A 110714-nucleotide genomic window follows, 5' to 3' on the forward strand; every position below is an offset into this window, starting at 1 on the left:
CTTACTTCTGCGACTACATCCTGCACCTGCTGGAGAACAACCCGGCGTACGGCGCAGACCTCAAGGAGCGCCAGCGCCTGATCTACGGCGGCGGCCTCACGATCACCACCACGCTGGACCCGAACGCCCAGGCCGTTGCCCAGGAGCAGGTCAACGCTTCCGCCGGCGCCAACCCGGACAAATGGGGCGCTGCGATGGTGTCCGTGCAGCCGGGCACCGGCAAGATCGTCTCCATGGCGCAGAACACCTCCTTCCTGCCCGGCGAGGGCAGCTTCGATTCCCAGTTGAATTTCAATGTGGACAAGCTGGATAAGGACGGCAACGACCTTAACGGCATGGGCGGCGCCCAGCCCGGCTCCACCATGAAGCCGTTCACGTTTGCTGAATGGCTCAATGAGGGCAAGTCCATGAACACCGTGGTGAATTCGGCCCAGCGTGTCTACCCGCTGAGCTTCCCGTGGCGGCATACCTGCGGCAAGGTGACCGGCGGCTACAGCACGGCGCAAAAGAACCAGGGGCTTGGCACAGCTGATGACCTGCAGAACGCAGAGCCGCAGTGGTACCGGCCGCTGTCCGTCCTTGAAGGCCTCTACAACTCAATCAACACCGTGACCTTCGCTTCCGCAGCCCAGCTGGACTTCTGCGGCATCCAGAAGGTGGTCGACGCCGTCGGACTCCACAGCGGCCTGCCGTCCCGGGACGGCAGCGAGCCGAATCCCAAGGTGGATATGTCCCTCCTGGGCAACCTCCTGGGTTCAACCCAGACGTCACCGCTGACCATGGCCAGCGCCTTCGCAACGTTCGCGAATGACGGCAAGTTCTGTGAAGCCATCGCCATCACGTCCGTCAAGGATGCAACCGGCAAGGATCTGCCCGCTCAGTCCACCAGTTGCCGGGACGCCATCAAACCCGAGGTGGCCCGTGGTGTGAACTACGCGCTGCAGGAAGTCCTCAACCGGGGATCCGGCTCGCTCATCCAGCCCCGGATCTCCACCAGGACCAGCTTCCCCATCGGCGCCAAGACCGGTACGTCCAACAACAACGGCTCCACCTGGGTTGTTGGCCACACCACCGGCCTGGCCACTGCTGCCTGGTTCGGTGACGCACTGGGAGACCAGGGCCGCGCGGGACAGAACATCACGGTCAACGGGAAGTTCTACCAGGGCATTGACGGCTACATGATCGCCGGGCCGATGTTCTCCAACTTCATGTCCAGGATCGCCCCGTCCTACGGCACCAATCCGTTCCCGGCGCCGCCGAGCAACCTCCTCAATGGCGGCGGAGCCACTACACGGACCACCCCGTCCACGCCTCAGGCCACTACGGCTCCTTCCGCACCCGCCACCCAGCCTGCACCGCAGCCGAGCAGTAACGGCAACGGGAACGGAAACGGCAATGGAAACGGGAACGGCTAGCCGCCGATGATGTCGACCAGTGCTTTGGCAAGCCGCGCCCGGACTATCGGGCGCGGCTTTGCCGTCACCGCAGGAGCCGGCGCCGCGGCGGGACTGGCTGCCGTCGGGTACGGCCTGTGGGAGAAGAACCAGTTTGAGCTGCGCGAGGAGACGCTGGACATCCTCCCGCCCGGGCAGGCACCCTTCCGCATCCTGCACCTGAGCGATATCCACTTTGTCCCGGGGCAGGACAAGAAGGCGGCCTGGCTGGAGTCCCTGGCAGGCCTGGAGCCGGACTTGGTGGTCAATACCGGCGACAACCTCAGCCACGCCAAGGCCGTGGACCCGCTCCTGGCGGCGCTCCGCCCCCTCCTGGAGTTCCCCGGCGTCTTTGTCCCCGGTTCCAACGACTACTTCGCGCCGAGCCTGAAAAACCCGGCTTCCTATTTCCTGGGCCCGTCCAAGGTGAAGCCGAAGCCCGTCCAGCTGGACTGGCCCCGCTTGCGCTCGGGCTTTGGCATGGGCGGCTGGATAGACCTGACCAACCGGCACCAGTCGGTGGCCCTGAAGGGCATCCGCTTCGACTTTTCCGGTGTGGACGATCCCCACCTGAACCGTGAACGCTACGCCGGCTGGCCCCGCGGGACGGTCAACCAGAACGCCGTTCCGCATCTGCGCGTCGCCGTCATCCACGCCCCCTACCAGCGCGTGCTGGACCACTTCACCGAGGACGGCGCGGACCTCCTGCTCGCCGGGCACACCCACGGCGGCCAGTTGTGCATTCCCGGTTACGGCGCCCTGGTGTCCAACTGCGACCTCCCCACCTGGCGGGCCAAGGGCCTCAATGACTGGCAGAGCAACGGAAGCACGACGCCGGTAAACGTCTCGGGCGGCATCGGCACCTCGCGCTTTGCCCCGGTCCGCATCGCCTGCAGGCCCGAAGCGGTCCTGCTCACCCTCACCTCGCCCAGCTGACCCCGTTGCGCTACCGGGCTTGGGTCCCCACTGGGGCTTTGGGGAACCACACCTGATAGCTCAACCGGAGGGCGCGGTCGCGAAGTCCATTGCGTCATGCAATAACTGGCCAAGTTTCAAAGGCGGCCCGGAAGCCTGTGAATCGTCTCACGCCATGGCATAGGGTAGTTGCTACGGGAAACTACATTCGATTTAGAGCTTGAGAAGCGGGCATGGCCAAGCAAACTCCATTTTTTCGATCAATCAGCCGCCTCTACCCCCATGTCCGGCCGATCATCCCCCGGCTTCTGCTGGGTCTTCTCTGCGCCCTGATGGCAAGTGTTGTTGCTCTCGCCATCCCGCAGGTCCTCCGGGTGCTGGTCAATGAATCGTTGGAAGCCGGCGGTGCAACGGAAGCAGTCTGGATTTCCGCGGGCGCCATCCTGGTGTTGGGCGTAGCCGAGGCCGGCCTGGTGGCCCTGCGCCGGCAGTTCGTCATCAACCCTGCCACGTCAGTGGAAACCAAGATGCGGATTTCGCTCTACGACCACCTCCAGGACTTAACGGTTTCCTTCCACGACCGCTGGGGATCCGGCCAGCTGTTGTCCCGTGCCATGACGGACCTGAACTTCCTGCGCCGCTGGATGGCATTCGGCGCCATCATGCTGGTGGTCACCACCCTCACGGTGATCATCGGCATCACCGTGATGTTCGTGATGAGCTGGCAGCTGGCCCTCATCTTCCTGGCCGCCGCGGTGCCCATCATGGCCTACAGCTTCCGGTTCCGGACCCGCTTCAGCAGGGTGGCCCGCCGCAGCCAGGACCAGGCCGGCGACCTCGCCACCACTGTGGAGGAATCCGTCCACGGCATCCGCGTGCTCAAGGCCTTCGGGCGGAGCCGGGAGGCGCTCGAAAACTTCAACGAACAAGCCGAGGAACTGCGCCAGACGGAAATCGAAAAGGCACGCCACCAGGCGACATTCACCATGGTGGTCACACTGCTTCCCGAACTTGCCCTCGGTGGGGGCCTGGTAGTGGGCGTGATGCTGTGCGCCGGCGGGCAGCTCAGCATCGGTTCGCTGGTGGCGTTCTTTGCCACCGCGGCCGTTATGGCCTCGCCGGTGGAGTTCTCCGGAATGCTGCTGGCCATGGCACTTACTGCCAAGACCGCCGTCGACCGTCACTTCGAAGTGATGGACACGCCCAACACCATCACCAGTCCCCCGGAGCCGCGCCGGCCCGGCGAACTGGCCGGCGCACTCCGTTTCAACAGCGCCACCTTCGCCTTCGAGGACGCGCCGGATAAACCCATCCTGAAGGACATCAACCTCGACGTCCGGCCTGGTGAAACCATGGCGCTGGTGGGAACCACCGGCAGCGGCAAGAGTGCCCTGATCCAGCTTGTTCCGCGCCTCTACGACGTAACCGGCGGTGCCATCACTATTGACGGCGTGGACCTGCGGGACTTCGATGTGGAGGAGCTCCGCCGGATCGTCGCAGTGGCCTTCGAAGACACCACGCTGTTCTCCAATTCGGTCCGGGACAACGTCCTGCTCGGCGCTCCAGTGCGCACCGACGCCGTCCTCGACGAGGCCCTGGACGTGGCCCAGTCGCACTTTGCGTACTCGCTGCCCGAGGGTGTGGACACCCTGATCGGCGAGGAAGGACTCAGCCTTTCCGGCGGGCAGCGGCAGCGGATTGCCCTGGCCCGCGCCATCGCCGCGCGCCCCCGCGTGCTGGTCCTGGACGATCCGCTGTCCGCCCTGGACGTCCACACGGAGGAACTGGTGGAAACGCGCCTCCGGGCCGTGCTGAAGGACACCACCACGCTGATCGTGGCCCACCGCCCGTCCACCGTGGCGCTGGCGGACCGGGTGGCGCTGCTGGAGGACGGCCGGATCACCGCCGTCGGCACGCACACCGAACTGCTGGCGGGCAACCCCCACTACCGGTACGTCATCGCCAGCCTGGACCATGAACCGCGCGACCTGGACTCCGAGCTGTCCGCCCTCGAGGACCAGGCAGAGGAAGCGACCCGATGAGCAGCACAACGTTCGGCACGGCCAACGAGGACAACGCCCACCTCAGCAAGAGCGACAGCAGGGCAGTACGACGGCGGTCGCTGGCTTTGTTGCGCAGCCTGATCCGGCCGGTACGGCTGCGGTTCTGGCTGACGATTGCCACGGTGGTCCTTTCGCAGGCGGCCCGCGTGGCCGGTCCGGCGCTGATCGCCTTCGGCATCGACAATGCGCTGCCCGCCCTGCAGGCCGGGGACAACCTCCCCCTGGTGTTCACCGGCGTCGCCTATCTGCTCGCGGCGGTGGCGACGGCGGGACTCACCGCCCTGTATGTGACCTCCACCGCGCGGCTGAGCCAGGCCATGCTCCTGGATTTGCGCCTGCGGGTGTTCCGCCACACCCAGCGGCTGAGCCTGGAGTTCCACGAGAAGTACACATCCGGCCGGATCATTGCCCGGCAGACCTCGGACCTGGAAGCCTTGCGCGAGCTCCTGGACTCCGGCGTCAGCTCGTTGGCGTCCGGCATGCTCTTTATGATTTTCACCGCCGTCACGGTGTTCGCGCTGGACTGGCGCAGCGGCCTGCTGGTGCTGGCTGCGGGTGTCCCCATGTTCTTCCTGGCCCGCTGGTACCAGAAGCACTCCCAGATCGTGTTCCGCGAATCCCGGGTGGTGTCCGCCCGGCTGATCGTGCACTTTGTGGAGACGATGACCGGCATCCGGGCAGTGAAGGCTTTCCGCAAGGAGCATGAAAACGCTGACCGCTACGGCAGGCTTGCCGAGGACTACCGGCTGGTGACCGTCCGGTCCATCAACCTCAACGGCATCTTCCAGCCGGGGCTGGTGCTGATCGGAAACGTGTGCGTGGCCGTGGTGCTGCTTTTCGGCGGGTTCCGTGTGCTCAGCGGCGACCTTGCCGTGGGTGTGCTGCTGGCGCTCATGCTGTCCACCAAGCGGTTCTTCCAGCCCGTGGACCAGATGGCGATGTTCTACAACTCCTTCCAGAGTGCCCAGGCAGCCCTCGAGAAGGTATCCGGCCTCCTTGAGGAAGTGCCCACTGTCCGGCCGCCCAAAAATCCGGTGGCACTGCGGAACGCCAGGGGTGCGATCGATTTCAAGGACGTAGAGTTCCGCTACGGCGACGGCCCGCTCGTCGTGCCCCGGCTCACCCTGCACATCCCTGCCGGCCAGACAGTGGCCCTGGTGGGCCAGACAGGTGCCGGGAAATCCACGCTCGCCAAGCTGATCGCCCGCTTCTACGATGTTTCCTCCGGCTCGTTGACCCTGGACGACGTGGACCTGCGCAAGCTGAGTACCACGGACCTGAGGCGGAACATCGTCATGGTCACCCAGGAGGCCTTCCTGTTCAGCGGTTCCGTGGCCGACAACATCGCGCTGGGCCGGCCGGAGGCGTCGAGGGCAGAAATCGAGGAAGCAGCGAAAGCGGTGGGCGCGCATGACTTCATCCTGGAACTTCCCGAAGGATATGACACGGATGTCAACAAGCGCGGCGGCAGGGTCTCGTCGGGGCAGCGCCAGCTCATCAGCTTCGCGCGGGCGTTCCTGGCCCGCCCGGCCGTGCTGATCCTGGACGAGGCCACGTCGTCGCTGGACATCCCCTCAGAGCGGCTGGTGCAGCTTGGGCTCGCCCGACTGCTGGCGGGCACGGACGCCGCCAGCAGGACGGCACTGATCATCGCGCACCGGCTGTCCACTGTGGAAACCGCGGACCGGGTGCTGGTGGTGCACGACGGCCGGATCGTCGAGGACGGCTCACCCGCGGAGCTGATCGGCGGCGGCGGACGCTTTGCCGACCTGCACGGCGCGTGGAAGGACTCGCTGGTCTGAGCCGGGGTATCGGGCGGCCAGATGCAGGATTTCGCATCGGGACCCCGCATCGGCTATCCTTGTAAAGTTGCTTTTGCAGCGGATCGGGATGTAGCGCAGCTTGGTAGCGCGCTTCGTTCGGGACGAAGAGGTCGCAGGTTCAAATCCTGTCATCCCGACCATAACGAAAGAGGGTCTCCTACGGGAGGCCCTCTTTTGCGTTCCTGGCCGGCCCCGCCAAACAGCAACTTTCGGGTAAAGGGAAAGGCCCCGGAGCAGTTGCTCCGGGGCCTCCCTCGCCTCCTGTGTTGAGGAAGCTATTACATCGGGTCAGGCCAGTTGCCGGTGTACGTGGTGTACGTGGTGTCGGTGTTCTTATCCTTGACCGGCTTTGACATGGGATCGGGCCAGTTGCCCGTGCGTGCTACGGCAACATTCTCCGTGTCGGCGATGGAACCCGCAGACAGAACGGCCGGAGCCGCGGCAGTGAAGGCCAGTGCCCCAGCCAAAGCGGCGGCGGCTGCAATCTTCTTCAACATATATGTTCCTCAATACGAGTCGGATTCGTTACAAATTCAGCACAGCCCTTGTTGACATACATTGTAAAATGTTTTCCACAGAGGCTGTCAAGCCTCTGATGCAAAAGGTGTCCGGAAAAGGAGGAAATCCCGTGGGCAACGGATTCGGGGAGAAGCTCCGGGCGGAGCGGCTTGAGCGCGGACTGACACAGGCTGAACTGGGCAAGGATCTCTACTCCCCCAGTTACATCTCCCTGCTTGAAACCGGCCGCCGGGAACCAACGGCGGAGGTGATTGACGAGCTGGCCAAACGGCTTGAGCTTGCACCCAAGGCACTTGAGGCCTGGAGCCAACCTATTACTGTCAGCGACGCCGAGTACGTCCTGGCCGGCCTGTACGCACGCCAGGCGTGGGACTTGCGGGACTATCCGCTCGCCGCAAGCCACGCGGCCAACGCGGCCCAGATCGCCCTTGACGGCAAAAACACCAGCGCCTGGTGGAACATGTCGTATATGCAGGCCGAATGCCTGATGAAGCACGGCGACCTGAAGGAGTGCCGGGAGATAATCCAGCGCCTGCTGGAGCATCCGATGGCTACGGAGTCGGTGGGCCTGGGCGTGCGCGCCCGGCAGATGCTGGCCACGGTGTGCCAACGCCAGGGGCAGTTGTCAATGGCTGTCAACTACGCCCAGGAGGCCATGGAGCTTTCGCGCCAGCTGCCCAAGAGTTCCACCATCATCGTGGGCGCACTGCGGGTCCTGATCGGCGCTCTCGCGGAGAGCGGCCGCCTGGATGAAGCGTGGAATTCCTGCCAGGACCTGCTGGCCCAGGTTGATGAAAATGCCATGTCACAGCTCGCCGGCGAGGTGGCGTGGGTGGTGGGCAACGTGGCCTTTATGCGCCACGACTACACCGAAGGCGTCAAGCACCACGAACGTGCCGCGAAGCTCCTCTCCCCCGCCAACGACATCGAACTCTGGGCACGGTTCAACAAGGCATCCGCCGCGGTGCGGCTCTCGTCGGGAATTGTCGAGCCCGAAACCCTGTCCTCGATTGAACGGGCGGAGCTGGCCTTCTCCATCGTCGGCGGAACCAAGAGCGATGAGCTGGAGGTCGCCTTCATCCGGGCCCGCTGGCTGTACCTGACCGGGGACATTGTCGCCGCCGTCGAAAAGCTGCGCGAGATCCATGCCGAACGCAAGGCCCTGGCCAAACACACGGCCGGGGAAGTGTCGCTTCTCCTGGGCAAGTCCTTAAAGGCCGCGGGCGAAGCCGACGAAGCGCTGGTCCACCTGGAGGAAGCCCAGAAGGCTTTCAGCGCGGCCGGAGCAGCGGACCGTGTCCAACAGGCCCTGGACGCCGTCCTGGAAATTCGGCTTGCCCAGCAGCGGGCGGCAGCGGCCTCCACGGCCAGCTAAGCCGCGCCACCTGCCCGGAGCCGCTGGGGCTCCGGACTAGCGGGCATGAGTCAGGCGAAGCTTTTCCCGGTGAGTTTCTCGTACGCCTCAACGTAGCGGCTGCGGGTACGGTCCACTACGTCAGCAGGCAGAGCCGGCGGAGGTGTATCCGAGGACCTGTCCCAGCCGGATTCTGCGGACGTCAGCCAGTCCCGGACGTACTGCTTGTCGTAGGAGGGCTGCGCCTGTCCCGGCTGGTACGTGGAAGCATCCCAGAACCGTGAGGAATCCGGCGTCAGCACTTCATCGCCCAGCGTGATCGAACCGGAGACAGCGTCGTAACCGAACTCCACCTTGGTATCGGCCAGAATAATCCCGCGCTCCCGCGCGATCGCCTCCGCCGTGGTGTAGATCTGCAAGGTGAGCTCGCTCAGCCGGCCGGCGATGTCGTCACCGACCATGCCCACTACGGCGTCGTAGGTGATGTTCTCGTCATGCTCGCCCACCGCGGCCTTGGCCGACGGCGTGAAGATGGCGTGCTCCAGCCGTGACCCGTCCACCAGGCCCTCCGGCAGCGGGATGCTGCACACGGTTCCGGACGCGCGGTACTCCTGCAGACCCGAGCCGGTGAGGTAGCCGCGGGCAATGCACTCCACCGGGAACATGTCCAGCTTCTTGCAGATCATGGCCCGGCCTTCCACAGCCGCCGGCACCCCGTCCTCCACGGTGGACGCCAGCACGTGGTGCTCCACGTCCAGCTGGTCGAACCACCACAGGCTCAGCTGGGTGAGGATGCGTCCCTTGTCCGGAATCTCGCTGGCCAGGACGTGGTCGAAGGCGCTGATGCGGTCGCTGGCCACCACCAGCACGCACTCCTGGCCCACCCGTTCCACGATGGAATCGTCGGCGGGCTCGTACAGGTCGCGCACCTTGCCGGAGTAGACATGCTTCCAGCCCGGCAGGTCCAGGGTGGCAGTGTTGAAGCCGCGGTTTGCGGGGGTCTCGCTCATGCTATGCCTTCGCCTTCGTTACGGGCAGTGATCCGGTGGCGCCGGACGATACCCTGATTTCACCGCGGGCGGCCTTGCGGCCAATATCCGTGCGGAACTGCGAGCCTTCAAGCTGAACCAGTTCCACGCCGTCGTACGCTTTTTCGCGCGCCTCCACCAGATCGCTGCCCAACGCAACGACGGCGAGGACGCGGCCTCCCGCCGAGATCACCTTGCCGTCTTCGTCGAAGGAGGTCCCGGCGTGGATCACGTGCACGCCTTCGAGTTCCTCCACCTTTTTCAGCCCGCGGATGCGGTCCCCGGTGCGTGGGGTGTCGGGGTAGTTTTCGGAAGCGACGACGACGGCGACAGCCGTTTCCTTGGACCAGCGCAGCTCTTCCGCCGTGTCCAGTTCGCCCTTGGCGGCTGCCAGGAGCAGCGCTCCGAGAGGGGTCTTGAGCCGCGCCAGCACCGCCTGCGTCTCGGGATCGCCGAAACGGACATTGAATTCGATGACGCGGGTGCCGCGCGAGGTCAGGGCCAGCCCCACGAACAGCACGCCCACAAACGGGGTGCCGCGGCGGGCCATCTCGTTGACGGTGGGCTGGGCCACGCGGTCAATGACTTCCTGGACCAGGCCTTCGGGGGCCCACTCCAGCGGGGTGTAGGCGCCCATGCCGCCGGTGTTGGGGCCTTCGTCGTTGTCGAAGATCCGCTTGAAGTCCTGGGCCGGTGACAGCGGGACGGTGTTCTGGCCGTCGCAGAGGACAAAGAGGGAAACCTCGGGTCCGTCCAGGAACTCCTCGATCACCACGGAGCCGCCGGCATCGAAGCATGACTGTGCGTGGGCCAGGGCTTCGTCGCGGTTCCTGGTGACCACTACGCCCTTGCCGGCGGCGAGCCCGTCGTCCTTCACCACGTAGGGTGCACCGAAGGTGTCCAGGGCTGACGCGGCTTCGTCAGCGTTGGTGGCCACCATGGCCATGGCCGTAGGCACGCCTGCCTCCGCCATGATTTCCTTGGCGAAGGCCTTGGAGGCCTCGAGCTGGGCGGCGGCCTTGCTGGGGCCGAACACGGGGATTCCGGCGTTGCGGACGGCGTCGGAAACACCTGCTGCGAGCGGCGCCTCCGGACCCACCACCACCAGGTCCACGGCGAGCTTGGTGGCCAGGGCCGCTACGGCGTCGGGATCGTTGCCGTTGATCTTGTGGGTGGGGACCAGCTTGCTGATGCCGGCATTGCCGGGGGCTGCGTGGACCTCGGATACGTTGGGGTCGGCGAGCAGGGAGCGGACAATGGCGTGTTCGCGGCCTCCGGGGCCGATGACTAGTACCTTCACAGTCTCCAAGGGTACTTTGTGGACCCAGCCCGCTCCTAAGCTGTGTCAGCGCCCGCCAAAACAATCCCGGGAGCGGTCCGCTCCGAACCAATGTCATGAAAAAGCTCCTGAACTGGCTCAAAGGTCCCAACGCCATGGCCGCGCTGGCAGGCGTGGTGGCGGCCGCCGTCGTGCTTGCCGTGGCCGAGTTGGCGGGAGCGTTTTTTACGGCCCGCGCCACCCCCGTGTTTGCCCTGGGCTCCACCTTCATCGACTTCACGCCGTCGTGGATGAAGGACTTCGCCATCGCCACGTTCGGCACCAATGACAAGGCAGCGCTTTTTGTGGGCATGGGCCTCACCATCGCCGTCCTCGCCTGCGTCCTGGGCCTGGTGGCGTACAGGCGGTGGGCGCTGGGCGCGCTGGGGGTCCTGTTTATGGGCGCGGTGATCGTGGCCAGCGTGGTCACCCGTGCCGGCGTAGGCCCCGCCGACGCCATACCATCCGTGGTGGGAACCCTCGCCGGTCTGGTGGTGCTCCGGCTCCTGGTGGCCCGGTTGCGGGGCCTGAAGGCGTGGCCTGAAGCCCCGGCAGACTCCGCGGACCGTGCCGTGCCCGGCGGTTCCAGCCGCCGTCGCTTCTTCGCCGCTGCCGGGATCACCGCCGCTGCTGCCGGTATCGCCGCGACGGGCGGCAGGCTCCTGGGTGCGGCCCGCAGCAACATCGCCCAGGCCCGGGAGGCGCTGCAGCTGCCTGCACCGGCCACTGCAGCCGCCGCGCTTCCGGACGGCGTGCAGTCCCCAGTCGCGGGCGTTCCGTCCTGGCTGACGCCCAACGGTGAGTTCTACCGGATCGACACCGCTCTCAGTGTCCCGGAAATCAACGCCGACGAGTGGGAGCTGCGGGTGCACGGGCTGGTGGAGGAGGAAGTGCGGCTCACCTTCCAGGACCTGCTCGACGCCGACCTGATCGAATCGCACGTGACCCTCACCTGTGTCTCCAATCCCGTGGGCGGCAACCTCGCCGGCAACGCCAAATGGCTTGGCCTGCCTATCCGTGAGGTGCTGAAGCGGGCGCGGCCCAAGGCCGGGGCGGACATGGTGCTTTCCACCTCGATTGACGGTTTCAGCGCGTCCACTCCTTTGGAAGTTCTGCAGGACGGCCGCGATGCCATGCTGGCGATCGGCATGAACGGCGAGCCGCTTCCCCTCGAGCACGGCTACCCCGTGCGGATGGTGGTTCCGGGCCTGTACGGTTTCGTCTCCGCCACCAAGTGGGTGGTGGACCTCGAAGTGACAAAGTTCGCGGACAACAAAGCGTATTGGACCGAGCGCGGCTGGTCCGAGCGGGGGCCGATCAAGACCATGGCACGGGTGGACGTTCCCCGGTCCTTCGCCAAGGTGCCTGCCGGCAAGGTGGCCGTGGGCGGCACCGCCTGGGCCCAGACCCGGGGCATCACCAAGGTGGAGCTCCAGATCGACAACGCTGACTGGGTCGAGGTGGACCTCTCCGCCGAGGCGTCCCTGGTGACCTGGCGCCAGTGGTCCTACGAGTGGGATGCCGCGCCCGGCCCGCACTACCTGAAAGTCCGGGCCACGGACGGCACGGGTGAAGTGCAGACCGAGCAGCGGGCCGATCCCGTTCCCGACGGCGCTTCGGGGTGGCAGTCGGTGATGGTCACCGTGGAGTAGCCGGGCATCCGGGATGCGGCCCCCTAGACTGGCAGGATGCCGCATAACCCGCATGCCACCTTTACCGTGGACTCCGCCGTCGAACTGGCCGTGATCGAGCGCAGCGGCTTTGTGGAATCCCGGCACATTGGCTCCGCCGTCCTGCTCTCCGCCGACGGGTCCGTCGTCACCGAACTTGGCGACATCAACACCCCGATCTACGCCAGGTCTGCCCTCAAGCCGTTCCAGGCGCTGGCCTCGATGCAGTCCGGCGTGCCGCTCCGTGGTGCCCAGGTGGCGCTGGCCTGCGCGAGCCATGTGGGTTCCCTGGATCATATGGATGTGGTGTCCGGGATGCTCAAGGCGGCCGGTGTGCGGGAGGACCAGCTGCAGTGCCCGGAGGCCTGGCCGCAGGATGAAACGGCCCGGAACTGGCTGGTGCGTTCCGAAAAGGGCAAATCCAAGCTGGCTTTCAACTGTTCCGGCAAGCATGCCGCCTTCCTGTGGGCCTGCACGGAAAACGGCTGGGACACGCACAGCTACCTGGAGCCCAACCATCCGCTGCAGCAGCAGGTCCGAGGCGTCATCGAGGAATACACCGGGGAGAAGATCGCCCATCTCGGGATCGACGGCTGTGGCGCCCCGGTGGCAGCTGTTTCACTCAAGGGCCTGGCGCGCGGCTTTTCGCAGCTGGCCAAGGCACCCGGCGACCAAAGCTTCAACGCCCGGGCGGCCACCATCGCAACATCGATGCTGGACTACCCGTGGGCCGTTCAGGGCCGCGGCGAGGCCAACACCATTGTGATGGACGAGCTGGAAATCATCGCCAAAATCGGGGCCGAAGGCGTGCTGGCCATGGCCACGCAGCAGGGCGTTTCCGTGGCGGTTAAGATCCTCGACGGGAACCTGCGTGCCACCTCGCTGGTGGCGCTGACCTTGCTGGCCGCTGCCGGCGCCGTGGAAGTTCCGGGCGTGGCCAGTGTGCTGGAGAAGGTCGTTGAGCCGGTGCTGGGCGGCGGCCGCCCGGTGGGTAAGATCCGGCTGGGCCCCGCGGTGTCGGCGCTCCTGGACTGACTGTTTCCGGGAGGGAGAGCTTCTGGACTGGAGAGCTGCCGGCGGGTCAGACGTGCTGGTCCACGATCACCGGATTGCCGTCCGGGTCCACCACGATGAAGCTCGCCGGTCCCGACACTCCTTCCTCTGCCTCGGCGAGGAAGGGGATGCCCTGGCCTTTGAGCTCCCGCTGGAGCTCACGCACATCGGTGAAGGATTCAACCGCCTGGGCATCCTGGCCCCAGCCCGGGTTGAACGTGAGGGCGTTCCTCTCCAGCACGCCTTGGAAGAGGCCCACCACCGCTTCACCGTTCCTCAGGATGAGCCAGTTTTGGGAAATTTCGCCGGCGAACGGGGTGAATCCGAGTTTTTCGTAGAACTCGGCGGAAGCCTGGATGTCCTTGACATTGAGGCTGACCGAGAAAGCGCCGAGCTGCACGGTGGCTCCGTTTCTGTGGCTGACGATGTTGTACCGATGGTACCCGCGGGCCCGCCGGATTCCTCCGCCGTGGACGTCCGCGATACGCTGATTTACTTTGCCGCTTCCGCCTGGCCGAAAGGATCCCGGAATCATGCCTGTAGCCCGCCGTCGCATTGACGTTCAGGAAGGCGCCGCCGCGCTGGAGGCGTGGCGGAAAGCCGCCAGCCCGTCGTCGGACCTTCCGTCCGTCCCAAGGCCCGTCATGGCCACTGCGGTGCGGTACACGCTGGAGGAAGTCACCGCACGGGCTCCTGGAAATTCGGTGGAGGTGCGCGTGCCGCCCTTCGGCGTGACGCAGTGCGTGGACGGCCCCCGCCACACACGCGGAACCCCGCCGAACGTGATCGAGTGCGACGCCGGCACCTGGCTGGCGATGGCCACCGGGCAGTTGAGCTGGGCGGACGCCGTCGCGGCCGGGAGAGTAGCCGCGTCAGGCCTGCGAGCGGACCTGTCGGCCCTGCTCCCGCTTTGATTGGGGTCAGCCGCGGCCGATATACGGCATACCCGCGGCGGTGACCACCACGGACCCCACACTCGCCGAGGCGGGCATGTTGGCCATCATCAGGACCGCCCGGGCAGCATCCTCCACGGGGAACGTGGGCTCCACCCGGCGGCTGCCGTCGGCCTGCAGCGCCCCCTCCCCCACTCCGATGGTGTCCATGATGTCGGTAGCCGTGTTGCCGATGTCGATCTGCCCGCAGGTGATCCCGAAGTCCCGGCCGTCCAGCTCGATGCTTTTCGTCAGCCCGGTCAAGGCGTGCTTCGTGACGGCATAAGCCACCGTCCTGGGCCGGGGCGAGTGCGCGGAGATGGAGCCGTTGTTGATGATCCGCCCGCCTTGCGGATCCTGCGCCTTCATGGCCCGGACCGCGGCTGCGGCGCACAGCATCGACCCGGTGAGGTTCACCGCCAGCGTGGCGTCCCAGTCGGCCAGCGAAATCTCATCCACGCTCGCCGCCGGACCGAACACCCCGGCGTTGTTGAACAGCAGGTCCACGCGCCCCCACTTCTGGCGGGCGGCCGCGAAAAGGCGCTCGACGTCGTCGGGCCGGGTGACGTCGCAGCTGACCGGAAGGGCCTGCGGATGGCCGTCCGCTGTCTCCACCAGTTGCGGCTCCCGCCGACCGGCGAGGGCAACAGCGTAGCCGTCGGCCAGGAGAAGGCGGGCCACCGCCCGGCCGATGCCGGAACCCGCTCCAGTGACTACAGCGACGCGGCCCTGGGCCTGGGGATGGTTCAAACTCTTCTCCTGGTGTGCCTGTGGTGCCAACGGCTGCCGCGCTGGGCGTGCCCTAGAGGGAGGCCGCTACGTCCGCGCTTTTCAGCGGCCAGCCTATGACGGTCTTGGGCCGCGGCGCAGCGTAGGTCCGGACTTTGGATGTGGACAGGCGCATGCGGACCAGGGACTCGGCGATAGTGATGGCGGACGCGACTCCGTCCACCACCGGCACGCCGGCACGCTGCCGGATCTGCTCGTCCAGCCCGGCCATACCGCCGCAGCCGAGCACAATCACCTCGGCTTTGTCCTGGCTGACGGCCAGCATTGCCTGGCTGATAATGGCTTCCACCGCACGGTCCGGCTCCTCCTCGAGTTCCAGGACGGCCATCCCGCTGGCCCGGACGGAGGTGCAGCGGGCATCAAGGCCGGCAAGTTTGAGCCGGTCCTCGATGAGCGGGACGGTCCGGTCCAGGGTGGTCACCACTGAGTACTTGTGGCCCAGGAACATTGCGGTGCTGGCTGCCGCCTCGGTGATGTCCACTACCGGGACGTCGAGCAGTTCCTGCAGCCCCTCCCGGCCGTGCTCGCCGTACCCGGCCTGGACGACGGCGTCGAACGGTTCCGGATAGCGGGTCACCGCATCCATCACGGCGATGGCGGCAAGGTAGCTTTCGAAGTTGCCCTCGCAGGAGTCGGCGCCAAAACGGGGCGTGATCCCGACAATTTCCGTTCCCGGCGCCGCGATGCTGCGCGCCTGGGCGGCGATGGAGTCCGTCATGGACCCGGTGGTGTTGACGTTGGCTACAAGGATGCGCATGGGGTCTCCTGACTCAGTGGGTGCTGGCGACGGCGATGGTCTCGCCGTCGCGGTCTTCCAGCTGCTGCGAGCGGTCCGCGATGAAGAAATAGACCACAGCTGCGATGCCGGCGGCGAAGAACCAGGCGAACGGTGCTGCCGGCGCCAGTGCCGGGACGAACGCTATGAGCAGCGCGACGACGGCGGCGGGCACCAGGGCGATGATCGCCCTGGGATTCACGCCGTTTTTGTAGTGGTAGGCACCGTCCGGGGAAGCGGTGTACAGCTCGGGGACGTTGACTTTGCCGCGGCGGATCAGCCAGTAGTCAGCCATCACCACGCCGAACAGCGGGCCAAGCAGGGCACCGAGGCCGCCCAGGAAGTACACGATGACCAAAGGGTTGTTGTATAGGTTCCAGGGCAGGATCACCAGCCCGATGACGGCGCTCACGGCCGCTGCCTTGCGGAAATTCAGGTGCTTGGGGAACAGGTTGGTCAGGGCATAGACGGGCGCCACGAAGTTGGCCATCAGGTTGACCGCGATGGTCAGGATCAGCAGGGCCAGGCAGGCCAGTACCAGGAACAGCGTGTTCGGGATGGTCTGTACGATGTCCGACGGGCTCTCGATGATGGTGCCGTTGATCTTGAACTGGCCCCCGGCCAGGACCACCACAATGGCGCCGAACACGAGCATGTTGATGGGGATGCCCCAGAAGTTTCCCCGGACAATGGCCTTTTTGGAAACGGCGGAGCGGGTGAAGTCGCAGAAGTTCAGGACAAAGGTTCCGTAGATCGAGACCCAGAGGGCGCCGCCGGCGAAGATGGTGAGCCACATCTGCGGCCCTTCCAGGGCATTGTCCGAGGACCAGGCGATGGCCCCGCCGGCTTCGATGAAGATCCAGACGGCGATGGCCGCCATGGTTGCCAGGATGACGGGGCCGGCGAACGCCTCGTACTTGCGGATCATCTCCATGCCGAAGCTGACAATGACCAGCTGGACGATCCAGAGGATAACGAAAGCGATCCAGCCGAGGGTGGACAGGCCGAGGATGGAGTCCTTGTCCAGCCCGCCGAGGGCGGGGAACATCGCCACGAGCATCACGCGGAACACTACGGAGGCGAGGTAGGTCTGGATGCCGAACCAGGCCACGGCGACCGCACCGCGCAGCAGGCTGGCGATTTGTGCTCCCCGGATCCCGAAGCTGATCCGGCTCATCACGGGGAAGGGGACCCCGGTTTTGACCCCCATAAAACCGGAAAGGGTCAGGAGGCCGAAGAGGAGCGCGGCGCCGATGCCCAGGGCCAGGAGGATCTGCCAGCCGCCGAGGCCCAGGGCGAAGAGACCGATGGCGAAGGCGTAGTTTCCGAGGCTGTGGACGTCGTTGGCCCACAGGGTGAAGATGCTGTAGCCGGACCAGCTGCGGCCGGCGCGTTTGGTGGGGGCAAGGTCTGAGTTGTAGAGGGTGGGACTGATGGCCTGGCCGGATGCCGCGCTTGCTGAATCGCAAAGGGCCTCGATGCCCGCTGCCGGGTGGGCGGACGGACCTGACGCCGTTGTCAGGTCCGGAGCCGCGTCAACGCCCGCTGGTGGAGGGGTCTGCATGGGTTGATCTCCAGTTCTAAAGGTGTTCCGCTGTGGTGAGCTCAGGCCTGAAAGGCCGGTTCTGTTATTCCACAATGCGAAATGAAGATATTGAATAGTGAAAACAGATTATGACCTGGATCACCTCAGGTCAAGGCGTAATGCCTGCCGGGCGGTCACAATCGGGGCGCTCGGCCTCAGTCTGCCGGCCCGGTGCAGTGCGGCGGCCAACCGTTTGACCGCACCATTCCACAAGGCTAATCTCGTATAGCAATAATGTTTTCTCACAATACGAAAATATAAAGCCAGTATTCAACGATGAAAAGAGGCTGCCGTGGCTGCAGGAGAAGATACCTCCCATATCCTCAGCGGGTTGACTAACCAGCTGCCTGATCGTGATCCGGAAGAGACCGCCGAGTGGGTTGAGTCCCTGGATTCGTTGATCAGGGAACAGGGTACCGAGCGTGCCCAATACATCATGCGGAGCCTGCTGCAGCGCGCGGGTGCGCAGAGCGTGGGCGTGCCGATGGTGACCACCACCGATTACGTGAACACGATCCCGGCGGACCAGGAAGCGCAGTTCCCGGGCAACGAGGAATACGAGCGCCGGTACCGGGCGTACATGCGGTGGAACGCCGCAGTGATGGTCCACCGGTCCCAGCGGCCCAACATCGGGGTGGGCGGGCACATCTCCACCTACGCCGGTGCTGCGACCCTGTACGAGGTGGGCTTCAACCACTTCTTCCGCGGCAAGGACCACCCCGGCGGCGGGGACCAGGTCTTCTTCCAGGGCCACGCCTCCCCCGGCATGTACGCCAGGGCGTTTATGGAAGGCCGGCTCTCCGAGGAGGACCTGGACGGGTTCCGGCAGGAAAAATCCCGCGCCGGCCACGCCCTGTCCTCCTACCCGCACCCGCGGCTGATGCCGCAGTTCTGGGAATTCCCCACCGTGTCCATGGGCATCGGGCCGATGAACGCCATCTACCAGGCCCAGTCCAACCGGTACCTGCACAACCGGGGCCTGAAAGACACCAGTGACCAGCAGGTCTGGGCGTTCCTGGGCGACGGCGAAATGGACGAGCCCGAATCCCGCGGCCTGCTCCAGCTCGCCGCGAACGAGAACCTGGACAACCTGAACTTCGTGATCAACTGCAACCTCCAGCGCCTGGACGGGCCGGTACGCGGCAACGGCAAGATCATGCAGGAACTCGAAGCGTTCTTCCGCGGCGCCGGCTGGAACGTCATCAAGGTCATCTGGGGCCGGGAATGGGATGACCTGCTGGCCCGCGACACCGACGGGTCACTGGTAAAGATCATGAACGAAACCCCCGACGGGGACTACCAGACCTACAAGGCCGAATCCGGCGGGTTCGTCCGCGAACACTTCTTCGGCAAGGACCCCCGCACCAAAGACCTCGTCGCGGACCTCACCGATGACCAGATCTGGAACCTCAAACGCGGCGGCCACGACTACCGCAAGGTCTACGCCGCCTACAAGGCCGCCACCGAATTCAAGGGCAAACCCACCGTCATCCTGGCAAAGACCGTCAAGGGCTACGGACTCGGACCCCACTTCGAGGGCCGCAACGCGACCCACCAGATGAAAAAACTCACCCTCGACGACCTCAAGGAATTCCGGGATTACCTCCGCATTCCGATATCCGATGCCCGGCTGGAGGAGGATCCTTACAGCCCGCCCTACTACCACCCCGGGCATGATGCCCCGGAGATTGCCTATCTCCACGAGCGGCGCCGTGTGCTGGGCGGTGCGGTGCCGGAACGGCGGCCGGACCACCAGCCCGTTGAGTTGCCCGAGCCGAAGACTTTCGACGTCGCCAAGCGCGGCACCGGCAAGCAGCAGGCTGCCACCACGATGGCCTTCGTCCGGCTTTTGAAGGACCTGATCAGGGACAAGAAGTTCGGGCACCGGATTGTGCCCATTGTTCCGGACGAATCCCGGACCTTCGGCATGGATGCCTTCTTCCCGACGGCAAAAATCTATAACCCGGGCGGCCAGAACTACCTTTCCGTGGACCGGGACCTGGTCCTGGCCTACAAGGAATCCGCCCAGGGCCAGCTGATCCACCCCGGTATCAACGAAGCCGGCGCCGTGGCAGCGTTCACCGCCGCCGGAACCGCCTACGCCACCCACGGCGTCCCCCTGGTCCCGGTCTACGTGTTCTACTCCATGTTCGGCTTCCAGCGCACCGGCGACGCCTTCTGGGCAGCAGCAGACCAAATGGCCCGCGGCTTCATCATCGGCGCCACCGCAGGACGGACCACCCTCACCGGCGAAGGCCTCCAGCACGCCGACGGCCACTCCCCGCTCCTGGCCTCCACCAACCCGGCAGTGGTCACCTACGACCCCGCCTACGGCTACGAAATGGGCCACATCATCCGCGACGGCCTCGAACGCATGTACGGGCCGGCCGCAAGCGGCAAAGGAACCGCAACAGCGCCGGATAACAACGTGATGTACTACCTCACCGTGTACAACGAGCCGATCACCCAGCCCGCCGAACCGGCGAACCTCGACGTTGAAGGGGTGCTGAAAGGCATTTACCGGGTGTCGGCGTCGGACCTCGAAGGACCGAAGGCGCAGATCCTCGCCTCGGGTGTGTCGGTGCCATGGGCCCTGGAGGCACAGCAGCTCCTGGCCGATGACTGGGGCGTTTCCGCGGACGTGTGGTCCGTGACCTCCTGGAACGAACTGCGCCGCGACGGCCTCGCCGCCGAAGAGGAAGCCTTCCTCAACCCCGGCCAGCCCGCCCGCGTCCCGTTCGTCACCAAACAGCTCGAAGGCGCCACGGGCCCCGTCGTCGCGGTGTCGGACTACATGAAGGCCGTCCCGGACCAGATCCGCCAGTTCGTGCCCAACGAATTCGCCACCCTCGGTGCCGACGGGTTCGGCTTCTCCGACACCCGCGCCGCAGCCCGCCGCTTCTTCAAGATCGACACCCACTCCATCGTTGTCAAAGCGCTGCAGATGCTCGCGGCGAGGGGCGAGGTTGAGGAGGGCGCGCCGTCGTACGCCATGGACCGGTACAAACTCCTGGACGTCAACGCCGGCACCACCGGGGGCGCCGGAGGCGACGCCTAAAAGGAACACCCCTCGGGGTTTTGGTCCAGATATGCGGACTTCCAACGCCCGGAGCCCTGCATATCTGGACAAAAACTCCATTAGGGTGCAGATATGGGCAACACGGAGGAGACCAGGGCCACGGGGGTTGTGCTTGCGGCCGGCGCCGGAACCCGGCTTGGCCGGGGCCCCAAGGCCCTGCTCCCCTACCGCGGCCGGCCGCTCGTGGAATCGGTCGCCGGGGCGCTGCTCGACGGCGGCTGCCGGGAGGTGGTGGTGGTGCTGGGCGCCGGCGCCCCGGACGTCGCCACCATCGCCGAACTGGACCGGTACCGGACAGTTATCAACCACGATTGGCAGTCCGGGATGGGCAGCTCACTCCTGTTGGGCAACGGTACTGCCAGTCCGGGAGACCATCTCATGGTGGCGCTTGTGGACCAGCCCGGCCTGACGCCCGGAACGGTGGGCAGGCTCCTGGCAGCACACCGTCCGGGCCGGATCACGGCAGCGTCCTACGACGGCGGCGACGGCACCGCACGCAGGGGCCATCCGCTGATCATTGACGCCGCGCTCCGCGACGCCGTGGCCGCGACAGTAACGGGCGACGCCGGGGCACGCGGCTTCCTGCGTGCCCACCCGGAGCTCCTGGATGACGTGGACTGCAGCGACCTCTCCAGCGGACTGGACGTCGACACCCCGGAGCAGCTCCACCTGCTGGGCTAGCGGCGAATCGCTCCCGAGCTGAGCAGCTCCACCTGCTGGGCTAGCGGCGAATCGCTCCCGAGCTGAGCAGCTCCTCCAGGCCCCGCTTGAAACCTGCTCTTCCGCCATGTGACGGATGCCGGACCTTCGGTGCGTCCACACCGCTGAAGAGCAGGCTGCGGTGTGCCACGTTGCCCACTGCCGCCACGGATTCGACGCGGAACAGCTCAGCGAGTGACTGCCAGAACGGCGTTCCCAGCCTTGCGTCTACCGCAGTGGGAGTGCGGTTGGACTGCGGCTTCCCGGGGATGTGGGTATGCCAGGGGCATGCGCTCCAGAGCAGGGGCAGGAACTGCAGTTCGGCCAGCACGTCCCACATGACGGTGGCCGTGGGCTCGGCCGCAACGTCCGCTGCCTCCGCAGCCAAGGAGTATCCCTTGCCTGGCCCGAACAGGCCGAAGCTGTTTGCCGGCCCCTGGAACATGGTCCGGTTGGTAAAGGGCACTCCGGTGATCCTCATGCCCCGGAAACCCGGAGCCTCGCCGAGGAGCAGCACCGCGGGCGACCGCTCCAGCATCTCCTCGAGGTACAGCTCCAGGTTCCGCCGGCGCACGGCATTGCCCGGAACGCTGTGGTCAAAGAAGTTGTTGCGCCCCGGCACTGTGGGCACGGCGGCGAGCCGCTCCACAAATTCACTGACGGAGCCGGTCACCAACGCTCCCAGGCGTAAGAGAGCCGCCCGGGGTCCCCGTGGCGAGCGAAGCGAGACATGGGGCAGGCGGCGAACGTTACCAGCGCGGGTGGATGGCCTCGCGGAAGTAGTGGTCGTAGATCCAGCGGACGCCGCCGTCGAAATCCTCACTGACACTCACGGACGCGGCGGCGGCATTCGCTGCCGCCTGCTCAACGTTGCGCGCCCCGGGGATGACTGTGGTGACGCCGTCCTGCGCGGCAATCCAGGCGATGGCAGCCTGTGCCGTGCTGGCGCCGGCCGGAACGATCTGTTGGAACTCGGCAACGGCCTTCAGGCCCAGTTCGTAGTCCACACCCGAGAACGTCTCGCCGACGTCGAAGGAGTCGCCGTTGCGGTTGTAGTTCCGGTGGTCGTTCTCGGCGAAGGAGGTCTCCTTCGTGTACTTGCCCGAGAGCAGCCCGGACGCGAGCGGCACCCGCGCGATGATGCCCACGTTCGCGGCCTTCGCCGCCGGAAGGACCTCGTCCAGGGGCTTGAGCCGGAACGCGTTCAGGATGATCTGCACGGAGGCGGTGCCCTCGTGGCGGATCGCTTCCAGGGCCTCGTCTGTGCGCTCCACACTCACGCCGTAATTGCGGATGGCTCCCTCGGACACCAGGGTATCCAGGGCGTCGTAGACCTCGGCGTTGCTGTACACGGGAGTAGGCGGGCAGTGCAGCTGGACCAGGTCCAGCGTGTCCGTGCCCAGGTTCTTCCGGGACCGGTCCACCCACTGGCGGAAGTTGGCCAGGGTGTAGTGCTCCGGCTTCTGGTCCACCCGGCGGCCCATCTTGGTGGCTACCGTGATGTCCAGTCCCGGGTTGTCAGCCAGGAACTTTCCGATGGCCTGCTCGCTCTTGCCGTCGCCATAGACGTCCGCCGTGTCGAAGAAGTTCACTCCTGCTTCAACGGAGGCGGCAAGAATTGACTGCGCCTGGGCCGGGTCAACATTCCCCCAGTCCGCGCCGAGCTGCCAGGTTCCCAGCCCAACAATGGACACGTTCCGTCCGGTCTTGCCTAAAATCCGCTGTTCCATCCCTTGACTATATGCAACGATGCAACGCGGGGTCGGATTTGGCCCGCTCAACGCGCTTCAGGCGGCCTTATGTGACCCCGCGTTGGTCAGGACAGGCCCGAGCGCTGCAGGTTGGGCACCAGCCCCGCCCACTTGAGCCCCAGGTAGATCTTGTCCCGGGCGATGGGGAGCGATGCAAAACGCACCCCGGTGGCGTTGCGGATCGCGTTCGCGAGCGCCGGGGCAACGGGATTGAACGGGCTCTCGCTCATGGACTTGGCTCCCAGCGGTCCCATTTTGTCGTTGGTGTCCGCGAAGTACACTTCGCTGCGCGGCACGTCCGCGAAGGTGGGGATGTGATACTGCCGCAGGATGTCGGTGGTCACCCGCCCGGCGTCGTCAATCACCACTTCCTCATACAGCGCCGCCCCGATGGCCTGCGCAATCCCGCCCTCGATCTGGCCGCGGCACTGGCGCGGATTCACCACCACGCCGGCATCCGCCGCCTGCACGCTTTGCAGGATTTTCAGCTCGCCCGTGCCGCGGTTCACCGCCACGCGGAAGCCGTGCACATTGAATGCCACGGACCGTGGAGTCCCGCCCCAGCGCCCCTCGGCGGCAAGTTCGACGCCGGCGTCCGCGGCCGCCTGCGCAAGTTCCGCCAGTGCCGCGGGAGTTCCGTCAATGACTACGGAGTCGCCGTCGAGGACGCAGGCGGACGCCTGGGTCTGATGGATGCCGGCGGCGAAAGCGCGGATCCGCACCGCCAGTTCCTCTGCGGCGGCCAGTGTTGCCTTTCCTGCCACCACGGTCCCAGCGGAACCAAATGCACCGGTGTCATGCTCAATGAGGTCCGTATCCGACTGCCGGACCACAATTTTGGCGGCTTCGGTGGACAGTGCCGTGGCGGCCAGCTGCGCGTGGACGGTGGTGGTGCCGTTGCCGAATTCGGCGGTCCCGACGTCGGCCTGGTACGTTCCGTCCGGCAGGAGCCGGAGCCGCGAATGGGCGAAGTGGCCGCGCGGGGGCACGGTGTCGATCATGGAGAGCGCGGTTCCTTCGCCGGTCAGCCATTCAGGTCCCAGCTCGTCCATGCCGGCGGCGCGGTACCGCTCCCGCCCCCGCGCCAGTGCGTCGCGGACCAGGCTCAGGCATTGGTCCAGCCCGTAACTGCCGTAGTGGACGTCTTCCTCGGGATCCGGCTGGGTGGACAGCATCAGGTCGCCCTCGCGCACCATGTTCCGGCGGCGGAATTCGAACGGATCCATCCCGATGCCGGTTGCAAGCTCATCCATGGCGGACTCGATCGCGAAAATCATCTGGCTCAGCCCGTAGCCGCGGAATGCCCCGGCCGGGACGGTGTTGGTGTACATCGCATGGGCGTCCACCTTTTTATTGGCGCAGTTGTAGACGCTCAGCGATTCGCCGCAGCCGTGGAACATCACGCCCGGCCCGTGGTTGCCGTACGCGCCGGTGTTGGTCAGGACATCCAGTTCCAGCGCTGTGAGCCGGCCGTCGTTGCTGGTGCCCGCGCGGAGTTTGATGGTGAAAGGATGCCGTGTGGTGGTGGCGGTGAACTGCTCGGTCCTGGTCAGTTCCAGCTGCACCGGCCGGCCCAGTTTCAGGGCCGCGAGCGCCACGATGTCCTCGGTCAGGACCTCCTGCTTGCCGCCGAAGCCGCCGCCCACCCGGCCGGCCACCACGTGGACCTGCTCCTCCGGAAGCCCGAAGACCCGGCACAAGGTCCGGCGGACCAGGAACGGAACCTGGCTGGAGGTGCGGACCTGCAGCCGCCCTTCGCTGTCCACCGACGCGATGGCCGCGTGGGTTTCCAGCGCCACGTGCTGGACGCGCTGGGTCTGGTACGTCTGTTCGTGGATAAAGTCGGCCTGGGCGAAGCCCTCGGCCACGCTTCCCAGTTCGGAGTGCAGCTCGGCCACCACATTGCGGTCCGGGCGGGAAATGCGCGACGCCGGTCCCTCCTTGTCGCCGTGCACCAGCGGCGCGCCGGGGACCAGGGCATCCTGCGGTGTAAAGACCGCGGGCAGTTCCTCGTAGGCAACGTCCAGCGCCCGCACACCTGCTTCGGCAGCAGCCACGGTTTCAGCAACCACCGCGGCGACCCGCTGGCCCCGGAACCGGACCACGTCATCCAGCACGCGGGTATCGTCCGGGTCGTCCGTGAACAGTTCGTGCTGCGCGGTGGAAAACAGCTGTTCCGGCGCGTCCTGGTGGGTGAAGACCGCAACTACGTCGGGGACCTTCAATGCAGCGCCGGTGTCAATGGACAGCACCCGGGCGTGCGCATGCGGCGAGCGCAGGAGCTTGAGGTGGAGCAGGCCCTGCAGCTGGTCCGCCGGGACGTCCAGGGTGTAGCGGGCGGTCCCGGTGACCACCGCCCGGCTGGCCGGTGCGGGAACGTCGTCGCCCAGCTGCCCCGGTACTGGATCGGGCTGCCCCTCCCCCGCGATTCCGGAGCCCGGGCCTTGGGGATCGGGGTGGCCGGCGTGCCCGCAGACGGCATCGGAGATGGCCCGGTATCCGGTGCAGCGGCAAAGGTTGCCTTTCAGGTTCCGCGGCAGGTTTTCCTTCTGGACGTCGTCGAACGAAGCTGCCGTCATCACCATGCCTGCGGTGCAGAATCCGCACTGGAAGCCCTGCCGCTCCATAAACTGCTGCTGCACGGGGTGCAGGTCCGCCCCGGCAGTTGACGCCAGTCCCTCGATGGTGGTGACGGCGTGCCCTTCCGCCCGGACGGCCGGGTAAATGCAGCTGTGGACGGGGGTGCCGTCCACGTGCACGGTGCAGGCGCCGCAGTCGCCGCCGTCGCAGCCCTTCTTGACGCCCAGGTTGCCCTGTTCCCTGAGGAAGGTGCGCAGGCACTGCCCGGGGCGCGGTTCCGTTCCGGCCGGAGCGCCGTTGATCTCGATGGCCATGTTCAGGCCCCTTCCTGCTGTGCGTGAAGCGCCTGTGCGTGGGGTACGCGGTCCGACGGCGGCCAGAAGTCGCCGGAGGCCCGGAGCCCGGGTGCCCCTTCGGGGGCAGCGAGCTCGGCCCGGATTTCCTCCGCCAGGCGGTAGGTCATGTCCCGGCGCCAGGCAGGCAGGCCGTGGATGTCGTGGTGGTAAAGGTCTGCGGGGATCGCCTCATCAAGCGCCGCGGCCAGCGTGTCCGTGTCCGGCAGTGCGTCGAAGCGCAGCTGCACAGGCCGCCGGGTGGCGGCGGTGACGGTAAGGACAAAGGACGTGCCGCCGTCGAGCCGTCCGATCAGCAGAACCCCGGACCTGCCGAGGTTGCTCAGCGAGAGGCGCCGGAACGCCACCCGGGAGGCAAGGGCCGACGCCGGGAGCTGGATGCTCCGAAGGAGCTCGCCTGGTGCCAGGCAGTTTTGCGCGTCGCCGGTAACGAACTCGGTGACGGGCACGCTGCGGGTGGCGCCGTCGGGACCGAGGATGGTGGCGGTGCCGTCCAGCCCGGCGCAGAGCGAAATCATGGGGCCGGCGGGCAGGGACGTGCACAGGTTCCCGCCCACCGTGGACATGTTCCACACCTTGAAGGAGGCCACGAAGGAATCGCAGCAGGGGCGGACCAGCTCCAGGCCGGGCCAGCTGCGGCCTGCGGCTTCGGGCGTCCCGGGAAGCTTGTACAGTTCAGCCACGGTGCAGGTGGCGGCGAGTTCGATGCCGGCGTCCGTGACGGTCACCGGGGTCCAGCCCGCGGATCCCAGGTCCAGGAGGCGTTTCAACGGCTGCGGCCCGAACGCCAGGCTGCCGTAGGAGAACAGGACCGTGCCGCCGGCCAGCCAGGCGTCGCCATCGCGCCATTGCCCGGGGTCGGTGGTGGGAACCACCGACTCGATGGTGTTCATGTCCATGCGATCTCCTGCTGTTTAACGTTATTGGGGGCCGGCGCCGTGGCTGGATTGCGTGCTGAGCGCGCCGCCGGTTGGTGGATGGGGCCGGAGGTTTCCCTCAACGGCTGGTGGGATGCTGCTGCGGTGCGGGCGGCGATGAGCTCGGCCAGGACGGAGACGGCTACCTCGGCGGGAGTGACTGCCCCGATGTCCAGGCCCAGCGGCGAGTGGAGCTGGGCGATCCGCTCAGGCCGGACTCCCCCGTCCAGGAGCGCGTCCACCCGTTGCGCGTGGCTGCGCCGCGACCCGAGGGCCCCGATGAAGGCGACGTCCAATCCGAGCGCTGCGTGGAGCAGGGGAATATCGAACTTGGGGTCGTGGGTCAGGACGCAGATCACGGTCCGGGAATCAACCCTTCCCGCGGCCGCCTCCGCTGCAAGGTACTCGTGCGGCCATGCCGTCACCACTTCATCGGCCGTTCCGAACCGTGCCTGGGCGGCAAAGGCCGGACGGGCGTCCACCAGTGTCACGTGGTAGCCCAGCGGTTTGGCAGCAGGGAGGAGCGCGGCGCTGAAGTCGTTGGCGCCGAATACCAGCAGGCGGGGCGGCGCGAGCCGGGACTCCACTAACACGGTGGCCCCGCCGGCGCACAGGCCGGCACCGGCCAGATCCAGGACGCCGGTGCTGCCCGCGCGGAGGAAGGATTCGAGCTGGACAGCCCGGGCCCTTCCTGCGTCCGGGTCCGCGGCCGGCAACAGGTCCAGCAGGGCAGCCAATGGCGGAAGTCCGGCCACGCTGGCGGAGCCGGGATCCGCAATAACGACGGCGTTGCTGCCGCCACCGGCCGCACGGCGATCAAGCGGGCGGACCAGCGCCACCGGCTCATCCGGCCCGTAAGCTGCCAGCTGCCGGACCGCTTCGCCGAGTGCGCAGCGGTCACCCAGGTTGGCCGGCTCGATATGCACGTCCAGCTCTCCGCCGCAGGTGAGCCCGGCGGCGAAGGCATCCTCGGCACTGAAGCCGAACGTCTCAAGGCGGGTGACGCCGTCGTCCATTGACTCCAACGCAGCCGCCACGACGGCGCCCTCGACGCAGCCGCCGGAGAGGCTGCCGAGGACCGCCCCGCCGTCGGACACCAGCATGGAGGTGCCCACGGGCCGGGGAACCGAGCCGCTGGCCCGAACGATGGTGGCCACCGCGAACCGCTGGCGGCCAAGGGCCGGGGCCCAGCCACTCAGTGAAGGGATCAGGTCAAGCATGGCGGCACTCCTTCTTCCGCGCTGCGGTGGTGTCCATATTGTCATTCCTATTGGGGGCCGGGCCAAGCATTGGCCCGGCCCCGGTAGTCGGAAGGGGGCTCAGGCACCCAGCAGCAGGTTGATCGGACCGCGGGCGAAGTACACCAGGAACCCGGCGCTGACCACCCACATCAGCGGATGGACCTTCTTTGCCTTGCCGGATGCGGCGCCGATGATGGCCCAGCTGATGAAGCCCACGCCGATGCCGTTGGCGATCGAGTAGCTCAGCGGCATGGTGACGATGGTGAGGAAGGCCGGCAGGGCCACGGTGAACTTGCTGAACTTGATCTCGCGGATCTGCGCCATCATCATCGCGCCGACCACCACCAGTGCTGCGGCGGCCACCTCGAGCGGGACAACGCTGGTGAGCGGGGTGAGGAACATGGACCCGAGGAACAGGACACCGGTCACTACCGATGCCAGGCCGGTCCGGGCTCCTTCACCGATGCCGGCTGCGGAGTCGATGTAGACGGTGTTGGAGGAGCCGGAGGTTGCCCCGCCCGCGATCGCCCCGAAGCCTTCCACGATGAAGGCGGACTTCAGCCGGGGAAACGTGCCGTCCTTGTGCGCCACGCCGGCGCTCTTGGCCAGGCCCGTCATGGTGCCCATGGCGTCGAAGAAGTTGGTGAACACCAGGGTGAACACCAGCATGGTGGCCGCGAGTCCGCCGATCCTGCCGAAGGCTCCGAACAGGTCGAACTGTCCCACCAGGCCCAGGTCCGGTGCGGACACCAGCTGCCCGGACAGGACCGGGGTGTTCAGGTGCCAGCCGCCGGGATTGGTGGCGCTCGCCGGGCCCAGGTGCAGGATGGCTTCGACGATGGCGGCCAGGAAGGTGGTGGCCACAATGCCGATCAGCAGGCCGCCCTGGACCTTGCGTGCCACCAGGATGCCCATGGCCAGCAGGCCCACGATGAACACCAGGGTGGGGATCGAGGTGATGGAGCCGCCGTTGCCCAGCTGGACCGGCGGGCCGCCCGCCGTCGCCTTGACGAAGCCCGAGTCAACAAAGCCGATGAAGGCGATGAACAGGCCGATTCCCACCGTGATGGCCGCCTTCAGCTCCTTCGGCACTGCCCGGAAGATGGCGGTGCGGGCACCGGTGATGCCGAACAGGACAATCAGGATGCCGTTGATCACCACCAGGCCCATGGCCTCCGCCCAGGTGACCTCCTGGATGACGGAGACGGCCAGGAAGGAGTTGATGCCGAGTCCGGCGGCGAGGCCGAACGGCAGGTTGGCGATGAGCCCGAAGAGGATGGTCATCACGCCGGCGGTAAGCCCGGTGACGGCACCCACCTGCGCTGCGGACAGCCAGCCCCCGGCGACGTCGGTGGGGGCGTTGTCCGCGCTGAAACCGCCCAGGATCAGGGGGTTGAGGATGACGATGTACGCCATGGTGAAGAAGGTGACCAGGCCGCCGCGGAACTCGCGGGCCAGGGTGGAGCCGCGCTGGGTGATCTGGAAGAACCGGTCCAGGAAAGAGTCCGACGCCGGCGGTTGGGGGGTGCTGTTCGCGGGCCTTTGGCTGCGGGTGCTTGGAGCCGAATGCTCCTCGTGTGAGTTGTCCAGGATGGTCATGTCAGCCGCCGGGCCTAGTAGTCGATCCTGGTTTCGAGTGTGTTCCAGGTGTTGAACGGTTCCAGCGGGGCGGGGGCCTCGGGATCGTCCAGCACCAGCTTCGAGACCGGCATCAGGGAATCCCTGTCCTGGTTGTCGAAGTATTCGTAGAAAACGGCATCATCGAAGCCAACGGAGGCGGCGTCATGCCGGTCGGCGGCGAAGACCACCTTTTCCACCCGGGCCCAGAGCGCGGAGGCGAGGCACATGGGGCACGGCTCGCAGCTGGTGTAGAGGACGGCTCCGCTGAGGTCAAAGGTGCCAAGTTCGCGGCAGGCCGTGCGGATTGCAGTGACTTCGGCGTGGGCGGTGGGATCGTTGTCCGCGGTGACGCGGTTGACGCCGTCGAACGCGCGGCCGTCAGCCGTAACGATCATGGCTCCGAAGGGGCCCCCGCTGTTCAGGACGTTGGCCGTGGCCAACCTGATGGATCTGGCCAAGAACTGTTCGGCCGTGACGGTGGTACTCATGATGCGACTTCCTTTTGCCGGGAAGCCCGTTGCCGCTTGCAGGACCAGTAGAACCAGGTGCGAACGGTTACCAGGCTTCAGCATGTGCTGTGAAGGTTAAGTTGCGCCTGGTAGATAGCTTCCCGGTGACCGGGTGCCCGCCTTTGGCAAGATCGAGATTAGCACCGGATTGTGGGCTGCGCCATAGTTTTCTGGAATTTTAATTTCGCAATGTGAAATCCATGTTTCGCGGGTTTCACCCCTGCCGCAGTCACAATCCGCGGCGTTGACGCCGGAGCCTGCGCCTTCTAGCCTAGGTGCCAGCCGTGCCGCTTCCGGGTTCTGAACCCGTAGGGCGCGGCCGCCTGGATCAGCAGACAGGGCCTCACTGAGCTGGAATGACACCAACAGCGCTCAGAGAAGGACAACCATGACGCCATCGGCTTCCCGTTTGTGGATCAAAAACCCGCAGGCAGCTTTTACCGCCAACCACCTCGACGCTTCCGGCGGCCTGGTGGTCAGCGGCGGTGTTATCACCGAGGTTCTTGCCGCAGGGCAGCAGCCGTCCGCACCGTGCGATGAGATTTTTGGCGCCGGAAACCACGTGCTGCTGCCGGGCCTGATCAACACACACCACCACTTCTACCAGACCCTGACACGGGCCTGGGGTCCGGTGGCGAATGCGCCGCTGTTCCCCTGGCTGCAGAACCTCTATCCGGTGTGGGCCCGCCTCACTCCGCGGGACCTGGAACTCGCCACCACAGTGGCGCTGGCGGAACTCCTGCTTTCCGGCTGCACCACGGCAGCGGACCACCATTACCTCTTCCCCGCGGGCCTTGAGGACGCGATCGATATCCAGGTGGAGGCCGTCCGCCGGCTGGGCATGCGCGCCACCCTCACCCGGGGGTCCATGACCCTGGGAACCGACGACGGCGGCCTGCCGCCGCAGTCAACCGTGCAGGCAGCCGAGGTGGTGCTGGCCGACAGCGAACGGCTGGTGCACCAATACCACGAACGGGGCGACGATGCGGTGATCCAGGTTGCCCTGGCTCCATGCTCACCATTTTCGGTCACCAAGGAAATCATGGCCGAAAGCGCGGCTCTTGCCGAACGGCTGGACGTCCGGCTGCACACCCACCTGGCGGAGACCCTGGATGAGGAGGACTTCTGCCGGGAAATGTTCGGGCTGCGGACCGTGGACTACCTGGACAGCGTGGGCTGGCTGACGGACCGCACCTGGCTGGGCCACGGCATCCACTTCAGCGATGCGGAGATTGCCAGGCTGGGAGCCGCGGGCACCGCCGTCGCGCACTGCCCCACCTCGAACATGCGGCTGGCGTCGGGAACCGCACGCGTCCTGGAACTGGAGGACGCCGGGGCTCCCGTGGGCCTGGGAGTGGACGGCTCGGCGTCGAACGATGCCTCGAACATGATCCTGGAAGCGCGGCAGGCCCTCTACCTCCAGCGGCTGCGGTACGGGGCAGACGTTCCGGTGGAGCGTGCGCTGGGCTGGGCAACCCGCGGCTCCGCGGCGGTCCTTGGCCGCTCCGGGCTGGGCCAGCTTGCTCCCGGAATGCAGGCGGACCTGGCCCTCTTCCGGCTGGATGACCTGCGCTTCTCAGGCAGCCACGATCCGGTGGCTGCGCTGCTGCTGTGCGCCGCGGACCGGGCGGACCGGGTGATGGTGGGCGGACAGTGGCGCGTGGTGGACGGGCAGATCCCGGGACTCGATATCGCCGGCCTGATCACGGAACATTCAGCGGCCGCGCGCCGGCTGGTGAACGGCTAGCCGGATCGCCCTGCAACCGTCCGCGACGCGCAAATTCAGCTGTGACGCAGAAAAGGACTGGCGAGACCCATATATCGGTCTCGCCAGTCCTTTTGCGCAGCGGAATTGAAGGTGCGTATCGCCAGCGTATGCGCGTCGCCGGCTGGGCCTGGTGAAAGCCTGCCCCTGTGCGCCGGCTACGAACGGCGGCTGAATCCCGGGAGCGCCTGGACCCAGCGGGAGAAGCGGCCGGGAACGTGCTCCCGGTCCGCCGGGAGGTAGAAGTCCGGATCCGTCCCGCCGCCGAGGGGGAGGTAGAACTCCTGGACTGAAGCTGCCGCCGTGGGTGCCGGTGAAACCGGCGTGCTGTCCTGCTGGTACATCTGATCCTCCTTCGAGGTCTGGGGTTAGTTCCACAAAATGGAAAAGAACTTTTGCTATGTGGAATAGCTTATGGCTGCCTTCGCTGGTTCGTCAATGGTCGGCACCAGGCGTGGTCACAAATTGATTTTTCGTTTTGTGATGTACACCACCGGATTCCGGAGGTACGCTGGTTGTCAATTCGTGGCGGGTGTCACGTAACCTGGGAGCAGCAGGCAGGGTCGTAATGAGCTGGCATCAATGGATGCCGGCTCTTTTTTGTTGGGTCGGCTCCACCGGAAACGCACTTGAAACGTGCGCTTAATTTCAATGATGGAACCTAGGTTCCACATACCGGAAGTTGGGAACAGACCATGAGCAGCAAGATCATCCTCGGCGAGAACCAGTACGGCAAGGCCGAGGTCCGGGTCGTCAAGATCACCCGCGACACCGACCGCCACGAAATCGAAGACCTCAACGTCACCTCGCAGCTGCGGGGCGATTTCGCGGCCGCACACCTTGAGGGCGACAACGCCCACGTGGTGGCCACTGACACCCAGAAGAACACCATTTACGCCTTTGCCCGTGAGGGCGTGGGCTCGCCCGAGGCGTTCCTGCTTCGCCTCGGCGAGCACTTCACCTCCAGCTTCGACTGGGTCACCGGCGGCCGCTGGGAAGCCGAGTCCTACAGCTGGGACCGGATCCAGGCCCACGGCACCGAGCACGACCACTCCTTCGTGCGCAACGGGCAGGAAGTCCGCACCGCAGTCCTGGTCCGCGACGGCGCCACCACGCACCTGATCTCCGGGCTCAAGGACCTGACCGTCCTGAAGTCCACCCAGTCCGGTTTCGTGGGCTACCCGAAGGACCGTTACACCACCCTGCCCGAGACCACGGACCGCATCCTGGCCACCGACGTCTCGGCCCGCTGGCGCTTCAAGACCGGCACGGACTTCAGCACCCTGGACTTCAACAAGAGCTACGACGACGTCAAAGGACTCCTGCTCGAAGGCTTCACGGAGAAGTACTCCCACGCCCTCCAGCAGACCCTGTTCGACATGGGCACCAAGGTACTGGAAGCCCACAGCGAGATCGACGAGATCAAGTTCTCGATGCCCAACAAGCACCACTTCCTCGTGGACCTCTCGCCGTTCGGCCTCGACAACCCCAACGAGGTCTTCTTCGCCGCTGACCGCCCCTACGGCCTGATCGAAGCCACCGTCCAGCGCGACGACGCCACCCCGGCTGACATCGCCTGGTCCGGCATCGCCGGCTTCTGCTAAACCCGCACCACGCACCATCCGGCCCGGAGTTTTTGTCCAGATAAGACGACTTCAGCACTCCTGAAGTCTGCATAGATGGCCAAAAACTCCGGGCACTCACCCCACGTCTTTCAACACCGTTAGCCAGACACCGTTAGCCAGACAATGTCGTCTGCCATGAACCAAGAAAGTCTGCCATGAACATCAGAAAGAAACCGGCCGCTGCTGCCGCCGGAAAAGGCACCCGTTCGGCACGGCCTGAGGACCAAAAGCTCCCCATCGCCAGCACCTTCGCCTACGGTTTCCAGCACGTCCTCACCATGTACGGCGGCATCATCGCCCCGCCCCTGATCATTGGCGCCGCCGCCGGAATGTCCTCGCAGGACATCGGCCTGCTGATCGCGGCCTGCCTCTTTGTGGGCGGCCTGGCCACCATCCTGCAGACAGTGGGCATCCGCTTCTTCGGCTCGCAGCTGCCGCTGGTCCAGGGCGTTTCCTTCGCGGGCGTCTCCACCATGGTGGCCATCGTGCACGGCGGCGGCGGGATCCAGGCAGTCTTCGGGTCCGTTATTGCCGCTTCACTGATCGGCCTGCTGATCACCCCACTTTTCTCGAAGATCATCCGGTTCTTCCCGCCCGTGGTGACCGGCACGGTGATCACCACCATCGGGCTGACCCTGATGCCGGTGGCCGCCAACTGGGCCATGGGCGGCAACAGCAAAGCTGAGAACTACGGCAGCATGGCCAACATCGGGCTGGCCGCGGCCACCATGGCCATCGTCCTCCTGCTCAGCAAGGTGGGCAGCGCCGCGATTTCCCGGCTCTCCATCCTGCTGGCCATGGTCCTGGGCACCCTGATCGCGTTTGCCTTCGGCATGGCTGATTTCTCCAAGGTGGGCCAGGGCGAGATCGTCGCGTTCCCCACCCCGTTCGCCTTCGGCCCGCCGGTGTTCGAGATTGCCGCCATCATCTCCATGCTGATCGTCATCCTGGTCACCCTGACCGAGACCTCGGCGGACATCATTGCCGTGGGCGAGATCGTGGGCACCAAGGTCGACTCCAAGCGGATCGGCGACGGGCTCCGGGCGGACATGCTCTCCTCCGCCATCTCCCCGCTGTTCAACTCCTTCACGCAAAGCGCGTTCGCCCAGAACGTGGGCCTGGTGGCCATCACTGGAGTCAAGAGCCGCTTCGTGGTCAGCGCCGGCGGCCTGATCCTGGTGATCCTCGGCCTCCTGCCGGTCCTTGGCCGCGTGGTCGCAGCGGTGCCGACCCCTGTGCTCGGAGGCGCCGGCGTCGTACTCTTCGGCACGGTGGCCGCCAGCGGCATCCGCACGCTGTCCAAGGTGGAGTACAAGAACAACATGAACCTGATCATCGTGGCGGCATCCATCGGGTTCGGCATGATCCCCATCGCCGCGCCGGCCTTCTACGACAAGTTCCCGTCCTGGTTCGGCACCATCTTCCACTCCGGCATCAGCTCCGCCGCGGTGATGGCCATCCTGCTGAACCTGCTCTTCAACCACCTCAAGGCGGGCAACTCGGAAAACCAGTCGGTGTTTGTGGCCGGAACAGGGCGCGTGGTCCGGGAAGAGGACCTGAAGTGCCTGGCCGACGGCGACCGCTTCGAAGGCGGCAAGCTCATCGACTGCGACGGCAAGGAAGTCCGCGTCGAGTCGTCCGAAAAGGCGTCAGAGCACTGACCCTCCCCGCAAGTACGACGGCGGCCCGCTTCCGGAAGGAGCGGGCCGCCGTCGCGCGTGGCTACGGGAGGTCAGGTGCGGTTCAGTTCCAGCGAGATAGCTTCGGCGGCCTCGCGGAGGACGGGCACGGCCTTGTCGGCGAAGTGCTCGTCCACTCGGGAGACGGGACCGGAGACCGAGATGGCCGTGGGGGTGGGAGCGTTGGGCACCGCCATAGCGAAGCAGCGCACGCCGAGTTCCTGCTCCTCCTCGTCGATGGAGTACCCCCGCTCGCGGATGAGCTTGAGGTCGGCCAGGAGTTCCTCAACGTCGCCAATGCTCTTGGCAGTGGGCGTCGGCATCCCGGCGCGCGTCACGATGCCGCGGACCGCCTCGTCATCCAGCTGCGCGAGGATGGCCTTCCCGACGCCGGTGGCGTGGGTATGGGCGCGGCGGCCCACCTCGGTGAACATGCGCATCGAGTGCAGCGAGGGCACCTGCGCCACGTAAATCACCATGTCCGAGTCCAGCACCGCCATGTTCGAGGTCTCCCCCAGGCGGTCCACCAGCGTTTTCAGCTGCGGACGCGCCACGGCACCCAGCTGCTTGTTCGCTCCTTCACCCAAGCGGATGAGCCGCGGGCCCAGTGCATAGCGCCGGTTGGGCAGCTGGCGGATATAGCCCAGGGACACCAGCGTCCGCAGCAGGCGGTGGATGGTGGGCAGCGGAAGGTCGGTGGACGAGGACAGTTCACTGAGCGTCACGTCGCCGCCGGCATCCGTGATGAGCTCCAGCAGTTCGAAGACGCGCTCTACCGACTGCACACCGCCCGAGGCTTTTTCTGCCATTCCGTTGTCTCCTACGGCTCCGAATCTGACAACTCTTATCCGCATCGTGAAAAGAATTGCTTAGAACACCCAACATACAGCACCCCGGTTCATGGCGCGATGCACTTCCGCCAGTCATACAAGGAGGGCTTGTATTTCCATCCTGTAGATAATAATATCCATAATACGAAAACACTGGTTTCGAGAACACAGACCGGACACGGCCGATCAGAAGGCCCAACAGGAGGACATTCAATGGCGAACCCCAGCCCCGGAAATTCGATCACCCTGCGCGTGGAAGCACCGTCAAGCTTCAGCGCCACCAGCGAGCTTGCCGCAGCCGTGGGAGCGGCGGGCGCCGCCATCACCGCACTGGACGTCAGCGAATCCCACCACGAGACCCTCGTTGTGGACGTCACCTGCAACACCACCGACGACGAACACGCCGCCCGCGTCAAGGACGCCCTCAACGCGCTCGACGGCGTCACGGTCCAGCACGTCTCAGACCGCACCTTCCTCATGCACCTGGGCGGCAAGCTGGAAGTTGTCCCCAAGGTAGCCCTCCGCAACCGCGACGATCTCTCCCGCGCCTACACTCCCGGCGTCGCCCGCGTCTGCCTGGCCATCGCCGAGGACCCCGCGGCAGCCCGCAACCTCACCGTCAAGCGCAACACCATCGCCGTCCTCACCGACGGTTCGGCCGTCCTGGGCCTGGGCAACATCGGCCCCGCCGCCGCCCTTCCGGTCATGGAAGGCAAGGCGGCGCTGTTCAAGCAGTTCGCCAACGTTGACGCCTGGCCGGTCTGCCTGGATACCCAGGACACCGAGGAGATCATCATGATCGCCAAGGCCATGGCCCCCGTCTACGGCGGCATCAACCTCGAGGACATCGCCGCCCCGCGCTGCTTCGAAATCGAGAACCGGCTCCGCGAGGAACTGGACATCCCGGTGTTCCACGACGACCAGCACGGCACCGCCATCGTCACCCTGGCAGCCCTGGTCAACGCACTGCGCGTGGTGGGCAAGAAGCTGGACGAGGTCAAGATTGTGGTGTCCGGCGTCGGCGCAGCCGGCTCAGCCATCATCCAGCTCCTGAAGGCCCAGGGGGCGCGGCACATCATCGCCGCCGGCCGCTCCGGCGCCATCCACTCCGGGGAGACCTATGGTGACGAGCACCGCAGCTGGATCGCGGCGAACACCAATGAGGAAGGCTTCGCCGGCACCCTGCACGAGGCCCTCGCCGGCGCGGATGTGTTCATCGGCGTCAGCGCCCCGCATGTGATCGGCGAGGAGCAGGTGGCCTCGATGGCAGAGAACGCCATTGTGTTCGCCATGGCCAACCCGACGCCGGAAATCGATCCGGTTATCGCGTCCCGGCATGCCGCCGTGGTGGCCACCGGCCGCAGCGACTTCCCCAACCAGATCAACAACGTGCTGGCTTTCCCGGGCTTCTTCCGCGGCCTGCTCGACGCCGGAGCCTCGGACATCACCCCGGAGATGCTGGTGGCCGCCGCGGAAGCGATCGCCAACCGGGTAGCTGACGATGAGCTCAATGCCAGCTACATTATCCCCAGCGTCTTCGATCCCCACGTGGCCGCCGATGTTGCCTCTGCCGTTGCCGCCGCCGCCCACGCTGCCAACGTGGCAACCGCGGCCGCAGCCAAGGAACTCGAAGAAGCCCTGGCCAGCGCCTGATTCACCGCCTGACTTCAGTACAAGGAAAGGACCAGAAATGGCCATCACTGTCACAGACCCCCGGCCCATCGAGCGCGCGGAGGAGATCCTCACCCCCAAGGCCCTGGCCTTCATCGAGGAGCTCCACACCCGCTTCGCCGGCACCCGCAACGAGCTCCTGGCAGCCCGCGCCGTCAAGCGGCAGCGCGTTGCCGAAACCGGCAAGCTGGACTTCCTGCCGGAGACGCAGGACGTGCGCGACGGCGACTGGAAAGTTGCGCCGGCACCGGCGGCTTTGCAGGACCGCCGGGCGGAGATGACCGGACCCGCCTCACCGGCAAAGATGGCCATTAACGCACTGAACTCAGGCGCCAAGGTGTGGCTCGCGGACCTCGAGGATGCCAGCACCCCCACCTGGGGCAACGTCATCGACGCCATCCTGAACCTCCGCGACGCCGCCCAGGGCACCCTCAGCTACACCTCGGAGGAGGGCAAGGAGTATAGGCTCCGCACGGACGCGCCGCTCGCCGTGGTGGTGGCCCGCCCGCGCGGCTGGCACATGCAGGAAAAGCACCTGCTGCTCAACGGCGAGCCTGCCGTTGGTGCGCTGGTGGACTTCGGCCTGCACTTCTTCCACATCGCCAAGCAGCTGGTGCTCAACGGGCAGGGACCGTACTACTACCTGCCCAAGATGGAAAGCCACCTTGAGGCGCGACTCTGGAACGACGTCTTTGTCTTCGCCCAGGACTACCTGGGACTGGGCCAGGGCACCATCCGCGCCACCGTGCTGATCGAGACCATCCCGGCTGCATTCGAGATGGACGAGATCCTGTACGAACTGCGGGACCACGCCTCCGGCCTTAACGCCGGCCGCTGGGACTACCTGTTCAGCATCATCAAGTACTTCCGCGACGCCGGCGAGGAGTTCGTCCTCCCGGACCGCGCCTCGGTTGCCATGACCGCCCCGTTCATGCGCGCCTACACCGAACTCCTGGTCAAGACCTGCCACAAGCGAGGCGCCTTCGCCATGGGCGGCATGGCGGCCGTAATCCCCAACCGCCGGCATCCCGAAGTGACGGAGGCTGCCTTCGCAAAGGTCCGCGCCGACAAGACCCGCGAGGCAAATGACGGCTTCGACGGCTCCTGGGTGGCACACCCGGACCTCGTGCCCACCTGCCGCGAAGTGTTTGATGCAGTGCTCGGCGACAAGCCCAACCAGCTGGACAAGCAGCGCCCCGAGGTCAACGTGACCGCGAAGCAGCTGCTGGACGTCACCTCCGCCGAGGGCCAGGTCACCGAAGCCGGGCTGCGCCTGAACCTGTACGTGGCCATCGCCTACACGGCGGTGTGGCTCTCCGGGAACGGAGCCGTGGCCATCCACAACCTGATGGAGGACGCCGCCACCGCGGAGATCTCCCGCTCGCAGGTGTGGCAGCAGATCCGCAACAAGTCGGTCCTCGCGGACACCGGCAACACGGTCACGCGCGAACTGGTGGAACGGATCCTGGGCGAGGAAACCGAGCGGCTCCGCACCGAGTTCGGCGACGAAGCCTTCCGCCGCTACTACCAGCCGGCCAGCGAACTGATCGCGGACATCTGCCTGTCCGAGGACTACACCGACTTCCTCACCACCCCGGCCTACGAACTGGTGGGCTGAGGCATGGCAGCATCACCGAAACCGTCACTGTCCGCCGGGGACCTGTCGGCCATCGACGGGCAGCTGGCCGCCACGGACCGCCTGCTGGAGCAGAACTACCCGGGCGACGACGGCTCGCGCCAGCCGGTCCACACGGTGTACGTGCCCGCGGACCGGTTCACGACGTCGTTCACTGCCGACTGGGGCGCCGAGGCCCTGGCCGCGGCCAACGCCCACGGCGGGCTGGAAAAGCTCGGTGCCCTGCTGGGCCAGGACACCGCGCTGGCGGAGGCTGTTGCCCCGTGCGTGGAAGCCAAGCTGGCCAGCGAACCGATCGAGGACCTGCGGCTCGATTTTGAGGACGGCTTCGGGGACAGGGGCGACGACGCCGAGGACGCCGCCGCGGTTGCCGCGGCATCCGCTGTGGCCGCCGCAGCCGCAGCCGGGACCGCTCCCCCATTCATCGGCATCCGCTTCAAGTGCTTCGAGGCGGCCACCCGCTCACGCGGGCTGCGGACGCTGGACCTGTTCGTTTCGGGCCTGGCCGCGGCGGGCGAACTGCCGGAGGGACTGGTCCTGACGCTGCCCAAGGTGACCACTGTGGCCCAGGTCAAGGCCATGGACTACGCCGTCTCCCGGCTGGAGGAAGTGCACTCGCTCCCGGCCGGGCGGCTCCGCTTCGAGGTGCAGGTGGAAACCCCGCAGCTGATCCTGGGGCCGGAGGGAACGTCGCCGGTGGCGCAGTTGCCGCACGCCGTCCCGGGCCGGATCAGCGGCCTGCACTACGGCACCTACGACTACTCGGCGTCGCTGCAGATCTCGGCCGAATACCAGTCCATGGAGCACCCGGTGGCCGACTTCGCCAAGGAAGTCATGCAGCTGGCCGTGGCCGGAACGGGCATCCGGCTCTCCGACGGATCCACCAACATCATCCCCGTGGGCGACAACGTGGAGAACGCGTGGCAGCTGCACGGCCGGCTGGTCCGCCGGTCGCTGGAACGCGGCTACTACCAGGGCTGGGACCTGCACCCGGCACAGCTGCCCAGCCGCTTCGCCGCCACCTACGCCTTCTACCGGCAGGGCCTGCCCTCCGCCGCGGCCCGCCTGCGGAACTACGTGGAGCAGACCGAAGGCGGCGTCATGGACGAGCCCGCCACGGCCCGCGCCCTGGCGGCGTTTGTCCTCCGGGGCGTCCAGTGTGGCGCAGTGGGTGCCGAGGAAGTCCAGGCGCTTGCCGGCGTCGGAATTCCGCAACTGACCGGACTGGCCCACCCGCGGCTCGCCACCACTTCCAACTCCTAAGTAAGGAACCAGTTATGGGCAAGTACTACTCCCCCACCGGCGGGCTGCCGCCGCAGACCCACCTGACCACCGAGCGGGCCATTGTCACCGAGGCGTACACGGTGATCCCGAAGGGCGTGATGACGGACATCGTCACGTCCAACCTGCCGGGCTTTTCGAACACCCGCTCCTGGATCATCGCCCGCCCCATCTCGGGCTTCGCCACCACCTTTTCGCAGCTGATCGTGGAGATCGGCCCGGGCGGCGGCGCCCCCAAGGCAGAATTCGAGGCCGGCGTTGAAGGCGTCATTTTTGTGACCCGCGGCAAGGTCAACCTCACCCTGGACGGCGAACTCCACCAGCTGGAGGAAGGCGGCTACGCCTACCTGGCAGCCGGTTCGGAGTGGGGCCTGGAGAACGTTTCCAGCGACGTTGTGTCCTTCCACTGGATCCGCAAAGCCTACGAACGCCTCGAAGGGTATGAGGCCAAGTCCTTCGTCACCAACGAAAAAGACGTGGAACCGACCGCGATGCCGGACACCGACGGCGCCTGGAAAACCACCCGCTTCACAGACTCCAGCGACCTGGCCCACGACATGCAGGTGAACATCGTGACGTTCCAGCCCGGCGGCGTCATCCCCTTCCCCGAAACCCACGTCATGGAGCACGGCCTGTACGTCCTCGAGGGCAAGGCCATGTACCTGCTCAACAACGACTGGGTGGAGGTGGAAGCCGGCGACTTTATGTGGCTGCGCGCGTTCTGCCCGCAGGCCTGCTACGCCGGCGGACCTGGCGAGTTCCGCTACCTGCTCTACAAGGACATGAACCGGCAGGTCCGCCTCACCTGAACCCCTCCCCAAAGGGGGAAAATGGGTCACATGGGCACAACCCAGGGCCGGCCGCGCAAACGGATCGCGGCCGCCCTGTGCACGGTCCTGCTGGCGGCGTCAACCGCCGGGTGCACCGGGGAACCGCACCCGCCGGAACCGGACAAACCGCCGGCTTTCACCCTCTTGGAGTCCTTCAGCTCCCGGATGTTGGAGGAAGGCGCGCCCGCGGTGTTGATCGCCGTCAAGGACAACGGCACCAGCTGGACGCACGCAGCCGGCGTCCGGAACCTGGAAACGGGTGAGCGTGCCGCGGTGACCGATACCGTCCGCATCGGCGGCGTCACCGAATCCCTGGTGGCTGTTTCGGTCCTCAAACTGGTGGAAGAGGGCAAACTCGACCTGGACAGCCCGGTCAGCACCTACCTCCCCGAGTTCGGCAGCGTCCTCCACCCGCCGGGGCCCACCACCGTCCGCCAGCTGTTAACGCACGAATCCGGCCTCCCCGACTTCTCCGTTCCCCTCCTGGCCTCCGGAGGGTGGGAGGAGACCATGAACCGGCCCCTCAGCCTGCAACAGCAGCTGTCCCTGGCCGCCACCGTTCCCTGGGAACGCAGGCTGGCACAGATCTTCAACTATTCACGGTCCGACTACGCGGCCCTGGGGCTGATCATCGAGCGGCTTCGCCGCCAAAGCATCGGCCAGGTCCTGGCGGCAGACGTCGCGCAACCACTGGGCTTGACGGCCACCAGCCTGGGCGGAGCGCAATCGGCCGCCATGGTCCACGGATACATCACCGCTGAGGGCAGGCAACTGGACGTGGCTGGTCCGGCATGGCAGGCGGAGCTGCCCTCCGGCGGCGCCATCTCAACCGTGGAGGAAGTGAACCGGTTCTATGCCGCACTTCTGGAGGGAAGCCTGCTTCTGCCGGACACGGTGACGGCCATGAAGGGCGGCTACTCGCAGTATTACGGCTTTGCCCTGCGACGGTGGAACAACACCTGCAACAACCGTTTCTACTACGGCCTTCCCGGTGACACCGACGGCTACGGCATGATCGCCATGACCAGCGAGGACGGCAGCAGGCAGCTGACAATGTCAGTTGCCTACCCGCCGGCCCCGCCGACCCTCCAGCTGAACCCGCTGATCTACGAGATGCAGGACGTGGCCCAGGAAGCCCTGAACAGCCTCTGCGGCGGAAACTAGGGGTTCAGGACCACCTTGATGCAGCCGTCCTCCTTCTTCTGGAACTTTTCGTACAGGGCCGGCGCCCCTTCGAGGCCCGAGCGGTGGGTGACCAGGTCCATCACACCCAGCGGATCGGCGTCGTCCTCCACGAGGGGAAGGAGGTCATCAGTCCAGCGGCGCACGTTGCACTGGCCCATCCGGAGCTGGATCTGCTTGTCGAACATGGTCAGCATCGGCAGTGGACTGGCCTGCCCGCCATAGACCCCGCTCAGCGACACCGTCCCGCCCCGCCGCACGGACTCGATGGATGCGTGCAGCGCCGCAAGCCTGTCCACGCCGGCGGTTTCCATCGCCTTTTGCGCCAGTTTGTCCGGCAGCAGGCCCAGCGCCTGGTGCGCGAACCCGGCCACAGGGGAACCATGCGCTTCCATGCCGACGGCGTCAACCACCGCGTCCGGTCCCCTCCCCGCAGTCATCTCGCGCAGCTGGTCCGCCACATCTTTCGTGTAGTCGAGCGTTTCGACGCCGTGCCGCGCCGCCATCTCACGCCGCTCGGGAACGGGGTCGATGCCGATCACCCGCAGCCCGCGCTGGACCCCGATGCGTCCGGAAAACTGGCCCACCGGCCCCAGGCCGAATACGGCCAGGGTGCCGCCGGCCGGAGTGTCCGCATACTCCACGGCCTGCCAGGCGGTGGGAAGGATGTCCGAGAGGAACAGGTACCGTTCGTCCGGCAGTTCGGTGCCTACCTTGATGGGGCCGTAGTCCGCGTGCGGGACGCGCAGGTATTCGGCCTGCCCGCCCGGGACGGAACCGTACAGCTCCGAATAGCCAAAAAGGGCTGCGCCGGAACCCTTGTCCTTGACCTGGGTGGTCTCGCACTGCGACTGCAGGCCCTGCGAACAGAAATAGCAGTGGCCGCAGGAGATGTTGAAGGGGACCACCACCCGGTCGCCCTTGCGCAGGTTGGTGACGCCGCTGCCCACTTCCTCCACAATGCCCATGGGTTCGTGCCCGATCACGTCGCCCTTGTGCATGTACGGGCCGAGCACCTCGTACAGGTGCAGGTCCGAGCCGCAGATCGCCGTGGAGGTGATCCGGACAATGGCGTCGGTGGGCTCCTGGATAACTGGATCAGGTACTTCTGCCACGCTTACCGAGCGTTTTCCTTGCCACGTCAGTGCTTTCACAGTCTCCCTTTCTATGGATCCGGGGCACGGCGCCCTCTCTTCGACGCTAGCGGCTGGCGGACAAAAAAGTAAGCAGGCTGATGAAAGTCTTGTCGTCCCCGCCTGCTGCTCCTAGCGTAGGAAGGGCCAGACCACCAGAGATGACGATTGAAAGAGGAACACCATGTCGCTCTACCAGCCGGAACCTGTTGAGATTTCCACGAGGATGCGTCCCGGAGAATGGACGGAGGCCAGCCTGGAGGAGCTCGTCAACAGCTACCGGCAGCGGATCGTGGAGATGGGTGCCAACCTGGCCGACGTGGTGACGGACATTGAACGGGGCGACGACGGCGGCGTACGGGTGGCGGTCTCCTGGGACAAGCCGGCCAATGCGGGTGACGAGGACGCCGTCACCGGCGGGCAGACGCTCTAGCGCACCCCCGGGATCAGGAGGCGGCCTCCAGCAGCCGGCCCACGGCGCTGGTGGTCAAGTTTTCCAGCAGGTCGCGCGGGCCGGCATAGACTTCCACGGCGCCGGCTTCACGCAGCTCGGCGGCATTGACCCCGCCGCTTGTGACCCCGATGGCCGGGATGCCGAGCGCGGCGGCCGCCTTCATGTCCCAGACGGCATCGCCAACAAAAACTGCATCCGCAGCGTCCACGCCCAGAGCCTCAAGCGCCGCTACAAGGATGTCCGGGGAAGGTTTGCTTTCCTCGGCGTCGTTGGCGCTGGTGGCGGCATCGATGAATGCGTCAGCGTCCAGGGTGGACTTCATGACCTGCAGGTCCTGGTTGCGTGCGGAGGACGCCAGCGCGACAGCGAGACCCGCCGCATGGCACTGGGCCAGCAGTTCCTTGGCGCCATCAAACCTGCGCAGTGCGGGCCAGTGGGAGGCGTAGAGCGCGGCATGGCTGGCCATGATTTCAGAATCAAGGGATTTGTCCCGGTCATCGGGCAGGAGGTTGTCCACCAACCGGTCACCGCCCATGCCCACAAAGTGGTGGATTGAGGCCATCGGGATGTCGTAGCCCTGCTGGCGGAAGGCGCCCCACCAGGAGATGGTGTGGATGTACGAGGAGTCGATCAGGGTTCCGTCAACATCAAAGAGAATCCCCCGGCGGCGGCCGCCGTCAGGGGATTCGTGTTCCTGCGGCACCATCAGCTGACCGCAGCCCGCTTGGCATCCGCGGCTTTCCTGGCCCGGGAGGCCTCCTCCTTGGGACTGTTCACCGGACGAACGCGTTCCCTGATGACCGTCCCGGCGCCGTCGTGGCTCTTATCCCGGATGAGGCCCGTGCCGGCAATTTCCCGCGCCATTGCCACTCCGGCAACGGCCGCCCTCTTCGTGGGGAAGGTGACCGAGATGGCCATCAGGTTCCCGGTTCCGTCCATCATCCGGACCCTATAGCCGCCGTCGGGCGCGTCCACGAGTTCAAAATACCCGGCCATTGCTATCACTCCTCCATCAGTCACGGCACTGTGCTTCTGGAAGCACTCCATGAGGTGTTAGTAAGTATACTTATCTAATTCGCGAAGGAGAAGCCGGACGCCCTGAACGCGCCGCCTCAGCGCGATTCCGCCGTTTCCGGTGGAATGGGGGTGTCACTCCGCCGAACCGTATCCTGATGCAGCTCCAAAGCGCTAGTCACAAGCGCGAAGTGGCTGAAGGCCTGGGGTGTATTTCCGAGCTGCCGGCCGAGCCGGACACCCCATTCTTCGCTCAGGAGCCCCACGTCGTTGCGCAGGTCCAGGAGGCGCTCGAACAGTTGCCGCGATTCCTCGTGGCGGCCCGCCCCCAGCAGCGCTTCCACCAGCCAGAACGAACATGCCAGGAACACGCCCTCATCGCCCGGCAGTCCGTCGTTGGCCTCGGCGGGCCGGTAGCGAAGCACGAACCCGTCCTCGGTCAGTTCCCGCTGGATGGCCTCGATGGTACCGATCACGCGGGGATCATCCGGCGGCAGGAAGCCTACCCGCGGAATGAGGAGCAGGCTGGCGTCCAGTTCCGGCCGCCCGTACGACTGGACGAAGGTGTTGCGCTTGGCGTCGAAGCCGTTTTCCATCACGTCCCGGTGGATGGTGTCCCGCAGTTTCTCCCAGCGCTCCACCGGCCCGGGCAGCCCTGAGTCGCGGACGCCCTTCACCATCCGGTCCGCCGCAACCCAGGCCATCACCTTGGAGTGGGTGAAGTGCCGCCGCGGTCCGCGCATTTCCCACAGCCCGTTGTCCGGCTGGTCCCAGATGGTCTCCAGGTGCTCCATCAGCGCGATCTGGACGTCCCACGCCTCATCGGTGTGGGTAAGCAGGGAGTTTCGTGTGAGCGCCAGGCAGTCCAGTACTTCGCCCCACACATCGAGCTGGAGCTGCTCAGCGGCGCCGTTGCCAATACGGACGGGGGATGAGTTTTCGTAGCCTTTCAGCCAGGGCAGCTCCATCTCCGGCAGGCGGCGTTCGCCGTGGATCCCGTACATGATCTGGAGGTCGGACGGGTCGCCCGCCACGGCCCGGAGCAGCCAGTCCCGCCAGGCCGCGGCCTCGGCGGTGTAGCCGGCAGCCAGCAGCGCCTGGAGCGTCATGGTGGCATCGCGGAGCCAGCAGTAGCGGTAGTCCCAGTTGCGCGGGCCGCCGGGTTGTTCGGGCAGGGACGTGGTCACGGCTGCCACGATCCCGCCCGTGGGGGCGTACGTGAGGGCCTTCAGCGTTACCAGTGAACGGATCACGGCGTCCACGTACTTACCCTCCACGGTGCACTGGGAGGCCCAGCCCCGCCAGAATGAGTGGGTGGTGCCGAGAACTTCTTCGGCGTCAACAGTGTGCGGCCGGCCCACGTGGCTGGGCGCCCAGGTGAGGACAAAGGGCACCCGTTCGCCTGCGTTGACCGTAAAGTCGCTGACGCTGTGCATGTTCTCGCCGTGCAGCGGAGCCGGGGTGACAAAGTAGACGGCGTCCGGCCCGGCGATGGCGTGCAGGCCATACTGGTCCTTGCGCACCCAGGGGATGATGTGGCCGTAATCGAAGCGGAGGGTCAGTTCGCCGTGCATCTTCACGCTTCCGCTGACGCCTTCGACGATCCGGACGATGTCAGCCACCGAGTCCCGCGGCGGCATGAAGTCGATGACCCGCACCGTACCGTCTTCGGTTTCCCACTCCGTTTCCAGGATCAGGGTGCCGTCCCGGTAACCGCGCCGGGTGCAGGTGCCGCCGCTTGCCGGTGCCAACAGCCACCGGCCCGCTTCGGGCGTGTCCAGCAGTGCGTTAAAGCAGGCAGGGGAATCGAACCGGGGAAGGCAGAGCCAGTCGATGGAGCCTTCCTTGTTGATCAGCGCCCCGGTGTGGAGGTCGCCGACTACCGCATAATCTTCAATTCGTGCCATGACCATACCCTGCCACAGCCGGCGCCGGAGTGGACCGTGTAGCCTCGGAACAACGGCAGCGCTGACCGGAGGGCAGACATGGCAATCCACATCGGAACCTCCGGATGGAGCTACAACCACTGGGAAAACGTCCTCTATCCGCCCGGGCTGCCCGCGAAGGACAGGCTGCAGCATTACGTGGCCCGGTTCCGCACCGTTGAACTCAACGCCAGCTTCTACCGCTGGCCCCGCGACACCACCTTTGCCGGCTGGAACCAGCGGCTGCCCGCCGGGTTCACCATGTCCGTGAAGGCTCCCCGCGGCCTGACCCACGCCCGGAAGCTCTACGAACCGGAAGTGTGGCTGGAGCGCATCACCCGGTGCTGGCACGAGCTCGGGGATAAGCGGGCAGTCCTCCTGGTCCAGCTGCCGCCCGGCATGGAGCGGGACGATGCCCGGCTGGACTATTTCCTCGCCGCAGTGCCGGACTGGATCAGGGTCACGGTGGAGTTCCGGCACCCGAGCTGGGAATGCCCGGAGGTGTTCGCGGTCCTGGAACGGCACCAGGCTGCGTACTGCATCATGAGCGGCGCCAATCTTCCCTGCATCCTCCGGACCACGGCCCCCTTCGCCTACGTGCGGCTGCACGGCCCGGACCATGAGCACCTCTACGCGGGCTCCTACTCGGATGCGGACCTTCACTGGTGGGCGGACCGGATCCGTGAGTGGGCAGGAAACGGCCAGGACGTCTACGCCTATTTCAACAACGACGGCGGCGGCAACGCTGTGCGGAACGCGGAAACCCTGCGCGGGATCCTGGGCGAAGGATAACGTCACGAAGCCTCAAGGGACGCCCGGTTTCTCCTTGGCCCGCGGCACCCTGTGGCAGAGTGGAGCCATGGACTCGGCTCCGAAGAATTCTGCCCACAACACAACACCTGCCGCGGCTTTGGACGCGCTCTCCGGGAACCAGGTGTTCCGGCTGGCGCACTGGCTCTCCGACGCCTTCAATGACGTCCGGATCCAGCTGGCCAAGCGCTGGAAGTTCGTTCCGCAGATCATCGCCTACCAGGGCTACGGCTCAACCACCCAAGTCAGGGTACTGGGGCGGGTGCTGATGACCCAGAAGCCGTTGCCCGGCAGCAAAGCGGAGCAGGCAGCCCAGAACGGCAACCAGAACGTGCGGGGCTGGCGCGCCTTCACCGGTGTACCGCTGCAGTTCACCGACGTCGAAATCACCATCGGCGACGTCGTCACCCATGTCCGGGCGGACCGTGGCGGCCTGATCGACACGGAAGTGGAGGTCCAGCTGTCTCCAGGCTGGCACACTGCTGTTCTCCGCGCGGAAGGCACCGATCCTGTTGAGGCGCGGATCCGGGTGATCGCACCGGACGTGAAGTTCGGCATCGTCTCGGACATTGATGACACCGTGATGGTCACCGCCCTTCCCCGGCCGTTCCTGGCCTTGTGGAACACCTTTGTGCTGAGCGAGCGCGCACGCATGGCCACGCCCGGCATGGCGGTGCTGCTGGACCGGCTCACCATCGAACACCCGGATGCCCCGGTCATCTACCTGTCCACGGGCCCCTGGAACGCCGCGCCCACCCTGGCCCGGTTCCTGAACCGCAACATGTATCCGTCCGGAGCGCTGCTGCTGACGGACTGGGGCCTGACCCAGGACCGCTGGTTCCGCAGCGGCCAGGAGCACAAGCACCGCAACCTGGAACGGCTCAGCAAGGAGTTTCCGGACATGCAGTGGCTCCTGATCGGCGACAACGGACAGCACGATGAAGCCATCTACTCCGGCTTCGCAGCGGAAAACCCGGACAAGGTTGCCGCTATCGCCATCCGCCAGCTGTCCGTGAGCGAGTCAGTCTTCGCCGGCGGCCACTCCGAGGACGGAGACCACACGGCCTCCCGGGTTCCGTGGATCTACTCCCCCGACGGGGCCGGCATGGCAAAGCAGCTGGCCATGCTGGGCGTCCTCTAGAGGCACGCTGCCGGAAGCAGCAGGGCTGTCTCCAGCCCCACCCGCCTAAGCGCTGGCACCCAGCGGGGACACGCCGTCGTCGGGCGATTCCGCATCCAGGATGTCCTCGTCGAGCCCGTCAGGGGCGGCGGCCGCGGCAATGGCCATGTCCGCAGCGGCAGCCACGTCCCGCTCCTCGATGAGCTCCTGGTACCAGAAGTAGGAGGCCTTCGGGGTCCGTTCCAGGGTCTCCCGGTCCAGGTGGAGCAGTCCGAACGGCTGGTTGTAGCCGGCGGACCACTCGAAGTTGTCCATCAGCGACCAGACGTAGTATCCGCGCAGGTCGATCGACTCCGCTTCCCCGCCGGGAGCGGTGGCCCGCAGCGCGGCCTCAAGGTGGTCTGAAAGGTACTTCAGCCGGCGCTCATCAGGGATGAACCGGGTGTTGGTTGATTTGTCCCGGACGATGATGTCCTCGAAGCTTGCCCCGCCCTCGGTGAGGATGACGGGCGGCAGGTTGGGATACCGCTCGGCCATTTCCTTCAGGGCCACCGCCATGTACTCCGGTTTCACGGGCCAGCCGTAGGACGTGATGTCCGCTTCGGGCCAGGTTTCCACGTGGAAGGGGGTGCCGCCGCTGCCCGCTGCGCTGAGGTCGCTGCCCATGGCCTCAGCCATGCTCTGGGGTACTGCTCCGCCGCCGGGGCCGACGGCCACCTTGGTGGGCATGTAGTAGTTCAGCCCGTAGAAATCGAGCGGCTGCGAGATAAGGGCCATGTCCTCTTCCGGGTGCTCGAACGAGCTGAAGAACTTGGCGGCCCGGATCAGGTCCGGATATTTGCCGGTCAGCACGGGGTCGGCGTAAAGCCGGTTCTGCGCCAGGTCCATCAGCCCCGCGCTGACGTAGTCCAGCGGGTTGATGGAGTTCGGGACCATGGGCGAGTAGACATTGGTCATGCCGATTTCGCCGGGCACCTTCGCTGCCCGCAGTGCCTGTACGGCGAGCCCGTGCCCCAGCAACTGGTGATGGACGGTGGGGAATGCGCCCAGGAGGAGCTCCTTGCCCGGCGAATGCAGGCCGAGGGTGTAACCGTTGGTGCTCACCGTGGCGGGCTCATTGATGGTTACCCAGCGGGCCACCCGGTCGCCGAAAGCCTCGGCCAGAATGCCTGCGTACTCCCCCAGGCGGTAGGCGGTGTCCCGGTTCATCCACCCGCCGTCCTCCTCGAGCGCCAGCGGGGTGTCCCAGTGGTAGATGGTGGCCATGGGTGAGATCCCGTTGGCCAGGAGCTCGTCCAGGAGCCGGTCGTAGAAGGCCAGGCCGGCGCGGTTCGCCGGTCCCTTGCCCGTGGGCTGGATGCGGGGCCAGGCGAACGAGAACCGGTAGGAATCCACGCCCAGCTGCTTCATCAGGGCCACATCCTGGGGCATCCGGTGGTAGTGGTCACACGCTACTTTCGGGCTGTGGTCCTCCACGATGGCGCCAGGCTTGTCAGCAAAGAGATCCCAGGCGGCGGGTCCGCGGCCGTCCTCGTCCAGTGCGCCTTCAATCTGGAAGGCTGCGGTGGCCACTCCCAGGGTGAATCCCGGCGGGATGAGTGCGGCGAGGTCCTTGGCGGAGATATGCATCAGTTCAACCCTTACTACGGACAGGACGGTAACCGCGCCAATCCCATGGCCGGCGCGAGGTCAGGACCATATCCTCGCACGATTTCCCGAGGCTTTAGTGCTCGCCGAACAGGAATTCCTTCGCGTGCGCCACAGCCTTGCGGAAGGCGTCGTTCCGCAGTGTCACCAGGTGCTCCGTTTCGCCGTCGGCCGGTTCAAGGTACCCCGTGTAGCCCGGCCGCAGCACCCAGATGTCCCCGGCGGGAGGAAGATAAAAGACGCCAAAGGACCGCTGCTGCTTTTCGTCCGATGTCCACACCGGCACCACTGCAAGGGCCGCGCCGGTTGCCGGGTTGATCCACTGGGCGCGGGGCAGCGGTTCCTCGTGCGCTTCGGGGTCCAGGAACGGCGCGGTGCCTTGGCCCCAGCGCTGTTCGAAACGCTCGTGGAACGCCGGCATCAGGTGTGAGTCGTAGCGGCGCCAATCGCTCATGCAGTTCGCCTCCTCAAGATAGGGCCGGCCGGGGTGGTTCCCCCGGCCGCTGAAGGTAGCCGTCGCGCCGGGCAGTTCCGGCAGCTAGGCCCAGGGTCCGCTTTCCCAGCGCACTGGACTGATCCGGATGGTGTCTGCGGCAGGTCCGCTCCGGCGCTGGACTTTGCGGACCGGGATATTATGCGCAGTTTCCGACGCCGGCGCTCCCCGGGCTGCCGGTCCCGCCTTAGTTTGGCGGTCATAGTCCGCCCGGCGTGCCGGATCGCGCAGGACGGCGAAGGCCTCCATAATCCGCAGCAGTTCCGCCTCCGGTGGCGGCAGGTTTGTCCCCGGGCCACCCGCCTGGCTGCTTGGGTTAGCCCTTCCGGCATCCAGGTCCGGGTGATGGCTGCGCATGAGCGCGCGGTAGGCGCGCGAGATCTGCTGCTGGCTGGCCTCCCGCGGGACGCGCAGTGTGCCGTAGTAGTCCGGGATCTCGTTCATGTCAGCCCTCCGGTTCCAGATCTGTCCGGATACGGGTGCGGTGCAGGGCAGCCGCCGCGGTTGCCCTGCACCGCCAGGACCGTCCTAGCTGCCGATCTGCTGCATCTCGCCCTGCTGGGTCTGGATCTCGATCTTGCGTGGCTTCGCCCGCTCCGCCACGGGGATCCGCAGCGTGAGAACACCCTGGTCGTAGCTGGCTTTGATGGCATTCGTATCGAGGGTGTCGCCCAGGATCAGCTGGCGGCTGAAAACACCGCGCGGCCGCTCGGAGGCCACCAGCTCCACGTTGGGCTGGGTGGGGTCCTGCCGCTCGGCGCGCACAGTGAGGACGTTGCGCTCAACATTGAGGTCCAGCGAATCGAGCTTGACGCCCGGAAGATCAAAGGCAACTACAAATTCGCCGTCCTCCTGCCAGGCATCCATGGGCATGGCAGCCGGGCGGGCGGCGGTTCCAAAGACCTGCTGCGTGAGCCGGTCCAGCTCACGGAACGGGTCCGTGCGCATCAACATCATTTCCCACTCCTTCAGCTTCTAAGATGTTGGGTCGGTGCCATATCCACCCGCCATGATCTATGGTGGTGGATATAGATTTTTTATAGCACCCGTGGGAAACTGAAGCAAGATTGCCGGCAGGAAATTTTGGGAGGGCCAATGGCAGGGCAGGAAACAGGCCGGGCCCCCGCGCCCGCGAGAGGACGCGCGCTGTATGCGATTTCCGTTGCCGCGAAACTGGCAAACACCGGCCAGCAGAACATCCGCCTCTACGAGACAAGGGGCCTGCTGACGCCGTCCCGCACGGCCGGCGGCACGCGGCAGTACAGCGACGCGGACATCGCCGTGCTGCTCAGGATCGGCGAACTCCTGGAGCAGGGCCTGAACCTGGCCGGAGTGGCCAAAGTGCTGGAACTGGAAGAAGCCAACCTCAAGCTTCACCGCGCCCTGAAACGGGCCAGGTCCCGGCCGCCCGCATGAGGCTGGTTACTCCCGCGGCGTCTCTGCCTTGGACAGTTCGCCGGTGATCCGCTCGCCCGGAATCCTTGCCGTCCGCCAGGTGTCCAGGGCGATCACTCCGCCAAGGATCAGCAGTGACAGGGAGACCGATGCCAGGGCGTCGCTGAGCCAGTGGTAGCCCAGGTACAGCCGGCTGACGGAGGCCAGCACAATGCCGATCCCCGCCACGGTGAACCCAAAAACCGCTGCCTTCCTGTTTTTCCGCCGCGAGTAGATCAGGAACGTTCCCACCAGCAGGAAGTCGCAGGCCCCCAGGACGTGACCGGAGGGGAACGAGAAGGTGTGGTCTATCCCGAAGAGCATCTGCTCAACCGGCGGACGGGACCGGCGCACAATCTGGAGGATAATCTGCGAAATGATCACCCCGGTGAGCATGGCCGACGCCAGCAGGATGGGTCGCCAAGCGTGTTTGGCGGCGAATCCCCAGGCGACCACTACCACCAGCACGATAATGGGCAAGGCAATGGGACCAAAAACCACGGCCAGGAAGATCATCACCACTGTCAGCGTCTGCGACCTCAGGCTGAGCAGCCAGTCGCGGACAGGGACGTCGGCTGCGGAGAGCCCGTCGGCCTGGACCACGCTGATCAGGGTGGCCACGAAGAGCGCCAGCCCCACGGCCGCCAGGATCACTGCTGCCCGGTACAGGCTGCGCCTGTCCGCCGGATCCACATAACGCTCCTCCACCACGAACTTGTCGTGGAAGGCCCGCCACCTGCCCGTACTCTTCCTGCTGGTTCCGGAGCCTGCTGATCCCTGCTGTCCCACCGGCACATCCGCCCCTCGGTAGTGAAGTTTGCCTAGGGGAAGATTATCCCTGTTCCGCGGCGGCCGTTACTGTCGCAGCCCGGCGGTACCCTGACTGGATGGGCGTAATGAACGAACTGATTGACCCGCCGGCCATCGCCAACCTCGCCGGCATCCTCACGGAAAGGGCGCCCGGAGTCCGGTGGGAGCGGACCGCTGGCACCGGAGGGAAACTGGGAGACCTCAACCTGCGCGCCCGCACGGATCTGGTGGCCGGGGCGCTGGCAGCCGACATCAGGGAGCGCCGGGAAGGCAAGGCGTTTACGACGGCGGCGGCCGGCTTCCGCGCGGCGCTGCGCTCTCCGGAATTTACCGGCTGGGTGTTGTGGCCCGTTTCGGAGGCGGCTGTCACCCTGGCCCTGGAATCCGGCGCCCTGGAGGACTTTGACGACGCCCTGGCCCTGCTGGCCGAACTCACGCCGAGGCTCACCGGCGAATTCGCCCTCCGCCGGCTCCTGGCCAAGGACCCGGACCGCGCCCTGAAAGCCATCCAGGAATGGACGTCGAGCCCGGACGAACACGTGCGCCGGCTGGCAAGCGAAGGCACCCGACCCTACCTTCCGTGGGCAGTTCGGGTACCCGCCCTGGTCCAGCGTCCCGAGGCCACCCTGCCCGTCCTGGATGCCCTGTACCGGGATTCCTCAGAGTACGTCCGGCGCTCGGTGGCAAACCACCTCAATGACCTTGCCCGGCACGCCCCCGATGCTGTTGTTGCCGCCGCCGGGCGCTGGCTCTCCGCACCGGACGCCAATACGGGGTGGGTGGTCCGCCACGGGCTCCGCACGCTGGTCAAAAAAGGACATCCCGGCGCGCTGGAACTGCTGGGCTTCACCCCCGCGTCCGTGGCAGTGAACGGGCCGAGGCTTGACCGGGAAACACTCACTATCCCCGGCGAGCTGACCTTCGCCTTTGAGATTTCCAATCCCGGCAGCGCCGACGTTCGGCTCGCCGTGGACTACCTGGTGCACTACCGGAAGGCCATCGGCACCCAGTCCGCCAAGGTCTTCAAGATCGCCACCCTGACCCTTGCACCCGGGGAGAGCCGGAGCCTGTCCAAACGCCACGCCTTCCGGCAAATGACAACCCGGGTGCACCATCCGGGACTCCATGCGCTGGAACTGCAGATCAACGGGACCGTGCATGGGCGCACGGAGTTCCTGCTGGAGGCGGTTTAGGCCGGACCTAGAAGGAGCCCGTGGTGAACTGCCAGCTGCGGCCGGCGAAGGGGTTCCCGGCCAGGTCGCGTACTGATGCAGCGCCGCCGGTCACTGTCACGGTGTACTTGGTTTTGGCGGCCAGCGACTGCTGGGGATCCAGGATCCACTGATTGGTGGTGCCGTTCCGGTAAACGGAGGCCGGCACCAGGGTACCGGTGGCGGCGTTCTTCACCGTGAAGGTGGTTCCGGTAACGCCCTGGACAGCCTCGTTGAAGGTGACGCTGATGTTGTTGGTCCGGCGCACCAGCAGGGCGTTGCTGCCGGGGGTGGTGCTGAGGACAACGGGCGCTTGTCCGGTGAGGAAGCTCCAGCTGACAGAGGCCAGCGGCGTGCCTGTGCTGCCCCGGATGGCCGAGGTGCCGCCCACCAGTGTTGCGGTGTACCGGGTATCGGCAACCAGGGTGGCCGCCGGATCAAGGGTGGCCGTGCGGGTGGTGGCGTTGTAGGTGACGGTGGCGGGGATGGTGGCTCCTGCGGCGTTTTTGAGCACGAACGTTCCCCCGCTGACGCCCTGGACCGCGGCGCTGAAGGTGGCCGCGACGTTGGTTCCGGCCAGTACGGCCGTGGCGTCGTTTGCCGGCGTCACCGCAGTGACGGTGGGCGCCGGAGCAGGCTCGGGAGCCGGGGCAGGCGCGGGAGCCGGGGCAGGTGCGGGGGCAGGTGCCGGTGCGGGGGCAGCTGCAACGGTGCCGGCGAACAGGAGGCGGTTCGGCGTGCCGCTCGTGGCGCCGGTGATCACCCCGGCGGTCGCGTTGGATGTCAGCGCGGCGGCCACCTGGGCCGGCGTGAGGGCGGGGTTCTGGGACAGCAGCAGGGCCGCCGCCCCTGCCGCGTGGGGCGAGGCCATCGAGGTCCCGGACATGGACGCGGTGGCCGTGGCGGAGGTGTAGTAGGTGGAGGTGATACCAACGCCGGGGGCGTAGAGGTCCACGCAGGAGCCGAAGTTGGAGAAGGATGCCTGCCGGTCGGCGGAGTCGCTGGCAGCAATGGTGATGGCGGCCGGCACCCGGGCGGGCGAGCTGGTGCAGGCGTCCACGGCGGAGTTGCCGGCGGCAACCACGGCCGTGACGCCGTCGTTGATTACCGCCTGGATGGCCGCGTCCACGGCGGTGCTCGCGCCGCCGCCCAAACTCAGGTTGGCCACCGCCGGGGTCCCGGCGGTGTGGTGCGCGGCCACCCAGTCCAGCCCCGCCACTACGTCTGAGTTGTAGCCGGAGCCGTTGCAGTCCAGGACCCGCACGGGAACCATGGTGGCACCCTTTGCTGCGCCGTACGTGGCGCCTGCCACCGAACCGGCCACGTGCGTGCCGTGTCCGTTGCAGTCGCTCGAGCCCAGTCCGTCAGCCACGGCGGACCAGCCTGCGGCCACCCGGCCGCCGAAATCGGCGTGGGAAGCCAGGACGCCCGTGTCCACCACGTAGGCCGTCACGCCCGCGCCGGAAGCAGTCCAGGAGTAGGACCCGGACAGTGGCAAGGACTTCTGGTCGATGCGGTCCAGGCCCCACGGTGCCGGCTGCTGGGTTGCGGAGACGCCGACCGGAGCGTCCGCTTCCACCGAGACCACCCGGCCGGAACGGGCAAGGGCCGCCGCCTGCGCGGGATTCGCCGTGACCACAGCCGCGCGGACGGCGTGCGAAAAGGTACGGCCGACGGCAAGGCCTTGCGCCCGCAGTCCCGCCGCCTCTGCTGCCACGTCGGTGTTGGCTGCGTATTGGACGATGTAGCGGCCGGTGCCCGCATCGGCAGGCGGAGCTGCCGACGCGGGCACGGCGGTGGCGGAAAGTGCGACGGCGGAGACCAGCACTGCTGAGGCAGGCAGCACAAAGGAGGGAGTACGAATTTTGGGGTCCTTGTTTTGGCGTTGCGGGCTGCGCGGGCAGAACATCCATCCGCCCTTACCAAAAGATTAGGACCCGGGAATGGCAAGGATCCGGGTCCTTGCGGGATCCTGTGCCAACCCTTGGTGATTCCTGTGCCGGTCAGGAATCCCCTAGCTTGCCGCGCCTCCAGCGGCGCCTGCCTGGTGGTTCCGCCACGAATGTTCGGGCTCGAATCCGAGCAGCCTGCGGGCCTTATCGATGGACAGCATGGTCTCGTGCCCGCCCAGTTCCTTGGTGACCTTGACGGCGGGGAATACCTCCGCGGCGAGGCTGGCACTTGACCTGCCCATCACGGTGTCCGCGTTGGCGATGATGTACGCCTCGAACCCGGGCCGTCCGTTCTCCAGCGCGCGGGCCACGGCCTGGGCCCCGTCGCGGCCGTCGATGTAGCCCCACAGGTTCCACTTCCGCAGGGTTGCATCGGCGTCGAAGCTTGGGAACCTGGCGTAGTCCTCGATGTCCATCACGTTGGAGAACCGCAGGCCGGAGATGCTCAGTTCCGGGTCCCAGCGGGTCAGCTCCACCGCCATCTGCTCCTCAAGGTGCTTCACCAGGGAGTAGGTGCTTTCGGGCCGCGCCGGGTACTCCTCGTCCACCGGGATATAGGGCGGGTCGACGTCGAACGGCAGCCCCAGCACGGTCTCGCTGGAGGCGTACACCACCTTCTTGATCCCGGCCCGGCGGGCTGCCTGGAAGACGTTGTAGGTGGAAAGCATGTTGTTCTCGAAGGTGGCCGCGTCCGGGATGATGCCGGGCGCCGGAATGGCACCGAGGTGGACTACCGCGTCGAATCCCGCGTGCCGGTCATCTACGCCGAGCAGGACATCGAGGACCTGGCCGTAGTTGCGCAGGTCCACCACCACCAGCCCGGGACTCCGTTCCCCTGCCCGGTCCAGGTTCAGCACCTCGTGTCCGTCCTCCGCCAGCCGCCGGACCACGTGCCGTCCCAGCTTTCCGCTTCCCCCGGTTACTGCCACCCTCATGCGTGTTCTCCCTTTCCGTTGATGAAGCGTTCGACGGCGGTAATCGCCAGTTCAGTGATTTCGCCCGGATCGCCGCTGCCGTCCACCGACACGAGCAGTCCGCGTCCCGCGTAGACAGACACCACCTCGTGGGTCTCCCGGTGGTACAGGTCAAGGCGCCGCCGGAACACGTCCACGGTGTCGTCCTTCCGGCCCTCCTTTTGGGCACGCTGCAGCATCCGCTGTTCCAGCTCGGAATCCGGCGCACGAAGTTCGATTACTGCATCGAGGGAGCCGCCCTGGGAGGCCAGTAAATTGTCCAGTTCCACCACCTGGGGTGCGGTGCGCGGGTATCCGTCCAACAGGAAGCCGGCCCGGACATCGGCGTCCCGGAGGCGGTCCTTGACCAGCTCATTGGTGAGGTGGTCCGGGACAAAATCCCCGCCGTCGAGATACTTGGCAGCTTCGTTGCCCAGTTCCGTCTGCCGGCTGACGTTGCTCCGGAAGATCTCACCGGTGGACACGGCGGGGATCCCGAAGTGCCGGGCCAGATGTTCAGCCTGGGTTCCCTTGCCGGAGCCGGGCGGACCGATGATGAGCAGTCTGGTCATGTTTGTTGTCCCTCCGCGGCGCAGCAACCGCTGATTTCCGGGTCCGCCGCCGGCAGCCCCGGCGCTGCCCTATTCTGCCCATAACGGGGAGCACAATGCCAGCCTCCGGGAGCGGAACCGAAGGCTGGCAGTGGGTTTCAGTTCTATCTAGAACCTCGAGTTGGTCCCCGGGACGGGTCCGGCAGGAAGGAGGTTTCCGGCGCCGTCAGACAGCCCGGAAGCCGGAGTGTATGTTGGCAGCACGTTTCCCTGTTTTGTTGTCGGCGTGCCGCTAGCCAGGCTTACCAGGTTGACGGTGAGTTGGAGCGTGCCGGGGTTCCATGCCAGTGACGAATTGAAGCTAAGGTCGCCGCCCGCTGAGTAGTTCCCGTTGAGCGTCACCGTCCCGAACCTGATTGATGGGCACCCGGGGTCGGTGCTGGTGAACTTCAAGGAGTTCCCTCCGGCGATAGTGAGGGTGCCATTTACGGATTTGATACCGGAAGGGTCCGTCCAACCGCTGCAAATGGTGGAAGGAAGCAGGGGCTCCGAGAACGTCACCACAACCTTGTCTCCAGCGTCAGCGATGAACTGGCTTCCCCCGTTGCCAAGCGATACGGCCGAGACAGCCGGCGCGGTCGCATCCTTGGCTGAGGTCGCGATTCCAGCGCCGCTGATGTTGCCCGCCGCGTCGGTAGCCACCGCAGTGTAGGTGATGGTTCCGTCCCTGAGCGCCGAGAGGTTGAAGGTCGCCGTCTGGTTGGAGCCAGTTGCCGTCAACACCTGGAAGACGCTCTGCGCCGTACCGCCGGAAGGCGGGGTATCGGTAGCAGTGACTCTTACTGAAGAGCCCTGTTCGGCCGAGAACGTTACTGGCACGCTGGTCACGTTGGCGCTGTTTGGCGTGGCTGGAGCACCGGTAATCAGCGCCGGGGCTGTGATGCTTGGCGTGGCCGGCGGTGTGGTGTCAGCCGCAGCCGCAATCACTCCAGTGCTTCGTGCAGACTCAACGCCTGCCCACGCCCCGAGGACCGGCGTGACGGTGTAGTACCAGGTCCCGGCGGGCAGGGAAGCCTCGCTGCAGGTTAAGGCAGTGATGGTTCCGGCGCAGCCCCCTGTGCCGGCAACCCAGGTCCCCCCGCTGGCGGACGAGTACCGCGCAACGGTATAGCCGGCAACCGGTCGGCCTTCCGCCGTCGTGCCCTGCTTCCAGGTGACCGACGCGGAACCGCCCGACACTGTCGCGCCGGGCGCCGCAACCGCGGGGATCGAGTCGGCCCTGCTGACGCCGGCGTTGCTGCCCAGCGTCTGCCAGAAAGCGTTGGCTGCCGGACCACCCGAGGAAATGATGACGGCGGCGGCCAGCACTCCGGCGATGCGGGTAAGTTTGCGCCGGCGGGGCTGGGTGCTGCGCGGGGGCTCAAGCGGCTGAATGGCCTGATTGGGGCGGATCATTTCCGGGCCTCCAAGGTGACGGGCAGGTTGAAGGTCGCACCTTGGCAACCCGACGACGAAGCAAGCGACATTGCCGCCGCTCCGGGCAAGGTGATGAGCACTGACGTGTTCGCCGGGATCGTGACCGCGGGCGCAAGGGGGGCGGCCGGGTCAATGAACGTCACGCCGGTGGCGGTGCAGCCGGGATGGCTGGCGTCCGCAGTCGCGGCGCCATTGCCCCGGATGGCCTGCACGTTGACCGGGAAGCTGTTGGGGTTGAACGCCCGGACGGCAACATCGGCGGTGCCGCCCGGGACGAGACTGTTTTGCGTGCCGTCACCGGCAACGAGAGCCACAACGGCAACAGTTTGCATGGTGCCGTTGGTGCCGGTTCCGGAACCGGCGCCTACTGCTGCCCAGTAGGCGTAGGCTCCGCCGGCTCCTGTTGCCAGGCAGAGGGCGACGGCTGCTGCCGCTGACTTGGCAGCCAGCCGTCGGGTGGTCCGTTTCGGTGTGATCGTCATGTCAGTTCCCCTCCCCTGCTCCGGAGTAGGCGAGCTGGAGCGTGGCGCCCTTGCAGCCGTCCTGGTTCAAATTGGTGTCCAGCATGGCGATCCGGGGCCACAGATTCTGCGGAAGCCCTAGTGATTGGAGCGTCGACGTCCCCACCGGAACCGTCAGCGGATACTGGCCGCTGTAGTTGGTCACGACGTAATCCCCCGGTGTGCAGGGAAGCCCTGCCGCGACCGCAGCCTGGTTCCTGGTCACGTTGGCGACGGAGACCGACAGGCTGGACAGTGCCAGGCTCTTATTGTTGGGGTTCGCGATGGAAAGGTTGAGGGGAAGAGTTGCACCAGGCGATAGTGGCGCGCCCAGGTTCCCTGAGATGGTGAAGGTCTTTTGGGAAGCCTGGACAATCAGCTGGACCACGACGCCGGTGGCCTGGCTCGTGCCGGCCGCGGTGGCTATGGTCAGGTCCGCTTTACCCTCGGGAGTGGTTGCCTGCGTCACCACCGTCAGGGTGGCCGTGGTGCTCTTTCCCGAAGCCAGCGTGACAGACGCTGGTGCGAAGGCCGCCGTCGTATTGGCCGGAAGGCCGGAGATGGTGGGGGTGACGTTGCCGCTGAACCCGTTGGCGGAGGAAAGCGAGACCGTATAGCTGGCGGTGCCGCCCTGGCCTGCCGTCCTGCTGGAAGGGTTCACCTGTATGGTGACGCCCGTCTTGTTGCCCTGGTTCCCGCCCTGGCTGGCGGCGAAGATGGAGCCCGCCGAGACGAGCATGACCAAAAGCCCCAGCAGCAGCACCCTCACTGCTGTGGTGGTTCTTCGCATGGCTGTGCGGAAGTGCCCGGATGTGTTCTGCACTGAAAGCCCTTCTGGCCTGGCTCGAGCGGGAGGATTTGGAATCCGCCGGCAGGGAGGTGCTGCTCCTCCCCGCCGGCGAACTGTTACAGGCTCTTGACGTTGATGGTCACAATGGCACCCTTGCAGGCGCTTTGGTCGACTGTTGCGCTGTCATTGAACGTCAGGACTCCGCTGCCAACTGACGTGCCTTCGGAAGCCTTGGCGACCGTGGTGTTACTGGTAACGGCGGTGACGCTGAACCACTCGGGCAGGCAGCCCGAAACATTCGTGGCAACGCTGGCACTCAGGGCGCCCACCTTGGTGCTGGTGTTCGCATCGGCGTTGTCCGCGGTGTAGCCGACGGCAACGCTGCTTCCCGGGGTGAGGCCGCCGTCAAAGTTCGCGTGCAGGGTGACGGTGCCGCCGCCGGCCGAGTTGGTCGCGGTACCGTTGCCCGAACCCGTGGTGGTCCAGTAGGCGTAGGCAGCTCCGCCGCCGCCGGCCACCAGGGCCAGTGCTCCGGCTGCTGCCAGGACCTTGTTTTTCTTCGTCATTTTGCGCATGAGTGAGGCTCCTTTGGCTGAGGGTGAGACTGATCTGAGACGCACAGCCATCGGGAACCGCTACGGGAACATGCTTCCGGCTGCTTGATGACGCCCATACTTCCGGGCCCCGGAAACGCAAACAACGCGTGGTGGTACTGGTTTTTTGGAACCGTCGTTGGAACAGGCTTCTTGGATTGGGCGGGGAGTACTCAGTTTTGAGGCAGTGCACCGGGTGCCACGCCCGCCCGAAAAGCGACGTTGCCACAGGCCAGAGCTGTATATACTTCTGGATATCGGTTTAGCAGCAGGCCGTTGGAAAGTTCGTCGAATCCAGCGACCTCAGCCGCCAACCGCTTGCGAGCGGACGGGGCACGTCGCCGGCTCGTTTTGACCTGAGCGAATGGCACCAGAAAACCGTGGCCAGCGAGTCAACAGCAAAAACCGATACTTCAATAACTGAGCACCTGCATGAACTCGTCCTCAACAGCTCTGACGTTGAGGACTTCCTTAACGAACTGGCGCAGGTGTCCGCCCGCAAGCTGTCCGAGCCCGGCGACGAGATGCTGTGCGCCATCACGCTGCTGCGGCAACGCAAGGCCGCCACGGTGGCCAGCAGCAGTCCGGCCGCCGAGGCCGTGGCCCGGCTCGAATACGAGTTCAACCAGACGCCCAGCATGGAAGCCTCCACGTCCCAGGCAACAGTCTCTGTGCCGGACGTGCGCGAGGACGGCCAGTGGCCGGAGTATTCCGCGTCCCTGCTGAGCCAGGGCATCCGTTCAGTTCTGGCCGTGCCGTTCCAGCTGGAAGGTGAAACGAAAGCGGCGCTGCTGCTGTACTCGAGCCGCCCCCACCGCTTTGGGTCCCGGGTGCTGGAGTTCGCCGAGGACTTCGTCAGCCAGACCTCCCTCGCGCTGCGGCTGGCGGTGCGCTTTGCCCATTACAGCGAGACGGCGGCCAACCTTCGGGCCACGCTGGAATCACGGACAGTGATAGATATGGCGGTGGGCATCATCATGGCCCAGAACAGGTGCAGCCAGCAGGACGCCTTCGAAATCCTGAAGACTGCATCCAGCACGCGCAACGCCAAGCTGCACGACGTGGCCGCCTCAGTGGTCAACTCGCTCGGCCAGGGCCCTGCCCGTACCCACTACGACGGGTAGCGGTTACTGCCAAGTCGTCCTGTCTCAATCGCGCCTCAGGCATAGCCGGTCCTGCGGCGGTAGACTGATGCCTACTTCGCCGGGGGGCTCCAATGGAAAAGAAACGCGTCTGCGTAGTGGTCGAGGATAACGACGATATCCGCGGGCTGGTCACTGTGGTGCTGAAACGCGCCGGCTTCGAGGTCAAAGCTGTGGCCACCGGGGCCGAGGGCATTGCCGCAGCGGCAGATCCGGCCGTCTCGCTGATCACACTGGACCTGGGTTTGCCGGATATGGACGGGCATGTGGTGGCCCGCGCCGTCCGTGCCTTGAGCAAGGCTCCCCTCCTGTTCCTCACAGCCAGGTCCGAGAACGACGACGTGCTGGCAGGCATGGCCTCCGGTGCCGCCGCGTACCTCACCAAACCCTTCCACCCCAAGGAACTGCAGGACCTTGCACAACAGCTCTGTCCTGCTCCCGTCCCCGATGCCTCCCTTTCACAGGTTCCACACATACCGGGCAAATCCCTCTGCTAGTTTGCCTGCCTAGAAATGGGGCATGACTCCTCAGCAGAACAAACTACGTAAAGGCACCCGCTTCCGGCGCGCCGTCGTTGCAGGGGCCGTTGCCCTCACCATCTCAGCCGGCGGCGCCACCGCATGGGCCCTGGACCGCTTCGTTATCCAGCACGTGGAGATCTCCGATGTCTCCGCCTACGAGGCCAGCAAGGCAGGCACCTCCACAGGATCAACCAGCACGACGGCGGACGCCTCCTCCACGAGCGCCGTCACCACTGACACCTCCTACGTGTCAGACAGCTCCAACATCAATATCTCCACGGTGACCACCGGGAGCGGGGACAGCACAGTCACCTACTACGTGGCCGACGTCGTACTCGATGATGCCACCACCCTGCAATCCGCTTTCGCTAACGACAGCTTCGGTGAAAACATCACCGAAACCACCTCAGCCATCGCCGAAGCCAACAACGCGGTCTTCGCGATCAACGGCGACTACTACGGCTTCCGCGATACCGGCATCGTGATCCGCAACGGCGTGGTGTTCCGGGACGAGGGCGCCCGCCAGGGCCTGGCCTTTTACCGCGACGGAACGGTAAAGGTCTACGACGAAACCGCCACCACCGCCGACCAGCTGGTGGCGGACGGTGTCTGGAACACCCTCTCCTTCGGCCCGTCCCTGCTGGACAACGGCGAAGTGGCAAGCGGCATCGAAGACGTTGAGGTGGACACGAACTTCGGCAACCACTCCATCCAGGGCGAACAGCCGCGCACCGCCGTCGGAATCATTGACGAGAACCACCTGGTGTTTGTGGTGGTGGACGGCCGCAGCCCCGGCTACAGTGCCGGCGTCACCATGACCGGGCTCGCCGAAATCATGCAGGGCCTTGGTGCCACCACTGCCTACAACATCGACGGCGGCGGCTCCTCCACCATGTACTTCAACGGCAGCCTGGTCAACAACCCGCTGGGTGAAAACAAGGAACGCGGCACCTCCGACATCCTGTACATCGGGCAGTAGGCCCGCCATGATCATCCTGATCCCGGCCTACGAGCCGGACCAGCAGCTCCCCGCCCTCATCCGCAGCATCCGCAGCGCCGAACCGTCGGTTCCCATCCTCGTGGTGGATGACGGAAGCGGCCCGGACTACCGTCACGTGTTCGACGGCGTCAGGGCACTTGGGTGCCACGTCATCAGTTACGGGCGCAACCGCGGAAAGGGCTTCGCCCTCAAAACCGGCCTCGGCTTCATTGCCGACAACCTTCCCGGCCACGACGTGGTCTGCGCCGACAGCGACGGCCAGCACACGGTGGTGGACATCCTCAGTGTGGCAGCGACTTTGCAGGAAAACAGGGCGGAACACCGCTGGGCCACCATGGTGCTGGGCAGCCGCAGCTTCACCGGCAACGTCCCCGCCCGGAGCAGGCTCGGCAACAGCGCCACCAAGGCGCTGTTCACACTCGCCACCGGTGAACGCATCCCCGATACCCAGACCGGCCTCCGCGGCTACCCCTCCGCCATGATCCCGTGGCTGAGGTCGGTCCGTGGGGACCGTTACGAATACGAGCTGAACCTGCTGCTTGAGGCCCGGAACAGCGGCTACGCCATCCAGTCCGTGGAGATTGCCACCGTCTACCTGGACCACAACTCGGGCTCGCATTTCCGTCCCTTTGCGGATTCCGTGCGCATCTATGCACCGCTCCTGAAGTTCCTTGCCTCCTCGTTTACGGCCTTCCTGCTGGACACCATCCTTTTCCTGCTGCTCACACTGGTCATCGATTCGCTGCTCCTGGCAGTGCTTGGCGCCCGGGCGGTGAGCTCCGTCGTGAACTTCATGGTCAACCGGAACGTGGTCTTCGAACACGGCAGGGACAAGCCGGCCCGTGCCACCGGCCTGCGCTACTTCAGCCTCGCTGCCGTCCTGCTCGCCGCGAATTTCGGGCTGATCTGGCTGCTCGAAGCTTCCGGACTGCCTGCCCTGCCGGCCAAGATCCTCGCGGAAGTCATCCTGCTGGCGGCCAGCTTCGCCGTGCAGCAGCGGTGGCTCTTCGCCGGCAAAACTGCCCGTCAAAGTACCGGCAGCATACCCAGCGAAACACCAGCCCGCACTCATATATCCGGCTAGGTTCCCGCACAGCAGCTGCACAGCTTGGGGCCGGAAAGTAAAGACAAGCCCACCGAATACACCCCGGAGAATCCCATGAACTCACTGATCTTTATCGTCGCCGACCTTGCGGCCATCAGCATCCTGACCTTCGCCCTGTATCTCCGCCGGCACCGCCGCCGCGACCTGGTGGTGTCCTACCTGGGCATGAATGTCGGCGTCCTGGCCGTGGCCACGGCGTTGTCCGGTTCGGCCGCCGGCCTGGGCCTGGGACTGGGCCTCTTCGGCGTCCTGTCCATCATCCGGCTCCGCTCCACCGAGCTTGCCCAGCACGAGGTGGCCTACTACTTCTCGGCACTGGCACTCGGCCTGATCGCCGGACTGGGCATCGAGCCGCTCTGGCTCACGGGTTCGCTGATGGCCCTGATCGTGATGGTGATGTTCGTGGGAGACCACCCGCGCGTCCTGCCTTCCTACCGCCACCAGACCGTCATCCTGGACCGCGCCGTGGCCGAAGACGGCGAGCTCTACGCCCGGCTGGAGGACGTCCTGCACGGCAAGGTCCACTCGGCCACCATCCAGGAACTGGACCTGGTCAACGACAAAACCATCGTTGATGTCCGGTTCGCCTACTCCCCCGCAGCCTTCCCCGCCCAGGTGAGCATCCCGGCCGGCACCTCGGCAACCCACCGGCTCACCCAGCCCGCACACGGACCCGCCGAGCCCGCTGCCATGGTCCATTCCCAGGCCGGTGCCGCATGAGCACCACCGGAACAGACGTCGTCGGCAATCTTCCCTTCCTGCCTCCGGTGGGCCTTGAGGAGCTCAACAGCGAAGCGGCACTCCAGACCCGGGTTGACCGGAAATACGTGGTTCCCGCCGGGCTCGCCCGCCGGCTCTTGGACTCGTTCCGCACGGACGTGCGGGTGCTCGAGATGGACGGTGCCCGCAGCTTCGCCTACGACTCCGTCTACTTCGACACCGCCGCCCTGGACAGCTACCTGCTGGCCGCCCACGGCCGCCGGCGCCGCTACAAGATCCGCACCCGGACCTACATAGACAGCGCAGTGAGCTTCCTGGAGGTCAAGACCGAAGGCGCCCGCGAGGCAACGGTCAAGGAACGCATCCCCTACGAGCTGGCAGACCGCGCCCGCCTGACGCCGGAGGGCCTGGGCTACGTCCGTGAAACGTTGACGGCTTCCGTCGGCGCAATGCCTTCCGGACGGCTCGCGCCAGTGCTCGAAACCAGGTACAACCGCACCACCTTGTTCCTCCCGGAGTCCGGAAGCCGGGCCACGATCGACACCGACGTGACCTGGCAGCGTCCCGGCGGGCGGGCCTGGGTGCTGGACGACGCGGTAATCCTCGAAACCAAGTCAGGCTCCACCGCCGGCCCGCTCGACCGGCACCTCTGGGCCCACGGCGTGCGCCCGTCCAGGATCTCCAAGTTCGCCACCGGAATGGCGGCGCTCTGCCCGGACCTGCCCGCCAACCGCTGGAACCGGACGCTGCGCCGCAGCCTGTCGCTCCGCCCGGCGGCTTAGTCCCACACCCAACAGCTTCCCCACTTTCCCCTAAGGACCCTCGCCATGAAGAACCTCCGCTCTTACCTCTCCGTCGCCGCCCTGGCCACCGCACTCGGGCTCGCCGGCTGCTCCGTTGCCAGCACCCCTCCCACCGGTGTCTCCGCCATCAGCGGCACCTCCTCCGCTGCCAGTTCGGGCACCGCCTCCAGCACCACGCAGGCCGTTTCCCTGGACACCCTGGCCGAGGACACGCATTACGACGCCGACGACCTCACCTGGGACGCCGCCTCCGAAGTAGCCGTGACACTGGCCGACGGCGCCAGCAAAGCCGACGGCACGTCGTCGGACGCAGTAAAGGTCGTCGGCGACACCGTCACCATCACCGCGGCAGGCACCTACCGCCTGAGCGGGTCACTCTCTGACGGCCAGGTGGTGGTGGCCGCAGGCGAAGAGGACGTGGTGCGGATCATCCTCGATGATGCCAGCATCACCAGCTCCACAGGTTCCCCCTTCGTAGTACAGAGCGCCAATGAGGCCATCGTCTACCTCGAGGACGGCAGCACCAACACGCTCACGGACGCGGCCACCTACGCGGACCAGGGGTCGGACGCACCCAATGCAGCCCTTTACTCCATGGCGGACCTGACCCTTGCCGGCAGCGGATCGCTGACCGTGGACGGCAAGTACAACGACGGGATCTCTTCGAAGGACGGCCTGGTCCTCGCCTCCGGCTCCGTGACCGTGGATGCCGCTGATGACGGCATCGTGGGCAAGGACTACGCCGTGCTGCTGGACGGCGCCTACCAGGTGTCCGCGGCCGGCGACGGGTTCAAGTCGGACAACGACGAGGACGAGGGCCGCGGCTGGCTCCTGATCAACGGCGGAACCATCAACGTCAGCGCCGGAGATGACGGCATCAAGGCCTACAACACCCTGACCATCGCGGCCGGCACGGCCACCGTGGAGGAATCGGAAGAAGGCCTCGAGGCCCAGCACATTGTGGTTTCCGGCGGCACCGCAACCGTCACCTCCAACGACGACGGCGTAAACGCCTCGGGCGGCAGCTCCACCTCCACGTCGGGCGGTGGCGGAATGGGGGGCGGCATGGGTGGCGGAAGCATGGAAGTGGGCGATTTCACCGTGGAGGTCACCGGCGGCGTGCTCACCATCAACGCCCAGGGCGACGGCCTTGATTCCAACGGCAACGCCAGCATCTCGGGCGGAACGGTGGTGGTCAACGGCCCCACCAACAACGGAAACGGTGCCCTGGATGTCAACGGCGAGCTGGCCGTGACCGGTGGAACGGTTGCCGCCGCCGGAAGTGCAGGAATGGTGGTCACCCCCAGCGGGTCCTCCACCCAGTCCGGGGTGCAGGTGACACTGGGGTCGTCGGTTCCGGCCGGAACTGTCATCCAGGTTGCCGATTCATCCGGGCACGTCGTGGCCGCGTTCGTCACCACCAAGGCCACCGCCTCGCTGGTGTACTCCTCCGCGGCTATCACCGCCGGCGAGGAATACACGGTGTACACCGGCGGCACGGCAACAGTCAGCGCCGGGCTCGGCGAAGGCTCACTGGACGACGCCGCCAAGCAGGGAACAGTCACCGCAGGCGAGTACACCGCCGAGCAGGGCCCGGACGGCGGAGGCGGCGGCCCGCGCTGGTAACCCCAAACGCTCTCTCACTTAACGTCGCCTTTCACCCAACGCTCCATCACTTAACGTCGCCTTTCACCCAACGCTCTCTCACTTAACGTCGCCTTTCACCCAACGCTCTCTCACTTAACGTCGCCTTTCACCCAACGCTCCATCACTTCCGGCGACGGCGGCCTCCCGCCGTCGCCGGAAGTCTGCGCGTTATGCGCGGGCTACTTGGCGAGGAAGCGCAGCAGTGCTTCGTTGACCTCAGCCGCGTGGGTCAGCAGAAGGCCGTGCGGGGCGCCCTCGATCTCCACGTATTCGGCGTCGGGCAGGGCCTTGGCGAACAGGCGTCCGGTCGAGTCGATGGGGAGGATGTTGTCCGCGGTGCCATGGAGGATCAGTGCCGGAACGTCGATCTTCGGGATGTCCCCGCGAAAGTCCGTGATCCACGTGGCCTGTGCCGCAACGGAGGCCGTGGCACCGGCGTTGGATGCGGTGTTCCAGCTGGCGTTGACAGCCTCCTGGCTGAGGCGGGGCGTGCCGAGGAACGTGTCGCTGTTGTAGAAGTTCTTGAAAAACTCGGTGAAGAAGGCAAACCGGTCTGCGGTCACAGCCTCTTTCAAGCCGTCGAAGACGTCCTGCGGGACACCGTCCGGGTTCTCATCGGTCTTCAACAGGAACGGTTCCAGGGAACCCAGGAATGCGGCCTTTGCAACCCGGGCAGATCCGTAATTGCCCAGGTACCGGGCCACTTCACCGGTGCCCATGGAGAAGCCAACCAGCACGGCGTCATTCAGGTCCAAAGCAGTCAGGAGGGTGTTGAGGTCCGCGGCGAAGGTGTCGTAATCGTAGCCCTCAGTGGTCTTGCTCGATTTCCCGAAGCCGCGCCGGTCGTAGGTGATCACGCGGTAGCCGGCATCCAGCAGGGCGGTGGTCTGCTTCTCCCAGGAGGCGCCGTCCAGTGGGTAGCCATGGATCAGCACGACGGGCTGCCCCGAGCCGTGGTCCTCGTAGTAGAGCTCGGTATCAGTGCTGTTTTCAGTTCCAACGGTGATGAAGGCCATCGCGGCGGTCCTTTCGAGACTGTGGGATCGGTGCGGGCGAAAAAGCTGCCTGGCCCGCGCAATTCCCACTCTAGGCGCACAGCACCCGGATCAGACGCACAGCTCCCACTTCCGGCGTCGAGCTCCTACCCAGTGCTCCGCCGTGCCGCTCTACTGGGATGGCTGCGGCAACTCGCAGGTTATTTTGGGGTTGACGCCCATGTAATTCAGCGGGCCCGCGGCAATGGTGATTGCTACAGTGCCGGCCTGGGCACAGTTCCCCGGTGCTGCGCCGAAGTAGCCGCGCTGCCAGGCAGCCACGCCGCCGATGATCAGCCAGATGACGATAAGTACTCCGACAATCCGCATGATTCCTCCATTGGCCGGGCGGCTGTGGGATCAATTATGCGCGGTGGACCGCGGAAAGTGAGAGACCGTTCGCGGAAACGCCGCGTTATATGAGAGAGCGTTTGCGGAAACGCCGCGTTAAGTGAGAGAGCGTTTAAGGAAACGCCGCGTTAAGTGAGAGAGCGTCTGATCCGGCGGGGAAATGACGGCACCTCCGGCCCCGGGGTGGTTCCCGGGGCCGGAGGTGCAGTCAGTGCTTTTAGGTAGGGCGGTTGAGCCTAGGCCCGTGCAGCCTTACCCGGGAGGGCCAGTTTAAAGATTTTGCCCCAGGTTGATCCAACCTGCTTCAGCAGCGGCCCGGTGGTGTACTTCAAGCCGTAGCGCTGGCAGATTTCCCGGACCTTGGGCGCCACCTCTGCATACCGGTTGGACGGCAGGTCGGGGAACAGGTGGTGCTCAATCTGGTGCGACAAATTGCCTGTCATGATGTGCATGAACTTTGACCCGGAGATGTTGGCGGAGCCGATCATCTGGCGGATGTACCAGTCGCCGCGGGTTTCGCCTTCCGCCATTTCCTCCGTGAAGGTGTCGGTGCCTTCAGGGAAGTGGCCGCAGAAGATGACTGCGTGGGCCCAGACGTTCCGTACCGCGTTGGCCGTCAGGGTTCCATAGAGCGCCTGCTTGCCCGAGCCTGTCAGCATCGCGACTGCGGGGGTTGCGGCGTAGTCCTTGGTGAACTGGGTGACAACCTTTTTGCCGAGGGCCTTGAGGTCCTTGAGCAGCGCTTCCTTGGACTTCGTGCCTTCCTTGAACTCCGTGAGCTCAAGGTCGTAGATGGCGATGCCCCACTCGAAGAGGGGCGCCAGGATGGCGTTGAACAGCGGGTTGGCCAGGTTGATGGGCTTCCACGGCTGCTGTTCGTCCATCCGCAGGAGGTTGTATCCGACGTCGTTGTCCTTGCCCACCACGTTGGTCCAGCGGTGGTGGAGGTCGTTGTGGGTGTGCTGCCAGGAGCGCGACGGCGTGACGAAGTCCCACTCCCAGGTGGTGGAGTGGATGTCAGGGTCCCGCATCCAGTCCCACTGGCCGTGCAGGACGTTGTGCCCGATCTCCATGTTTTCCAGGATCTTGGCCAGGCTCAGCAGGGTGGTGCCGGTGACCCACGCGGCCTTGTTCTTGCTGACCAGCAGGGCGGCCCGGCCGGAGATCTCCAGGCCGCGCTGGATCTTGATCACGCGGCGGATGTACGCGGCATCTTCCGCTCCGCGCTTGGCCAGGATCTCGTCACGGATGGCATCAAGTTCGCGCCCGAGTTCGGCCACCTGCTCGTCACTGAGGTGGGCGGCCGCGGGCGGGCGGACCGTGGGGCTGCCGGATTCGGCAAGCTTTCCGGGACGCGTCCGTGAGCCCCCGGCGGAGCTGCCGCCGGTGGGTGTGGCCTTGCTGGGTGAAATTACAGACATACCGTGGTGCTCCTCAGATTTCGAGGTTGACGGGTCCGGCGGCTGCCGAGACACACGTTTGGATCAGTTGGCCGGGTTCGCCGTGGACTTCCCCGGTGCGGAGGTCACGCACCTGCCCGGACAGGAGTGGAGTGAGGCAGCTGTGGCAGATACCCATGCGGCAGCCGCTGGGCATCAGCACCCCGGCGTCCTCCCCGATGTCCAGGATGGGGGTGTCGCCGTCGGCCTGGACTTCCCGGTCCGAGGCTTCGAAGGTGACCAGGCCGCCGTCGAACCCGACACCGCCGGCGAAGGTGGTGTTGAAGCGTTCGATCATCAGGTTGCCGGCGCTGCCGGCCACTGCCACGTCGGAGCCGGGCGCTGCTGTGGTCAGCGCTGCGCGCTTCCACAGTGCCTCGGCGTCGTCCAGGAAGCTGTCCGGGCCGCAGGCGTAGGCGGCGCGTTCCTTCCAGTCCGGGCAGATCTCGTCCAGCTGGGCGGTGTTGGTCAGGTCCATCCGGCCCTGTTCGCCGGTGAACCAGTGCGCGAGGCGGAAGTTGGGGAACTGGTCCGCGAGCTCGGCGAGTTCCTCCCGGAAGAGGCTGTCGCCGGGGGTGCGGGCTGAGTGCACCAGGACGACGTCGGCATCCGGGCGCCGTGGAACAAGGGTGCGGATCATGGACATCACCGGAGTGATGCCGCTGCCCGCAGTGACCATGAGCAGGGGGCGGGGGTGCTCGGGAAGCACGAAATCACCCTGCGGGGGTGCGAGGAAAAGGACGTCACCGGGTTTCGTGGTGCGGACCAGCGTGCCGGAGACTGCCCCGACGTCGGTGACCGTGATGGCGGGGTCCTTGCCTGCGGGGGCGCTGAGCGAGTAGGACCGCCAGTGGCGGACGCCGTCGAGTTCGACGCCGATGCGTGCCCATTGGCCTGCAAGGTGTGAGTGCCAGCCGCGGCCGGGCCGGAAAAAAATGGTTGCCGACTGCGCGGTCTCCTGGACCACCCGGGTGACCACGCCGCGAAGCTGCCGCGCGGAGTAGACGGGGTTGAACAGCGCGAGGATGTCTTCCGGCGCCAAGGGCGTAGTAAGCACCGAGGCCGCCTGGGCCAGCTGACGTAGCCGGATCATGGGATAAAGCCTAAAACGGCGCGGGCCATATTTCTCTCTTTCCGTCATATGACCGTTCCGCAGTCACGCTGTAGTGGGGGCGCTAAGCCCCCAAAGCCGCACTATAAGAGTAACGGCTGCGGTATGCGGAAGGTTCCCCCGAACTTCAGTAAGCATGCTTATTATACCTCGGATGCGGATCCGCGGACTGATGTTTACCCAGGGGGGACGGCGGCGGCGCTGCCGGCGCTTATCGTGTCAGGATCGGGCCGCCTTCCAGCCGAGGGCGGGGACAATGTGGCGGACCACGTTGCCCAGCAGCTTGGCGTTGAAATCGACGCCGAGCTGGTTGGGCACGGTGAGGAGCAGGGTGTCAGCGGCCCGCACTGCGGTATCGGCAGCGAGCTCTTCGGCCAGGACGTCAGGAGCCCCCACGTAGCTCTTTCCGAACCGGGCGGTCAACCCGTCGATGATCCCCACCTGGTCGCGGCTGTCCCGCAAAGCACTGCCGGCGAAGTAACGCTGGTCCTCCTCGTCGGCGATGGGAAGCACACTGCGGCTCACCGAGACCCGGGGTGCGTGCTGATGGCCTGCTGCCGCCCAGGCGTCCCGGAACAGCTGGATCTGTTCGGCCTGGAGTTCGTGGAAGGGAACGCCGGTATCCTCGGTCAGCAAGGTGGAACTCATGAGGTTCATCCCCATCTCCGCAGCCCAGACCGCGGTCTTCCGGCTGCCCGCGCCCCACCAGATGCGTTCGGCGAGCCCCGGCGACTGCGGCTGAACGGGCAGCAGGCCGGTAGCACCCCCGGCGTAGCGGGGGTCCGCTTCGGCCACGCCGGCACCGGTGATGGCCTTCCGGAACAGCGCGGTGTGCCGCCGGGCCATGTCAGCGTCGGTCTCCCCCGGTTCCGGGCGGTAGCCGAATGCCGCTGCACCTTGCCGCGCCGGCTCGGGTGAACCACGGCTGATGCCCAGTTGCAGCCTGCCGCCGCTGATGAGGTCCGCTGCCGCCGCTTCTTCGGCCATGTACAGGGGATTTTCGTACCGCATGTCGATCACACCGGTGCCGATTTCGATCCGGCTGGTGCGGGCGCCAATGGCGGACAGGAGCGGGAACGGCGATGCCTGCTGGCGGGCGAAGTGGTGGACCCGGAAAAACGCTCCGTCCACTCCCAGCTCTTCCGCGGCGACGGCAAGGTCAATGGCCTGGAGGAGGGCGTCCGCCGCCGTCCGGGTCTGTGAACCCTGGCCAGGGCCCCAGTGGCCGAATGAAAGGAATCCGATGCGCTCCATGACTCCCGTAACCGCCGTGGGGCGCAGGGAATTCCCTGCAGCTCTTCTGCCGCCGGTTCCGCTAAGCGCCACGCGGTGCGGTGGGCATGGCAATAATCGAGTACCGCTTACGCTGGGCGGGACGCCGGTTGTGTTGCAGAATCGCAGGAACTGCCGCCCCCCCTTCGCGGCCGGCAAACGTGAGCAGATGGGCGGACCTGTGGAGCATGCGGACTACTGCATTATTGGCGGCGGCATCGTAGGGCTGGCCACCGCCTACCAGTTGCTGTGCAAGGAGCCCGGGGCCTCACTGATCCTGCTGGAGGCGGCGGATACACTCGGCGCGCACCAGACCGGCCACAACAGCGGGGTGATCCACTCCGGCATCTACTATGCCCCGGACAGCCTCAAAGCCCGCTTCAGCAAGGCCGGCGCGCAACAGACAAAGGAGTTCTGCGGGGAGCACGGCATCCCGTTCCAGGAGCCGGGCAAGCTGCTCGTGGCCACCACTGCCCTGGAACAGGGACGGCTGGACCAGCTGGAGGTGCGGGCCGGCATCCACGGCCTGGAGTGCGAGCGGCTTGACCAGCCGGAGCTGCGGCGGCGGGAGCCGAACGTCTCCGGGCTCGCCGCGCTGTTCATTCCGAGCACGGGCATTGTTGACTACACGGCAGTGGCCCGGAAGCTGGCCGCGCTCATCACTGCTGCAGGCGGACAGGTCATCACCGGGGCAAGGGTCACCGCCATCACCGAATACAGGGACAGGGTTGAGGTCAGCACCTCCGGAAGCCGCTACAGCTGCGGCAAACTGGTGGCCTGCGCCGGGCTGCAGTCGGACCGGCTGGCGGAGCTCGCGGGCGTGGACATCGACGTGCAGGTCATTCCCTTCCGCGGCGAGTACTTTGAGCTCCCGGCAGATAAATCCAGCTACGTGCGGCACCTGATCTACCCGGTACCGGATCCCGCCCTGCCCTTCCTGGGCGTCCACCTCACCCCCACCGTGGCCGGCACCATCACGGTGGGGCCGAACGCCGTGCTGGGCCTGTCCCGCGAGGGATACCCCAAGTTCTCGGTGGACCTCAGGGATGTAGGCCGGTACCTGAGGTTCCCCGGACTCTGGCATGTGGCCCGGGAACATGCCCGTACCGCTGTCCGGGAGGTCCGGAACTCCTTGTTCAAGGGCAGCTACCTGCAGGAATGCCGGAAATACGCGCCGGGCCTCACCAAGGAGGACCTCCTGCCGTACGAGGCGGGGATCCGGGCGCAGGCGGTCCGGCGCGACGGTACGCTCATCCACGATTTTCTCCTGGCCGAGACGCCCCGGATGATCCACGTCCTGAACGCACCCTCGCCCGCCGCCACGGCCGCGCTGCCCATCGGCGACCACCTGGCGTCAAAGGCTGTGCTGCTGCGCACCGCCTAGCCTGCGGGCCCACAGGCCACAGGCCGGTGGCTAGACTGGCACCGTGACCAACAGCGACCAGCCCGCCAATGCCGGGAACCCGCCGTCGCGCGGGAAAATCGCTGAGCGGCTGCTTCCCGGCGGCGAGGAACCGGACCCGCGGTTCACCCTTGCGAACGAGCGTACGTTCCTGGCGTGGATCCGGACGTCGCTTGCACTGCTGGCCGGCGGCATCGCCATCGAGGCGTTCACGGCCGATCTTTTCCTGGAGCCCGTACGGAAGGGCCTCGCGGTGGTCTTGCTCCTGCTGGGAATGCTGCTCAGCGCAGGCTCTGCCGTGCGGTGGCTGCGCGTGGAGCGCAGCATGCGCAACAAGGCCCCGCTGCCCCTGCCGCTCATCGTGCCGCTGCTGGCCGGGGCAGGCGCGGTGGCGGCCGCCGTCGTACTCATCTTTATACTCTGGCGCTGACCCTATGGACGCGTCCCGCCCTGCCGGCAGCCACGGCGACCCCGGCCTGCAGCCGGAGCGGACCACCCTCGCCTGGGGCAGGACCGTACTGGCGCTGGTGACGGTCAGCGCCATCTTCCTGCGCTGGCTCCCCCGGCACGGCCTGCCCATCCTTTTGCTGTTCGCGGTTTCGGCAGCCGCCGCGCTCGCTATCTACGCGACGCAGCGGCGCCGCTACAGGGCCAGGTCCCGCGGCCTTTCGAGGGAAAAGCTCGACGCCGACATCACCGCAGTGCTGTGGACCGCTTTTGCGGGGGTTGCGCTGGGGGGCCTGGGCATCGCCGTGGTCCTCGCGTGGTAGCACCCGCGGTTCAGGCCCCTAGAACATGGGAAGGACAAAACCGGCGAGCAGGGCAACGGCACCGATCGCGGTGAGGCAACGGCCCAGCACCGCAGCGGTCCTGGCGGGCTCTTCCGGCACTGCCGTCTGCCACTGGGTGGGCCGCTTGGGGTGGTAGTAGATGGGGAGGGTATCGCCCACGGCCATGTCCTTGATGTCATGCGGCGACATGGGCGCGTGGTGCACCTGGTACTTGCGGTCGAACCAGCGGAAGCCCACGCCAGTGGTGTCCGAATACACCACAGCTTCGGCCACATCCCACGGGTGCACAAAGCGGCGCAGGAAGCCCGTGTAGAAGAGCAGGCCCAGCCCCGCGGGCAGGCACAACCAGGTGAGCATTTCCAGGATCGGACCTGCCATATCAAGCACAGTGGGCATGAATTTGATGGTACAGGCGTACGCTGAGGGAAACGTTCCTGCGGAAGGGGTAGACATGAACGACGAAGATCTTTTGGCCCGCATCCAGGCCCTGGTGGAGGAGGAACACACCCTCCGCGAGGGATCCGGCGACGGCCAGGCACCGGACCAGGCCCGGCTCCGGCAGGTTGAAGAACGGCTGGACCAGTGCTGGGACCTGCTCCGCCAGCGCCGGGCCAAAGCGGAGTCCGGCGAGAACCCCAACGACGCCGAAGCCCGGCCAGTCAGCGAAGTCGAGGGCTACAAGCAGTAGGCCGTATCTGTTCCCCTCACCTCTGGCGGTATCGTTGCGCCAGAGGCGTCCCGGCATGCGAACAGAACGGAGCTACCCTTGCGTCTAGCAATCGCCCAGATCATCAGCAGCGCAGACACTGCAGCCAACCTGGAACTGATCCGGGAGTACGCCACCGAGGCGAAAGCAGCCGGGGCGGAACTGGTGGTGTTCCCCGAGGCTGCCATGCGCTCCTTCGGCCACTCCCTGAAGGACATCGCGGAACCACTCACTGGCCCCTGGGCTGAGAAGGTCCGGGCAATTGCCGGTGAACTGGGCATCGCCATCGTGGCCGGGATGTTCACCCCCGGGAACGACGGCCGCGTCCGCAACACCCTGCTGGTCACCGGCCCCGGCGTGGACACGTCCTACAACAAAGTGCACCTCTTCGACGCCTTCGGCTTCCAGGAGTCCAGGACGGTGGACGCGGGAACGGACCCGGTGACCTTTGAGGTCAACGGCACGGTGTTTGGCCTGGCCACCTGTTATGACGTCCGCTTTCCCGCCCTGTTCACGGCCAACGCCCGTGCGGGGGCAAAGGTGAACATCGTCTGCGCCTCTTGGGGAGCCGGCGAAGGCAAGGCGGAACAGTGGGACCTCCTGGTGCGGGCGCGGGCCCTGGACAGCACCACTTTCGTGGTGGCCTGCGGCCAGGGTGACCCCGAAACCATCGGTGCCGGCCCCGCGGGCACGGCTCCCACGGGCATCGGCCACAGCGCCGTCATCACTCCCCTGGGCTCGGCGGTGGTTGCGCTGGGCGGCAAGCCGGAACTCGCCGTCGTGGACATCGATCCCGCGGTGGTGGACGACGTCCGCGCCAAGCTCCCCGTGCTGGCGAACGCCCGGCAGTTCTGAGCCCCTTCGGGGGCATTTTCTGCGCGCCGAGGGTGAGTCTCTGTTCACGGCCCTGAAATCTCCACAGATTTTTGCGTACGACGGCGGTACCTCACCTTGCATCGCTTCGGCCCGCCTGACTCCCCGCGGTCGTCCTGCTCATTGAGGCCCCGCTCCGTCCTGCGTCGATGGCGGCTGTTTACATTGCTGAAACATTGCCGACACGACGACTTCACATAAGAGCCTTTTCTGTAACGCGCGCGCAACTTTCGCGCGCGTTTCCCGAAACACAAACCGCGAAAGATGGACTGCGGGGGAAATGCGAGGGCCTGGAAAAGCGCCCCGCTTCGAGGCGCAATTGCGAAGGGACCTTCAGGTGGAGATTTCTGCCCAACATGTCTGGCTGATGATTTCGGCCGCGATGGTACTGCTGATGACGCCCGGGCTCGGCCTCTTCTACGGCGGCATGACGCGGGCAAAGGCAGCCCTGAACATGATCATGATGAGCTTCATCTCCGCCGGGATTGTCGGCGTGATCTGGGTTCTCTGGGGCTACTCCATGACCACCGGCGACGGCGTGCTCGGCATCTTCGGCAATCCTTTCGCCAACTTCGGCCTGCAAAACCTGATGGGCTCCCCAGACCTGATCAAGGCCGGCTACAGCGCCACGTTCGCGATCATCACGGTTGCCCTGATCAGCGGTGCCATCGCTGACCGCGCCAAATTCGGCGCCTGGGCTCTGTTTGTCCCCATCTGGATCACGGTGGTCTACTGCCCGCTCGCCTACATGATCTGGGGCGGTGGACTGATGAGTGCCGGCGGAGCCGTCAGCGCTGTTTTTGGCCAGGTGATCGACTTTGCCGGCGGCGCAGTAGTGGAAATCAGCTCCGGCACCGCAGCCCTGGTCCTTGCCGTGATCGTCGGCCAGCGCCACGGTTTCGCCAAGGACCCGAACCACCGCCCGCACAACATCCCCTTCATCATGCTGGGCGCCGCCATCCTATGGTTTGGCTGGTTCGGCTTCAACGGCGGCGCGGCCACTTCCGCGGAACAGGCCGGCCTGATCTGGATCAACACCCTGGTAACCCCCGCTGCCGCCATGCTCAGCTGGCTGGTCACGGAGAAGGTCCGCCACGGACACCCCACTTCGCTCGGCGCCGCATCCGGTGTGGTGGCCGGCCTGGTTGCCATCACCCCGTCCTGCGCCAACATTAGCCCGGTGGCCGCGATCGGCCTGGGCCTGGTTGCCGGTGCCGCCTGCGCCATCTTCGTGGACCTCAAGTACCGCTTTGGCCTGGACGACTCCCTTGACGTAGTGGGCGTCCACCTGGGCGCCGGGCTCATCGGCACCCTGGCGCTTGGCTTCATCGCCCTCCCGGTGGACGGCCAGGGCGGCGGGCTGTTCTACGGCGGCGGCGTCCAGCAGCTCATTGCCCAGACCGTGGCCGTGGTCATCACGCTGCTGCTCTCCGGGCTCGGTACCTTGATTATTGGCCGGGCCATCAACAAGACCATCGGCTTCCGGGTCAGCCGCGAGGCGGAGACCGCAGGTGTGGACCTGGCCGAGCACGCTGAGAGCGCGTATGCCTTCGGGGAGATCGGCGGAGGCTTCCGCCCGCTGAACCACACCGTTCCGCACCCCGCGGCAGCAACGCACGCTCCGACCGAAGCTGTTTCCGGTGCCGGCGAAACCGTGCCCCAGCGCCAGGCCAAGGAAGACTCCTTCGCCTGAGCCCCGTCAGTCCGCCAGGATCTTGTAGAGCGCGCGGCGGGTCTCGTCCAGCTTCTCGATTGCAGCAGCCCGCTGTTCCTGGGTGACCCCGCTCCGGAACTGGTGGATGGCGGCCATCAGCTTCCCGATGCTCTGGTGGAAGTCCCGGTCCGGGCTTTCAGGCCCGGCGTTCCAGGCGTTCGCCAATTCCTCAGCGTGTTCTTCCACCCAGGCCCTTCCGGTATCCGTGAGCGAGAACTCCGTCCCGCGGCCTTCGCTGAGCGGCGTGATGAGTTCCTCGTCGACCAGCTGCTGCAGCGTGGGGTAGATCGATCCGGGACTTGGCCGCCAGGCGCCGTCGGTCTTTTCCGCTATGGCCTTGATCAAGCCGTAACCATTCGAGGGTGATTCGGCCAGGAGCGAGAGGATGGCGGAGCGGACGTCGCCCCTGCTGGCCCTGCGCGGGCCACGGCCAAAACCGGGCCCGAAGCCGGGGCCAAAGCCTGGTCCGGGGCCGCCCAAACCGGGGCCGAATCCCCCGCCAAAGCCGGGCCCGACGCCCCCGCCCCGGTGCCCGTGTGGTCCGCGCCTTCCACGGCCGCGTTCAAACCTGTCCCTGCCGTGCTGCCGGCCGGGGAAATTCTCTTCTGAAGTGCCTTTCATCGTGGCATCTTCCTTTCATGTTCTAATTGTCACCGCTTCTTCGGCGATAGTTAACGATATGTCGCTAACTATCGCCGAGTCAATAGAAGACTTCATCAAATCATGACCTTCCATCCTCTGGATCACGCGCCGGGCCGGACGTAGTCTTGTGGCACTCTTCAAGCTCGAGGGCTGGAAAATGGCGAAGAAAAAGAAGCGCAGGCGCCGTGGCGGTTCTGCCCTGGGAAGGATCCTGGGATTCTTCGCGGCGAGTGTGATGTGCGGTGTGCTGGCCGCCAGCCTGGTGGTCCCGGCAGTCGCGGCGGCCGGATTCGGAGTCAGCACCTCCATCGGGTTTTTCGACAGCCTGCCGGAGGAACTGACGGTCCAGCCGCCGTCGCAATCCACCAAAGTCCTCACCTCCGATGGCCAGCCCATTGCCACCTTCTATGCCGAGAACCGCGTCCGGATCCCGCTGGACCAGATGTCGCCGTACATCAAAGACGCTGTCATTGCCATCGAGGACAGCCGGTTCTACGAACACGCCGGCCTCGATCCGCAAGGGATCCTTCGGGCGGTGGTGGCCAATCTGACCAAGGGCGACCAGCAGGGCGCGTCCACCATCACCCAGCAATACGTCACCAACGTGATCAATGAGGCGAGGCTGTCCCAGGACAGGCCGGACGAGGTGATCCTGAGCGGGCAAAAAGACATCGGCGACAAACTGCGGGAGATGAAGCTCGCCGTCGCGCTGGAGAAAAAATACACCAAGGACCAGATCCTTGAGGGCTACCTGAACATCGTGTTTTTCAACAGTGACGCCTACGGCGTGGAATCAGCAGCCCGGTACTTCTTCAGCACCACGGCAAAGGACCTGAACCTTCCCCAGTCCGCGCTCCTGGCGGGTCTCGTCAACAGCCCCACGTTCTACAATCCGGCAATCAACCCGGAGAACTCACTGACCCGCCGCAACCAAGTGCTCGACGAGATGCTCCGGCTCGAGAAGATCAACCAGCAAGAGCATGATGAGGCCGTCGCCGCACCCATAGAGCTGAAGGTGAGCCCGGCGCGGCAGGGCTGCGCCAACGCCTCCATGGCGCCCTATTTCTGCGACTACATCTCACACCTCATCCTGAACAATCCGGCGTTCGGGCCCAACCAGACTGAACGGGAGCGGAAGCTCTACCGGGGCGGGCTCACCATCACCACCACCCTGGACAGCAGGCTGCAGGCGGCAGCCCAGGCACAGGTGGACGGAACGGCAGGGGCCAACCCGGACCGCTGGGGCGCGGCCCTGGTGAGCATCCAGCCCGGAACCGGCAAGATCCTGGCGATGGCGCAGAACACTGTCTTCCTGCCCGAACCGGGCAAGTTCGACACACAGTTGAACTTCAACGTGGACTCCAAAGACCCCCAGGGCAACGACCTGAACGGTGCCGGCGGGTTCCAGACCGGGTCCACCATGAAGCCTTTCACTTTCGCTGAGTGGCTGAATGAGGGCAAGACCATCACCGCCGAAGTTGACGCGTCGAAGCGGGTCTACCCTTTGGGATTCCCGTGGCGCTCCAGCTGCGGGAAGGTATTGGGCGCCTACAGCACCGCGCAGAACAATCCTGAGCTGGGCGCGGCAGATGACCTGCAGAACGCGGAAGAAGGCTTCTACCGGAAGATGCCCGTCAATTACGGACTGTACAACTCCATCAACACCGCCACTTTTGCATCGGCTACCCAACTGGACTTCTGCGGGATCCAGAAGATGGTGGATGCAGTGGGCCTCCATAGCGGCCTGGACGGCAGTCCCATCAACATGCACCAACTGGGCAACCTGCTGGGGGCCACCGGTGTTGCGCCCCTGCACATGGCCAATGCCTTTGCAACCTTCGCCAACGACGGCCGCTACTGCAACCCCATCGCGCTGCTGGAAATCACCGATGCCAGCGGCGGCAAGCTGCCGGCGCAGTCCACCGAATGCCGGGACGCGGTCAAACCCGATGTGGCCCGCGGGGTCAACAATGTGCTGCAGGATGTCCTGAAGAAGGGCTCGGGCGTCTGGATCAACCCGAAGGTGCACGACAAAGTTCCCACGGCAGCCAAAACAGGAACGTCGAACAACAATGGGTCCACCTGGGTGGTGGGTTACACCTCCGGACTCTCAACCGCCTCCTTCTTCGGCGACGCACTGGAAGGCCAAAAACGGTCCGGCCAGAACGTCACTATCAACGGGACCTTCTACCCCCGGCTTGACGGCTTCATGATCGCCGGTCCGCAGTGGGCGAACTACATGGTGAACGTGGCTCCGCTCTACCCCGCGGCACCATTCCCGGGGCCTCCGCCGGCCATGATGGGCCCGAATCCTTCCCCGACACCCAGCCGCTAACCCCGGTCCCGCCAAAGTGGCAGGATGGGCGGGGTGAAGAGCCTCGAAACGGAGCGGCTGGTTCTCCGCCCATGGGAACCGGAGGACGCCGGCTTCGTGCTGGACCTTTACTCCCGCTGGGAGGTGCAGCGCTTCATCGGCAACCATCCACAAGTGATGAGGGAGCGTGCCGAAGCCGAGGAACGGATCCGCGTGTGGCAGGCCATGGACCACCCGCTCCACGGCGCCTGGGCTGTCCAGCTGAAAGAGGCAGCCCATCGCAGGAATACAACGCCACTGGCCGGGACCCTGCTCCTCAAGTCCATTCCGGCGTCGGGTGAGGAGCTCCCGCTGCAGCCCTCGGGCGATACGGAGATCGGCTGGCACTTCCACCCGGGCCACTGGGGGCACGGTTACGCCACGGAAGCGGCCGCCGCCGTTCTTGCCTCCGCGCTCGACGGCGGACTGGAGAGAGTGGTAGCGGTGACGGCACCGGCGAACACGGCATCGCAGGGGGTGTGCCTGCGCATCGGGATGACCCACCTTGGACAGACCAACAGGTACTACAACGCCACGTGCGAGCTCTTCGAGGCAGGGCCGGACCAGCTGCACCCGGACTAGCTGCACTCAATACAACTAGCCCGCACCCTTCCAGAGCCGCTGCCACCACGAGCGCGGTGGTTCGGGTTCAGGCAGCGGAGCCTGCTCGGCCCGGGCAGCGCGCCGCTCCCGCCACCGCTGCACCTCTTCCTGCACCTCCCGCGTCTTGGTGATCACGGGCGGGCCACCCTGGAGCTGGCGCCGGGCGTCGATGACGCGGCGGTTGAAGTCGGCCAGGATATCCCGTACCTGCTGTTCGGTGTACTGCGCGTCGAGCTTGGCGTCCAGTTCCGCGTCCTCGGTCCGGAGCAGAATGGCGGCCGGCCCCAGCCCGCTGATGTTTTCGCGCTGGATGAGTCCCTTGACCCACCAGTCGGGGTCGTAAGACTCCCCCAGCCCCGGAATCGGCTTGCCCGCATACTTGAGGTTGTCGAATTTGCCCTGCGCCATCGCGTCCCGCACCAGATACTCAGCACGGGCGGCGTCGCTGACCTTCTTGCGCTTCTCCCGCTCCTGGGCATCGAGGGCATCGAGGGCGGCTTCCTCCTCGGCGCTGATGCCGGCACCCCGGTAGGACCGGACCTCAGCGGCGCGTTCCAGGCGCTTCCGGAAATTCCCTGCCCCGCCGCTCATTGCTGCCACCGCCCCACGTCGAAATGATGCTTACTTCCAGTATTCAGAAGGTTCCGGCCCGCTTCAACGCAAGGCGCAGCAATCCAATGGCAGACCCGAGGATAAGCTGTTCGGGCGGGGCCAGTCGAGGAGGAGTTGCCCATGGATGCCCAGGAATCTGCGGAGCGGACGAAAACTTTCAGGTGGGTGGATCCCCGCGTGGGGCTTGAACATCTGCCGCGCCTCTCCGGGTTCGACTTCCTCTGCGGGATGCGGGACGGGACCATCCCCCGGCCACCCATGGCGTCGTTGATGAACCTGGCCCTTACCGCGGTGGAACCGGGCCGGGTGGAGTTTGAATGCCGGCCGGGCGAGGCCCACTACAACCCGCTCGGGGTGGTGCATGGCGGGCTGGCGTGTACGCTCCTCGACACTGTGGTGGGGTGCGCCGCCCATAGCACGTTGCCCCTGGGGTTCGGCTATACCTCCATCGATCTTTCAGTCAGTTATCTGCGCCCCATCACGCTGAAGCACACAGTCCTGACGGCGGAGGGCACCGTGGTGAAGCAGGGGCAGCGCGTCGTCTTTGCAGAGGGCCGGATTGCCGGGCCGGACGGGGAGCTGCTGGCCACCGCCACCAGTTCCCTGCTGGTTTTTGCCGCCGGTTCCCGCGAGGCCAAGTAGCGTACGACGGCGGGAGGTCCGCCGTCGTACGTTTTTCCTTGGGTACGGGGAGGCTCAGCCGGTCAGGCGTTCGCGTGTTCTGCGAGGATGGCATCGATCTGGCCCACGGCCTCCCGCATGCCCTCCTCCATGCCCATCTGGACCATCTGTTCCATTTGTTCCTCCGATTCGAAGGTGGAAACGATGGTCATCCTGGTCCGTCCGCCGGTCTCCTCGAGCGTCACCGTGGCGTGGGTGGTGCCCAAGGACTCGACGGGTGCGCCGTTTTCGTCCGCGAAACCGTCGTCAAACTCCAGCTTGCGGGGAGCTTCGATGGCGGTGAAGCGCCACCAGCCGCCGGCCTTTTCACCCTCCGGGCCGGTCATGTAGTAACCGGCTTTGCCGCCGGACTCGAAATCGAACCGCTCGAAGGTGGCCGGCCAGGTGGGCGGCCCCCACCAGCGCTCCAGCTGGCGCGGATCTTCCCAGAGCTGCCAGACGCGCTCGACTCCGGCGTCGAACTCGGCGACGAGAATGAAGCTGAGCGCCTCAAGATTCTTGGTGGAACTGATAACCGACATTGCAGAACCCTTTCCTTATCCTTCAGCCAGAATGTCAGCGATCCGGCCCACACGCTGCCGCCAGATCGCCTCATACTCATCGAGCAGCCGGCGGGCCTTCTGCAGCCCTTCGTGGTTTCCCCGCACAATCTGCTCCCTTCCGCGTTTCTCCTTGGTAACCAGGGAGGCGCGCTCCAACACCGCCACGTGCTTTTGGACGGCGGCGAAGCTCATTTCGTAAAGGCCAGCAAGGCCGGAGACCGAATACTCGCCCACCGTCACCCGGCGGACGATGTCCCGGCGGGTGGAATCAGCGAGCGCCTGGAAGAGGCGGTCAAGTTCAGTTTCGCGGAGCTGATTTACAACCATTTGGTTGTACGATAGTCCTGCCCGTCGCAGGAGTCAATGCGTTCCGCTGGCTCTATTTCCCTGGACGGCCGGCGGCGGCAATGTATCTTGAAGCCCATGGGCATCTTCCTCGCCGGGGCCGGTCCGGACTATGACGCGTTTCCCGAAGTGTTCGAGCACTTTGTCCAGGCTCTCCCCCGCCGGCAAGGGGATGTGAGGCCGGCCCGGGTTGCGCTCGTGGTCCACTTCCGCGCCGGGAATCCGGAAGAGGTCATCGCCGACTACGTCCGGCCGCTGAAAAAACTGATTTCCTGTGAGGTGGTCCCGGTCCTGCTGCGCGCCGGAAAGCCGGGGGATCCTGCCGCGTTCGGCCACGCTGACGGCATCGTGGTGGGCGGCGGGCTCACTCCGGCTTACCTTGAGGGGCTTCGCCCCTGTGCGGGCGCCATCACTGCGAGGGTGGCCGAAGGCGCGCCGTACCTTGGGTTCTCGGCCGGCGCCATGATCGCTCCCGCGCGGGGCATTATGGGTGGCTACCGCATTAACAGCGTCGAAGTGTGCGGCGACGAGTGTTCGGAGGACCTCGACGAAGTGGACGTCCGCGACGGGTTGGGACTCGTCCCCTTCGCCGTAGACGTCCACGCCGCCCAAGCCGGGACCCTCAGCAGGGCCGTTGGCGCGGTGGCGGCAGGACTGGTGGACCGGGCCGTCGCGGTGGACGAGAACACGGCGGTGTTCCTGCCCGACGGCGGCGTCGCGGACTTCGAGGTGATAGGCGGCGGCAACTGCTGGGATATCCGCAGGACCGGCGCCGGCTGCAGCGTCTCCGTCCGGCAGGCCAGCACCTGACGGGTGCTAAGCGTCGAAGTGCGTCTGAACCCTGGTGCCCTGCAACTGTTCAATCAGTTCCGTGGCCACGTCGCGCAGCTTACGGTTGCGATTGCTGGAGACCTTGGTGAGGATCTCCATGGCTTCTGATTGCGAGCACCGGTTCTGGGCCATGATCACGCCGCAGGCCAGGTTGATGGCCGTCCTGTGCTGCATGGCTGCCTCCAGGTCCTCCGCCCGGGTTTCGGCCGAATTGATGCGGATGGACAGGCGCAGCGTGCTGTGTGCGGCGGCACCAAAGCCCACGGCCTTGTCGTAAACGTTCGGGGTAAAAACGCCCGGCCTGGACGCGAAGAAGTTCAGAGCGGCACTTGCTTCGCTGTTGATTTCCAGCGGCACGCCCAGCGAACTGTAGACGCCTGCCTCGGCGAATTTTTTGGTGAGCTCGGGCCACCGGGAGTCCGTTTCGACGTCGTCGATGATGACCGGTGACATTTCCCGCAACGCCCGAATGCAGGGGCCATCCCCGACGGCCTGCTCGATCCGGTCGAGCCGGATGGCACGATCGCTGCTGCCTGCAACGGTTGTGGGCCTGCGCCTCAATTTGAGAGTGACGGCGCACTCGACCGCGTTGCCGGCCACTTCGGAAACCGCTGCTGCGGCCAGTCCCGAGAGCCCCGAGAGGAACTCGGCAGCGTTTTCGGCCCCCACCAGGATGTTCTGTAACTGGCTAACGGGCTCGCTTTCGGGTGAACTCGACATGGTGCCCATATTACTGTCCCATCTCCCGGTTGGCAGTGGAGGCCTCTCGCAAACAACGGGATCTAGTCAGGCACCTCCATCTGGAATCCGCACGGACAGTGCAGCACCTTTGTTGTCAGGTATATGTCCAGGGCGTCCGCCGGTGGCCTGTCCGTGAACGCCGGCGCGCTGAGCCTGCGCAGCTCGGAGCCGGTCTTCCGCATGGGCTGGCCGCAGTGGATGTATTGGCCACCAAAGGCCAGAACCCCTTCAATTCGACTGTTGGGCCCCTCGGGATGGATCGACATTGTCAGGCCGCGGCAGGATAGCTGGACAGGATGTAATCGGCCGCTGCCGGGCCCACCATCCGCAGCCTGGTGTCGTTGAGGTCGATGCCGGCGCGGCGCATCGCTGCCCGGAAGGTGACATCCGGTTTGGCTTCCACATCCTTGAGCAGGCACCAACTGACGTAGAGCCCGTAGAGGCAATCGGCAGACATTGGGCAGTCGGTGTCGAATTCCGGAACGGTGGATTCAGCAAGGAACTGTGAGAAATGCGAGGCAGCCATGATGGCTCACTTTCGCTGGTGTGCATCCATCCGCCGTCGTGCTACAGCGGTGGCTCCTGAAGGCCCTGCACATGACCCGGAGCGGGGGCGCCACACACGTGTGACACCAACCACTTCGAATGTACGCACTGGCCGTCCACCTGTCCAGTAAAAGCCTTCCACCGCTTTACCCCCGCGGTTACTCCTCGAACTGCGTCCGCGGGGCGGGATCCGGCGAGACTGATTCGATGGCGCCTGCCGCTACGTCCCGCGCTTGGTTTTGCGACAGTTGGGGGCCTTCCTTAGATGCCAACGTCCTCCCCTAGGCGCTGGGCGTTGCACCACATCTTCCCGTGATATGCGCCCGCCGTTCGTAGTCCTTGAGTACGGGCAGCCTCCCTGCGAGGGCGGGTCAAGCAACCGCGGAAAGCCCTGGCTCTATGCTGGGACCATGGCGCAGCAACTTCCCCTTGACGGCCCCAGCACCGTGATTGCTCGTATCCAGGGGCTGCCGCTCTGGCACATCCAAGCCAGCGAGGCGCCCCACAAAATGACCGAGGGCCGTCAGCCGTCCGGATACACCCGCGGCCTTGGAAACCATTCCTGGGGCGTGGTTGGAGACGCCCATGGGCTTTGATCCCAAAGAACCGGAACAACGGCGCATGCTCCGTGCAGCCATGAAGGCCGCGGGCATCTCCGTATCGGAGCTCTGGTTGAAATACTTTGGCATGTCCGGAGATGCCGGCAATTACGAGGTGGAAGCCTATTTGCAGGGGCTGCTGTCACTGCCACCTGTACAGCGCGATTTGTTGGCGCTGGCGGCCAATGAACTTATTGACAATCTTCCCCGGCCCCATGCACCTTTATCTGACGATTTCGACCGCGCCCCGCGCCCCCGTCCAGCCGCATCAGAGATCCTGGAAGACGGCATCGGACGGCACCCGGAGCCGGACGAGTAGATCCAACGACCGGGCATATCAATAGATCCGGCACCGGCGTAGTGTCGGTTGTGGGAGATTTCGGGTTACCGACAGATCCAAGCGTTTTGAATGATCGTGACCGCCGCGTAAAGAGCGGAGGCCCTAGCCACTGGCTATGGCCCAGCCGGACCGGGCCGAAGAACGGCGCGGAACACTGCCGCGCTTCAGGACGAATGCCCTTCCGTTGGCCCAATTATCGACGTACCGCCAAGGGCTGTGCAGCGGAGTCGACAAGATGTCCCCGGGTGCCTACGTCCATGAAGTGCTTGACAGCCCGGCCCGGCAGTCACCCTGGTGGCCACGGCCATGACGAAACTGAAAGAAGGCGAATCAGTGTGACAAACCACGAGCCCACCGCCGGGGATCACAGCGCACTGCCGCCTTCCGGCCCGGCCCAGGACCTTGAGGCGCTTCTGAAGGAACTGGTCCTGGACAGCAATGACGTGGTCAGCTTCCTCACCGACGTGGCGCTGATTGCCTCGTCCCGGTTGTCCTCCCCGGGCAATCGGATCCACAGCGGCGTCACCGTCATGCGCCGCAAGCGACCCGAAGCTGTGGCCGGCAGCGACAGGGCGGCGCGTGCCCTGGACGAGCTGCAAAACGGATTCAAGGACGGCCCCTGCCTGACGGCCCTTCGGAATGGAACCGCACTCCTGGTTCCCGACCTGGCCGAGGAGCGGCGCTGGCCTCACTACATCAAGGCCGCCCAGGAGAATGGCGTCTCCTCCATCCTTGCCGTACCGCTCAATCTCGCCGGGGAGGCCGAAGCCGTGTTGAACCTGTACTCCGGCTGCAGCAACGGATTCAGTGACGAGGACATCTCCGATGCGGAAGCGTTTGCCAGCCAGGCGGCAGGTTCCCTGCGGCTGGTGCTGCGCATCGCCCAGCTCAGTGACGCCAGGAACGATCTCGCCATCGCCATGCAGTCCCGCACCGTGATCGACATGGCCATCGGAGTCATCATGGCCGAGAACAGATGCAGCCGGGACACCGCGTTCCAGATCCTCACCAAGGCCTCCAGCTCCCGCAACATCAAACTGCGGGACGTGGCAGCTGCCGTCATCACCTCCATTTCGGCTGAGAAACAAATCGACACCTACTTCGACGAGTAGCCCCGCTGTTGGGGCGCTGCCAGTGCAGACGTGATGAGACTCACTTGCAATAATCCCCGTTTCGGTTGAGACGCTTTGCCCGCTCTGGGCACTATGGAAAAGCAGGTGGCCACCAGCGGGCTGACGCTCCCGGAAAGCGTGGTGTGCTTAGTCACATCACCCCTGCACCGGTTGCCAATCCCTCAAGCAACCTGCACCATGGAAGTAAGGGAATGCGCTTTCCCACTTGCAGTCAGTCCTCACCGACGAGGACACGGTCCGGGCAAAGAAGATTCCGGGCCGCCAACCGCATGAAATGGAAGTTGAATAATGACGTTCGATGCCAATAACTCCGTGACCCTCAAAATCTGGGACCGGTCCGCCCTGCACCACACGCTGGACGCCGCGGTGAATGACCTCTCGGCCCGCCACAACACCACCACGTGCAGGATTGCTGTCACCTGCAGCGGGCCGAACACGTTCACGTTGAGCGTCCGCGGCGAGGACCGCGCACTGGCCTCTGCCTAACGTACTTAAACAAACTGAAACGGACGACGCGGGAGGTTTACCGCCGTCGTCCGCTTCAGTTAACTCCCGTGGGTAGCCCGCTAGCTGTGGATGGGTTCCTCGACCAGGGCGGTGGCGATGCTGTCCGCGTCCTCCAGCGCCGCGAGGTAGCGTTCAGCGTCGAGGGCGGCAGAGCAGCCGGTGCCGGCCGCGGTGATCGCCTGCCGGTAGCGGTGGTCCACGGCGTCGCCGCAGGCGAACACGCCGGAGATGTTGGTGACGGTGGTGGGTGAATCCACCTTGATGTAGCCGTCCTCGTCCAGATCCACCTGCCCGGTCAGCAGCTCGGTACGGGGCACGTGGCCGATGGCGACGAAAATGCCCGTAGCAGCCTGGTGCCGGGTCTCCCCCGAACGCGTGTCCGTCAGAGTCACGCCGGACACTTTCCCGTCACCGTGGATGGCGGTGACCGCGGAGTTCCAGGCGAACGTGATCTTGGGGTTGTCCTTGGCCCGCTGCGCCATAATGCGGGACGCGCGCAGTTCGTTCTTGCGCACTACGACGGTGACGGACTTTCCGAACCGGGTCAGGAACATCGCTTCCTCCATGGCCGAATCGCCGCCGCCCACCACAATGATGTCCTGCTCGCGGAAGAAGAACCCGTCGCAGGTGGCGCACCAGGAAACCCCATGGCCGCTGAACTTCTTCTCCTCCGGCAGGCCGAGTTCCTTGTACGCGGAGCCGGTTGCAAGAATAACGGCCGGGGCCCGGTGGGTCTCACCGCCGCCGGTGACCACAGTCTTGAGGTGACCCTTCAGCGAAACCTCGGTGACGTCGTCGAACACCACTTTGGCGCCGAACTTCTCGGCCTGCTCCTGCAGCCCGTCCATCAGCTCCGGCCCCTGGATGCCGCCGGGGAAGCCGGGAAAGTTCTCCACTTCGGTGGTGTTCATCAGGGCACCGCCTGCGGTGACGGATCCCGCGAGGACCAGGGGCTCCAGGCCGGCGCGGGCCGCGTAGATGGCGGCGGTGTAGCCGGCGGGGCCGGAACCGATGATGATCAGCTGTTCGGTGGCGGGGTGCTGGTTGTTCGTATCAATGGTCACGGCGGGCTTCCTGGCGGTCATTGGTCTCTCCTGGGACTCGTGGGGGAACGAACGGCGGGATACCGTTTAATTGTGCGCGTTCGATGGGCGCGGCTTGTACAGAACCTACCTGCAGGGCAAGGAATGAGTGTGGCATCAAGTCGGAACACCCGGGGCAATACTGAAGAGTCCATGGCGCAGCCGTCCAGGCATGACCAACTGCTCCAGGCGCGGCCTGCCAGGCTGCGCGGCACCTCCCTGAACGTGATCCCGGCAGCGCTCGTTTCGGCGTCGGGCTTTCTGCTGTTTGTGCGCGAGGACCGCCTGTCCGGCTTCCTGCTCCTGGCTGCCGCCATGGTGCTGGCTGGAATCATCAACCGGCGGCTGCTCATTGACCTGGCGCTGATTGCCGTGGGGTTGACCGCTATGAGCCTGGTGCCCATCACCACCGATATCAGTACCGAGCACATGGCCGTGATGGGGACAGCGATGATCCTGGCGGTCGGTATCCCCTATGCGGTGTCGCGGTTCATCACCAAGGACCATGCCATCCGCTTTCCCGTGCGGACCGGCCAGCCGTGGACCCGCGCCGAAAAGTGGTACCTGCCCGCGGTCCTGGTGATCGGGTACGCACTCATGCCCGTTTATATGATCCGGACCGGTGTCTACAACAACTGGCCGGCCGTCAGCGACCCGGAAGGCATTGCGAGGCTCTTCCTGGGGACCAACGTGCTGGGCATCTGGGATGAGCTCTTCTTCATCTGCACCGCGTTCACACTCCTGCGCCGGCATCTTCCGGACTGGCAGGCCAACCTGCTGCAGGCCGTGCTGTTCACGTCCTTCCTGTGGGAGCTGGGTTTCCACGCCTGGGCACCGTTCTTCATCTTCCCGTTTGCGCTGCTGCAGGCCCGGCTGTTCACCATCACCAGGTCGCTGTCCTACATCGTGAGCGTGCACCTGCTGTTCGACTTCGTGCTGTTCCTGGTGCTCATCCACGCGCACAACCGCGAGTGGATCGACATTTTCCTGTACTGATGTGCCCTGGACGTGCACTATCGCCGCGCCCATAGTTGAAGCGTGCAGACACCTGACCCTGAACTGGAGGCCCTCCGGCAGCGCGCGGAGCACGGCGACTCGGACGCTGTGGACGAACTCGTTGAACGCGCTGCCGGGCGCGGGGACCTGGCCGAACTCCGGCGGCTTGCTGATGCCGGCAGCCGGGACGCGGCAGACCAGCTCGTGGAATCTGCCGGCGAACAGGGCGACCTGGATGAGCTGCGGCGGCTGGCGGCGTCGGGGAACCGGGATGCCGCCGACGTGCTGGCCGAAATGGAAGAGGAAGCCGGCGACTAGTCGGCGGAGGCTGCCCCCTATGTTTCACGCCCCGTTTTGGGAAGCACAGCACCGGCCATCTACGCTTACTTAGGTTCGCCTAAGAAGAAGGACTGACCGTGCGTCCCACTCCCTCGCCTGGCCCTGCCCGTGCCTGCTGAGACCTTCCGTGATGCTTGGGGCATCCCCCACTTGCGCGCGGATTCTGCCGACGAGCTGGCTTTCCTGCAGGGGCGCAACGCCGCCATGGACCGTTCGTGGCAGATCGAGATGGAGCGCTGGCGCTCCGAAGGCCGGACCGCCGAACAAATCGGCGCCGAGGGCCTGGTCTGGGACCGGTTTGCCCGCCAGGCACGCATCGATGACACCGCCAGGCGCTGCTTCCAGAACCTGGACGCGGAAACCCGGCGCTGGTGCACCGCCTACATGGACGGCGTCAACCAGGCCCTTGAGTCCGGCCGGCGGGACGCGCCGGAGTTCCGGGATACCGGCACCACGCCCGAACGGTGGGAGCCGTGGACTCCGCTCGGCGTCTTCCTGGTCCACCACATCCTCTTCAGCACGTTTCCCAACAAGCTCTGGCGGGAGCACGTGGCCGCCACCCTCGGCCCCGAAGCCGTGGAACTCTTCAGCATCGAAGCTCCGGTCTGGGCCGGCAGCAACGCCTGGGCCGCCGCCGGCAGCCTTACGGCCTCCGGTTCTCCGCTGATCGCCGGCGACCCGCACCGGCTGATGGAACTGCCCGGCGTGTATCAGCAGGTGCGCCTCGCCTGCCCTGAGTTCGACGTCGTGGGGCTGGCTTTCCCGGGCGTCCCCGGACTTCCCCACTTCGGTCATACCGGGACAGCGGCCTGGGCGGTCACCAACGCCATGGCGGATTACCAGGATCTCTTTATTGAGCAGCTGCAGCAGACCGGCGGCACCCTCCAGGCGCTGGGGCCGGACGGCTGGGAGCCCGTGCTGGCGCACCATCAGGAAGAGATCCTGGTCCGCGGCGGCGGGGCCGATTTCGTCGAGGTGATCGAAACCGGGCGGGGTCCGGTGATCACCGGCGGGCCCGACGGCGGCGCGGTGAGCCTGCGGACGCCGTCGCGCTTTGCCGGGACGCTGGGTTTCGAGGCCCTCCTTCCGCTCCTGCGGAGCCGCTCAGCCGCCGAGGTGGAGGACGCCCTGGAATCCTGGGTTGAGCCCGTCAACTGCGTGCTCGCCGCCGACTCCGGCGGGGACGTGCGCCAGCTGGTGGCCGGCAAGGTTCCAGCCCGGAACCCGGAGAACCGCGTCCGGCCCGTGCCTGCCTGGTCCCCTGGGCATCAATGGACAAGCGCCTGGGTGGACCTGCCCGCCCGCACTGTCACCGGTCTCGGAGTCAACGCCAACGACCGCGATTCCGGCGGCGGGGACAGAACCGGTCTCGAGTTTGCGCCCGCACACCGCGCACGCCGCATCCGCAACCTGCTTGAGGAAGCCGGTTCCGGGCTGGATGCGGACGTTATGCAGCGCATCCATATGGACACCCTGCTTGGCCCGTGGCCCGCCTTCAGGACGCTCCTCGAAGGGCTGGGCGAACTCTCCGATCCTGCCGGGGAGTTGCGGGCGGAGTTGTTGTCGTGGGACGGCGAGATGCGCACGGACAGCAAGCAAGCCGCAGTCTTCTCGGCCTGGCGTTCGGCGCTGGTCCTCGCGCTGACCGGCAGCCAGGCGCTGACGCCACTCGCGGCGGCACATGGCCGCTCCCCCTTGTTTGCACCCTGGCTGCACCCGACCGCCCGGGTGGGTTTCGCCGTCGAAACCATCCTGGCAAAGGGCCACCGGTTCGGAATCGATATCAACGGCGCCGCCCGGCAGGCGCTGGAGGAGGTGGTCGCCACACCTCCCGCTGAAACCTGGGGAAACAGCCACACGTTGTTGCCGCTGCATGCGCTGGCAGACTACCCGTCCACGGGGGCCTCCGCTCCGGTTCTGCCAGTCACCGCGCTTTCGGGGGACACGAACTGTGTCCTGTCCACCGAAAGCCTGCCCGGCGTGACGGACGGCTCCTTCCGCGGCCCCGTGGCGCGGTACGTGTGGGACCTCTCGGACCGGACGAAGAGCCGGTGGGTGGTCCCGTTTGGCGCCTCGGGAGATCCGCAGCACCAACATTTCGCGAGCCAACTGCCGCTCTGGTCGGCGGGCGGGCTCATCCCCGTGGTCACCGACTGGAACCAGCTCACCAAGGAGAAGCCATGACCAGCACTGACACCGCACGGCCCTTCGCTGCCAGGGATTCCGTCTACGAGGAAGAGCTGCCGGGCCTGGGCCGGCTGCGGCTGGTTCTGATCGCACCCGAGGAGGACGCGGACCTGATCCATGGCTGGGTCCGGGAGGAACGCGCTAAATTCTGGGGCATGGGCGCAATGAGCCGGGACGAGGTGCGCGACATCTACGACTTCCTGGACGGCCTGGACACGCACCACGGGTACCTGATGCTCGTGCAGGAACAGCCCGCGGGCATCTTCCAGACGTACGAGCCCTTTGAGGACCCGGTGGGCGAGGTGTACCCGGCACGGCCGGAAGATACGGGCATGCACCTCCTGCTCGCCCCCGCCGAACGGCCGGTGCCGGACTTCACCGCCATCCTGATGACCGGGCTCATCCGCTTCCTGCTGTCCGACCCCGCGAAGGACCGGGTGGTGGCGGAACCGGACGCCCGCAATGCGAAGGCCATTGGCCGTCTCGTGGGCTTCGGCTTCGAGGCCGGGCCGAAGGTGCAGCTGACCGAAAAGGAAGCCCAGCTCGTGTTCCTGTCCCGGGAAACGTTCGAGTTACGGACGGCCCTTCGGGGCTAAGGCAGCCGGCATTACTCGTCGCCGTTGTCCTTCGCTTCCAGGTATTTCGCCATGGCTTCGCAAGCCTGGTTCCAGCGCGCGTTCATCGCGTGCCGGCTCAACGGTGAGAACATGCCGTCGAGGACTTTCTCCACTGCGTCGTATGCGGCATCCAGGGCTCGTTCCTGCGCCGCCGGGGTGTAGTAGTTCATGGCAGTAATTCGTTGTGGTGGTGGACTCGGATGGCGGATAAACGTCGGGTTTAACCGGCTGGCCGGAGCGACGTGATCATCTGCCGGATGTTTTGGTACTCGGTGGTGTCCATGTACTTCCGGGCCTGCTCCAGATACGGCAGGGATTCTGCCCCTGGAGTCCTGTTGTTGTCCGGATTGTAGAAGGCACCGAACATCGCCGCGGTGGGTGGCCACGTGAAGAAGTGGAAGATGGGGCAGGCTGAATCCCCAGTAGGAGCCGCAACCGTCGTGATGCCGTACGCCGCCGCAGGGGTGTTGGCCGGGCCGGGAGCGGCGGCGTCGCCCCGGGTCTCAAAGACGTACCGGGGCACGTGGCTGGCCTGTGCCAGCGCCGGCAATTCCTGCGACTCAAACTCCGAGTAGGGGTACTTTTCCGTGCACGTTGACCCCGTGGCCATGTTCGTCCGCAGCGTGGCCAGCGGCCTGCCGGCCTCGTTGGTGACCTCGGCGAAAGCCCCGCCGCCTTCGGGCAGTTCCCCTGCCGGGTCCCGCACGCTCCAGGCGGACGGAAGGTCGAAGACCAGCTGTCCGTCAGCAGTGGTGAAAGTTTTCCAGGCTGGTTTTGTGGCGCTGGTGGAGGGTGTTGCGGTCACCGTCGCGATGGCCGGGGGTGAAGTGAGGGTCGGAGCGGGGGCGGCGGACGTGCCAGGCGACGTCGTCGTCGAAGTTGGCGGTGCCGCCTGCGGGCCGCACCCGCCGAGCACAACAGCAAGAATCAACGCGGGAAGCACCCCGCCGGACCTGCGCATTTCCAACCTCCAAGGACTCAAGAACTGGTTCTTAAAGTGTGGAACCGCCGGAAGGTTTCGGACCTGGCTCGGGCTGATTGGCGCCGAACCGTTGCGGCGAATAACGAAAGAGCAGTGGCGGGTTAAAGCCCGACGGCGGCCCGCCCCCTTGGAAGCGGGCCGCCGTCGCACGCTTTTTGTTACTAGAGGGTGGCGGTGTCGATCACGAAGCGGTAGCGGACGTCCGAGGCGAGGACGCGCTCGTAGGCATCGTTGATCTTCTCGGCCGGGATAACCTCGATCTCCGCGCCGAGGTGGTGCTCGGCGCAGAAGTCCAGCATCTCCTGGGTTTCGCGGATTCCGCCGATCATCGAGCCGGCAAAGGACCGGCGGCCGCCGATCAGCGCGAAGGCGTTGACCGGGAGCGGCTCGGCGGGGGCACCGACGTTCACCAGGGCGCCTTCGAGGGCCAGCAGCTGCAGGTAGGAGCTGATGTCGATGGAGGCGCTGACGGTGTTGATGATCAGGTCAAAGGTACCCGCGAGCTCCTTGAAGGTGTTCTCGTCGCTGGTGGCGAAGTAGTGGTCTGCGCCCAGGCGCAGCCCGTCTTCCTGCTTCTTCAGCGACTGCGACAGGACCGTCACTTCGGCGCCCATGGCGTGGGCGAGCTTGACGGCCATGTGGCCGAGGCCGCCGAGGCCGACGACGGCAACCTTCTTGCCGGGGCCGGCACCCCAGTGCCGCAGCGGGGAGTACGTGGTGATGCCGGCGCACAGCAGCGGTGCGGCGACGTCCAGATCCAGGCCCTCAGGGATGCGCACCACGAAGTCTTCGGTCACCACAACGTGGCTGGAGTAGCCGCCCTGGGTGATGGTGCCGTCGCGGTCCACCGCGCCGTACGTGCCCACCATCGAGTTGAGGCAGTACTGCTCCTCACCCTTCAGGCAGTTGGCGCATTCGCGGCAGGAGTTGACCATGCAGCCGACGCCGACGCGGTCGCCCACGGCGTGCTTGGTCACGGCGGAACCCACTTCGGTGACGATGCCGGCGATTTCGTGGCCGGGGACCAGCGGGTACTGCTGCGGGCCCCAGTCGCCGCGGACGGTGTGGATATCGGAGTGGCAGATGCCGGCGAACTTGATCTCGATCAGGACGTCGTGCGGGCCCACTTCGCGGCGTTCGATGGTGGTGGCGATGAGGTCCTCTGTGGCGGACGGGGATGCATAGGCTTTGACGGTAGTCATGGCTCTCCTGTTGTTCTTGGGGGTTCTCTAGAATGCTAGCGGGGTGGAAGACCGGCTGACCGGCCTATGGGGCCTTCAGGGGTGGTCCTGTTGATACTGGGTCTGGCAGTCCTACCCTTGGCCTTCGTACTGGTCGTCGGTGACGTGCTCTGCCCAGATGGTGGTTTTGGCGGGATCGTCACCGTTCTCGAGGATGGCGATGTGCTCCATGAAGGTTCCGTTGGCCGAGGCATGCCAGTGCTCTTCCCCGGGCGGGGTGTAGAGCGTCTGCCCGGGGTGCACTTCGATGATGTTGCCGTCACGGGTGCCGAAGCGGGCAACACCTGCGGTGACGTGCAGGTACTGGCCACGTTCATGCGAGTGCCATGCGGTGCGGGCGCCGGGCGCGAAACGAACTTTGGCGACTACTGCCCGCTGCTCAGGGCCATGAGGTGCGGCAATGACGTCCACCCACACGTCGCCGGCGAACTGCTCCGGCGGATTCTTGACGGTTTCACGGGCTGGTTCAATGTTCATGTGCTTGTACCTCCTGGAAGGGAATGGGTTTGGAATGCGGGCGGGCCAGGACAAGGAGCCCGAACAGGGACAGCAGGGCTCCGCCGATCATGAGCAGGGCCATGGGCACGGCCGTATTTTCGCCGCCGAGGCCGGCGATCGGCGCCACGATGCCCGCGGTGGTCCACTGAACGAGTCCCAGGACGGCGGAACTGGTGCCGGGGTGTTGGGGCACTTCCGCTGAAGCGAGCGCGCCGCCGTTGGTGTTGATCAGGCCCTGCGCCACCATAAGCGCGAAGAAGCTGCCCATGGCGACAAGCAGCGGGGTGGCCCACCACAGCGCTCCGGCCAGCATGGCCATCCCGGCGGCCAGGGCGATCAGCTGCCCCGCCAGGATGACCTTCCTGGTGGGGACCCGGCCGGCCAGCCTGGCTGAGACCAAGGCGGCGATTGTCATACCGCCGGCGTTCGCGGCGAACACGATGGAGTACATCACCGGAGACAGGCCGTTCATGTTCTGCAGGATGAACGCGGACGTGGCCACATACGCGAACAGGGCGATAAAGGCCGACGACGCCACCACCACGTAGCCGACGAAGCTGCGGTTTGAGAGTACTTCCTTCGCCGCGCGGCCGAATTCAGCCAGCCCGCCGGAGTGGCGTTTTTCCGGCGGGAGCGATTCCGGGACGACGAACAGGGCGCAGAGGGTCATCAGGATGCCCAGGGCGGCCAGTGTCCAGAAGGTCATCCGCCACCCGGTCAGCTGCAGGATCACCGCTCCGAGCAGCGGGCTGATGATGGGTGCCACACCGCCGATGCCCATGACGATGTTCAGCACCCGGACCAGCTGTGACCCATGCGCCAGGTCCACGATGACGGACCGGCCGATCACCATGGCCCAGCCGCCGCCAAAGCCCTGCAGGAACCGGGCGACCATCAGGATCGCGATGTTCGGGGCGAGGGCGCAGGCTACCGATGCCGCCGCCATGAGGACGGTGCCGGCCACCAGCGGCAGCCGCCGTCCGCGCTGGTCGCTGAAAGGCCCGCCCACCAGCTGGCCCAGCCCCATTCCGGCGAAGAACGTGGTGAGGGTCAGCTGTACCGCGGACGCCGGGCTGCCGAACTCCGCGGCCACGCGCGGGAAGGCCGGGACGTACATGTCGGTGGCCAGGGGTGCCACCGCCGTCAGGAAGATGACCGTGGCCACCAGCGTCGAGGGGACGGCGCCGGCGGTGGGCGCCCGCGTTGCGGTTGGCAGCATTCGTTGAAGGCTCCATCTGGTTGATGACGAAAGGGGATGGTTCCATCAAACCGACTCCAGGAGGTCCTAGTGAGGGCTCTGCTGAAACGGGTTTTGGCAGACCCTCCTTACGGGTTGGCCATTCGTCGTAACGTGTCCTTATGGATAACCGGGCCGAGGTACGCCAGTTCCTCTCCACGCGCCGCGGGCGCATCACGCCGGAGCAGGCAGGAATTGAACCGTACGGCGGACGGCGCCGCGTGCCCGGACTCCGGCGCGAAGAGGTGGCCCGGCTCGCCGGTGTCAGCGTGGATTACTACACCCGGCTGGAACGCGGCAACCTCTCCGGGGTTTCGGACAGTGTCCTCGATGCGATCGCACGCGCCCTGGAACTGGACCGGGCCGAGCATGATCATCTTTACGACCTGGCCCGGACGGCCAACATGTCCGGCCGCAAGCGTGCGGCGAGCGCCCCGCCAACCCGCGTCCGACCGGAACTCCAGTACCTCCTCGACACCATCACGGGAGCGCCGGCCTTCATCGGAAACAACCGTATGGACATCGTGGCCGCCAATACCCTGGGGTACGCCCTGTATTCGGATCTGTACCGCGGCCCAACGCGTCCGGCCAACCATTCACGCTTCATCTTCCTGGACCCCCGTGCGCACAACTTCTACACCGACTGGGAGCGGGCAGCGAACACCAACGTGGCAATCCTGCGCCGGGAGGCCGGCCGGAACCCGCATGACAAGGGCATCGCCGAGCTGGTGGGTGAACTGTCCATGCGCAGCGACGATTTCCGCACGCGCTGGGCTGCCCACAATGTCCGCCGTCACTATGCCGGGACAAAGTTTTTCCAGCACCCTGTGGTGGGGCTGCTCGAACTGAACTACCAGGTCCTGGGGCTGGAAGAGGACCCCGGGCATTCACTGACGGTCTACCCCGCCACCCCGGGCACTTCCTCCGAGGAAGCACTCAAGCTCCTGGCCTCGTGGGCGGCTACCGAGAAGATCGCCGAACTGGCGCAGGCGCACGCGGGCTGACTTCGCCCTGTGTTTAAAAGCTCAGCTTCCGGCCTGCCCGGCCCCAGGGACTCCAGCCCCTGGCGATGTCCAGACTCCATACACTCCCGACGGGAATGCCGCCGCCAGTCACGTTAACCACCGTTGCGGACCATGGCGCAACGTTGCCCGGTTTGTCCTTCTGATGGCGTCATGAGTAGCGCCGTTTCCTTCCGTTTCGCGTCTTTTAGAAGGTGCTGGCCAAGGCCCTGACGGCCGTGCTTAGGTGTTTCCACGGCCTCGGCCACGCAGCACCAAACAGCACCAAAACCAAGCAGGACGAACAGGAGGAACCGATGCCGGAAACCATCATCCGCAGCCACGGCACCCGCCCCTTCTGTTCCGACTGTTGCCCCACGCACCGAATGTGCGGCACGCGCAGCGGCGGCTTCCCCGCCACAGGCTGCCGGTAGCCGACAGCGCCCCGCACCTCAGGTTCCCCCAACTCCGCGGACCCTCTCTGAGGGCCAGCCCGGCCATGCCTTCCTCCGCTTCCGGATGCCGCTTGTCCGCGCCATTTTCCGTCCAACGCCAATCCTCCGAAAGGCCACCCATGACTTTCGCTGCATCCTCCCCTCCGCCCTCGGCCACACCCGGGACGTCCGGTTTCACCCGCCGTCGGGCACTGGGCGCCTTCCTGGCCCTGCCCGCACTCGGTCTCCTGACCGCCTGCGGAGGATCGGCAACAGCCGGCAACCAGAGCGTGGACCGGGCCTCGCTGGCACCGCTGGCCACGTCCGTTCCTGCCGGCACCACCATCAAAGTGGGCGACCCCACCGTCAAGGTGGCCCTGGAACTCTCTGGCCTCGACAAAGAGCTCGAGGGCTTCACCGTGGAGTTCGCCAACATTTCCGGCGGGCCCCAGACCACCGAGGCGTTCCGCGCCAACGCTCTTGATGTTGGTTCGGTGGCGGACATTCCGCCCATCCACGCCACCTGGACGGGCCTCGATGTCCGCATCATCGCCAGCGCCTACCGCCAGGACGCCGTGAACCACCCGATCTACGAACTGGGCATCGCACCGGGAGCCGGCATCTCATCCCTGGCGGAGCTGCGCGGCAAGAAAATCGCCTACAGCCCCGGACAGGCCCAGGGCGCCCTGGTGCTCCGGATCCTTGAAAAGGCAGGTCTTGCCCAGGATGACGTCAAGCTCATCGAACTCCCCAGCACCGGCGACACCTACTCCACGGCACTGTCCAGCAAGCAGGTGGACGCCGCGCCGCTGGGCGGTGTCCAGATCAAGCGCTACCTCGCCAAGTACAAGACCGACGGCGGCACTACCCTGCGGCATGGCCTGCGGGATGATCCGGGGCACCTTTACTCCCCCGCCAAAGTCCTGGCCGATCCCGCCAAGGCCGCTGCGCTGGCCGCCTACGTGAAGGTGTGGGGCAAAGCCCAGCGCTGGATCGAGGACCACCCGGAGGAATGGCTCGAGGGTTATTACGTCAAGGACCAGGGCCTGTCCCGCGAAGACGGCCAGTACCTGATCCAGGCCGCCGGCAAGCGGGACGTTCCCACCTCCTGGACCGAGGGCATCGAGCGGCACCAGCAGACCATCGACCTGCTGGCGAAGGAACAGAAGAAGCCCCAGCTAAAAGCGGCGGACCTTTATGACACCCGGTATGAGGCCATCGCCGGTACTGCCTTCGCCGAAGCGGCAAAGGCAGGTGCAGCATGAGCGCCGCCACTGTGCTGGAACGGCCCGCCGTCGAACCCCACCAGGACCCGGCCCTCGCGGGACGGGACGATATCCGGCCCACCGGAAGGCGGCTGGGACCGGGACCCCGCCGGCGGCTGGCGTGGCTGCTGGGGCCTGGCGCCCTTCTGGCACTGTGGACCATCGCATCCGCCACCGGCCTGCTGGACCCGCGGATCCTCTCCGAGCCGTGGACCGTGGTGGCCACCGCCGGTGAGCTCCTCGCCGACGGCAGGCTCCAGGAAAACCTGGCCATCTCCGCCCAGCGCGCCGGGCTGGGGCTCTTCTTCGGCATCGTGGTGGGCGCCCTGCTGGCCATGGTGTCCGGGCTGAGCCGGGTGGGTGAGGCCCTCATCGACGGGCCGGTGCAGATCAAGCGCGCCATCCCCGGCCTCGCCCTGATCCCGCTCCTTATCCTGTGGTTCGGCATCGACGAGACCATGAAGGTCCTCACCATCACGCTGGGCGTCTTCGTCCCCATCTATCTGCAGACCCACGCCGGGCTGCGCGGCATCGACCTGCGCTACGTTGAGCTCGCCCAGACCGTGGGCCTGAGCCGCGCCGCGTTCATCCGCAAGGTGGTCCTCCCCGGCGCCCTGCCCGGCTTCTTCCTGGGCCTGCGCTTCGCCGTCACCGGCGCCTGGGTGTCCCTGGTGGTGGTGGAACAGATCAACGCCACCAGCGGCATCGGCTACATGATGGAGCTCGCCCGCACCTACGGCCAGACCAACATTATCGTCCTCGGACTTGCCGTCTACGGCATTCTCGGCCTGATCTCCGACGGCGCCGTCCGCTTCATCGAACGAAAGGCCCTCTCATGGCAACGCACCCTGGCGGGCTGACCGCCGCCGCACCCGCCGGCCCCTCCTCCAGCGCCGTCACTGCAGTTTCGGTCCGGGACCTGATCCGCAGCTTCGGGCCCAAGGGCGTCCTGAACGGCGTGGACCTGGACATCGCACCGGGCGAATTCGTTGCCCTCCTCGGCCCCAGCGGCTGCGGCAAAAGCACCCTGCTGCGGGCACTCGCCGGGCTTGACCACGACGTGCGCGGCAGCGGCGTCATCAGTGTCCCCGAGCGCGTCTCGGTGGTCTTCCAGGACTCCCGGCTGCTGCCGTGGGACACGGTGCTGGGCAACGTCACCTTGGGTTTGCGGGAGTACGACGCCGAGACCCGCGCACGCAAGGCCCTCGCCGAAGTGGGGCTCGCCGGCCGGGAGAAGTCCTGGCCGCACGAGCTGTCCGGCGGCGAACAGCAGCGCGTGGCACTTGCCCGGTCGCTGGTCCGTGAGCCGCAACTGCTGCTGGCCGACGAACCGTTCGGCGCGCTCGATGCCCTGACCAGGATCAAGATGCACGGGCTGCTGCGCGACCTGGTGGCCGCCCACCGGCCCGCCGTCCTGCTGGTCACCCACGACGTGGATGAGGCGATCGCCCTCGCCGACCGGATCGTGGTCCTGGACAGCGGCCGCGTGGCCACCGTCCGGACCGTTGCGCCGGCGACCAGGACCTCCGCGGCCGGAACCCACACCGACGCTGCCGGGCACGAAGCCCTGCGCCACGAACTGCTCAACGACCTCGGCGTCGTCGCCGCCAACCACTGAACCTCCCTACCGAAGGACCAAACCCATGACTTCCGAAAACCCGTCCGAAAACCGCAAACTCCACCTCAACGCCTTCCTCATGAGCACCGGCCACCACGAAGCGTCCTGGCGGCTGCCGGAGAGCGACCCGCAGTCCAGCACAGACATCGAGCACTACAAGCAACTCGCCCGCACGGCGGAACGCGGCAAGCTGGACTCCATCTTCTTCGCCGACTCCCCAGTCCTGTTCGGTGAGGTGGGCCGACGACCGGCCGGCAAGCTAGAGCCCACCGTGCTGCTGACCGCCATCGCCGGCGCCACCGAACGCATCGGCCTGATCGCCACGGCCTCCACCACCTACAACGAACCCTTCAACCTCGCCCGCCGCTTCGCCTCAGTGGACTGGGTCAGCGGCGGCCGCGCAGGCTGGAATGTGGTGACCACCGCAGGCCCCGACGCCGCCCGGAACTTCGGCGTGGACGACCAGCCCGCCCACGCTGTGCGGTACGAACGTGCCGCAGAGTTCATCGAGGTGGCGCAGAAGCTGTGGGACAGCTGGCAGGACGACGCCGTCCTTGCGGACAAGGCTGAGGGCGTCTGGGGTGACGCGGACAAGATCCGGACCATCGACCACGAGGGCAAGCACTTCAAAGTCCGCGGGCCGCTCAACGTGCCCCGCTCGCCGCAGGGCCACCCGCTGATTGTCCAGGCCGGATCATCCGAGGACGGCAAGGACCTCGCCGCCCGGTACGCCGACGCAGTCTTCACCGCCCACCAGACCCTCGCCGACGCCCGGGAGTTCTACCGCGACCTCAAGGCCCGCACCGCAGCCGCCGGCCGGGACCCGGAAACCATCAAGATCCTCCCGGGCATCGTTCCCGTCATCGGCGCCACCGAGGAGGAAGCGTTGGAGCTGGAGCGGGAGCTGGACCGGCTGATCAAGCCCGAGTACGCCCGGATCCAGCTGGCCAAGACCCTGCGGGTGGCTCCGGAGGACCTGCCCCTGGACCGTCAACTGCCGGAGGACCTGCCCAGCGAGGACGAGATCGAGGGCGCCAAGAGCCGGTACACCTTGATCGTCCAGCTCGCCCGGCGCGAAAAGCTCACCGTCCGCCAGCTGATCGGCCGTCTGGGCGGAGGCCGCGGGCACCGCACGTTCACCGGAACGCCGGTCCAGGTGGCGGACGCCATCCAGGAATGGTTCGACGGCGGCGCGGCCGACGGCTTCAACATCATGCCGCCGGTGCTGCCCTCCGGGCTGGAGACGTTTGTGGACCAGGTGGTGCCGATACTCCAGGAGCGCGGCCTGTTCCGCACCGGCTACACCGGCACCACGCTGCGGGAGCACTATGGCCTGGAGCGCCCGGACAACCGTTTCGCCGGCGCCGCCGCTCCCGCGCTGGCCTCGATCGGTTCGGCCTTCTAATGGGCCGGCAGCTCAAGCTCAACCTGTTTATCTACCCTGGCGGACACCACGAGGCAGCCTGGCGGCATCCGAACTCCCGCACGGACCGGCTGCTGGACATCCGGTTTTACCAGGAGCTGGCCCAGCGCGCGGAAGCAGCAAAACTGGACGCGGTGTTCTACGCCGACGGTCCCGCGCTGGAGAACAACGTGCAGTACGCCAGCAGGTTCCGGATCGAGCCTTTCACCTGGCTTTCCGCGATCGCTGTCGCCACGGAACGGATCGGCCTGATCGGCACGGCCAGCACCACCTACCTGGAGCCGTACAACGCGGCCCGGCTGTTCGCGTCGCTGGACCATCTCAGCAACGGCCGCGCAGGCTGGAACATCGTGACCACGGGTGCGGAACGGGCGGCCCGGAACTTCGGGCTGGATGAGCACCCGCCGCATGCCGAACGCTACGCCCGCGCGGACGAGTTTGTCCGGGTGGCGGGCAAGTTGTGGGACAGCTGGGAGGACGCCGCCGTGGTGGCCGACGCCGACAGCGGGGTTTTCGCGGACACGGCCCGCATCCATCCCATCCAGCATGAGGGCGATTACTTCCGGGTGGAGGGAGCACTGAACACCCCGCGGTCCCCGCAGGGCAGACCGGTGTTTGTGCAGGCCGGATCCTCGGCGGACGGCAAGGCCTTTGCTGCCCGGCACGCCGAGGCGGTTTTCACTGCCCACCAGACCCTGCAGAGCGCGCAGGGGTTCTACGCCGATATCAAGGCGCAGGCGGCGGCGAACGGCCGGAACCCGGACCAGCTCCTGGTCCTGCCCGGCATCAGCCCCTACCTGGGCTCCACTGAGGCGGAGGCGCGGGCGCTCAAACAGGAATTCGACGAGCTCACCCAGCCGGAGTACGGGCTGGGGATCCTGCGTAAGCTGCTCGGCGTCGACCTGGACGGCGTGAAGCTGGACGAGGCCTTTCCGGCGGAACTGCTGGCGGAGGCAGGGCGCGCCGGGAGCCGCAGCCAGCTCCTCCTGGAGGTCATCCGGCGGGAAAATCCCACCGTCCGCCAGCTGCTGCACCGGTTTGCCGGGGCGCGCGGGCACTACGTCTTCGCCGGTACCCCGGTCCGGGTGGCGGACGAGATCCAGCGCTGGTTCGAGGACGGTGCAGCGGACGGATTCAACATCATGCCGCCCTGGCTTCCCGGCGGGTTCGACGCCTTCGCCGGCGAAGTGGTTCCCATCCTGCAGGCCCGCGGCCTCTTCCGCACTGAGTACACGGGCCGCACCTTGCGCGAGCACTTCGGCCTGGACCGGCCCCAAAGCCAGTACAGCCCCGAAAGCCAGAACAACAAGCAACTTCTAGGAGCATCCGCATGACCGAATACCGCAACCTGGGGTCCACCGGCCTCAAGGTCAGCCCGCTGACCCTCGGCACCATGATGTTCGGAGCCATCGGCAACCCGGACCACGAGGATTCCATCCGCATCATCCACCGCGCCCTGGACTCCGGCATCAACCTGGTGGACACCGCGGACGTCTACTCCAAAGGCGAGTCCGAGGTCATCGTGGGCAAGGCGCTCAAGGGCCGCCGGGACGAGGTGGTGCTGGCCACCAAGGTCCACGGCCGCCTCGGCGAGGACGTGAACCAGGCGGGGAACTCACGCCGGTGGATCATCCGGGAGGTGGAGGACAGCCTGCGGCGGCTGCAGACCGACTGGATCGACCTTTACCAGGTGCACCGGCCGGAACCGGACACTGACATCGACGAGACGCTCGGTGCGCTCACTGATCTGGTGCGGCAGGGCAAGATCCGCTACATCGGCACGTCCACCTTCGAGCCGGGGCAGATCGTGGAGGCCCAGTATGTGGCCCGCGAGCGCCACCGCGAGAGGCCGGTCACCGAGCAGCCGCCGTACTCCATCCTGGCCCGCGGCATTGAACGCGAAGTGCTGCCCCTGGCGCAGAAGCACCGGCTCGGCGTGCTGCCGTGGAGCCCGCTGGCCGGCGGCTGGCTGTCCGGGAGAATCAGGCCCGACGGCGCCCACGCCACCTCCAGCAGGGCCGCGCGGCAGCCGGAACGCCACGACCCGTCGTCGTCCGAAAACGCCCGCAAGACCCAGGCGGTACTGGAGCTGACAGAACTCGCCGACCAAGCAGGCCTTTCCCTGATCCACCTGGCCCTCGGCTTCGTGCTGGAGCACCCGGCGGTGACGTCCGCGATCATCGGGCCGCGCACGCTGGAGCACCTCGAGGGGGCGCTGGGCGCGGACAAGGTGAGCCTGTCCAATGAGGTGCTGGACCGGATCGACGAGATAGTCCCGCCGGGCACCACACTGAACCAGGCCGACGCCGGTTACCGGCCGCCGTCGTTGACTGACCCGCTGCTGCGGCGCCGCCGCCGCTGAACCGGGGCTCTACGGCAGGGGGCTCAGGCGGGGTGCACCCGGGTGGTGAGGTAGAGGCGGTGTGCAGTGATCACCAGCGACAGCCAGGCGGCGCCCAGCGCCCAGGCACCCAACACGTCAGTGAGCCAGTGGTGGCCAAGGTACACCCGGCTGAGCCCCATGGTGGCGGCGAAGACCGCCGCCGCCACTGCCGTGAGGGCACGGGCGCGGGCTGACTTGAGGCGCAGGATGATCAGGTAGGCCACAATCCCCGCGATCACCACCGAATTCAGCGAGTGGCCGCTGGGGAACGATGCCGAGTATTCATACGGCGGTACTGCGTCCGCCAGGTCCGGCCGGGTCCTGCCCACGAGTTCCTTGCCGGCAATGGTCATCAACAGCGAACCGAGCCCGGCAACGAGCATCAGAATGACCGGCGTCCAGGACTTTCGGCGCCAGGCGAGGAGGACCATCACGGCCAGGGCCAGTACGGGCATTCCAATGGTTCCGCCCACGTCCGTGTAAGCCGTGATCAGGAGGTTCAGCGTTGGGGACCGGAGTGTTTTGGCACCGTCCAGGACCGGGTGGTCCAGCCCTGCCACGCCGTCTGCCTCGACCACAGACTCGTACACCTGGGCGAAAACCGACGCCAGCGAAACCGCCAGCACGGCACCGACGGCGAGCGTGAGGACCAGCACGGCATGGGAGCCGAGGAGGCTGCTGATTCGCCTGACAACTGAAGCCAGGAACCGGCCCGGCCTGGTATCCCACCTGGTGAGGTCCTGCCCTCCGACAAAGCGGTCCTGCTGGATTTCACCGGCGACGCCTGTCTCGGCCGGATTCTTGCCTGCAACCATTTCCCGAGGTCCTCTCCTACGGCAATCAGGATTAGTAAGCGAGCTTACCTTGCCGCTCGGCGGGCTCTTCCCGGCCAGCCCCGCTGTCCGGCGGCCGGGGTTTGTACACCCAGGCCACCAGCACCACTGAGATGATCATCAGCAGGAACCAGGACACCAGCTTGTCCAGCGAAACCGGATGCCAGCCGTCCACCTGGCTCGGGTACAGCCAGGCACCGGACCAGGTGGCGATGTTCTCGGCGATCCAGATGAACAGCGCCACCAACAAGAAGGCGATCACCAACGGCATCCGGTGGTGCTTCCGGAACACGCGGAAGTGCATCACGCACCGGCCGTAAATGATCACGACGGCGGCGAGCAGCACCCAGCGCAGGTCCCAGATGTAGTGGTGGGTAAAGAAATTGGCGTAGATGGCCGCGGCAGCAATTGCCGTGATCCAGCGCCGCGGGTACTTGGCGAAGCGAAGGTCGAAGAGCCGGTAGACGCGGACCATGTACGAGCCCACCGCGGCGTACATAAACCCGCTGAAGAGCGGGACCGCGCCGATCCGGAGGATGCCTTCCGCCTCGTAGGACCAGGAGCCGACGTCGGTCTTGAACAGTTCCATCACGGTGCCCACCAGGTGGAACAGGATAATGACGCGCAGTTCCCGGAGGGTCTCCAGCTTGAACACCACCATGAGGACCTGGATGGCCACGGCCGCCAGTGTCAGGAAATCATTCCTGGCCAGTCCGGCGCCGTCCGGATACCAGAGCCGCGCTGCCATCAGCACTGCCAGGAGGGCTGCTCCGAAGATGCAGGCCCAGCCCTGCTTGAGGCCGAAGACCACGAATTCGGTGAGCTTTGCCCTGGCACCGCCGGCCGTGCCTTGCGCCAGGAAGCGGCGGGCCCGCTCGTCGATCCGCTGCTCTACCGGGGTGGAACTATGCACGGACTCCCTGACGCTTGCCGGACTGGTTCTTTGCCCTGATGTCGGCGTCCAGGCTGTTCAGGCAGTAGTCCTTGAACCAGTGCCGGAGGCTGCGGGGCAGTTTCGGGTACACCACGGCCAGGACCCCCATGGTGCGGTTGAAGCGGCGCTCGCGGCGCTCGTTCCATGGAAGGCCGAAGTCCTGGCGGAGCTGGTCGGGCAGGAGCCCGGCGGTGAGGAACCTGGCGGAGGGCATGATGGCGCGGTACCACATCGCCGTGTGCGTCGGGTACAGCAGCCCGCGGCCCACGCGCACCCCGCCTTCCTCCGCGCGGAGTGTGGCGATGCGCCCGTTCCAGTAGCGGCTGAACGCCGCCCGGTCCTCCGGCCACATGTGGGGCGGAAGCTGCAGGGCTGTGCCGATCCTCGCGTAGTCCTGGTACATGGCATCGGCCACGTCGTCGTCGAGCGGGCCGTAGATCTTCTCGATGATGGTCACCGCGGTGTCATACAGCGTGGCGACCACCCAGAGCTGCAGTTCGGGATCGTAGGCGTTGTAGCCCGCGGAGGTTCCGTCATGGTCCCTGCGGACCGGGACGTGGGCGCGGTTGACCCTGCGGCGGACCTCGTTCACCTGTTCATCCGTGCCGTACACAATGGCGTAGACGTACGTGAGGGTGCCTTTGAGCCTGTTGACCGGGCGGCCCACGAACGTGCTGTGCTCGTCAACACCGCGGCCCACGGCCGGATCCGCAAGCTGCAGGAGCAGGGCCCGTCCCGCGCCGGCGAGCAGGATGCCTTCTGCCCCGTACTCAGCCATTCCTCGCACCATTTCAACAGGCTACCGGACTCCCCCTGGAGGCGGACGACGGCGGGACCTCCCGCCGTCGTCCACTGCCCTTCCAGCGCCGGATTCGCCGGAACGCTGCCCGGACGCTGAAGCGTTCCGGCGTCCCGGCAGCTTTCCGGCGTGCCCGGTGTGAAACAGTGGATACAGGTGTCAGGCGAGGTACTCCGTGCGGCCCCCCACCACGGTGCGCAGGACGCGTGCATCCAGCAGCGATTCCTCCCCGTGCACGAACGGATCAGCGTCCAGCACCGCGAAGTCCGCGGCGAGCCCGGCCACCAGCCGGCCCCTCCGGTCCTCCTCCATCACGGAGGCGGCGGCGTCGCGCGTGGCGTGCCCGATCGCCTCGGCCAGGGGCCGGGCGAAGTGCGGGTTGTTCGGCGGATACGACGGATCCAGCGCCGACTTCCGGGTGGCGGCCACAAACATGTTCTGCAGGGCATCATAGGGCGCCGTGGGAGCGTCGGTGGAGAACGCCAGGAGGGCTCCTGCTGCCACATATTCGGGCCACGCGAAGCTGCGGTCCGGCCGGTCGTCGCCGAGCATCGCCACCCAGTTGCCGTAGATGGCAGGGTCAGCGTGGACGGGCTGCATGGAGGCGGTCACGCCGAGCCTGGCCATCCGTGCCGGCGTTTCCGGCGAGGTGTATTCGAGGTGCTCGATCCGGTGCCGGCGGTGGCGCGGTCCGTTCACCGCCGCCGCGTGTTCCAGGGCGTCCAGCGCAATATCGCTGGCGTGGTCCCCGATGGCGTGCAGGGCTACCTGCAGTCCGGCAGCATCGGCTGCTGCCACCACGGGAGTGAGCTGCTCCGGCGCCCAGATGGGCCCTGCCTGGGAGCCGTCCGCGTAGGGCTGGTTCATGGCAGCGGTGCAGGCATCGATCACGCCGTCGAGCGCCAGCTTGATGCCGGCCACCCGCAGCCACTCCGTGTTGATTTCCCGCGACAGGAGCACTGCGCGTTCCACCTGGGCCAGGTTTTCGGCCTCATCGCCGGTGTTGTGGATGAACCAGTGCGCCACGATGCGCAGCGGCAGCCTGCCGCCGCGCCGTTCCGCGGCCCGCCGGAAGGCGGCCAGGTCCAGTTCGCCCAACGCCATGTCCACCGCACCGGTCACTCCGGCGGAGAGGTACGCCTCGAGGGAACGTTCGACGGCGGCATCCCGGTCAGCGTCCGACGTCACCTCCCCCAGGAACGGCCATACAAACTGCTGCGCGGCAGTCTCGTACAGCATTCCGTCCGGCTCGCCCTGGCCGTCACGGCCGATGCGGCCGCCGAGCGGATCCGGGGTATCGCGGTTGATGCCCAACTCTTTCAAGGCGGCCCGGTTCACCCAGCAGGAGTGGTAGTCATTGGCGTCGAG

Annotated in this window: 110 protein-coding genes and 1 tRNA gene (2 of these 111 only partly in view); 56 read left to right on the forward strand and 55 right to left on the reverse strand. The window is 66.1% G+C overall.

Annotated elements, in window-relative coordinates; translation table 11 throughout:
- The 5 genes from AC3A4Z_RS06480 to AC3A4Z_RS06500 all read left to right on the forward strand — a co-directional run.
- Positions 1 to 1415: the 3' portion of a transglycosylase domain-containing protein gene (locus tag AC3A4Z_RS06480; protein WP_498710828.1), read on the forward strand. 901 nt of this gene lie to the left of the window's left edge; only the last 1415 of its 2316 coding nucleotides appear in the window; the start codon falls outside the window, past its left edge; the stop codon is at positions 1413 to 1415.
- A gap of 9 nt (positions 1416 to 1424) precedes the next feature.
- On the forward strand, positions 1425 to 2369 hold the full coding sequence (locus AC3A4Z_RS06485) for a metallophosphoesterase (protein ID WP_498711127.1): 945 nt from the start codon (positions 1425 to 1427) through the stop codon (positions 2367 to 2369).
- Positions 2370 to 2581: 212 nt separating this feature from the next.
- On the forward strand, positions 2582 to 4390 hold the full coding sequence (locus AC3A4Z_RS06490) for an ABC transporter ATP-binding protein (RefSeq protein ID WP_498710829.1): 1809 nt from the start codon (positions 2582 to 2584) through the stop codon (positions 4388 to 4390).
- Complete coding sequence (locus AC3A4Z_RS06495) at positions 4387 to 6213, forward strand: ABC transporter ATP-binding protein (RefSeq protein ID WP_498710830.1); 1827 nt, start codon at positions 4387 to 4389, stop codon at positions 6211 to 6213. Before AC3A4Z_RS06490 ends, AC3A4Z_RS06495 begins: the two co-directional genes overlap by 4 nt.
- Before the next feature lie 84 nt (positions 6214 to 6297).
- Positions 6298 to 6374, forward strand: a tRNA-Pro gene (locus AC3A4Z_RS06500).
- A gap of 138 nt (positions 6375 to 6512) precedes the next feature.
- On the opposite strand, the gene AC3A4Z_RS06505 is transcribed toward AC3A4Z_RS06500, so the two are convergent.
- A complete protein-coding gene (locus AC3A4Z_RS06505; RefSeq protein ID WP_050053803.1) occupies positions 6513 to 6731 on the reverse strand; it encodes a hypothetical protein in 219 nt (72 codons plus the stop codon).
- Positions 6732 to 6862: 131 nt separating this feature from the next.
- Between AC3A4Z_RS06505 and AC3A4Z_RS06510 the strand changes: the two genes are divergently transcribed.
- A complete protein-coding gene (locus AC3A4Z_RS06510; RefSeq protein ID WP_498710831.1) occupies positions 6863 to 8128 on the forward strand; it encodes a helix-turn-helix domain-containing protein in 1266 nt (421 codons plus the stop codon).
- 50 nt (positions 8129 to 8178) lie between these two features.
- On the opposite strand, the gene AC3A4Z_RS06515 is transcribed toward AC3A4Z_RS06510, so the two are convergent.
- Positions 8179 to 9117, reverse strand: coding sequence for a phosphoribosylaminoimidazolesuccinocarboxamide synthase (locus tag AC3A4Z_RS06515; protein WP_498710832.1), 939 nt, complete (start codon positions 9115 to 9117; stop codon positions 8179 to 8181).
- Position 9118: 1 nt separating this feature from the next.
- A complete protein-coding gene (gene purD / locus AC3A4Z_RS06520) occupies positions 9119 to 10435 on the reverse strand; it encodes a phosphoribosylamine--glycine ligase (protein ID WP_498711128.1) in 1317 nt (438 codons plus the stop codon).
- Between the two features lie 95 nt (positions 10436 to 10530).
- On the opposite strand from purD, the gene AC3A4Z_RS06525 reads away from it, so the two are divergent.
- Both AC3A4Z_RS06525 and AC3A4Z_RS06530 read left to right on the forward strand, forming a co-directional pair.
- A complete protein-coding gene (locus AC3A4Z_RS06525; RefSeq protein WP_498710833.1) occupies positions 10531 to 12105 on the forward strand; it encodes a molybdopterin-dependent oxidoreductase in 1575 nt (524 codons plus the stop codon).
- Between the two features lie 36 nt (positions 12106 to 12141).
- Positions 12142 to 13158: an asparaginase gene (locus AC3A4Z_RS06530; protein ID WP_498710834.1), complete on the forward strand. Its 1017-nt coding sequence runs from the start codon at positions 12142 to 12144 to the stop codon at positions 13156 to 13158.
- Positions 13159 to 13204: 46 nt separating this feature from the next.
- Here AC3A4Z_RS06530 and AC3A4Z_RS06535 read toward each other — a convergent pair whose 3' ends face one another.
- The gene (locus tag AC3A4Z_RS06535) at positions 13205 to 13576 is read right to left on the reverse strand and encodes a VOC family protein (protein ID WP_498710835.1); all 372 of its coding nucleotides are present in this window, start codon (positions 13574 to 13576) and stop codon (positions 13205 to 13207) included.
- A gap of 133 nt (positions 13577 to 13709) precedes the next feature.
- Between AC3A4Z_RS06535 and AC3A4Z_RS06540 the strand changes: the two genes are divergently transcribed.
- Positions 13710 to 14090: a sterol carrier family protein gene (locus AC3A4Z_RS06540; RefSeq protein WP_498710836.1), complete on the forward strand. Its 381-nt coding sequence runs from the start codon at positions 13710 to 13712 to the stop codon at positions 14088 to 14090.
- Positions 14091 to 14096: 6 nt separating this feature from the next.
- On the opposite strand, the gene AC3A4Z_RS06545 is transcribed toward AC3A4Z_RS06540, so the two are convergent.
- From AC3A4Z_RS06545 to AC3A4Z_RS06555, 3 genes are read right to left on the reverse strand one after another with little or no spacing between them, the layout of a single operon-like run.
- The gene (locus AC3A4Z_RS06545; protein ID WP_498710837.1) at positions 14097 to 14858 is read right to left on the reverse strand and encodes an SDR family oxidoreductase; all 762 of its coding nucleotides are present in this window, start codon (positions 14856 to 14858) and stop codon (positions 14097 to 14099) included.
- Positions 14859 to 14910: 52 nt separating this feature from the next.
- Positions 14911 to 15654 carry an aspartate/glutamate racemase family protein gene (locus AC3A4Z_RS06550; RefSeq protein WP_498710838.1) on the reverse strand — a complete coding sequence of 248 codons (744 nt, stop codon included), beginning with the start codon at positions 15652 to 15654 and terminating at the stop codon, positions 14911 to 14913.
- Positions 15655 to 15667: 13 nt separating this feature from the next.
- The gene (locus tag AC3A4Z_RS06555; protein WP_498710839.1) at positions 15668 to 17236 is read right to left on the reverse strand and encodes an NCS1 family nucleobase:cation symporter-1; all 1569 of its coding nucleotides are present in this window, start codon (positions 17234 to 17236) and stop codon (positions 15668 to 15670) included.
- A 313-nt stretch (positions 17237 to 17549) separates the two neighbouring features.
- Between AC3A4Z_RS06555 and aceE the strand changes: the two genes are divergently transcribed.
- Both aceE and nboR read left to right on the forward strand, forming a co-directional pair.
- Positions 17550 to 20315, forward strand: coding sequence for a pyruvate dehydrogenase (acetyl-transferring), homodimeric type (gene aceE / locus AC3A4Z_RS06560; RefSeq protein ID WP_498710840.1), 2766 nt, complete (start codon positions 17550 to 17552; stop codon positions 20313 to 20315).
- 93 nt (positions 20316 to 20408) lie between these two features.
- Positions 20409 to 21017 (forward strand): nicotine blue oxidoreductase, encoded by a 609-nt coding sequence (gene nboR, locus AC3A4Z_RS06565; protein WP_498710841.1) that lies wholly within the window; start codon positions 20409 to 20411, stop codon positions 21015 to 21017.
- Positions 21018 to 21057: 40 nt separating this feature from the next.
- On the opposite strand, the gene AC3A4Z_RS06570 is transcribed toward nboR, so the two are convergent.
- The 7 genes from AC3A4Z_RS06570 to AC3A4Z_RS06600 form a co-directional block, all read right to left on the reverse strand.
- Positions 21058 to 21708: a uracil-DNA glycosylase gene (locus tag AC3A4Z_RS06570; RefSeq protein ID WP_498710842.1), complete on the reverse strand. Its 651-nt coding sequence runs from the start codon at positions 21706 to 21708 to the stop codon at positions 21058 to 21060.
- A 76-nt stretch (positions 21709 to 21784) separates the two neighbouring features.
- Complete coding sequence (locus AC3A4Z_RS06575) at positions 21785 to 22765, reverse strand: aldo/keto reductase (RefSeq protein WP_493972050.1); 981 nt, start codon at positions 22763 to 22765, stop codon at positions 21785 to 21787.
- Between the two features lie 86 nt (positions 22766 to 22851).
- Positions 22852 to 25680, reverse strand: a complete 2829-nt coding sequence (locus AC3A4Z_RS06580) for a molybdopterin-dependent oxidoreductase (RefSeq protein WP_498710843.1) — start codon at positions 25678 to 25680, stop codon at positions 22852 to 22854.
- Positions 25681 to 25682: 2 nt separating this feature from the next.
- Complete coding sequence (locus AC3A4Z_RS06585; protein WP_498710844.1) at positions 25683 to 26618, reverse strand: FAD binding domain-containing protein; 936 nt, start codon at positions 26616 to 26618, stop codon at positions 25683 to 25685.
- Positions 26609 to 27856, reverse strand: coding sequence for an XdhC family protein (locus tag AC3A4Z_RS06590; protein WP_498710845.1), 1248 nt, complete (start codon positions 27854 to 27856; stop codon positions 26609 to 26611). The genes AC3A4Z_RS06585 and AC3A4Z_RS06590 overlap by 10 nt, the downstream gene beginning before the upstream one ends.
- Before the next feature lie 99 nt (positions 27857 to 27955).
- Positions 27956 to 29476 carry an NCS2 family permease gene (locus tag AC3A4Z_RS06595; RefSeq protein ID WP_498710846.1) on the reverse strand — a complete coding sequence of 507 codons (1521 nt, stop codon included), beginning with the start codon at positions 29474 to 29476 and terminating at the stop codon, positions 27956 to 27958.
- Positions 29477 to 29490: 14 nt separating this feature from the next.
- A complete protein-coding gene (locus AC3A4Z_RS06600) occupies positions 29491 to 29985 on the reverse strand; it encodes a nucleoside deaminase (RefSeq protein WP_498710847.1) in 495 nt (164 codons plus the stop codon).
- 409 nt (positions 29986 to 30394) lie between these two features.
- Between AC3A4Z_RS06600 and AC3A4Z_RS06605 the strand changes: the two genes are divergently transcribed.
- Complete coding sequence (locus AC3A4Z_RS06605; protein ID WP_498710848.1) at positions 30395 to 31753, forward strand: 8-oxoguanine deaminase; 1359 nt, start codon at positions 30395 to 30397, stop codon at positions 31751 to 31753.
- Positions 31754 to 31929: 176 nt separating this feature from the next.
- Here the strand turns inward: AC3A4Z_RS06605 and AC3A4Z_RS06610 are convergent, their stop codons facing one another.
- Positions 31930 to 32115, reverse strand: coding sequence for a hypothetical protein (locus AC3A4Z_RS06610; protein ID WP_050053784.1), 186 nt, complete (start codon positions 32113 to 32115; stop codon positions 31930 to 31932).
- A 351-nt stretch (positions 32116 to 32466) separates the two neighbouring features.
- Here AC3A4Z_RS06610 and pucL point away from each other — a divergent pair, with 351 nt between their 5' ends.
- Together pucL and AC3A4Z_RS06620 are read left to right on the forward strand one after the other, a co-directional pair.
- Positions 32467 to 33375, forward strand: coding sequence for a factor-independent urate hydroxylase (gene pucL, locus AC3A4Z_RS06615; RefSeq protein ID WP_493972043.1), 909 nt, complete (start codon positions 32467 to 32469; stop codon positions 33373 to 33375).
- Positions 33376 to 33551: 176 nt separating this feature from the next.
- On the forward strand, positions 33552 to 35057 hold the full coding sequence (locus AC3A4Z_RS06620; RefSeq protein WP_493972042.1) for a solute carrier family 23 protein: 1506 nt from the start codon (positions 33552 to 33554) through the stop codon (positions 35055 to 35057).
- A 71-nt stretch (positions 35058 to 35128) separates the two neighbouring features.
- Here AC3A4Z_RS06620 and AC3A4Z_RS06625 read toward each other — a convergent pair whose 3' ends face one another.
- Entirely contained in the window at positions 35129 to 35884 is a 756-nt protein-coding gene (locus AC3A4Z_RS06625; protein ID WP_498710849.1) for an IclR family transcriptional regulator, read from the reverse strand.
- 234 nt (positions 35885 to 36118) lie between these two features.
- On the opposite strand from AC3A4Z_RS06625, the gene AC3A4Z_RS06630 reads away from it, so the two are divergent.
- From AC3A4Z_RS06630 to AC3A4Z_RS06650, 5 genes are read left to right on the forward strand one after another with little or no spacing between them, the layout of a single operon-like run.
- Positions 36119 to 37558 (forward strand): NAD-dependent malic enzyme, encoded by a 1440-nt coding sequence (locus AC3A4Z_RS06630; RefSeq protein WP_498710850.1) that lies wholly within the window; start codon positions 36119 to 36121, stop codon positions 37556 to 37558.
- A gap of 37 nt (positions 37559 to 37595) precedes the next feature.
- Positions 37596 to 39194, forward strand: coding sequence for a malate synthase A (gene aceB, locus AC3A4Z_RS06635; RefSeq protein WP_498710851.1), 1599 nt, complete (start codon positions 37596 to 37598; stop codon positions 39192 to 39194).
- A 3-nt stretch (positions 39195 to 39197) separates the two neighbouring features.
- Positions 39198 to 40475, forward strand: coding sequence for a DUF6986 family protein (locus tag AC3A4Z_RS06640; RefSeq protein WP_498710852.1), 1278 nt, complete (start codon positions 39198 to 39200; stop codon positions 40473 to 40475).
- A 14-nt stretch (positions 40476 to 40489) separates the two neighbouring features.
- Positions 40490 to 41302, forward strand: coding sequence for a bifunctional allantoicase/(S)-ureidoglycine aminohydrolase (locus AC3A4Z_RS06645; RefSeq protein WP_455835432.1), 813 nt, complete (start codon positions 40490 to 40492; stop codon positions 41300 to 41302).
- Positions 41303 to 41332: 30 nt separating this feature from the next.
- Entirely contained in the window at positions 41333 to 42487 is a 1155-nt protein-coding gene (locus AC3A4Z_RS06650) for a serine hydrolase domain-containing protein (protein ID WP_498710853.1), read from the forward strand.
- Here the strand turns inward: AC3A4Z_RS06650 and AC3A4Z_RS06655 are convergent.
- Positions 42484 to 43659 carry a zinc-dependent alcohol dehydrogenase gene (locus tag AC3A4Z_RS06655; RefSeq protein WP_498710854.1) on the reverse strand — a complete coding sequence of 392 codons (1176 nt, stop codon included), beginning with the start codon at positions 43657 to 43659 and terminating at the stop codon, positions 42484 to 42486. The two genes, AC3A4Z_RS06650 and AC3A4Z_RS06655, sit on opposite strands and share 4 nt — an antisense overlap.
- A gap of 163 nt (positions 43660 to 43822) precedes the next feature.
- On the opposite strand from AC3A4Z_RS06655, the gene AC3A4Z_RS06660 reads away from it, so the two are divergent.
- On the forward strand, positions 43823 to 44071 hold the full coding sequence (locus tag AC3A4Z_RS06660) for a hypothetical protein (RefSeq protein ID WP_050053774.1): 249 nt from the start codon (positions 43823 to 43825) through the stop codon (positions 44069 to 44071).
- 13 nt (positions 44072 to 44084) lie between these two features.
- Here AC3A4Z_RS06660 and AC3A4Z_RS06665 read toward each other — a convergent pair whose 3' ends face one another.
- The 3 genes from AC3A4Z_RS06665 to AC3A4Z_RS06675 all read right to left on the reverse strand — a co-directional run bounded on the left by AC3A4Z_RS06665 (position 44085) and on the right by AC3A4Z_RS06675 (position 47013).
- Positions 44085 to 44798, reverse strand: a complete 714-nt coding sequence (locus AC3A4Z_RS06665) for an HAD family hydrolase (protein WP_498710855.1) — start codon at positions 44796 to 44798, stop codon at positions 44085 to 44087.
- Complete coding sequence (locus tag AC3A4Z_RS06670) at positions 44798 to 45088, reverse strand: hypothetical protein (RefSeq protein WP_493972035.1); 291 nt, start codon at positions 45086 to 45088, stop codon at positions 44798 to 44800. Before AC3A4Z_RS06670 ends, AC3A4Z_RS06665 begins: the two co-directional genes overlap by 1 nt.
- Before the next feature lie 116 nt (positions 45089 to 45204).
- Positions 45205 to 47013 carry a glycoside hydrolase family 15 protein gene (locus tag AC3A4Z_RS06675; RefSeq protein WP_498710856.1) on the reverse strand — a complete coding sequence of 603 codons (1809 nt, stop codon included), beginning with the start codon at positions 47011 to 47013 and terminating at the stop codon, positions 45205 to 45207.
- Positions 47014 to 47091: 78 nt separating this feature from the next.
- Here AC3A4Z_RS06675 and AC3A4Z_RS06680 point away from each other — a divergent pair, with 78 nt between their 5' ends.
- Positions 47092 to 47823: a DUF72 domain-containing protein gene (locus AC3A4Z_RS06680; RefSeq protein ID WP_498710857.1), complete on the forward strand. Its 732-nt coding sequence runs from the start codon at positions 47092 to 47094 to the stop codon at positions 47821 to 47823.
- 67 nt (positions 47824 to 47890) lie between these two features.
- Positions 47891 to 48982, forward strand: coding sequence for an App1 family protein phosphatidate phosphatase (locus AC3A4Z_RS06685; protein WP_498710858.1), 1092 nt, complete (start codon positions 47891 to 47893; stop codon positions 48980 to 48982).
- Between the two features lie 45 nt (positions 48983 to 49027).
- Here AC3A4Z_RS06685 and AC3A4Z_RS06690 read toward each other — a convergent pair whose 3' ends face one another.
- The 4 genes from AC3A4Z_RS06690 to AC3A4Z_RS06705 all read right to left on the reverse strand — a co-directional run bounded on the left by AC3A4Z_RS06690 (position 49028) and on the right by AC3A4Z_RS06705 (position 52055).
- Positions 49028 to 50590, reverse strand: a complete 1563-nt coding sequence (locus tag AC3A4Z_RS06690; RefSeq protein WP_493972031.1) for a family 1 glycosylhydrolase — start codon at positions 50588 to 50590, stop codon at positions 49028 to 49030.
- A gap of 94 nt (positions 50591 to 50684) precedes the next feature.
- Positions 50685 to 51062, reverse strand: a complete 378-nt coding sequence (locus AC3A4Z_RS06695; protein WP_050053768.1) for a hypothetical protein — start codon at positions 51060 to 51062, stop codon at positions 50685 to 50687.
- An 84-nt stretch (positions 51063 to 51146) separates the two neighbouring features.
- The gene (locus AC3A4Z_RS06700) at positions 51147 to 51545 is read right to left on the reverse strand and encodes a J domain-containing protein (protein ID WP_498710859.1); all 399 of its coding nucleotides are present in this window, start codon (positions 51543 to 51545) and stop codon (positions 51147 to 51149) included.
- Positions 51546 to 51629: 84 nt separating this feature from the next.
- Positions 51630 to 52055 (reverse strand): Hsp20 family protein, encoded by a 426-nt coding sequence (locus AC3A4Z_RS06705; protein WP_493972060.1) that lies wholly within the window; start codon positions 52053 to 52055, stop codon positions 51630 to 51632.
- Between the two features lie 141 nt (positions 52056 to 52196).
- Between AC3A4Z_RS06705 and AC3A4Z_RS06710 the strand changes: the two genes are divergently transcribed.
- The gene (locus AC3A4Z_RS06710) at positions 52197 to 52517 is read left to right on the forward strand and encodes a MerR family transcriptional regulator (RefSeq protein WP_493972028.1); all 321 of its coding nucleotides are present in this window, start codon (positions 52197 to 52199) and stop codon (positions 52515 to 52517) included.
- 6 nt (positions 52518 to 52523) lie between these two features.
- Here the strand turns inward: AC3A4Z_RS06710 and AC3A4Z_RS06715 are convergent, their stop codons facing one another.
- Positions 52524 to 53324 carry a phosphatase PAP2 family protein gene (locus AC3A4Z_RS06715; protein WP_498710860.1) on the reverse strand — a complete coding sequence of 267 codons (801 nt, stop codon included), beginning with the start codon at positions 53322 to 53324 and terminating at the stop codon, positions 52524 to 52526.
- Positions 53325 to 53431: 107 nt separating this feature from the next.
- Here AC3A4Z_RS06715 and AC3A4Z_RS06720 point away from each other — a divergent pair, with 107 nt between their 5' ends.
- On the forward strand, positions 53432 to 54538 hold the full coding sequence (locus AC3A4Z_RS06720) for a DNA alkylation repair protein (protein ID WP_498710861.1): 1107 nt from the start codon (positions 53432 to 53434) through the stop codon (positions 54536 to 54538).
- A 7-nt stretch (positions 54539 to 54545) separates the two neighbouring features.
- Here AC3A4Z_RS06720 and AC3A4Z_RS06725 read toward each other — a convergent pair whose 3' ends face one another.
- From AC3A4Z_RS06725 to AC3A4Z_RS06755, 7 genes are all read right to left on the reverse strand, one after another.
- Positions 54546 to 56402 (reverse strand): S8 family serine peptidase, encoded by a 1857-nt coding sequence (locus AC3A4Z_RS06725; protein WP_498710862.1) that lies wholly within the window; start codon positions 56400 to 56402, stop codon positions 54546 to 54548.
- 168 nt (positions 56403 to 56570) lie between these two features.
- Positions 56571 to 57443, reverse strand: a complete 873-nt coding sequence (locus AC3A4Z_RS06730) for an NAD-dependent epimerase/dehydratase family protein (protein WP_498710863.1) — start codon at positions 57441 to 57443, stop codon at positions 56571 to 56573.
- Positions 57440 to 58033: an adenylate kinase gene (locus AC3A4Z_RS06735; RefSeq protein ID WP_498710864.1), complete on the reverse strand. Its 594-nt coding sequence runs from the start codon at positions 58031 to 58033 to the stop codon at positions 57440 to 57442. The genes AC3A4Z_RS06730 and AC3A4Z_RS06735 overlap by 4 nt, the downstream gene beginning before the upstream one ends.
- 147 nt (positions 58034 to 58180) lie before the next feature.
- A complete protein-coding gene (locus AC3A4Z_RS06740) occupies positions 58181 to 59467 on the reverse strand; it encodes a hypothetical protein (protein ID WP_498710865.1) in 1287 nt (428 codons plus the stop codon).
- Entirely contained in the window at positions 59464 to 59970 is a 507-nt protein-coding gene (locus tag AC3A4Z_RS06745) for a hypothetical protein (protein ID WP_498710866.1), read from the reverse strand. The genes AC3A4Z_RS06740 and AC3A4Z_RS06745 overlap by 4 nt, the downstream gene beginning before the upstream one ends.
- Position 59971: 1 nt before the next feature.
- The gene (locus tag AC3A4Z_RS06750; protein ID WP_498710867.1) at positions 59972 to 60811 is read right to left on the reverse strand and encodes a COG1470 family protein; all 840 of its coding nucleotides are present in this window, start codon (positions 60809 to 60811) and stop codon (positions 59972 to 59974) included.
- Between the two features lie 83 nt (positions 60812 to 60894).
- Complete coding sequence (locus AC3A4Z_RS06755) at positions 60895 to 61353, reverse strand: hypothetical protein (RefSeq protein ID WP_498710868.1); 459 nt, start codon at positions 61351 to 61353, stop codon at positions 60895 to 60897.
- Positions 61354 to 61751: 398 nt separating this feature from the next.
- On the opposite strand from AC3A4Z_RS06755, the gene AC3A4Z_RS06760 reads away from it, so the two are divergent.
- From AC3A4Z_RS06760 to AC3A4Z_RS06790, 7 genes are all read left to right on the forward strand, one after another.
- Positions 61752 to 62495, forward strand: a complete 744-nt coding sequence (locus AC3A4Z_RS06760) for a GAF and ANTAR domain-containing protein (protein ID WP_498710869.1) — start codon at positions 61752 to 61754, stop codon at positions 62493 to 62495.
- A gap of 92 nt (positions 62496 to 62587) precedes the next feature.
- Positions 62588 to 63010, forward strand: a complete 423-nt coding sequence (locus AC3A4Z_RS06765; RefSeq protein ID WP_498710870.1) for a response regulator transcription factor — start codon at positions 62588 to 62590, stop codon at positions 63008 to 63010.
- Positions 63011 to 63032: 22 nt separating this feature from the next.
- The gene (locus AC3A4Z_RS06770; RefSeq protein ID WP_498710871.1) at positions 63033 to 64013 is read left to right on the forward strand and encodes a phosphodiester glycosidase family protein; all 981 of its coding nucleotides are present in this window, start codon (positions 63033 to 63035) and stop codon (positions 64011 to 64013) included.
- 7 nt (positions 64014 to 64020) lie between these two features.
- Positions 64021 to 65118, forward strand: coding sequence for a GtrA family protein (locus AC3A4Z_RS06775; RefSeq protein ID WP_498710872.1), 1098 nt, complete (start codon positions 64021 to 64023; stop codon positions 65116 to 65118).
- A 75-nt stretch (positions 65119 to 65193) separates the two neighbouring features.
- Positions 65194 to 65859, forward strand: a complete 666-nt coding sequence (locus tag AC3A4Z_RS06780; protein WP_498710873.1) for a DUF4956 domain-containing protein — start codon at positions 65194 to 65196, stop codon at positions 65857 to 65859.
- On the forward strand, positions 65856 to 66641 hold the full coding sequence (locus AC3A4Z_RS06785; protein ID WP_498710874.1) for a polyphosphate polymerase domain-containing protein: 786 nt from the start codon (positions 65856 to 65858) through the stop codon (positions 66639 to 66641). The genes AC3A4Z_RS06780 and AC3A4Z_RS06785 overlap by 4 nt, the downstream gene beginning before the upstream one ends.
- 45 nt (positions 66642 to 66686) lie before the next feature.
- Complete coding sequence (locus AC3A4Z_RS06790; protein WP_498710875.1) at positions 66687 to 68288, forward strand: carbohydrate-binding domain-containing protein; 1602 nt, start codon at positions 66687 to 66689, stop codon at positions 68286 to 68288.
- A 200-nt stretch (positions 68289 to 68488) separates the two neighbouring features.
- On the opposite strand, the gene AC3A4Z_RS06795 is transcribed toward AC3A4Z_RS06790, so the two are convergent.
- The 5 genes from AC3A4Z_RS06795 to AC3A4Z_RS06815 form a co-directional block, all read right to left on the reverse strand.
- Positions 68489 to 69325 carry an alpha/beta fold hydrolase gene (locus tag AC3A4Z_RS06795; RefSeq protein WP_498710876.1) on the reverse strand — a complete coding sequence of 279 codons (837 nt, stop codon included), beginning with the start codon at positions 69323 to 69325 and terminating at the stop codon, positions 68489 to 68491.
- Between the two features lie 150 nt (positions 69326 to 69475).
- Positions 69476 to 69673: a hypothetical protein gene (locus AC3A4Z_RS06800; protein ID WP_498710877.1), complete on the reverse strand. Its 198-nt coding sequence runs from the start codon at positions 69671 to 69673 to the stop codon at positions 69476 to 69478.
- 257 nt (positions 69674 to 69930) lie between these two features.
- Positions 69931 to 71115, reverse strand: coding sequence for a fatty acid desaturase family protein (locus tag AC3A4Z_RS06805; RefSeq protein WP_498710878.1), 1185 nt, complete (start codon positions 71113 to 71115; stop codon positions 69931 to 69933).
- 13 nt (positions 71116 to 71128) lie between these two features.
- Positions 71129 to 72226 carry a 2Fe-2S iron-sulfur cluster-binding protein gene (locus AC3A4Z_RS06810; protein WP_493972013.1) on the reverse strand — a complete coding sequence of 366 codons (1098 nt, stop codon included), beginning with the start codon at positions 72224 to 72226 and terminating at the stop codon, positions 71129 to 71131.
- Between the two features lie 237 nt (positions 72227 to 72463).
- Positions 72464 to 73498 carry an LLM class flavin-dependent oxidoreductase gene (locus AC3A4Z_RS06815; protein WP_498710879.1) on the reverse strand — a complete coding sequence of 345 codons (1035 nt, stop codon included), beginning with the start codon at positions 73496 to 73498 and terminating at the stop codon, positions 72464 to 72466.
- Between the two features lie 187 nt (positions 73499 to 73685).
- Here AC3A4Z_RS06815 and lhgO point away from each other — a divergent pair, with 187 nt between their 5' ends.
- The 3 genes from lhgO to AC3A4Z_RS06830 are packed head-to-tail and all read left to right on the forward strand — an operon-like array spanning position 73686 to position 75688.
- Positions 73686 to 74900 carry an L-2-hydroxyglutarate oxidase gene (gene lhgO / locus AC3A4Z_RS06820; RefSeq protein ID WP_498710880.1) on the forward strand — a complete coding sequence of 405 codons (1215 nt, stop codon included), beginning with the start codon at positions 73686 to 73688 and terminating at the stop codon, positions 74898 to 74900.
- A 43-nt stretch (positions 74901 to 74943) separates the two neighbouring features.
- Complete coding sequence (locus AC3A4Z_RS06825) at positions 74944 to 75348, forward strand: YidH family protein (RefSeq protein WP_498710881.1); 405 nt, start codon at positions 74944 to 74946, stop codon at positions 75346 to 75348.
- A gap of 4 nt (positions 75349 to 75352) precedes the next feature.
- Positions 75353 to 75688 (forward strand): DUF202 domain-containing protein, encoded by a 336-nt coding sequence (locus AC3A4Z_RS06830; protein WP_498710882.1) that lies wholly within the window; start codon positions 75353 to 75355, stop codon positions 75686 to 75688.
- Positions 75689 to 75706: 18 nt separating this feature from the next.
- Here the strand turns inward: AC3A4Z_RS06830 and AC3A4Z_RS06835 are convergent, their stop codons facing one another.
- Positions 75707 to 76105, reverse strand: coding sequence for a hypothetical protein (locus AC3A4Z_RS06835; RefSeq protein ID WP_050053672.1), 399 nt, complete (start codon positions 76103 to 76105; stop codon positions 75707 to 75709).
- Positions 76106 to 76160: 55 nt separating this feature from the next.
- On the opposite strand from AC3A4Z_RS06835, the gene AC3A4Z_RS06840 reads away from it, so the two are divergent.
- The 3 genes from AC3A4Z_RS06840 to AC3A4Z_RS06850 all read left to right on the forward strand — a co-directional run bounded on the left by AC3A4Z_RS06840 (position 76161) and on the right by AC3A4Z_RS06850 (position 78981).
- Positions 76161 to 76397: a DUF2630 family protein gene (locus AC3A4Z_RS06840; protein ID WP_493972009.1), complete on the forward strand. Its 237-nt coding sequence runs from the start codon at positions 76161 to 76163 to the stop codon at positions 76395 to 76397.
- A gap of 78 nt (positions 76398 to 76475) precedes the next feature.
- On the forward strand, positions 76476 to 77270 hold the full coding sequence (locus tag AC3A4Z_RS06845) for a carbon-nitrogen hydrolase family protein (protein ID WP_498710883.1): 795 nt from the start codon (positions 76476 to 76478) through the stop codon (positions 77268 to 77270).
- Between the two features lie 355 nt (positions 77271 to 77625).
- Positions 77626 to 78981, forward strand: coding sequence for an ammonium transporter (locus AC3A4Z_RS06850; protein WP_498710884.1), 1356 nt, complete (start codon positions 77626 to 77628; stop codon positions 78979 to 78981).
- A 6-nt stretch (positions 78982 to 78987) separates the two neighbouring features.
- Here the strand turns inward: AC3A4Z_RS06850 and AC3A4Z_RS06855 are convergent, their stop codons facing one another.
- Positions 78988 to 79623 carry a PadR family transcriptional regulator gene (locus tag AC3A4Z_RS06855; protein WP_498710885.1) on the reverse strand — a complete coding sequence of 212 codons (636 nt, stop codon included), beginning with the start codon at positions 79621 to 79623 and terminating at the stop codon, positions 78988 to 78990.
- 178 nt (positions 79624 to 79801) lie between these two features.
- Between AC3A4Z_RS06855 and AC3A4Z_RS06860 the strand changes: the two genes are divergently transcribed.
- Positions 79802 to 81979, forward strand: coding sequence for a transglycosylase domain-containing protein (locus tag AC3A4Z_RS06860; protein ID WP_498711129.1), 2178 nt, complete (start codon positions 79802 to 79804; stop codon positions 81977 to 81979).
- Between the two features lie 24 nt (positions 81980 to 82003).
- A complete protein-coding gene (locus AC3A4Z_RS06865) occupies positions 82004 to 82579 on the forward strand; it encodes a GNAT family N-acetyltransferase (protein ID WP_498710886.1) in 576 nt (191 codons plus the stop codon).
- A 15-nt stretch (positions 82580 to 82594) separates the two neighbouring features.
- Here the strand turns inward: AC3A4Z_RS06865 and AC3A4Z_RS06870 are convergent, their stop codons facing one another.
- A complete protein-coding gene (locus AC3A4Z_RS06870) occupies positions 82595 to 83191 on the reverse strand; it encodes a DnaJ family domain-containing protein (protein WP_493972058.1) in 597 nt (198 codons plus the stop codon).
- Positions 83192 to 83332: 141 nt separating this feature from the next.
- Here AC3A4Z_RS06870 and AC3A4Z_RS06875 point away from each other — a divergent pair, with 141 nt between their 5' ends.
- On the forward strand, positions 83333 to 83854 hold the full coding sequence (locus AC3A4Z_RS06875) for a PaaI family thioesterase (protein WP_498710887.1): 522 nt from the start codon (positions 83333 to 83335) through the stop codon (positions 83852 to 83854).
- 62 nt (positions 83855 to 83916) lie between these two features.
- Here the strand turns inward: AC3A4Z_RS06875 and AC3A4Z_RS06880 are convergent, their stop codons facing one another.
- Together AC3A4Z_RS06880 and AC3A4Z_RS06885 are read right to left on the reverse strand one after the other, a co-directional pair.
- Complete coding sequence (locus AC3A4Z_RS06880; protein ID WP_498710888.1) at positions 83917 to 84414, reverse strand: SRPBCC family protein; 498 nt, start codon at positions 84412 to 84414, stop codon at positions 83917 to 83919.
- A gap of 15 nt (positions 84415 to 84429) precedes the next feature.
- Positions 84430 to 84762 carry an ArsR/SmtB family transcription factor gene (locus AC3A4Z_RS06885; RefSeq protein ID WP_498710889.1) on the reverse strand — a complete coding sequence of 111 codons (333 nt, stop codon included), beginning with the start codon at positions 84760 to 84762 and terminating at the stop codon, positions 84430 to 84432.
- 96 nt (positions 84763 to 84858) lie between these two features.
- Between AC3A4Z_RS06885 and AC3A4Z_RS06890 the strand changes: the two genes are divergently transcribed.
- On the forward strand, positions 84859 to 85590 hold the full coding sequence (locus AC3A4Z_RS06890; RefSeq protein WP_498710890.1) for a Type 1 glutamine amidotransferase-like domain-containing protein: 732 nt from the start codon (positions 84859 to 84861) through the stop codon (positions 85588 to 85590).
- Positions 85591 to 85596: 6 nt separating this feature from the next.
- Here AC3A4Z_RS06890 and AC3A4Z_RS06895 read toward each other — a convergent pair whose 3' ends face one another.
- Both AC3A4Z_RS06895 and AC3A4Z_RS06900 read right to left on the reverse strand, forming a co-directional pair.
- Positions 85597 to 86331, reverse strand: a complete 735-nt coding sequence (locus tag AC3A4Z_RS06895; protein ID WP_498710891.1) for a GAF and ANTAR domain-containing protein — start codon at positions 86329 to 86331, stop codon at positions 85597 to 85599.
- Positions 86332 to 86620: 289 nt separating this feature from the next.
- The gene (locus tag AC3A4Z_RS06900) at positions 86621 to 86878 is read right to left on the reverse strand and encodes a hypothetical protein (RefSeq protein WP_498710892.1); all 258 of its coding nucleotides are present in this window, start codon (positions 86876 to 86878) and stop codon (positions 86621 to 86623) included.
- Positions 86879 to 87308: 430 nt separating this feature from the next.
- Here AC3A4Z_RS06900 and AC3A4Z_RS06905 point away from each other — a divergent pair, with 430 nt between their 5' ends.
- From AC3A4Z_RS06905 to AC3A4Z_RS06920, 4 genes are all read left to right on the forward strand, one after another.
- Positions 87309 to 87494 carry a hypothetical protein gene (locus AC3A4Z_RS06905; protein WP_498710893.1) on the forward strand — a complete coding sequence of 62 codons (186 nt, stop codon included), beginning with the start codon at positions 87309 to 87311 and terminating at the stop codon, positions 87492 to 87494.
- A complete protein-coding gene (locus AC3A4Z_RS06910; RefSeq protein WP_498710894.1) occupies positions 87484 to 87816 on the forward strand; it encodes a hypothetical protein in 333 nt (110 codons plus the stop codon). The genes AC3A4Z_RS06905 and AC3A4Z_RS06910 overlap by 11 nt, the downstream gene beginning before the upstream one ends.
- Before the next feature lie 356 nt (positions 87817 to 88172).
- Positions 88173 to 88949 carry a GAF and ANTAR domain-containing protein gene (locus tag AC3A4Z_RS06915; RefSeq protein WP_498710895.1) on the forward strand — a complete coding sequence of 259 codons (777 nt, stop codon included), beginning with the start codon at positions 88173 to 88175 and terminating at the stop codon, positions 88947 to 88949.
- Between the two features lie 309 nt (positions 88950 to 89258).
- Positions 89259 to 89456 carry a hypothetical protein gene (locus tag AC3A4Z_RS06920; protein WP_455835465.1) on the forward strand — a complete coding sequence of 66 codons (198 nt, stop codon included), beginning with the start codon at positions 89259 to 89261 and terminating at the stop codon, positions 89454 to 89456.
- Positions 89457 to 89536: 80 nt separating this feature from the next.
- On the opposite strand, the gene trxB is transcribed toward AC3A4Z_RS06920, so the two are convergent.
- On the reverse strand, positions 89537 to 90562 hold the full coding sequence (trxB, locus tag AC3A4Z_RS06925; RefSeq protein WP_498710896.1) for a thioredoxin-disulfide reductase: 1026 nt from the start codon (positions 90560 to 90562) through the stop codon (positions 89537 to 89539).
- Positions 90563 to 90712: 150 nt separating this feature from the next.
- Here trxB and AC3A4Z_RS06930 point away from each other — a divergent pair, with 150 nt between their 5' ends.
- The 4 genes from AC3A4Z_RS06930 (at position 90713) to AC3A4Z_RS06945 (ending at position 94677) form a co-directional block, all read left to right on the forward strand.
- Positions 90713 to 91555: a CPBP family intramembrane glutamic endopeptidase gene (locus AC3A4Z_RS06930; protein ID WP_498711130.1), complete on the forward strand. Its 843-nt coding sequence runs from the start codon at positions 90713 to 90715 to the stop codon at positions 91553 to 91555.
- Positions 91556 to 91597: 42 nt separating this feature from the next.
- Complete coding sequence (locus tag AC3A4Z_RS06935) at positions 91598 to 91873, forward strand: hypothetical protein (protein WP_498710897.1); 276 nt, start codon at positions 91598 to 91600, stop codon at positions 91871 to 91873.
- 171 nt (positions 91874 to 92044) lie between these two features.
- Positions 92045 to 94078: a penicillin acylase family protein gene (locus AC3A4Z_RS06940; protein WP_498710898.1), complete on the forward strand. Its 2034-nt coding sequence runs from the start codon at positions 92045 to 92047 to the stop codon at positions 94076 to 94078.
- On the forward strand, positions 94075 to 94677 hold the full coding sequence (locus AC3A4Z_RS06945; RefSeq protein WP_498710899.1) for a GNAT family N-acetyltransferase: 603 nt from the start codon (positions 94075 to 94077) through the stop codon (positions 94675 to 94677). Before AC3A4Z_RS06940 ends, AC3A4Z_RS06945 begins: the two co-directional genes overlap by 4 nt.
- Before the next feature lie 11 nt (positions 94678 to 94688).
- Here the strand turns inward: AC3A4Z_RS06945 and AC3A4Z_RS06950 are convergent, their stop codons facing one another.
- The 5 genes from AC3A4Z_RS06950 to AC3A4Z_RS06970 all read right to left on the reverse strand — a co-directional run bounded on the left by AC3A4Z_RS06950 (position 94689) and on the right by AC3A4Z_RS06970 (position 98638).
- Positions 94689 to 94868 carry a hypothetical protein gene (locus tag AC3A4Z_RS06950; protein WP_455835470.1) on the reverse strand — a complete coding sequence of 60 codons (180 nt, stop codon included), beginning with the start codon at positions 94866 to 94868 and terminating at the stop codon, positions 94689 to 94691.
- Positions 94869 to 94918: 50 nt separating this feature from the next.
- On the reverse strand, positions 94919 to 95659 hold the full coding sequence (locus AC3A4Z_RS06955; protein ID WP_498710900.1) for a hypothetical protein: 741 nt from the start codon (positions 95657 to 95659) through the stop codon (positions 94919 to 94921).
- A gap of 182 nt (positions 95660 to 95841) precedes the next feature.
- A complete protein-coding gene (locus AC3A4Z_RS06960; protein ID WP_498710901.1) occupies positions 95842 to 96882 on the reverse strand; it encodes an NAD(P)-dependent alcohol dehydrogenase in 1041 nt (346 codons plus the stop codon).
- A gap of 111 nt (positions 96883 to 96993) precedes the next feature.
- Positions 96994 to 97398, reverse strand: a complete 405-nt coding sequence (locus AC3A4Z_RS06965; RefSeq protein ID WP_498710902.1) for a (R)-mandelonitrile lyase — start codon at positions 97396 to 97398, stop codon at positions 96994 to 96996.
- On the reverse strand, positions 97388 to 98638 hold the full coding sequence (locus AC3A4Z_RS06970) for a multidrug effflux MFS transporter (protein WP_498710903.1): 1251 nt from the start codon (positions 98636 to 98638) through the stop codon (positions 97388 to 97390). Before AC3A4Z_RS06970 ends, AC3A4Z_RS06965 begins: the two co-directional genes overlap by 11 nt.
- A 140-nt stretch (positions 98639 to 98778) precedes the next feature.
- Between AC3A4Z_RS06970 and AC3A4Z_RS06975 the strand changes: the two genes are divergently transcribed.
- Positions 98779 to 99660, forward strand: a complete 882-nt coding sequence (locus AC3A4Z_RS06975; protein WP_498710904.1) for a helix-turn-helix transcriptional regulator — start codon at positions 98779 to 98781, stop codon at positions 99658 to 99660.
- A 113-nt stretch (positions 99661 to 99773) separates the two neighbouring features.
- On the opposite strand, the gene AC3A4Z_RS06980 is transcribed toward AC3A4Z_RS06975, so the two are convergent.
- Entirely contained in the window at positions 99774 to 100001 is a 228-nt protein-coding gene (locus AC3A4Z_RS06980) for a hypothetical protein (protein WP_498710905.1), read from the reverse strand.
- A gap of 230 nt (positions 100002 to 100231) precedes the next feature.
- Here AC3A4Z_RS06980 and AC3A4Z_RS06985 point away from each other — a divergent pair, with 230 nt between their 5' ends.
- From AC3A4Z_RS06985 to AC3A4Z_RS07010, 6 genes are read left to right on the forward strand one after another with little or no spacing between them, the layout of a single operon-like run.
- Entirely contained in the window at positions 100232 to 101356 is a 1125-nt protein-coding gene (locus AC3A4Z_RS06985) for an ABC transporter substrate-binding protein (RefSeq protein WP_498710906.1), read from the forward strand.
- Positions 101353 to 102216 carry an ABC transporter permease gene (locus AC3A4Z_RS06990; RefSeq protein ID WP_498710907.1) on the forward strand — a complete coding sequence of 288 codons (864 nt, stop codon included), beginning with the start codon at positions 101353 to 101355 and terminating at the stop codon, positions 102214 to 102216. The genes AC3A4Z_RS06985 and AC3A4Z_RS06990 overlap by 4 nt, the downstream gene beginning before the upstream one ends.
- Entirely contained in the window at positions 102192 to 102974 is a 783-nt protein-coding gene (locus AC3A4Z_RS06995) for an ABC transporter ATP-binding protein (RefSeq protein ID WP_498710908.1), read from the forward strand. Before AC3A4Z_RS06990 ends, AC3A4Z_RS06995 begins: the two co-directional genes overlap by 25 nt.
- A 25-nt stretch (positions 102975 to 102999) precedes the next feature.
- Positions 103000 to 104379: an LLM class flavin-dependent oxidoreductase gene (locus AC3A4Z_RS07000; RefSeq protein ID WP_498710909.1), complete on the forward strand. Its 1380-nt coding sequence runs from the start codon at positions 103000 to 103002 to the stop codon at positions 104377 to 104379.
- Positions 104379 to 105731 (forward strand): LLM class flavin-dependent oxidoreductase, encoded by a 1353-nt coding sequence (locus AC3A4Z_RS07005; RefSeq protein WP_498710910.1) that lies wholly within the window; start codon positions 104379 to 104381, stop codon positions 105729 to 105731. The genes AC3A4Z_RS07000 and AC3A4Z_RS07005 overlap by 1 nt, the downstream gene beginning before the upstream one ends.
- Complete coding sequence (locus AC3A4Z_RS07010) at positions 105728 to 106759, forward strand: aldo/keto reductase (RefSeq protein ID WP_498710911.1); 1032 nt, start codon at positions 105728 to 105730, stop codon at positions 106757 to 106759. Before AC3A4Z_RS07005 ends, AC3A4Z_RS07010 begins: the two co-directional genes overlap by 4 nt.
- Before the next feature lie 23 nt (positions 106760 to 106782).
- Here AC3A4Z_RS07010 and AC3A4Z_RS07015 read toward each other — a convergent pair whose 3' ends face one another.
- From AC3A4Z_RS07015 to AC3A4Z_RS07030, 4 genes are all read right to left on the reverse strand, one after another.
- Positions 106783 to 107595, reverse strand: a complete 813-nt coding sequence (locus AC3A4Z_RS07015; RefSeq protein WP_498710912.1) for a phosphatase PAP2 family protein — start codon at positions 107593 to 107595, stop codon at positions 106783 to 106785.
- Between the two features lie 31 nt (positions 107596 to 107626).
- Positions 107627 to 108526, reverse strand: a complete 900-nt coding sequence (locus AC3A4Z_RS07020; protein WP_498710913.1) for a DUF817 domain-containing protein — start codon at positions 108524 to 108526, stop codon at positions 107627 to 107629.
- Positions 108519 to 109325, reverse strand: coding sequence for an oxygenase MpaB family protein (locus AC3A4Z_RS07025; protein ID WP_498710914.1), 807 nt, complete (start codon positions 109323 to 109325; stop codon positions 108519 to 108521). Before AC3A4Z_RS07025 ends, AC3A4Z_RS07020 begins: the two co-directional genes overlap by 8 nt.
- Before the next feature lie 180 nt (positions 109326 to 109505).
- Positions 109506 to 110714 carry the 3' portion of an amidohydrolase gene (locus tag AC3A4Z_RS07030; protein WP_498710915.1) on the reverse strand. The gene runs 405 nt beyond the window's last position, so 1209 of the gene's 1614 nt are visible here — the last part of the coding sequence; its start codon lies beyond the right edge, outside the window; it ends in the stop codon at positions 109506 to 109508.

This window comes from Arthrobacter sp. Soil_C_49, from assembly GCF_057656635.1.

Excerpts from the sequence above, each read along its gene's own strand:
- AC3A4Z_RS06595 (WP_498710846.1), bottom strand. The coding sequence starts at position 29,476 with ATGACCATCCTGGACAACTCACACGAGGAGCATTCGGCTCCAAGCACC.
- AC3A4Z_RS06515 (WP_498710832.1), bottom strand. The coding sequence starts at position 9,117 with ATGAGCGAGACCCCCGCAAACCGCGGCTTCAACACTGCCACCCTGGAC.
- AC3A4Z_RS06530 (WP_498710834.1), top strand. The coding sequence starts at position 12,142 with ATGCCGCATAACCCGCATGCCACCTTTACCGTGGACTCCGCCGTCGAA.
- AC3A4Z_RS06630 (WP_498710850.1), top strand. The coding sequence starts at position 36,119 with ATGGCGAACCCCAGCCCCGGAAATTCGATCACCCTGCGCGTGGAAGCA.
- AC3A4Z_RS07010 (WP_498710911.1), top strand. The coding sequence starts at position 105,728 with ATGACCGAATACCGCAACCTGGGGTCCACCGGCCTCAAGGTCAGCCCG.
- AC3A4Z_RS06575 (WP_493972050.1), bottom strand. The coding sequence starts at position 22,765 with ATGGAACAGCGGATTTTAGGCAAGACCGGACGGAACGTGTCCATTGTT.
- AC3A4Z_RS06900 (WP_498710892.1), bottom strand. The coding sequence starts at position 86,878 with ATGGCTGCCTCGCATTTCTCACAGTTCCTTGCTGAATCCACCGTTCCG.
- AC3A4Z_RS06650 (WP_498710853.1), top strand. The coding sequence starts at position 41,333 with ATGGGCACAACCCAGGGCCGGCCGCGCAAACGGATCGCGGCCGCCCTG.
- AC3A4Z_RS06540 (WP_498710836.1), top strand. The coding sequence starts at position 13,710 with ATGCCTGTAGCCCGCCGTCGCATTGACGTTCAGGAAGGCGCCGCCGCG.
- AC3A4Z_RS06780 (WP_498710873.1), top strand. The coding sequence starts at position 65,194 with ATGAACTCACTGATCTTTATCGTCGCCGACCTTGCGGCCATCAGCATC.
- AC3A4Z_RS07015 (WP_498710912.1), bottom strand. The coding sequence starts at position 107,595 with ATGGTTGCAGGCAAGAATCCGGCCGAGACAGGCGTCGCCGGTGAAATC.
- nboR (WP_498710841.1), top strand. The coding sequence starts at position 20,409 with ATGGGCAACACGGAGGAGACCAGGGCCACGGGGGTTGTGCTTGCGGCC.
- AC3A4Z_RS06675 (WP_498710856.1), bottom strand. The coding sequence starts at position 47,013 with ATGGCACGAATTGAAGATTATGCGGTAGTCGGCGACCTCCACACCGGG.
- AC3A4Z_RS06920 (WP_455835465.1), top strand. The coding sequence starts at position 89,259 with ATGACGTTCGATGCCAATAACTCCGTGACCCTCAAAATCTGGGACCGG.
- AC3A4Z_RS06550 (WP_498710838.1), bottom strand. The coding sequence starts at position 15,654 with ATGCGCATCCTTGTAGCCAACGTCAACACCACCGGGTCCATGACGGAC.
- AC3A4Z_RS06605 (WP_498710848.1), top strand. The coding sequence starts at position 30,395 with ATGACGCCATCGGCTTCCCGTTTGTGGATCAAAAACCCGCAGGCAGCT.
- AC3A4Z_RS06905 (WP_498710893.1), top strand. The coding sequence starts at position 87,309 with ATGGCGCAGCAACTTCCCCTTGACGGCCCCAGCACCGTGATTGCTCGT.
- AC3A4Z_RS06880 (WP_498710888.1), bottom strand. The coding sequence starts at position 84,414 with ATGTCGGTTATCAGTTCCACCAAGAATCTTGAGGCGCTCAGCTTCATT.
- AC3A4Z_RS06835 (WP_050053672.1), bottom strand. The coding sequence starts at position 76,105 with ATGCCCACTGTGCTTGATATGGCAGGTCCGATCCTGGAAATGCTCACC.
- AC3A4Z_RS06700 (WP_498710859.1), bottom strand. The coding sequence starts at position 51,545 with ATGAACGAGATCCCGGACTACTACGGCACACTGCGCGTCCCGCGGGAG.
- AC3A4Z_RS06995 (WP_498710908.1), top strand. The coding sequence starts at position 102,192 with ATGGCAACGCACCCTGGCGGGCTGACCGCCGCCGCACCCGCCGGCCCC.
- AC3A4Z_RS06960 (WP_498710901.1), bottom strand. The coding sequence starts at position 96,882 with ATGACTACCGTCAAAGCCTATGCATCCCCGTCCGCCACAGAGGACCTC.
- AC3A4Z_RS06830 (WP_498710882.1), top strand. The coding sequence starts at position 75,353 with ATGGACGCGTCCCGCCCTGCCGGCAGCCACGGCGACCCCGGCCTGCAG.
- AC3A4Z_RS06795 (WP_498710876.1), bottom strand. The coding sequence starts at position 69,325 with ATGGCCTTCATCACCGTTGGAACTGAAAACAGCACTGATACCGAGCTC.
- pucL (WP_493972043.1), top strand. The coding sequence starts at position 32,467 with ATGAGCAGCAAGATCATCCTCGGCGAGAACCAGTACGGCAAGGCCGAG.
- AC3A4Z_RS06485 (WP_498711127.1), top strand. The coding sequence starts at position 1,425 with ATGTCGACCAGTGCTTTGGCAAGCCGCGCCCGGACTATCGGGCGCGGC.
- AC3A4Z_RS06705 (WP_493972060.1), bottom strand. The coding sequence starts at position 52,055 with ATGTTGATGCGCACGGACCCGTTCCGTGAGCTGGACCGGCTCACGCAG.
- AC3A4Z_RS06975 (WP_498710904.1), top strand. The coding sequence starts at position 98,779 with ATGGATAACCGGGCCGAGGTACGCCAGTTCCTCTCCACGCGCCGCGGG.
- AC3A4Z_RS07000 (WP_498710909.1), top strand. The coding sequence starts at position 103,000 with ATGACTTCCGAAAACCCGTCCGAAAACCGCAAACTCCACCTCAACGCC.
- AC3A4Z_RS06770 (WP_498710871.1), top strand. The coding sequence starts at position 63,033 with ATGACTCCTCAGCAGAACAAACTACGTAAAGGCACCCGCTTCCGGCGC.
- lhgO (WP_498710880.1), top strand. The coding sequence starts at position 73,686 with ATGGGCGGACCTGTGGAGCATGCGGACTACTGCATTATTGGCGGCGGC.
- AC3A4Z_RS06620 (WP_493972042.1), top strand. The coding sequence starts at position 33,552 with ATGAACATCAGAAAGAAACCGGCCGCTGCTGCCGCCGGAAAAGGCACC.
- AC3A4Z_RS06765 (WP_498710870.1), top strand. The coding sequence starts at position 62,588 with ATGGAAAAGAAACGCGTCTGCGTAGTGGTCGAGGATAACGACGATATC.
- AC3A4Z_RS06525 (WP_498710833.1), top strand. The coding sequence starts at position 10,531 with ATGAAAAAGCTCCTGAACTGGCTCAAAGGTCCCAACGCCATGGCCGCG.
- AC3A4Z_RS06755 (WP_498710868.1), bottom strand. The coding sequence starts at position 61,353 with ATGCGCAAAATGACGAAGAAAAACAAGGTCCTGGCAGCAGCCGGAGCA.
- AC3A4Z_RS06805 (WP_498710878.1), bottom strand. The coding sequence starts at position 71,115 with ATGTCTGTAATTTCACCCAGCAAGGCCACACCCACCGGCGGCAGCTCC.
- AC3A4Z_RS06875 (WP_498710887.1), top strand. The coding sequence starts at position 83,333 with ATGGATGCCCAGGAATCTGCGGAGCGGACGAAAACTTTCAGGTGGGTG.
- AC3A4Z_RS06950 (WP_455835470.1), bottom strand. The coding sequence starts at position 94,868 with ATGAACTACTACACCCCGGCGGCGCAGGAACGAGCCCTGGATGCCGCA.
- AC3A4Z_RS06910 (WP_498710894.1), top strand. The coding sequence starts at position 87,484 with ATGGGCTTTGATCCCAAAGAACCGGAACAACGGCGCATGCTCCGTGCA.
- AC3A4Z_RS06580 (WP_498710843.1), bottom strand. The coding sequence starts at position 25,680 with ATGGCCATCGAGATCAACGGCGCTCCGGCCGGAACGGAACCGCGCCCC.
- AC3A4Z_RS06970 (WP_498710903.1), bottom strand. The coding sequence starts at position 98,638 with ATGCTGCCAACCGCAACGCGGGCGCCCACCGCCGGCGCCGTCCCCTCG.
- AC3A4Z_RS06645 (WP_455835432.1), top strand. The coding sequence starts at position 40,490 with ATGGGCAAGTACTACTCCCCCACCGGCGGGCTGCCGCCGCAGACCCAC.
- AC3A4Z_RS06870 (WP_493972058.1), bottom strand. The coding sequence starts at position 83,191 with ATGAGCGGCGGGGCAGGGAATTTCCGGAAGCGCCTGGAACGCGCCGCT.
- AC3A4Z_RS06590 (WP_498710845.1), bottom strand. The coding sequence starts at position 27,856 with ATGCTTGACCTGATCCCTTCACTGAGTGGCTGGGCCCCGGCCCTTGGC.
- AC3A4Z_RS06800 (WP_498710877.1), bottom strand. The coding sequence starts at position 69,673 with ATGCGGATTGTCGGAGTACTTATCGTCATCTGGCTGATCATCGGCGGC.
- AC3A4Z_RS06945 (WP_498710899.1), top strand. The coding sequence starts at position 94,075 with ATGACCAGCACTGACACCGCACGGCCCTTCGCTGCCAGGGATTCCGTC.
- AC3A4Z_RS06775 (WP_498710872.1), top strand. The coding sequence starts at position 64,021 with ATGATCATCCTGATCCCGGCCTACGAGCCGGACCAGCAGCTCCCCGCC.
- aceB (WP_498710851.1), top strand. The coding sequence starts at position 37,596 with ATGGCCATCACTGTCACAGACCCCCGGCCCATCGAGCGCGCGGAGGAG.
- AC3A4Z_RS06885 (WP_498710889.1), bottom strand. The coding sequence starts at position 84,762 with ATGGTTGTAAATCAGCTCCGCGAAACTGAACTTGACCGCCTCTTCCAG.
- AC3A4Z_RS06735 (WP_498710864.1), bottom strand. The coding sequence starts at position 58,033 with ATGACCAGACTGCTCATCATCGGTCCGCCCGGCTCCGGCAAGGGAACC.
- AC3A4Z_RS06495 (WP_498710830.1), top strand. The coding sequence starts at position 4,387 with ATGAGCAGCACAACGTTCGGCACGGCCAACGAGGACAACGCCCACCTC.
- AC3A4Z_RS06640 (WP_498710852.1), top strand. The coding sequence starts at position 39,198 with ATGGCAGCATCACCGAAACCGTCACTGTCCGCCGGGGACCTGTCGGCC.
- AC3A4Z_RS06625 (WP_498710849.1), bottom strand. The coding sequence starts at position 35,884 with ATGGCAGAAAAAGCCTCGGGCGGTGTGCAGTCGGTAGAGCGCGTCTTC.
- AC3A4Z_RS06695 (WP_050053768.1), bottom strand. The coding sequence starts at position 51,062 with ATGAGCGATTGGCGCCGCTACGACTCACACCTGATGCCGGCGTTCCAC.
- AC3A4Z_RS06585 (WP_498710844.1), bottom strand. The coding sequence starts at position 26,618 with ATGGACATGAACACCATCGAGTCGGTGGTTCCCACCACCGACCCCGGG.
- AC3A4Z_RS06690 (WP_493972031.1), bottom strand. The coding sequence starts at position 50,590 with ATGCATATCTCCGCCAAGGACCTCGCCGCACTCATCCCGCCGGGATTC.
- AC3A4Z_RS06785 (WP_498710874.1), top strand. The coding sequence starts at position 65,856 with ATGAGCACCACCGGAACAGACGTCGTCGGCAATCTTCCCTTCCTGCCT.
- AC3A4Z_RS06895 (WP_498710891.1), bottom strand. The coding sequence starts at position 86,331 with ATGTCGAGTTCACCCGAAAGCGAGCCCGTTAGCCAGTTACAGAACATC.
- AC3A4Z_RS06815 (WP_498710879.1), bottom strand. The coding sequence starts at position 73,498 with ATGGAGCGCATCGGATTCCTTTCATTCGGCCACTGGGGCCCTGGCCAG.
- AC3A4Z_RS06790 (WP_498710875.1), top strand. The coding sequence starts at position 66,687 with ATGAAGAACCTCCGCTCTTACCTCTCCGTCGCCGCCCTGGCCACCGCA.
- AC3A4Z_RS06955 (WP_498710900.1), bottom strand. The coding sequence starts at position 95,659 with ATGCGCAGGTCCGGCGGGGTGCTTCCCGCGTTGATTCTTGCTGTTGTG.
- AC3A4Z_RS06860 (WP_498711129.1), top strand. The coding sequence starts at position 79,802 with ATGGCGAAGAAAAAGAAGCGCAGGCGCCGTGGCGGTTCTGCCCTGGGA.
- AC3A4Z_RS06990 (WP_498710907.1), top strand. The coding sequence starts at position 101,353 with ATGAGCGCCGCCACTGTGCTGGAACGGCCCGCCGTCGAACCCCACCAG.
- AC3A4Z_RS06490 (WP_498710829.1), top strand. The coding sequence starts at position 2,582 with ATGGCCAAGCAAACTCCATTTTTTCGATCAATCAGCCGCCTCTACCCC.
- trxB (WP_498710896.1), bottom strand. The coding sequence starts at position 90,562 with ATGACCGCCAGGAAGCCCGCCGTGACCATTGATACGAACAACCAGCAC.
- AC3A4Z_RS06555 (WP_498710839.1), bottom strand. The coding sequence starts at position 17,236 with ATGCAGACCCCTCCACCAGCGGGCGTTGACGCGGCTCCGGACCTGACA.
- AC3A4Z_RS06660 (WP_050053774.1), top strand. The coding sequence starts at position 43,823 with ATGTCGCTCTACCAGCCGGAACCTGTTGAGATTTCCACGAGGATGCGT.
- AC3A4Z_RS06810 (WP_493972013.1), bottom strand. The coding sequence starts at position 72,226 with ATGATCCGGCTACGTCAGCTGGCCCAGGCGGCCTCGGTGCTTACTACG.
- AC3A4Z_RS06680 (WP_498710857.1), top strand. The coding sequence starts at position 47,092 with ATGGCAATCCACATCGGAACCTCCGGATGGAGCTACAACCACTGGGAA.
- AC3A4Z_RS06505 (WP_050053803.1), bottom strand. The coding sequence starts at position 6,731 with ATGTTGAAGAAGATTGCAGCCGCCGCCGCTTTGGCTGGGGCACTGGCC.
- AC3A4Z_RS07025 (WP_498710914.1), bottom strand. The coding sequence starts at position 109,325 with ATGGCTGAGTACGGGGCAGAAGGCATCCTGCTCGCCGGCGCGGGACGG.
- AC3A4Z_RS06710 (WP_493972028.1), top strand. The coding sequence starts at position 52,197 with ATGGCAGGGCAGGAAACAGGCCGGGCCCCCGCGCCCGCGAGAGGACGC.
- AC3A4Z_RS06610 (WP_050053784.1), bottom strand. The coding sequence starts at position 32,115 with ATGTACCAGCAGGACAGCACGCCGGTTTCACCGGCACCCACGGCGGCA.
- AC3A4Z_RS06965 (WP_498710902.1), bottom strand. The coding sequence starts at position 97,398 with ATGAACATTGAACCAGCCCGTGAAACCGTCAAGAATCCGCCGGAGCAG.
- AC3A4Z_RS07005 (WP_498710910.1), top strand. The coding sequence starts at position 104,379 with ATGGGCCGGCAGCTCAAGCTCAACCTGTTTATCTACCCTGGCGGACAC.
- AC3A4Z_RS06740 (WP_498710865.1), bottom strand. The coding sequence starts at position 59,467 with ATGATCCGCCCCAATCAGGCCATTCAGCCGCTTGAGCCCCCGCGCAGC.
- AC3A4Z_RS06865 (WP_498710886.1), top strand. The coding sequence starts at position 82,004 with ATGGGCGGGGTGAAGAGCCTCGAAACGGAGCGGCTGGTTCTCCGCCCA.
- AC3A4Z_RS06720 (WP_498710861.1), top strand. The coding sequence starts at position 53,432 with ATGAACGAACTGATTGACCCGCCGGCCATCGCCAACCTCGCCGGCATC.
- AC3A4Z_RS06890 (WP_498710890.1), top strand. The coding sequence starts at position 84,859 with ATGGGCATCTTCCTCGCCGGGGCCGGTCCGGACTATGACGCGTTTCCC.
- AC3A4Z_RS06730 (WP_498710863.1), bottom strand. The coding sequence starts at position 57,443 with ATGAGGGTGGCAGTAACCGGGGGAAGCGGAAAGCTGGGACGGCACGTG.
- AC3A4Z_RS06600 (WP_498710847.1), bottom strand. The coding sequence starts at position 29,985 with ATGAGTACCACCGTCACGGCCGAACAGTTCTTGGCCAGATCCATCAGG.
- AC3A4Z_RS06670 (WP_493972035.1), bottom strand. The coding sequence starts at position 45,088 with ATGGCCGGGTATTTTGAACTCGTGGACGCGCCCGACGGCGGCTATAGG.
- AC3A4Z_RS06745 (WP_498710866.1), bottom strand. The coding sequence starts at position 59,970 with ATGACGATCACACCGAAACGGACCACCCGACGGCTGGCTGCCAAGTCA.
- AC3A4Z_RS06930 (WP_498711130.1), top strand. The coding sequence starts at position 90,713 with ATGGCGCAGCCGTCCAGGCATGACCAACTGCTCCAGGCGCGGCCTGCC.
- AC3A4Z_RS06985 (WP_498710906.1), top strand. The coding sequence starts at position 100,232 with ATGACTTTCGCTGCATCCTCCCCTCCGCCCTCGGCCACACCCGGGACG.
- AC3A4Z_RS06855 (WP_498710885.1), bottom strand. The coding sequence starts at position 79,623 with ATGAAAGGCACTTCAGAAGAGAATTTCCCCGGCCGGCAGCACGGCAGG.
- AC3A4Z_RS06665 (WP_498710855.1), bottom strand. The coding sequence starts at position 44,798 with ATGGTGCCGCAGGAACACGAATCCCCTGACGGCGGCCGCCGCCGGGGG.
- AC3A4Z_RS06840 (WP_493972009.1), top strand. The coding sequence starts at position 76,161 with ATGAACGACGAAGATCTTTTGGCCCGCATCCAGGCCCTGGTGGAGGAG.
- AC3A4Z_RS06685 (WP_498710858.1), top strand. The coding sequence starts at position 47,891 with ATGGACTCGGCTCCGAAGAATTCTGCCCACAACACAACACCTGCCGCG.